Source organism: Methylobacterium sp. Leaf93 (assembly GCF_001422345.1).
Classification (GTDB): Bacteria; Pseudomonadota; Alphaproteobacteria; order Rhizobiales; family Beijerinckiaceae; genus Methylobacterium; species Methylobacterium bullatum.
The window spans coordinates 1-112916 of sequence record NZ_LMMS01000005.1 but is presented as its reverse complement, the minus strand read 5'-3'; the positions used below and the strand labels follow the sequence as shown (position 1 = coordinate 112916).

Genomic DNA, 112916 nt, shown 5'->3' with positions numbered 1-112916 from the left:
CAAGGGAACCCGACGAGATCACGAACTGGACGCGGGTCGCCTGCACCGCGTCTCCGCTGCCTCTCTGTTGGGGCGGAGATCGCAGCGGCTTGTCCGCCCAGTCAGTCGGGCGGGGGCCGACGATGGCGGGCTTTTCTCCGGCCTCCGCCAGCCGCGCATGGCGTGCGGCGAGCTGCGGAATCGCACTCGGCGGCGGCAGGCTGTCCTGATCGAGAAGCAGGAGGAAGGAAGCGTCCTGCCCGGTAGCGTGGTCCAGGAGGTCGTTGTAGGCGGCGCCGAGGCCGAGATTGCCGTCTGGACGCATCACGGTGAGGAGGGTGCCGCCCGCCGCCGCGCGCAGACTTTCCTCATCCTGCGAGGAGACGGCGGAATTGGCGTAGATCACGATCTCCCGCACGTCGGGCGCCAGCGCGCCGACGAGGCGAAGGAGGTTCGCCTCGTCGGGATGATAGATGACGATCCCGGCGATCGTCGGCAGTTGCGCGGACAAGGCGGCTTCCTGTTGCGGCATATGTCGGCGGGACTGCCATTCTGATGAGGCCTACGCAAGCCGCAGAGGTCATGTGGTGGAAACCATCCTCTTGCGGCGGACGAGGGAACTCGCGGCGCCCGAGCCCGTTCTGCTCTGGCTAAGAGACTCCACCTTCGCCCGCCCGGCTCACGCCGCGGCGGGTTTTTCGTCGCAGGGCGAGGGTGGCATCGATCCTCCTCCCCGCTGTCGCGTTTCCCCGGTTCCAGAAACGGTTGGGATGGGAAACGAGCCATGAGCGACGGCGCCACCGCGAGCGACAGCCCCTTCATCAAGGGTCGGAACGCCCGCCTCTACGGCAAGACACGCGACAGCTGTCCCTATTCCGAAGGCAGCGACGATCACGCCGCCTGGATACAGGCCTTCGACGAGGCCGCCGGCGACGACAGCGCGACGGACACCGGAACCGTCGATCCGAAAAAGGCGACCTGACCGCATGCCGTCCGGCCGGGAACACCCGGCTGGCGGTTCCTCTTCACCATCGCCGTGCCCTGATCCGCGCGGGAAGAGGTCTCGAAGACCTGGTGTCCGTCATGCGATAGTCGATCCGGCCTGAACTTTTCCAAGCGCCGGAGCCATCCATGAACGGACGAAGCCCCAGGGGCGGGCACGGCACCCGAGCCCTGTCCCAGCACATCCTGCCCGCGGCGGGAACGATGATCGGGGTCTGCACGACGCTCGTCGGGTTGGTGAAGATCGCCGAGGCTCAGATCGGCCCGAGCCACGTGGACGAGGCCGTGTCCCTCACGGCGATCCTGTTCCTCGTCGGTGCGGCGGCTTCGTATCTCTCCATGCGCCTCGACGACGACCGTCCCCTTGCCCTCCGGCTGGAGCGTGTCGCCGACATCTGCTTCGTCATCGGCCTCCTCGGCCTGTCTACGATTACGCTTCTTTTTGCCTACGAGACGATCTGAACCGACGCGGGGATCTCACCGTTGGCAGGCACGCCTCGAACTACCGACGGATGCCTGTGTATCGGGAATAAAGGGACGCGCTACTACTCTTGCGGGACGAGACCCGTCGCGCGACAACCTTTCGCCGACTGAGAATGCGGCGCATGGGGGACGTCATGGTGGGTCGGATTGTCAGGGCTGCGGCGATGGCCGCGGTGGGTGTCGGTGTGCTCGGATTGGGAGCGTGCGGCAGCATCACGCGCGGAACCTCCGAGAAGATGGCGTTCCAGACCGAGCCCGCCGGCGCCATGATGACCAGCACCAAAGGTTATGCCTGCCCGGCCACGCCCTGCTCGCTCGATGTCGACCGTTCCGACGAGTTCGACGTCACCTTCGCCAAGCCCGGCTTCCGGCCCGAGACCATTCCCGTGCGCACCAAAGTCGTGGGAACCGGGGCCGCCGGTATGGCGGGCAACGTCATTGCCGGCGGCATCATCGGCATTGGCGTCGATGCCGCCACGGGCGCGGCGTTCGACCATTTCCCCAACCCGGTCGTGGCCACCCTGGTGCCGGACAGCCTGCCCAGTGCCCAGCGTGAGCGCAGGCGCCGTGGCAGGCCCGGCGTGTGAGGGCGCAGCCCCGTCCGCCTACGACGTGACCAGGGATCGGAGGGCGTCGGCGAGGTCGGACAGGCTGAGCTGGCCCTTCTGCAGCACTCGGTCCGCCTGACCGGCCAGACGCCGGCGGTCGTCGGCGGTGACGTCCTTGGCGGTGAGCACCACCACGGGGATGTCGCGCCATTCGGGTTTCGCCCGCAGGACACGGAGGAAGCCGAACCCGTCCATCTCCGGCATCATCAGGTCGAGGAGGATGAGGCAGGGCTTCTTCACCGCCACCGCCTCCAGCCCGGCCCGGCCGTGCTCGGCGGAGGTCACGCGCCAGCCCTCGCGGGTGAGCATCGCCGTCATCCGCTCGCGCACGTCGGCATCGTCGTCCACCACGAGGACCGGGCCGTCGGAGCCCGTGGCCCGGAAACGCTCCATCGCTTCCTTCAGGTGTCCCCATTCGATGGGCTTGTGCAGGTAGTCGGTGGCGCCCAGCGAGAAGGCGAGGCTCTGCTCGTCGAGCACCGTGACCATGATCACCGGCGTCGCCCCGAGTTCGGGATCGGCGCGCAGCGCCCGTAGAACCGACCATCCGTCCATGCGCGGCATGGTCACGTCGAGGAGGATCACCCGCGGGCGCAGGGCGCGGGCGCGCTCCAGGCCCTCGCGTCCGTCCGCCGCGCTGGCCACGCGAAAGCCGTCCTTCTCGAGGTAGCGGGTGAGGAGATCGCGGGTCGCGGGATCGTCGTCGATGATGAGGACCTGATCACCCTTGGCGGCGCCGGAGGGCGCCGTCGCGGGTCCGTCATGGGCGATCGCGGAGGCGGGCTGCACCTCGACGTAGCGGGCGGGAATCCGGATCGTGAAGGTGGTGCCCTCCCCTTCGCGGCTCGCCACGTCGATCTGCCCGCCGAGCATGGTGGAGAAGGCGCGGGTGATGGCGAGGCCGAGGCCGGTGCCGCCGAAGCGGCGCGTGGTCGAGGCATCGGCCTGGGTGAAGCGCTCGAACAGCTTGGCCTGCTGCTCCGGGCTCATCCCGATGCCGGTATCGGCCACGTGGAAGACCAGCCAGGCGTCCTCGCCATCACCCTCGCGCACGGCCGAGAGGGTGATCCGCCCGTTCTCGGTGAACTTCGCCGCGTTGCTCAGGAGGTTGATGAGGCACTGGCGCAGCTTGGTCTGGTCGGTATGGGCGAGCCCGAGATCCTCGGCGAGGTCGAGGTCGAGGGCGTTGCCCTTCTTCCCGATGAGGGCGTCCACGGTGGAGGCGACCTCGCGCACCATCTCGGCGACGGGGAAGTCCTCGGCGTAGATCTCCATGCGCTCGGCCTCGATCTTCGAGAGGTCGAGGACGTCGTTGATGAGGCCGAGGAGATGGCGGGCATTCGCCTCGATCTTGCGCATGTCGGCGAGCAGGCTCTCCTGGCCGAGATCCTCCATCTCCTCCTGCAGCATCTCGGAATAGCCGATCACCGCCGAGAGCGGCGTGCGCAACTCGTGGCTCATATTGGCCAGGAACTGACTTTTCGCGCGGTTGGCCTCCTCCGCCGATTCCTTGGCGGCTTCCAGGGCCTGCTCGGCCTCCTTGCGCGCGGTGATGTCGGTATGGGCGCCGACCCATTCGCGGACCGTCCCCGCCTCGTCGAGGATGGGGACGCCGCGCACGGCCATGTGGCGCCACACCCCGTCATGCCGGCGCAGGCGGTGCTCGATCTCGTAGAGCGTGACGTTCGAGACCGCGTGGTCCCATGCGAGTTGCGTCTTGTCGCGGTCGTCGGGGTGGATCGCCCCGAGGAAGCCGTGGCCGGCGGCCTCCGTCGGGCTCTGGCCGGTGAAGCGGGTCCATTCGGACGGGGCGACGGCGAAGCCGCCATCCGGCGGGGTCGCCCAGACGATGGAGGACGTGGCCTCGGTCAGGGAGCGGAACCGCTGCTCGCTCTGGCGGGTGCGCTCCTCGGTGAGCTTGCGGAGGGTCTCGTCGGTGACGACGAAACCGACGCCGTCCACCGTCCCGTCGGAGAGGCCCGCCGCGCCCGGCAGCGGATAGACGCTGATCTGGAGATGGCGGACGCCGCCCGGCGCGCTCGGGGTCGGCACGGCGACGTCGATATCGGGCGTGATCAGGCCGTTGTCGCGCGCCGCCTCGAATTTCGGACGGAGCAGGTCTTCGAGCTCGGGAATCGCGGCCCAGATCGGGCCGCCGAGGGACGCCTGGAATCCGCGCGCGTTCATGGTCTCCAGGGCGCGGTTCATGTGGCGGATCGACAGGGTCTGGTCGAGGAAGCCGAGGCCCACGGGAGCGTTGGCCAGAACCCCATCGAGGAGCGCCGTCATGCGCTGGCTGTCGCGCCGGCGCAGCAGGGCGATGCGGCCCAGCAGTCCCATCGCGGCGAGCCCCGAGGCCGCGCAGACGAGGGACAGGATCAGCCCACGCCAGAATTCCGTCGTCTCGGAACGGGCGAGGCTGTCGCGGGCATGGTCCTGGCCGACCCGCGTGGCTTCGCGGATGCCGTCCATCATCCGCTTGCCCTCCCCGGTCTGGACCAGGGTCACGGCCGCGTCGAAGCCGCCGGCATCCCGCGCCTCCACCACCCGGCGGGCGAAATCGCGCTCACCCGTGATGAGGGTCCGCAGCTCCCGGCGCCGGGCGGTTCCGGGATCGGCGGATTCCGATTCCAGCCGGTCGAGCTCACCGATCTGTCCGTCGAGGGTGTCGACCGCGCGCTTGTAGGGGGTCAGGTAGTTCGGCAACCCGGTCAGGGTGTAGCCGCGCATGCCCGTCTCGAGGTCCTTCATGGTCGAGAGCAGGCGCTCGTTCAGCGTGATGATGTCGTGCTGGCGGGAGGCTTCCGTGCGGCTGCGCTCGGCGAACACGTAATTGGCGAGGCCGGCGACCACGGCGACCGCGAACAGGCCGAAGGCCACGGGGGAGCCCGGAATCCCCTGCAGGGCGGTGGGGACGGTCTTGGGGCCGCGCCAGCGCCAGAGGCGGCGGGATGAGGTCGGGGTGTCCATCGGTGCGGCTCGCGGTGATGTCGATGACGGATCGGTGGTGTGCGGGGACGGCGTTTCCGGCGGGTGCCTATCGTCGCAGCCGGTTGCCCAGGACGAAGCCGAACAGGCCCATCAGGATGATGCCGGCGGCGCCCTCGATCCCGACGAGGAGGTTGGTGAATCGCCCGACCGGCTTGACGCCGATCTCGGGAGGGTTGGCCGTCATCATGTTGAGGGCGCTGTAGCTGAGGAGGTCGAGGGGGTTGTACGTCGCACTTCCATTGCCGCCCTCGGGGATCAGCCCGCCGGCGATGCCGAACAGGGCTCCAAAGACGAAGATCAGGATCACGAAGGCGCGGGCGATGCGCGACAGGCTCTCCCCGTAATCGCACAGCCATTCCACGAACCGGTCGGCGACCCAGCGATAGCCCGATTGCAGGACGGGCTTCCAGGTTTTGGGCACCCTTGTCCGTCGGGACCAGGCCGCCCGCGACTCGGCGCCGGCATGGAGCCGGCCCATGCGACGCCCGCGCTTGTAGGCCCAGCTCGCCTCGTCATGGCTGCCGATGCTCTTCATGTTGTGCTCGATGGCGAGGTAGCTCGCCTGCGCGGCCTCGTACTCGCCCGCGATCTCCTCACCCACCGCGCCGCCGAGCTGGTCCACCCGGAAGCGGACACCGGTGAGGAGCGCCCCGGAGAACCGCGCATGGCGCAGGCGGCACGACATCAGGTTGAGGCGCACGAGGTTGGTGTCGGACAAATCGGCCCCGGAGAGGTCGGCCCCGTCGAGGGCGGCGCCGGAGAGGCTGGCGCCGCGCAGGCGCGAGCCGGCCAGACGCGCCTTCTTGAGGCTCGCCCCGTCGAAATTGGCGAAGGTCAGGTTCATGTCGGAGAGGTTCGCCTCGTCGAGGCGGCCGCCGTCGAACCGGCTGTAATCGGCATCCGCCCCGGTGAAGTCGGCCCCCCAGAGATCGGCGCGGGCGAAGGTCGCCCCGTCGAGAAGAGCGTGCTGCATCCGGGCAAAGCGCATCGTCGCGCCCGTGAAGTCGGCATCCTCCAGCATCGCGTCGGAGAAACGCGCCTCGCCTCCGACGATGCCGGTGAAGTTCGCGCCGCTGCAATCGGCCTCGCTGAAATTCGCCTCCTCCAGGATGGCGCCTTCGAAACGGGCGGAGCGGGCCAGCGCTCCGACGAGGGAGGCGCCGGACAGGTTGGCGCCGGAGAGGTCGGCCTCGACGAGGTCGGCTCCGTCGAGATGCGCGCGGCACAGGCCGAGTCCGCGATGCTTGGCGTCCCACCACGGGGGAACCGCCTCGCCGGGCGGGATGCGCGCCAGCAGGACCTCGCGCCCGGCCCGGAGGCCGGACAAGGCGAGGCGCTCGTCATCGGCGCGGAAGGGTTGCCCGTCCGCTTCCGCGATACGGGCCAGCAGCCCTTCGGTAGCGGCGTGGGCGGGGGTGGGATCGCGATCGGCCATGGCCTCAGCCGCGTCCCGCCCGCCCCGGCGCGGCATAGCGCAGGGCCGCGTCGAGGGCATCGTTGAGGGAGGTCACCAGCACGTCGGCGGAGGTGGTCCGGCGCAGGCGGTCGAGGGTCGAGGGGTCGCGCTCGCGCCAGAACCCGACGAGCACCTTCACGCCCGGCAGTTCCTTGCGGGCTTGGCGGACGGTGAGGCGGATCTGCGAGAGGCTGACCGGTTCGAGATAGGAGAAGCAGATCATCGCGATCTCGTCCGCGCGTTCCGGCCGCTTGTCGGCGCGCAGGTCGGCGAGGGAGGTCATCTGGGCGGCGAGACCATGACGGCCGAGGATCTGGCTCAGCATCAGAGTCGCGGCCTCGTCGAAGGGACCGCGGCTCGACACACAGAGGATCGGGGTGGCGCCGCGCCACTTCGCGGCGAGATCGTCCCGCGCCAGTACGATGCCGGCGCTGCTGCGATCCGGTCCGGCAGCGGCGATGGCCGCCGCCGCTTCGGCATTTCCGGCGGAGCCCGACCGCTTGATCGGCGCGAGTTTGAGCCTGTCGACCACGGTGCGGATCGCCGCGCCGACCTCGCTCTGGCGCGATCGGTCGAGGGCCCCGCGGGCGAGGTCGTCCTGCGCGAGGCGAAGGCCCGCCAGCACGACCTCATCGTAATAGGTCACCAGCGCCCGCGCCTTCAGCACCTGCCGGCCCTGCTCGATCGCCTCGGCCGGGTCTCCGGCGAGCATGCGCTGGTAGAAGATTTCGGGCGGCGCCAGAGCCGGCTGGTCGCCGAGGATGACGTCGAGGAACCAGAGCCGGTCCACGTGGCGGCCGAGGACGACGAGGCAGACCGTGATCGGCGTCGCGAGGACGAGGCCGATCGGTCCCCAGAGGAAGGTCCACACCGTGGCCGCCAGGATGACCGCCAGCGGCGAGAGGCCGGTGGAATGGCCGTAGAGCAGCGGTTCGACAACATGGCCGGCGATGGGCTCGACGATGAGGAACAGGAGCGCGGTGGCGATGACCATCGACCAGCCGGGATCCACCGCCGCCGCCAGGATCAGGGGGAGCAGGGCGCTGATGGCGCCGCCGATATAGGGCACGAAGCGCAGGATGGCGGCGAGCACGCCGAACAGGATCGGGCTCGGCACGCCGATGAACCAGAGGCCGGTGCCGATGACCGCGCCGAAGGCGATGTTGAGGGCGAGCTGCGCCAGGAAGAACCGGCTGAGCCGGTTGGTGGCGTCGTCGATGGCCGCCGTGGTGCGACGGAGGTCACCCGAGCCGGCGAGCCGGATGGCGCGGTTCCGCAGGTCCTCCCGCTGCAGCAGGATGAAGATCGTGAAGAGCAGGATCAGGCCCGCTGTGGCGAGCGGGTGCAGGATCGGCCCGACGAAGGCGCCGAGCGTCGTGGCGAGGGCGGCCTGCGGGGTCGCGACCACCACGTGGAGGGGGTTGGCGCGGCTGCCCGACCGGCCCGGAAGGTCTTCGTCCTTCGAAGGCGCTGGTTGCAACTCCTCGCCGAGGTCCTGCACCATGTCGACGATGCGCGACAGGGTTCCGCTGCCCGAGGTCGCCTCCTTCACCGAGGCGATCTTCTCGCGGATGGTGATCTGGTAGCGCGGTAGGTCGGAGGCGAGCTGCCCCGCCTCGGTGGTGATGAGCAGCCCGACCCCGATGATCGCCGCGAAGGCCGCCACCACCACGAGGGGCGCCGCAGCGGCGCGCGGCACCATCGCCCGCCTCAGCACGCGCACGGCGGGCACCAGGACGAAGCTGAGGAGGATCGCCAGGACCACGGGCACGATGATGTCGCGGCCGAAATACAGCATCGACGCGATGGTGACGACCAGCAGGCACGAGGCCAGGATCGTGAACACCGGCATCGCCTGCCGCATCAGGCGCGCGGTGATGGGATCGTCACTCATGGAGGATGGGTCTTCTCGTCTCGACGCGTGTCAGTGGAAGCCCCGTCCCGTCGGGACGCGGGAAGTCCTGGATCGGACGGCGGTCAGGCCGGCGTTTCCGCGCCGCCCAAAGCCGCGCCGATCTGGGTGAGGAGCTTCGAAAAGTCGATGGGCTTGGGATGATAATCGTCGCAGCCGGCCTGGATCGCCTTGTCGCGGTCGCCGAGCATGGCGTGGGCGGTGAGCGCGATGATCGGGATGTCCCGGGTGTCGCCGCTGGATTTCAGCGCGCGGGCCGCCGACCAGCCGTCGAGGATGGGCAGGTTCATATCGAGGAGGATCACGTCCGGCCGTCCGGCACGCGCCTGCTGCACGCCGGCTTCGCCGTCATGGGCCAGGATAACGTCGTATCCACGTCGCTTGAGACGGCGGGACAGGAAGTCCCAGATCTCTTCGTGATCTTCCACCAGTAGGATCTTGGCCATCAAGGGAACTCCGGCATCATGTCGACCCGACTCGTCGGGGCTGCGTTTGCGTGAGTGGTCGTTTGGGAGGCCGGGAGCCCTCACATCCGATCGCTCGTGTCTTGGTCATCACGTTCCGTGCCTGCCGGCCCGGCCGCCACGTCTTTGTCACGACGTCTTTGCCCGCCTCCGTCGAAGACCGGTGCCGGATAGGTCCGGGCATTCGGCGGATGGGTGCAAAGAGGCATCGTCCCCTCCCCGCCCGGCCCCGGATGGTCGCTCCGCACGACGGAGCGCTCTGGTGTCAGGCGTGGTGACGAAGTGCAACGCACCAATCGTGCTTACGGTCCTTGGGCACGACAATTCTGTCGCCCGTCACGGAGGGAGATCCAAGGGGTAGGGCCTGGAGCGAGACCCGGAGGCCTCGCTAGAGCGCACTCGTGACGAGGATCGCGGCGACGACGGCGACGGCGTCCTCGGTGAAGGCGGCGGGCCGGTCCGAACCGAAGGCGGCGGCCATCCGCGCCCTCGCCCGCGCGCCGCCCAGCGTACCGATGACGGCGCCCGCCGCGCCCGCCAGGGCTCCGGCGACGGGCTGTCCCAGGCCGGTCCCGATCGCGCCTCCGCAGAGGGTGCCGCTCGCGATCCGCGCGGCGAATTGAATGGGCACGGTGCGGCTTGGCGTGGCGGGAAGCGTGTCCGTGACGAACTCGGCGAGCGCGAGAAGGGTGAGGATGACGGCCGTCGAGCGGTAGCCGAGAAAGGCAAGCCAGCTCCCGTCGAGGGAGATCCAGCCGAGATGCGCCGCCCAGGCGATGGCCGCCGGCGCGGTCATGGTCCGCAGACCCGCCACCATCCCGATCAATCCTGCGAGAACGATCCCGGCCATGGAGTATGTCCCGCTGCGACGCCATCGTCGAAGCCGGAAGATCGACCGGGCAAGGGCCAAGTCAAGGTGGGGTTATGGAAACAGCGCCGAGCGAGCCTCCGGCGCGAAAGCCCGGCCCGAACGAAAACGGGGCCCCGCAGGGCCCCGTGATCCGTCACTGGCCGTCGATCTGGCGTCCGAGCTGGGCGATCGCCTTCTGGTAGACGGTGGCCGCGTTCCATCCCTGGATCGCCGCGAAGTTCGGCTCGCCCGGCTGGTATCCGGCTCCGGCCTTCCAGCCGTGACCCTTCAGGAAGTTCGCGGTAGCGTTGAGGGCATTCGGAATGCTGTCGAGGCTTCCGCCGGTGCCGTAGGTCAGCACGTTCTTGGGCAGGAACTGGGTATGGCCGACCTCGCCATGGGCGGCGCCGCGGGTCCCGGAGTTGAGGATGCCGCGATCGACGAGGGTGAGGGCCGCGTAGAGCTGGTCGGTGAAGAAGTCCGAGCGGCGGCAATCATAGGCGAGGGTCGCCACGGCGGAGAGCGTGTTGATGTTGCCGCGAACCGCGCCGAAGCCGGTCTCCATGCCCCAGATCGCCAGGAGCGGGCCGGCCGGCACGCCGTAGCGCTGCTCGATCGAGTCGAACAGGGCCGCGTTGGTCTGCTTCAGCTTGCGGCCGCGGGCGACGATGGTGGGGCCCCCGCGCTTGGCCAGGAACTGGTCGAGGGTCAAACGGAAGCTCTTCTGGCCCCGGTCGGCCGAGATGGTGGCGCCGGAATAGGAGGTCTCCATCAGGGCGGCGAGGCTCGCGGCGCTGGCGCGTCCCTTCGCTTCCTGCGCGAACTGGGTCTTCCACGCCTCGAAACCGCTGGCCGTGTTGCCGCACTGGGCCGCCTGCGCCGTGCCGGCCATGCAGGCCAGGGCACCGAGGGCGGCGGCGATGGCCCCCTTGTAGCCGCGTCTGGTCATCCGAAACTCCTTCGTCGCGGCAGCTCTCGGGAGACTGCCAGCTTTGCCGACCGCCCTAAGCCGTTCCGCAGGGGAAGGCTACAACCTTGCCGAGGTGTCGGTGCGGCCCGTACCAGTTCCCGGCAAGATGTGATCTTCCGGTTACCACCCTGACCTTCCGCGCGTGCGCGGCCCGCGCCCGATCCCGCATGGCTCCCCGTGAAAGCCCGCCGGCTTCGGGACGAATCCGCCCAGCTTCCTCGTGCCGCCGGAAACCCGATGCGCCCGATCCTTCGCGCCTCTCGGGGGTGGCCCGTTCGTCTCCGCGCCTCGCCCCCGCCTTTGGCTTGTCAGGCTATTGTGCAGTGGATCGCGGCCAGCGGAAATTTATTGTCTGATGAATTATTCTTTCAGATGAAAAATATCGCCTATAAAACTACCGTTAAACTGCATTTTTAGAAGAATTACAAAGTTTATACTGGATATTGTCAGGATATGACTTTGGTTATACTTGTGTTTCTGGAGTGTTTCAGGAGTAGACGATGCCCCACCAGACCGGATGCCTACCTCAGGTGGCGAGGCTCGACCGCAGAGCCGCCAATCGCCTGCCATGGTTGCTGGCGGGCGGCGCCGCCCTCGTCCTCGCGGACACGGCCTGGGCTCAGAACAACCCGGCGGCGGTGCAGACCCCCTCCACGACCGCCGTGTCCCTCGATCAGATCACCGTCGATGGCGATGGCAGCGGCACCATCGGGTATCAGCCCCGGCGGACCAGTTTCGGGGCCGGGTCGGACACCTCGCTCCTCGACACCCCCGCCAACATCGCCGTAGTGTCCGCCACCGTCCTGCGCGACCAGCGCGTGCTGTCCCTCGACGAGGCCTTGCGCAACGTCAGCGGCACCGCCCAGGCCAACAGCCTCGGTGGCACGCAGGAGGGTGTGATACGGCGCGGATTCGGGACGACGCGGGACAGTTCGATCCTGCGGGACGGTCGCCGCACGGTCCTGCAGCAGAACTTCAACTACGCCATCGAGCAGGTGGAGGTGCTGAAAGGCCCTGCCTCACTCCTCTACGGCATCTCGGAACCGGGCGGCCTCATCAACCTCGTCTCGAAGCGTCCCGAATTCACCCCGCACGGCGCCCTCAGCATCACCGGAACGAGCTTCGGCGGCGGCCTCGTCCAGGCCGACGTGACCGGGCCGGTGGAGGGCACCAACCTCGCCTACCGGGTGGTCGGCGACTTCCAGGATTACCAATACTGGCGCAATTTCGGCGCGATCGAACGGCAGGTCGTGGCCCCGTCGCTCACCTGGAAGGGCGACGACACCAAGGTGACGGTGGCCTACGAGTTCTCGCATTATAATATCCCGTTCGACCGCGGCGCCATCTTCGATCCGCGCAACGGCCAGCCCCTGCGGGTCCCGCGCGACCGCCGCTTCGACGAACGCTTCAGCCGCGTGGACGCCACCAGCCATCTCGCCAGCCTCGACATCGAGCATCGCTTCAACGACGATTGGCGGCTGCATTTCGGCTACAGCTTCAGCCATCTCGGCTACGACGACAATCAGGTCCGCGCGGTCTCGTACAATGCCGAGACGGGCTTCCTGACCCGACGGGCCGATTCAACCCAGGGCGGCGATTTCAACGCCCATGTGGCACGCCTCGATCTGACCGGACGGGTCGACACCTTCGGCCTGAGGCACGACATCCTGGCGGGCGCGATGTACGAGCGGGTGGACTACTTCCGCAAGACCACCATTCGCGGAGCGAACCAGGGCGGTTTCAACGTCTTCGACCCGGTCTATGGTCGCCTCGGCCCGTCGAACCAGGTTTCACTCACGGGCAGCGACGTCCGCGACCGGCTCAACAACACCAGCCTCTACCTCCAGGATTCGTTCCACCTCACCGACCAGCTCATCCTGGTGGCCGGTGTCAGCGCCCAGATCTACGATCAGCTCGCCTATGCCGGGCGGCCGTCCGTGGTCACCACCGACATCAACGGCGTGCAGCCGGTCCCGCGTGCCGGGATCGTCTACAAGCTGACGCCCGATCTCTCGCTCTATGGCAGCTTCAGCCGCTCGTTCCGGCCCAACGTCACCGATCTGGAGACCAACGGCTCCCTCGCCCCCGAGGAGGGGGAGGCCTACGAGGTCGGCGTAAAGGCGGATCTCGGCCCCGGCCTCACCGTGACGGGGGCGATGTTCGATGTCGAGAAGGCGAACGTGCTGGTCACCCAGGTGGTTGACGGAGCGCGGATCGCCACCACCGCCGGCAAGGCCCGTTCGCGCGGGTTCGAACTCGACGTCGCCGGCCAGATCCTGCCCGATTGGGCGGTGATCGGCAGCTACGGCTTCACCCAGGCCCTCGTGACCGAGGATCCCATCCTCGCGGGCAAGGAGCTTCAGAACACGCCGCGCGTGACGGCGTCTGCCTTCCTCACCCACCAGTTCGGCGCGGTGACGCGGGAGGACGAGCTCGGCTCGCTGCGCCTCGGCCCCGGTTTCCTCGAGGCCGGCTTCGGCACCCGCTATATCGGCGAGCGGCCGGGCGATGCCGCCAACACCTTCACCATGCCCCACTACCTCGTCTGCGATGCCTTCCTGGCCTATCGCACGGCGGTGAACGGTCGGGCGACGACGATCCAGCTCAACCTCAAGAACCTGTTCGACGAGACCTATTATTCGTCGTCGGCGGCCAGCAACCTGCTGGTGGCCGTGGGCGAGCCGTTCCAGGCCCTGGTCACGGCGCGTGTGACGTGGTGAGGGCAATCCGCCGCCATCGTCAGAAGGACAGCCTCATCCCGGCGACCACGTTGCGCGGTGCCCCGGCGAAGACAGAGCCCGGGGTGGTGGCGAGCACGCTCGCGCCGTTCTGCAGGCCGGTCGTGGAACTGAGGGAGTTCGCGAGGTTCTGGGCCGAGGAGACGTAGGTCTCGTCGAAGACGTTGCGGACTTCCGCGTAGAGGTTGATGCGCTTGGCGTAGCCGCCGGGGAGGTCGGCCGCGTAATGCACGTTGGCATTGACGACGGTGTAGCCCGGCGCCTTCAACTGGTTGGCGTTGTCGATGAAGAACCCGTCCTGGACGACCGCTTCCACATAAGCGCCGAGGCCGGCGAGCGGCCCCGTCGGCTGGTCGTAGCCGATGCGGGCGAGGAGCTGATGGGCGGGCACGCCGGGAATGGCGTTGCCGGCGCGGTCGAACCTTTCGGTGACTGGGCGGGCTCCTGAGCATGGGAGGCTGAACGGAGGGCTGACCTGGCAGACGCTGAGCTGCTCGGTGTATGTCGTATAAATCTGGTCGTCGAACGTGTAGGCGGCCACCGCCCGCCATCCGGGTGAGAAGGCCCAGTCCGCCGCGAACTCGATGCCGCGATGCTCCGAGGCCGGGGCGTTGAACGTGTAGCTCAGGAGCCCGGCGCCGGGGGATTGCGATACGAGCTCGTTGCGGAAGAACTCGTAGAAGCCGGTGAGGCTGAGGCGCAGATTTTCCGTCGGAGTCCAGTCGGCGCCGAGATCGAAGCCGAGATTCTCCTGGGTCTGGAGTTGGGTGTTGCTGCCCGGAAGACCGGCGGGGGTGATGAACAGGTTGCTCGCCGCCGGCGTGGTGTAGCCCGTGGCGGCCCGCCCCCGGAAGGCCCAGGCGGCGTTGGGCCGGTAGACCAGGGCGAGTTCGGGGGCAACGTTGAGGAAGCTGCGGTCGGTCGTCGCCACCGTCGTCGTCCGTTCCGTCGCCGAATAGCCGTAGGCGAGGTTGCGCCCGGTGATGGTGGTGTTCTCCGCCGCGATGCCGAGGACACCCGTCCACTGGTCCGAGAGCGCGACCTCCGTGCGAGCACGGCCGCCGAGGTTGGATTGCACCGCCTCCTGGTCGCCGATCAGCGCGCCGAGGGTCGGCCCGCCATAGGGGGCGCGGTTGAATGTGGTGATGTGGTTGTCGATGGTGTTGTAGGCGAGCGCCACGTAGCCCACCGCCGGAAGGCCGAACAGGTCGCCGCGCCGGGTCAGGTCGGTGAGGAAGTTCCAGGACGGATAGGAGCCGCGCGACGAGGACGTATAGAAAGGCTGGTTGAAGTTGCGCTCGTCGAAGCCGAGCTGCGTGCGCCACGTGGTCTGCGCGTCGATGTCGTGTTCCCAGCGTGCCGCCACGATGGTGCGGCGGTCCTTGCGCCCGAAGGCGCCCTCGTCCGCCGTGACCGGCACGGTGGCGCCGAAGGCCCCGTTGATGCGCAGGTTCGTGAGCGTGCAGCCCGGGGCCGCGGTGGCCGCCGCCGCGCAGCCGCGCTGGTAGGGGTTGATGCCGAACTGGTCGAGGGAGGAGCGGGCGGGAAGGTCCGCGTTCACCTGGTTGTTGATCACCTTCAGGGTGAAGCGGTTGTCCGGGGTCGGGGTGTAGCTCGCCAGCAGGTTGATGGTCTGGGTGTCGTAGGAGGAATGGTCCTGGTAGCCGTTGCCGCGCGCGTCGCTGGCGAACAGGCTGATCTCCACCGGACCGCTGGCGCCGCCCACGGTGAAGTAATTGCTGAGATAGCCGAAGCTGCCCGCATCGGTGCCGATCTCGTAGCCGTTGATCTCGCGGCCGGTCCGCGTCCGGAAGGCCAGCGCGCCGCCGGTGGCGTAATTGCCGAACAGGGCCGATTGCGGCCCGCGGAACACGTCGATGCGGGAATAGGCGCGCGGATCGACGAGATCGAACCGGGAGGCGCCGTCCGGCTGCGTCAGGATGAACCCGTCCTCCAGGACCACCATGTTCTTGGTGACGCCGGTGGAACGGGCGTTGTTGCCCCGGATCGAGATGACGACGTCGCGCGCGCCGTTGCCCTGGCGCACGGTGACGCCCGGGCTGTTGACGAGGACCGAGCCGATATCGGTGGCGGGCCGGTCGCCGATCGTGCCGCTGCGCCCGACCTGGGTCACCACCTGCCCCACGGGCTGTTCGATGACGCTGGGCGCCGAGCCCTGGGGCGAGGCGACGCCGAAGCCGCTCCGGCCTGGCTCTCCGACGACGGAGAGTTCCGGCAGCGTGACGCCGTCCTCGGCGGCTTGCGCCAGGGCGTCGGCGTTCGCGAGCGGCAGGGCGGCGAGGGCGAGGAGGGCATGCCGGGCGCCGATGCGGCGGGCGGCGTGAGGGGGACGGGAGCTGGGCATCGAGGGGGTTCGTTCCGGATCGCGGCAGAGGGGATGCGCCGTGGGGGACGGCGCGCGCTGGATCAGGACGCGGTCGGCGGCGCGCGCGGCTGGCCGGACGGGCGATGCGGACGGGCCGGCACGGATGGCGGCGGGATCGCCCAGGCCAGCGCATGCCATCCCAGGCGCCGCGCCACCGACGGCGCCTGGGGAACCAGGGGGCTCGACAGCCCGAGGGCGCAGAGCGGGCAGGCCTTGCAGGCCGGCGTGGCGGGAGCCTGATCTCCGATGGCGGGAGAGCCCTCCGCATGGCCGCAGATCGCCGAATGGTCGAGGGCGGCGAGCGCTCCCGGAATCCGCAAGCCGGCCAGCGGCGCGATCGCCTGTCCCCACAGGGCGAGCAGGATCAACCCGCTGCCGAGGCAGAGGCGCAGGGTGCGACGCAGGCGGATGAGGTCGGTCACGGGCGCGGTCGCCGCGTCGCTCGGATCAGGCCGCCGCCGGTCGCCGCGCTTGGCGCCGGAGGGCCTGGATGCCGAGGTCGAGCCCGATCATGGCGAGGATGGCGAGGCCGGTCAGCGGAAACAGAGCGCCCAGCCCGAGGACCAGGGCGGTGACCGTGGCGGCGATCCGGCGGTCGCGCGGCCAGGGCGGGACGCCGAGACCGCTGGCGGGCCGGCGCTTCCACCACATCACCGCGGCGGTGACGCTCAGCAGGATCGTGGCGAGGCAGAAGGCGAGCATCGCCAACTGGTTCAGGCGGCCCCAATACTCGCCCTTGTGCAGGCCGATTCCGTACTGGATCGCCTGCCCGACACTGCCGAGATCGGCGAAGGCCACGTCCACCAGAGGGGCGCCGGTATATTGGTCGAGGGAGATCAGCCGCTGGCGGTCGACGTCGCGCGGGTAGATCGCGGCGGCATAGATGCCGGTGGGTCCCTCGGGCAGCGCGACCTCGTAGCCCCGTGGCATGCCGAGGCCGTCGAGGATGGCCAGGGCCCGGTCGAGGCCGATGGCGGGCGCGTCCGCCGGTTGCGAGACCGGCATGGGTGCGTCCTCCATGGTCCAGCCTGCCTGGGTCAGCCGGTCCTTCATCGGCACGGCGGACACCGCCTTCCCTGCCCACAGGGCGCGCGGCTGGCCGAGCCCCGCCTCGTTGGACAGGGCGCGGACCTGCTGGCCCCACCAGACCGACCAGGGCAGGCCGGTGATCGCGAGGAAGAACAGGCCGGCGCCGGCCACGAGCCCGGTCACCGCGTGGAGGTCTCGCCACCAGACACGCTTGGACGGTGTTGCCCGCACGGTGACGACACCACCCCCCTTCCCGCCCCCTTGCCCGCGCGGCCACCACAGATAGGTGCCGGTGACGACGAGGATGATCGCGAACCCCGCCACCACCTCCACGATCCCGTTGGCGACCGTGCCGAAATAGCTGAGGCTGTGCAGGCGCCTCACCACCATCATCGGGTCGCTCTCGACGTTCACGACGTCGAGGACGTCGGCGTTGTACGGGTTGAGGTAGACCTGAATCCGGCTGCCGCCTTCCCGCATGGTCACGAGGGCGGAGGCGGTGGCGGAGGCCTGGCCGGTGAAGGAGACCGGCACACCGCCCGGAACCGCTTCGGAGGCGGTGTAGACGAGGCGGCTCGCGCTCACGGACGCCCGGTTCTGCGCCGCCACCTCGGTGCGGTGGGCGAAGAGCGTGGCGTTGATCTCGTCCTTGTACAGGTAGATCGCGCCGGTCGTCGAGAGCAGGACGAGGAACGGCAGGCACAGCAGCCCGGCATAGAAGTGCCAGCGCCAGACGGCGCGATAGATGCCGTCGCGCGACGCGCGCATGGCGTCGGACCCGCGAAATGCGTGGGCGCCGCCCTGGGACGATGGGGTCATCGGGGTCAATCCGGGTCTGAGCGATCGAAACGGTCTAATCTCTCAGGCGGACGGCGGACCTCGCGATCCGATGGATTGGTCGGGCGGTGCCCGCGCGGAGGGGACCGCCACGTCCGGACGTGGCGCAAGCGCGGCCGGGCGGGCCTGCCAGACCACCGTTTCGAAGGCCGTGTCCTGTCCCGGCGCCTGCGGTCCCGCATGGGCCGCCGTGCAGCACGCATGCGCGCAGGCTTGGCTCGCATCGGCGGGATCGTCCGGAGCGTCATGCCCGCAAAGGGCGCTTTCCCATCCCGCCGGGGCCGGTGGCGCCATCGTGCCGAGGAAGGCCTGGAGGCACAGGCCATAGAGCGCGATCACGGCGATGATCGCGCGCAGGCCGGGCATCCCTGGCGAGAGCTTCCGCATGACTTGGCCTTACGGCAGAGGTTCTCGCGCCGTCAACGTGGTTCCTCCGGGTTGGCAGGCTCGTCCCCGACGGGGGGAGCCCTTGAGCAGACAGATGTCGGAGAAATCGCGGACCTTAAGCACCGGCATGCTCGGCGATGTAATGGCCGATGGCGCTGGCGGCGTTGAGCATGTGGGCGCGCATGCGCCTCGCGGCGGCGTCGCCGTCGCCCTCCGCGATGGCGGCCAGGATCTCGCCGTGCTCGGCGCGCGAGGTCCGGATCCGCTCGCCATGGCGTAGCTGCGTGCGGCGAAACCCCGAGAGCCGCGTGCGCAAGGCGAGCGCCTGTTCCAGCAGGAAGCCGTTATGGGTGGCGCCGTAGAGGGCCTCGTGGAAGCCGCGGTTCAGCGTGTCGTAGGCGTCCACATCGCCCACCTCCACCATCGCCTCCGATTGGGCATGCAGGTCCATGAGGTGGCTGCGCTCGAGCGGCGTCATCCGGTAGGTGGCGAGGCGCACGCACATCGCCTCGAACTCGGCGGTCGCCTCGAACATGTCCATGATCCGCTCCGGCGTCATCCGGGTGACGACGACGCCCCGGCGCGGGCGCAACTCCACGAGACCGTTGAAGGCGAGCTGGCGCAACGCCTCCCGCACCGGCGTGCGGGAGGCACCGAAGCGGTCGGCGAGATCCTGTTCGTCCAGGGCCGTGCCCGCGCTCAGGGTGCCGGCTGCGATCTCGTCGGTCAGGGCGTTGCGGATCAGGTCGGAGAGAAGCCCCCGCTCCTCGGCGATGCCGTCCATGGTCGTCGTCCCCTCCCCGCTTGCGTTGCCGGCCCGCCTTACGATGTCCCTCATCGCAGATGGGGCGGATCGTCAAGCGGGACTGGGATGCTCCTAGCACGCCCGGAATGCTGAGGCCTCGTCCTGTCGCCATCTCGTATTCTTTACCTCGCCGATAACCCATATCGGTATACCCAGAATTGACTTGGTCGCCGGACGGGGTACGCATGGTGCGATACGGGACGGTCCGCGACTTGTCGCTGGCCGCGCGTTCCCACGGTCTCCGCCGATGCGGGGCCGGATGACGAGAGGCGGATCGGATGGCCGATTGGCGGGTGCAGCGGAAGGCCAGGGACGCGCGGATCGAGCGCGGCCGGGTCCATGCCGAGGGCAAGGTCGTGGCCGCGTCGGCGGTGGTCGACCTGCTGGAGGCGGTGCTGCTGCCGGGCGACCGGGTCTGCCTCGAAGGCGACAACCAGAAACAGGCGGATTGCCTCGCCAGGGGCTTGAGTGCCTGCGACCCGGCGCGGGTCCACGACCTGCACATGGTCCAGTCCGGCATCGTGCTGCCCGAGCATCTCGACATTTTCGAGCAGGGCATCGCCCGGCGCCTGGACTATTCCTATTCCGGGCCGCAAGGCGCGCGCATCGCCCGGATGCTCTATGGCGGGCAGATCGCGCTCGGCGCGGTGCACACCTATCTCGAACTCTTCGCCCGCTACTTCATCGACCTGACGCCCAATGTCGCCCTCATCGCGGGCGTCTCGGCGGATCGTGAGGGCAACCTCTATACCGGCCCCAACACCGAGGACACGCCGACGGTGGTGGAGGCCACCGCCTTCAAGAACGGCGTCGTGATCGCGCAGGTGAACGAGATCGTCGACCGGGTGCCCCGTGTCGACATCCCCGGCGACCGGGTGGATTTCGTGGTCGAGGCCGACCGGCCGTTCTACGTGGAGCCGCTCTTCACCCGCGATCCGGCGGCGGTCACCGAGACGCAGATCCTGATGGCCATGATGGCGATCAAGGGGATCTATGCCGAATACGGCATCCGCCGGCTCAACCACGGTATCGGCTTCGGTACCGCCGCCATCGAGCTGCTGCTGCCGACCTTCGCCGAACGGCTCGGCCTCAAGGGCAGGATCGCCACCCATTGGGCGCTCAACCCGCATCCGAGCCTGATCCCGGCCATCGAATCGGGCTGGGTCGAGCAGATCCACTGTTTCGGCTCAGAAGTCGGGATGGACCGCTACATCCGCGAGCGGCCGGACGTGTTCTTCACCGGCTCTGACGGAAGCCTGCGCTCCAACCGGGCCTTCTGCCAGACGGCGGGGCTCTATGCCTGCGACCTCTTCATCGGCTCGACCCTGCAGATCGATCTCCAGGGCAATTCCTCCACCGTCACCACCAACCGGGTGGCGGGGTTCGGCGGCGCGCCGAACATGGGCTCGGACCCGCACGGACGGCGCCACCCCTCCGACCCCTGGATGAAGGCCGGCGAGGAGGCCGGCGGCACCGGCGATCCGGCGCTACGCCGGGGCCGCAAGCTCGTGGTGCAGCTGGTCGAGACCTTCGGCGACAAGCTCGTCCCGGCCTTCGTCGAGAAGCTCGACGCCCTCGAACTGGCGCGCAAGCTCGATCTCGAACTCGCCCCCGTCATGGTCTACGCCGACGACGTCACCCACATCGTCACCGAAGAGGGCATCGCCAACCTGCTCCTGTGCCGGACGCTCGACGAGCGCGAGCAGGCGATCCGCGGCGTCGCCGGCTACACCGATGTCGGGCGCGGCCGCGACCGGGCCATGGTCGAGGCGCTGCGCGCGCGAAAAATCATCCGCCGGCCGGAGGACCTCGGGATCGATCCCCTCGACGCCGGCCGCTCGCTCCTGGCGGCGCGGTCGATCAAGGACCTCGTGCACTGGTCGGGCGGCCTCTACGAGCCGCCGGCCAAGTTCCGGAACTGGTGAGGGAGCGCCGCCCCATGGAAAAGCTGACCTTCCGGCATCGGACGTCGAAGCCCCTGCCCGGCACAAAGGCCCAGGCGATCACCGGCGTGGTCGCCTCGGGCAACCTCGAAGTGCTGATGGAGCGCAGCCTCGCGCCCGACGAATGCACCGTCGAGATCGAGACCGCGATCAAAGGCTACGGATCGGTCTGGGAGGCGGTGGTCTCCGACTTCGTGGCCCGCCGCCAGCCCGGCGGCCTGCGCATCACCATCAACGATGGCGGGGCGCGGCCCGACACCGTGACCCTGCGCCTGCTTCAGGGCGCCCGGCTGATGGAGGCCGTGTGATGGCGATGAGCCCCGTCTCCCTCTCTGCCGATCCCCTCGACCAGAGCTGGTACGAGGCCAGCGCCCGCGCCCGCCTCGACGCCCTCCTCGATCCCGGTTCGTTCGAGGAGTTCCTCGGCCCCGAACAGCGGGTGATGAGTCCGCACCTGCCCGCTTTCGACCTGCCGCGCGCCTTCGACGACGGCATCGTGGTGGGACGCGGACGCCTTGACGGTTCGCTCGTCTTCCTGGCCGCGCAGGAGGGCCGCTTCATGGGTGGGGCCTTCGGCGAGATCCACGGCGCGAAGCTCGTCGGGCTGCTGCGGGCGGCCCTCGCGGTGAGGCCGGCGGCGGTGCTGATCCTGTTCGATACCGGTGGCGTCCGGCTGCAGGAGGCCAATGCCGGTGAGACCGCCATCGCCGAGATCATGCGCGCCATCGCCGATCTGCGCAGGGCCGGCGTGCCGGTGATCGGGCTGATCGGCGGGCGGGCCGGCTGCTACGGCGGCGGCGGCCTTATCGCCGGCACCTGCTCGCGGCTCGTGGTCTCGGAAGGGGGACGCATCAGCGTCTCCGGCCCGGAGGTGATCGAGACCAACAGGGGCGTGGAGGAGTTCGATTCCCGCGACCGGGCGCTGGTCTGGCGCACCATGGGTGGAAAGCACCGCCGCCTCATCGGCGGAGCGGACGCGTTCGCGGACGACACGATTCGCGCGTTTCGCGATGCCGCCCGCGAACAGATCGGCAAGGCGCCGGCCTTTGACCTCGCCACCCTGGAGGCCGAACAGGCCCGCCTCGAAGCCCGCCTCGACCGGTTAGGCGATGCCCGCGACGCCACCGAGATCTGGAGCCGTCTGGGCGTGAACGACCCGGCCGCCGTGCCGGGCTTGGACACGGACCGGTTCGACGCCCTTCTCGCCCGCCTGCCGGAGGGGCCCCATGACGCTCGCTGAGATCCTGCATTCGCTCTTCCCCGAGGGGCATGGCGTCGAGGTCGTGGACGGCCTCATCGGCGGCGACGGGCCTTTCGGGGCGGGTCGTCTCGCGGTCGTCGGTGTCGACGGCAACACCCCGCTCGGGGTCGAGGGGGCCTGTCTCCTCGCCGGGTGCGTTCTCGATGTGGTGCGCCGGGGTGGCGACACGCCGATCCTCGTGGTCGTGGATTCCGACAGCCAGCGCATGAGTCGTCGCGACGAGCTGCTCGGCCTCAACGAATATCTCGCCCATCTCGCCAAGGCGCTGCTGCTCGCCGATGCCAGCGGCCACCCCACCATCGGCCTCGTCTACGGGCACACGGCGGCCGGTGCCTTCATCGCCACCGCTCTCGCGACACGGGTGCTCGCTGCCCTGCCCGGCGCCCATCCGAGCGTGATGGATCTGGCCTCGGTGGCCCGCGTCACGAAGCTTCCCCTCGACCGGCTGGAGGAGATGGCGACATCCACCTCCGTCTTCGCGCCCGGACTCGACAACATGGTGAAGGCCGGGGCGGTCCACGCGGTGCTCGACCCGTCGACGCCCCTCGGCCCCCAGATCGCGTCCCTCATCGCCGGGAGCTCCACGGCTGATTGCCGCGATGTCCTCGGCGAGGTACGCGGCGGGCGGCTCATGGCCCGTGACATCGCCGGACGGGTGGTGCGGGCGGCGACGGGCGACGCGGCCCCCCGTGACTGAGGACGAGGCGTCGGGGCTCGCCCGCCACGACCTCCTGCGTGTCGATCCGGAATCCTGGGCGCGCCTCCTCGCCGGGCGCCCGGATCTCGACGGCGTTCCCCATCTCGCCGAATGGGCCCGTCGCGGCTGGCCGGTCATCACCCGCCGCCGCGATCCCGGCGAGCGGACGGACCACATCCCCGCCGGCCTGCCGCTGCCGCCTTCCGCCGACAAGCGTCGGATCGGCCTCGCCTTTCCGGCCGCCGACGCGAGCCGGCTTGCACCGGTCCTTCTGGAGAGCGCGCGTGTAACAGCGCCGGAGGCGTGGCGGCCGGTGGTCGATGACGTGCTGGCCCTCGGGAGCGAGTACGGCCTCACGCCAACCGTATTCGGAAGCCTCCTTTGGCAGACGCTCACCGGTCTTCCCTATCTCGGGGCCGGCTCCGATCTCGATCTGCTCTGGCCGGTCTCTGGCCGGGTCGATCCCCGGTTTCTGCAGGCCCTCGCGCGGATCGAGGCGCGCGCGCCCATGCGCCTCGATGGCGAGATCGTCCTGCCCGACGGGGCCGGCATCAACTGGCGCGAACTGCTCGATGCGCCCGAGGGCGTAGCCGTCCTGTGCAAGGGGCGGGAGAGCCTCGCCCTGCGCCCCGCCGCGTCGTTTCTCGCGGGAGTGACGTCATGATCGCCCTCGCCCGCTCTCCGGCATGGGATGCCTGGGCTCCGCTCGGCCCCGGCGACATCGCGGCACGCGCGGTCGCTTCCCTGCGCCTCGAAGTCGAGACCTACCCGAAGCCCGGCCTCGTCAGCCATGTGGATCGCGGCAGCCATGCCGACATGGATGCCGGCACCTTTCGCGCCAGTGCCACGGCCCTCCTGCCCTTCTTCGCCGAGTTGGCGGATGCCGGCGCCGCAGGGGCCGGCATGCCCACCTTGCGCCGGATCGGCATCGAGGCCGAAACCGCCATGCGGGAGGCGACGGGCGGGGTGAACACCCATCGCGGCGCCATTTTCGGCCTCGGCCTTCTCGCTGCTGCTGCGGGTGCCATCGCCCACACGGCCTGCCGCCTGCCGCCGGGAGCGCTCGGGCGCCACGTGAGCGAGCGTTACGGCGACGCGATCCTGGCCGGACCCGTCCTGCTCCATGCGCCGGGTGCGGCGGCACGGCGGCGCTACGGAATCGGCGGAGCGCCCGCCGAGGCTGCGGCGGGATTTCCGACCCTCTACGCGATTGGGCTGCCCGCCCTGCGCCGGGCGCGAGGGCTGCGGCCGGGCGACGAGGAGGCCGCCCGCGTCGAGACCTGCTTTGCCCTGATCGCCCATCTCGAAGATACCAACCTGCTCCATCGCGGCGGCGAGGCGGGCTATGCCTTCGCCCGCGCCACGGCCAGCGCCTTCCTCGCCGGAGGAGGCGTCGCGCGGGACGATTGGCGGGCACAAGCGGAGGCCGTCCATCGGGCTTTCGTCGCCCGTAATCTCAGCCCCGGCGGAAGTGCCGACCTCCTTGCCATGACCCTATTCGTCGATGGACTGGAAACGGCATGAGTCTCGCGGTCCTGCTCTCCGGCCAGGGCGGTCAGCACCCTGCCATGTTCGATCTCGTGGCCGATCATCCCGCCGCTCAGGACGTCTTCGCCGCGGCGACACCCCTCCTCGGCGCCGACCCTCGCGACCTCGCCCGGGCGGGCGGCTCTGCCCTGCACGGGAACCGCACCGGACAGATCCTGTGCTGCGTCGCCGGCCTCGCCGCATGGACCGTCCTGCGGGAGAGGAATTTCGGCCGGGTGGTCCTCGCCGGCTACAGCATCGGCGATCTCGCCGCCTGGGGCTGCGCGGGACGGTTCTCGCCCGCCTCGATCCTGCATCTGGCCGCCGCACGAGCCGAGGCGATGGATGAGGCCAGCGGGCCGGGCTACGGGCTCGCGGGCCTTCGCGGCCTGTCGCGCGCGCGCGTCATGGCCCTGGTCGAGGAGCATGGCTGCCATCTCGCCATCCTCAACGCCGCCGACAGCGTGGTCGCCGGCGGGGCGGTGGCCGATCTCGAATCGCTCTGTGCTCGAGCTCTCGCCTCGGGGGCGGCGCGGGCGGTGCTGCTTCCGGTCCATACCCCCTCGCACACGCCGCTCCTGGCGGCGGCCAGCGCGCGGTTTCGCGCGGCGCTGGCGCGCGCCGAGATCCTGACGCCGTCTCGCCTCGGCCCGTCGCCGCCCCCTCGCCTCCTCAGCGGTCTCGACGGTGCCCCGGTCTTCGATGCCGCCAAGGGGCTCGACAAGCTGGCCGAAGCGATCTCGCAGACCATCGATTGGGCGGCCTGTCTCGACGGCATCCGCGAGGCCGGAGCGCGGGCCGTCCTCGAACTCGGCCCCGGACATGCCTTGGCGACCATGGCGCGCGACGCCATGCCGGGCGCGGCCGTCCATGCCGTCTCCGACTTCCGCTCCCTGTCCGGGCTCACGGACTGGCTCGCGGCGCAGGAAGGCGCGGGCTGAACCGCCCCGGCTTCCGCCGTGAACCGTATGCCCCGCCAGCGCGTTGAGGAGTTAGGCGGAGGCTTGACCATGTCGAGATGGATCTACGGGGCCGGTATCCTGAGTGCCGCGCTGGCGTCGGCGATCCCCTGTGCCGCTCAGAACATGGCGCTGACACCGCCAGCACCCCGGCCGAGCACCGTCCCGAGTGAGCCCGTCCGATATCCCGAGCCTCCTGCGCGACCGCAGCTCCATGCTTTCAGCGGCGAGCTTCCGAACCAGAGGACCGGCCCGATGCGCAACCGTGTGGTCCGCGACATCTGCATCGGCTGCGACCGCTGAATCGGCGGGTCGGGCGAGGGGCGGACATCATCCAGAAACAGAGCGGCGCGAAACGGATCCGCTGCGCTCCGACTTCCCCCAAGCGAGGCGTGGCGGATGGACGGAGCGGTGTGCCGAGGGTGCACCGCCCCGTCCGTCTTCATGACCGCGCGGACGCGTCGCGCGCGAGGAGATGTCCCGAGTTTTCCGCCGGTGGTCTATGGATGTCCCAATGACATCCACCGGAGACGCGTTTGGCTAGCCGCTATGGGCTTGAGATCCGGGCTGCGACCGCTGCCGATGCGGCGGGCCTTGCCGCCCTGTTCCAGGCATCGGGACAGTCCATAGCGGTGAGCGATCTGGCCGAACGGCTGGAGGCCTTGCGCCTTGGGAGCGGGACGGCCCTCATCGCCGTCGAATGGGGGCCGCCGAGCGGTCTCGTCGTCCTGCACTGGTACCGTTCGCTGACGGCGGCTCAGCCCGTCGCCCAGATCACCGGCCTCCTGGTCGGACCGGACGAGCGCCGACGCGGCATCGGCCGTCTCCTGCTGAAGGCCGCGTCGCAGGCCGCCCGGATGGCGGGATGCACCACCCTCGAACTCGCCGCCGCGCCCGGTGAGGAGACTTTGCCGGCCTTCTGCGACAGCACGGGATTCGAGCGGGCCGGATCTTTGTTCACCCGGCCGCTGCGTAAGAAGAGCTGATACCGGTCACTCCGGGAACCGTGCGATTCACCGCGTCGTTGTTTTCGTCGATCACTTCGACCCGATCAAGGAGACCGGCATGACTCGGACTCTCATCCGCACGACCCTCGCCTCGGCATTGCTCCTCGGCCTCACCGGTGCCGCCCTGGCGCGCGGCGGCACCGGCGGTGGTGGCGATGGGCTCTCGCCTTACTCGGCATTGAGCGGCAACGACCGCTCGGCCGGCGTGAACAACGGCAATTACCGCGATCCCCGCCTCGACCCCTATCTGCAGACCTATGGCCGGCGCTACGTCGCTCCCCGCCCTTATGGCGGAGCGGGCGAATACGGCTATCGCCCCTCGCGCCGGGGCTATGACGGATACGTGTACTGACGGGGCGCCGCCCCGCCCTCAAGCCGGAGCCTTATGGGCGGTGGCGTCGCCGTCGCCCGGCTCGATGACGATCGGCTCCACCGTCTCCGGCATGACCTGTGACCGGCATTCCGCCAGGATCGCGTCCGCTCCCTCCTTGCCGATGAGGCCGAGCGAAAGGGCATGCTCGGCCATGATTGTGGTGTCTCCGGCCAGCACCAGGCTGCTGCCGGCCTCGAGGATCGCCTGCGACAGGCGCTCGATCTGCTCGGCCCGGCACGGGTCGCGCGAGACGTTGCGGATATAGACGGCGAGCACGCGACCGGGATTCTCCGAGACGATCTTGGCATAGACTTCCGGGTCGTGCTGGCCGCTATCCCCGATGAGGACGAAGGGCAGGTCGCCGTAGAGCGCCAGCATGTGCCGGATCAGGTCGCGCTTGTGGTCCTCGGCGCGGCGCGGCAGCGGATGGCGCCAGGACAGGCCCCATTCCCGCAGGAACAGCACCGGCCCCGCCGGAATCCCGTGCTGCCGGAAGAACTCGCTGAGCATGTCGTAGATGCCCCAGGGCGCTCGGGAGACGTAGAGCATCGGGTTCGACTGGTCGCCGGTGGCGCCCGCATGCAGCGCCCGGCTCAGGGACGCCGCTCCCGGGAAGGCCACACGGTCCTCCGCATCGGCCACGAACAGCCGCCACAGCATCTTGAGCTTGTTGGCCACGCCCGTATGCATGATCGTGTCGTCGATATCGCTGATGACGACGAAGCGGCACTTCTCCGGCGGAATGAACACCCGCCCCTGCGCCCGCACCGGCGGATCGGCCGCGAGTTCGAGATCCACGACGTGCCAATGGTCCTCGCCGGCGGGCACGTTCGGCGGTTTGAGGCTCACCCGGAAATAGCCGTCGCGGTCGGTGATGGCGGTCGTCTCGGCCCCGCCGAAACGCGCGACGACGGACGCATCGGCGACCTTGCGCCTGCGGATGCGCCGGGCGATGTCGCGGAGATCCGCGGCGATGTCGTCGGCTCCGGGGTCCGGCTCGCGGCGTGCTTGCCGGAAGACCCGGCCGATCAGGAAGATTTCCTTCGTCGAGCCGTAGCCGCGATAGGCCTCGATCACCGTCCCGCCCGTCCCCTGCGCCCGGCGCACTGGGCGGGCGACGAGGGCCAGCAGGCGACCGCCCGCCTTGCGCCAGCGCGGCGTCGCCCGTTCGGGGGTCGGAGGGGGTGAGGTCATGGGCCGGCCCGAAGCAAGACGATCGTGATCGCGGTCAAGCCGCCGTCAGGGCCGAAGGTTGCGCGGGACGGTTCGGTTCGAGCGTCGTCACAGCCGCTCGATCTCCGCCAGCAGCGTGTCGGAGAGGGTGATCCCCTCCTCGGCGGCACGGGCGCGGGCGGCGAAGCGGCGCGTTCCGGGCAGCCGCGCGCCGTCCTGTTCCGCCACCGAGCGGGCCATCACCGCGAAGCGCTCCAGGGCATTGCCGGCAAAGGCCGTGGCATCGATGGCGAGGATGAGCTGGCCGGTGGCGGGAGGCTCGCCCTCGGCATCAAGGAAGGACGTGGCCTCGCTGGCGAAACGCGCTCCGGTGAGGCCGGCGGCGAGCAGTTCCACCATCAGGGCGAGGGCCGTGCCCTTGGCGTCGCCCAACGGCACCATGGTGCCGGCGAGCGCCGCGACGGGGTCCGTGGTCGGGTTGCCCTCCGCGTCGAGGGCCCAGCCCTCGGGAATCGCCTCACCGCGCTGCTTGGCGGTGATGATGTTGCCGCGCGCCACCTTCGACAGGGAGAGATCGACGATGACCGGCTCCGCCCCCGGCAACGGGCAGGCGAAGGCGATGGGGTTGGTGCCGAAGACGGGCCGGGTTCCGCCCCAGGGCGCCATGGAGGCGGGGGCGTTGGCGAACAGGATGGCGACGAGACCCTGCTCGGCCAGGGCCTCCACCGGCCGGCCCGCGGCCCCGCAATGATGCGAGCGGCGGATGGCGGCCGCCGCGATCCCCTGTTTGCGGGCGATCTCCGGCAGGAGGGCGATGGCCGTGTCGAGGGCCGGATAGGCGAAGCCGTGGGCCGCATCGATGGCGAGCAGTCCCGGTTTCGGCCGCGCGCTCGTGACGACGGCATCGCCGACGACCTTGCCCGCCCGCACCTGCTCGCCATAGGCCAGCAGCCGCATGAGCCCGTGGGTCCGCAGCCCGTCGGCTTCCGCCGCGACAAGGGCGCGGGCGACGCTCTCGGCATTAGCAGGCGCGGTTCCGCAGCGGACCAGGGTGTCCGTGGCGAGGCGATGGGCGGCGTCGAGTCGAAGGATCGGCATGGCGTGGCCTTAAGACAGCTCTCCGTGGCCTGTCGAGGGAGAAGTCCGGCTCCGCACCGGGCATCGCCGGGGCCGGCTCTAAGCTGAACGTTCCCGATGGTATGATTTAAGACAAAACAGCCGGCGAATAAGCTGATCTGTGGTCGTCAACCGGCATGTGTCGAATTGTAAAAAGAAAATTTCCGGGGCGTTATTTCGGTGAACCATGTGGGCAGTGCGACGTTATTAGGTCAAGTTCGTAAGACATGAGGAAATAGACTATGCAGATCAAGACATTCGCCATCGCTGCCGCCTTCGCCGTTTCGCTGAGCGGCGCGGCCTTCGCCCAGACGGCCGCTGGCGGCGGAAGCGCCGAAGGCAACATGAACAATCCCGGCAGCGTGAAGAGCAACGGTGAGAAGGGGGCGGAGCGCATGGGCGGCGCCAACATCACCGGCTCTACCATGGCTCCGGGCATGGCGACCGACGTCCCCTCCAATGCGACGCCGGGCGCGCCGGCCGGCTCGAATGGCGGCAACGCCGCCACCGGCAGCGGTGCGGCTCCCAGCGGCAAGTAAGGCTTCGGGGCGCCCGCCACGAAGGCGGAGTGCCGGATGTATGAAGAGACCGCCCCGTCCGCCGAAAGGCAGGCGGGGCGCCTTCATAGGGGGGCCGGAAGGTGTTCGGGCGGCCAGTACATTCTCTCGAAAAACATGTTCGCGATTTATCGGTGATTAACCAACTTCGCGCTGAATGGGAGGCATCAAGGTTGATGGTTCCCTAAAACGACATGGACGATCGATGTGACCTTCGCGGGGCTCTTAGCGGAGCTGGGCGAGGTCGTTCGAGGGCCGTGCGGGCAGGGTACGCGTATCCGAGTACAGCCCGCATGATCGACGATGCGTCCCCCTATCGCCGCCGCCCACGCCGTTCCCGGCCGCGCAGCCGCGTTCTTCTGAAGACGGCCGTCGTCGCGCTGTTCGTCGCGACCTTTCCCCGGTTGACCGGGTTGGACGCGCCAGTGCCCGCCGCGACGGCGCCTTACGCCGGGCGGCAGGTCTTTCCTGAGTCGACGCCCGCCGCCGTCGTCCGCGGTTATGCCTGGATGCTCGACCCCTCCCCCGCCTTGGGTGCGCGGACACCGGACTGGCACGCCTCGGAGCCCATGCAGGTGGCCGGGTTCGCGGCCCCGCAAGCCTCGCCCGTCGAGATCGCGCCTAAGATCGCCCTCGCCGCCGTGGCGCCGGCCTCCTCAGAACTCCCACCCGCTTCACGGCCGCTCCAGCAGACGGCCCGCCTCGTCCAGCCGATGCCCGCCCCGGTGCCGCGCCCCTTCGACCTGAAGCCTCTCCCCCGCGAGCCGCGCCTCGCCACCCGCCGCCCCTCGTCGCGGACGGTGGTGGCGGCCCGCCAGGACGTGGAGGCCGAGCGCTCGTTCTTCGAGACGGTGTTCGGCCGGCGTGATCCCGAACGCAGCCCCGCTCCCGCCCTCGCCTATGCCTCCGCCGATACGGGGGCCATCGATCTGAGCCAGCGCCGGGTCCTCGACCGCGTGCCCGCCACGGCGGGCGGCGGGACCGCGATCTACGATATCAGCGCCAGCACGGTGACCCTGCCGAGCGGCGAGCAGCTGGAGGCCCATTCCGGCCTCGGCCAGCACATGGACAACCCGCGTCTCGTCCATGTGCGGATGCGCGGTGCGACGCCGCCCGGCACCTACGATCTGACCGAGCGCGAGGCCCTGTTCCACGGGGTGCGCGCCATCCGCCTCAACCCAGTGGGCGGCAGCGCCGCCATTCACGGCCGCGACGGCATCCTCGCCCATACCTACATGCTCGGACCGAGCGGCGCGTCCAACGGCTGCGTGGTGTTCAAGGACTACAACCGCTTCCTGCAGGCCTATCTGCGCGGCGATATCCGCCGCCTCGTGGTGGTGGCCGGCCACAAGGGCGACGCACCGGCCTCGTTCACGGCAAGGCTGTTCGGTCGCTGATCCCCGGTCGTCTCCCATCCGGCCGATGCCCGTCCGAAATACTCCTGTACGCCACGAGGTTAGTTCGCGACGCGTCCTGCATGTCGCAGGCTAACCTCGCGGCGTGCCGTGACAGAGTGGCAGTCTTCCCTGCTGAGACGGCGAATAACTTATGTTTGGTCAGGGTATTTTTCGGGGTAAATAGCCTGTCTTAATTCATACAAACCGAATCGCGATATGCTCAAGCTCGCACTTGCTTGAAGCGGTGTCATCGACATTCTGGAACTCATGGACTCGTCTGGTGTTTTCCACCGGAGTCCTCGGCAACGGGGTTCGGCCCCGCGGCGTCAAGGCCGCCAAGGGCGTCCCCGGGGCTCGTCATGACATTCCGGCTTCGAGAGATTGCGCGATGAAAGCACTGTGTTGGCACGGCAAGGGTGACATCCGCTGCGATACGGTGCCCGATCCTCGGATCGAGGATGCGCGCGACGTCATCATCAAGGTGACGTCCTGCGCCATCTGCGGCTCGGACCTCCACCTGATGGACGGCCAGATGCCGACCATGGAGAGTGGCGACGTCCTCGGCCATGAATTCATGGGCGAGGTGGTCGAGGTCGGCCAGGGTTTCACCAAATTCAAGAAGGGCGACCGCATCGTCGTGCCCTTCAACATTAATTGCGGCGAATGCCGGCAGTGCAAGCTCGGCAACTGGTCGGTCTGCCAGCGCTCGAACCGCAATGCCGAGATGGCGGCCGCGCAGTTCGGCTACACCACCGCCGGCCTGTTCGGCTATTCGCACCTCACCGGCGGCTATGCCGGCGGCCAGGCGGAATACGTGCGCGTGCCGATGGCCGATGTGGGACCGATGCTGGCGCCGGAAGGCGTCGACGACGAGTCGCTGCTGTTCCTCACCGATATCCTGCCTACCGGCTGGCAGGGTGCCGAGCATTGCGAGATCAAGGGCGGCGAGATCATCGCGATCTGGGGCGCGGGCCCGGTGGGGCTGTTCGCGATCCAATCCGCCAAGATCATGGGCGCGGAGCGCATCATCGTCATCGAGACGGTGCCGGAGCGGATCGAACTCGCCCGGAAATACGGTGCCACCGACATCATCGACTTCATGAAAGAGGACGTGTTCGAGCGGATCAAGGAGATCAGCAAGGGCGAGGGCGCCGACGGCGTGATCGACTGCGTCGGTATGGAGGCTACCGCCGGCCACGGCGTGGCGGGGATCGTCAGCACCCTGCAGGAGACATTCACCTCGACCGAGCGCCCCTACGTCCTCATGGAGGCGATCAAGGCGGTACGCCCCTGCGGGATCGTCTCGATCCCCGGCGTCTACGGTGGCCCGCTTCCCATCAACATGGGCTCGATCGTGCAGAAGGGACTGACCCTGAAGAGCGGTCAGACCCATGTGAAGCGCTACCTGGAGACGCTGACGAAGCTGATCCAGGAGGGCAAGATCGACATGACCTCGATGATCACTCACCGCTCCACCAACCTCGCGGACGGCCCCGACCTCTACAAGACGTTCCGCGACAAGAAGGACGGCTGCGTGAAGGTGGTCTTCCACCCGAACTGACGGCATGTGCAGGGATATGGCCCGGAACGAGGCCATATCCCGTCATAGGCCCGGGGCTTCATCGTTATCCCCGCGCCAGGGCGTCCTGAAACTCCGCCTCCGGCAGAAGCGCCCCGCCAGTGGTCCAGACCACATGCGTCGCCCGCGCAGGTGCGGCGGCGTCGAGATAGGGCCGGATTGCGGCGAACCCCGCCGCCGCCGAGGGTTCGAGCCGCAGGCCCGGATCGGCCCAGAGGCGTTTTACCCAGGCGAACAACTCGGTATCGGCGACCGTGACCACCGCCTCGATGAGCGGGCCGACCGTGCCGGCCACCAGCATCGAGGCACCCGCCACCGCGAGCCCATCGGCGGCGGTGCGGTTGTCGAGGCCGATCTCGTAGACGTCCACCGGGCGCGACAGGCCGGCTGCGAGCTGCACCAGCATGCAGGGCGAGGCCACCGGCTCCACGAAGATGCAGCGGATGGCGTCGCCGAACAGCAGCTTCAGGCCGAGCGTGACGCCGCCGGGTGCGCCGCCGACGCCGCAGGGAAGATAGACGCAGAGCGGGTGGGCCGCATCGACCCTTATCCCGGCCTCGTCCAGCTGGCGCTGGAGGTCGAAGGCCGCCGCCGCATAGCCGAGGAACAGGTCGACGGAGCTTTCGTCGTCGACGAAATGGGCGTCGGTCCGCCCCTCGAAAGCCGAGCGCGCCGCCGCGACCGCGCTGCCGTAATCGCCCCGATGCTCGACCACCCGGGCGCCGATATCCCGCAGGCGCTGCTTCTTCCATGCCTTGGCGTCGTGGGACATGTGGACTTCGACCGCGAAGCCCAGCGCCCGCGCCATGACGCCGACGCTGAAGCCGAGATTGCCGGTGCTGCCGACCGCGACCGTGTGCGCGCCGAACGCGTCGCGGGCTTGCGGCTCCGCCAGCCGGACATAGGAATCCCCCGGCCGTAGCAGGCCCTTCTCAAGCCCGAGCCGCTCGGCATAGACCAGTACCTCGTAGACCCCGCCCCGCGCCTTGATGCAGCCGGTGACCGGCAGGTCGTGATCGGCCTTCACCCAGACCGCGCCACCCGTCGGACCCGTGATGGCCTGCGCGATAGGGTCGGAGAGGGGCATCAGGGGCGAGTCGATGCGCCCGGTGTCGAGATCGTCGAAGAGGTGGCGCAGCAGTGAGTCGAAGCGGCGCCAGCGTGCCTCCGCCGCCTCCACATCGGCCAGGGAGAAAGCCTGGCTCTGCAGGAATTCGGCGGCCGGCCGGAGATGGGGATTGAGCCAGGTGGTGGGCCGGGCCTCCCGCACGCTCGCCGGGATGGCGTCGAGGGAGGGGGCGGGCGACGTGTCGGCATCCGTGCTCATGCGGTCCGTTCTCCTGTGATCCCGATGGCCCCGGCGTTGTTGCCGCGCTCGATGAACCGGAGAGGCCGCCTCGCGCAAGCCTCGCCGTCAGAGATCCATCGGTGCATTGTCCACCACCTCCTTCATCACGAAGAAGGTCCGCGTCTGCCGCACCCCCGGCAGCGCGATCAGGGTGTCGCTGTGCAGGCGGTTGAAATCCGCCATGTCGGAGACGCGGATCTTGAGGAAATAGTCGAAATCCCCGGCCACGAGATGGCAATCGAGCATGGTCGGCATCGCCTGGGCGGCGGCCTCGAACGCGGCGAAGCTCTCCGGCGTCGAGCGGTCGAGCACGACGCCGACGATGACGAGGGACCCCCGCCCGACCTTCTCCGGCGCGATCCGCGCATGGACGCCGCGGATGTAGCCCTCGTCGAACAGGCGCTGCGTGCGGCGGTGGCAGGTGGCGGCGCTGGTATTCACCCGCTTGGCCACCTCGGCATTGTTCATGCGCCCATCGGCCTGGAGCAGGCGCAGGATCTTCAGATCGATCCGGTCGAGCGATGGCGACATGGAAGAACCTTCCGTATTTTCAGCAGAAACGATAGCTCACACTAAGCTTGACGGGCTATGACCCGCAATCTTGTGGCATAATTCGTCACCATTCGAGAGCACCTTTCACGGGAGTTTTGCTAGCGTTTGGTTCTCACTGATGCGAGGACGTTGCCAAGCCATGCTGTCGAAATTCGAGCGCTATCCCCTCACCTTCGGCCCGAGCCCGATCGAGAAGCTGTCGCGCCTCACCGACCATCTCGGCGGCGATGTCGAGATCTACGCCAAGCGCGAGGATTGCAATTCCGGCCTGGCTTACGGCGGCAACAAGCTGCGCAAGCTCGAATACATCGTGCCCGATGCCATCGCGAGCGGAGCCGATACGCTGGTCTCCATCGGCGGCGTGCAATCCAACCACACCCGCATGGTGGCGGCGGTGGCCGCCAAGATCGGGATGAAGTGTCGGCTGATCCAGGAAGCCTGGGTGCCGCACGAGGATGCGGTCTACGACCGGGTCGGCAACATCCTGCTGTCGCGCATCATGGGCGCGGAGACGCAGCTCGTGGATGACGGGTTCGACATCGGCATCCGCGAGAGCTGGAAAGCGGCCCTGGAGGATGTGAAGGCCAAGGGCGGCAAGCCCTACGCGATTCCCGCGGGCGCCTCCGTGCACAAGCTCGGCGGCCTCGGCTATGTCGGCTTCGCCGAGGAGGTCCGCGCGCAGGAGGCCGAGATGGGCCTGCGCTTCGACTACATCGTCGTGTGCACCGTCACCGGCTCGACCCATGCCGGCATGGTGGTGGGCTTCGCCGCCGATGGCCGCGCCCGCAACGTCATCGGCATTGACGCCTCCTGCACCCCGGCTCAGACCAAGGCGCAGGTGCTCGACATCGCGCAGAAGACGGCCGCCCTCATCGGCGCCCCCGAGATCACGGAAGACGACGTGGTCCTCAACGAGGATTACGCCTACCCGGTCTACGGCGTGCCCTCGAAGGAGACGGTGGAGGCGATCCGCCTCTCGGCGCGGCTCGAGGCCATGATCACCGACCCGGTCTACGAGGGGAAGTCGATGCAGGGCATGATCGACCTCACCCGGAAGGGGTTCTTCCCCAAAGGCTCGAAGGTGCTCTACGCCCATCTCGGCGGCGCGCCGGCCCTGAACGGCTACAGCTACACGTTCCGGAACGGCTGATCGGGACGGTTCACGCCCTGTCGGGCTCCGCTGGCGGCAGGGCGGCGATGAGCTGGCTGAGGAACGCCTGCGCCGCATGCGGCAGCTTGCGGTCCCGCATCAGCTGGACCTGAATGCCGCGCCGCAGGCTCGCCTGTGATTGGATCTGGATGCAGACCAGTTCGCCAAGGCGCACCGGCGTCTGCACCGAGAGGGCCGACATCAGCGCGATCCCCTTCGTCCGCCGCACGAAGGGGAGGAGCGCCGTGAGGATGTTGGAGGTCAGCGTCGGCTCGATGACGATGCCTTCCGCCCGGCAGGCCGCATCGAAGACGAGGCGCGCCGTGGTGTCGAGGGGCGGCATCGCGATCGGATAGGCCTGGAGTTCGCCGATGCGGATCGACGCCCTTCTGGCCAGCGGATGGTCGGGGGCTGCCAGCGCCACCATCTCCACCGTCGCGTCGTAGATCACCGTGACGAGGTTCGTCGGCGCCAGCGCGAAGGTGATGCCGATATCGGCGTCGCCCGCCGCCGCCACCTGCGTGACCTGTGCCGGGGGCAGGACCTGGATTTCGAACCGGATGCCGGGATAGCGGGCGTGGAACTCGGCGATGGCGTTCGGCAGCAGGTCGAGGGCGAATCCCTCCGCGGTGGCAATGCGGATGAAGCCCCGTGCCAGCCCCTGCAATTCCTGAATTTCGGCGGCGACCTGCTCGGCCCGCGCCAGGGTCTGCCGCGCATGCTGGGCCAGCAACTCTCCGGACGGGCTCAACACCATGCCGCGCGGCCGGCGCTCGAACAGGACGCAATCGAGTTCCGCTTCGAGATTGGCGATCTGCCGGCTGATCGCGGATGCGGCGACGTTGAGCTGAACGGACGCCGCCGCGATGGACCCTGTCCGGGCCACGGCGAGGAAATAGCGCAGGCCCGACATCTGCATGAACACTTCCCCATCGCCCCCGGCTTCGCGCCCATTGCCGAAACGGCACGGCAAGCTTCGACAAATTCTACTTGTTGCGATGCAAAATGCACAACATCATGGCACGACGAAAAAAGCGGCAGGACGGGCGCGAGTGTCCGTCGCGATGTCGCGACCCGAAGGGATGCAGATCATGGCGAGATACCTTCCCGCGGCAGGCACCACACTCGCTCTCCTGCTGACGACGTTCAGCGTTCCGGCGCTCGCCGGCAAGGCCAACGATACCCTCGTCTATGCCTCGGATACCGAGCCGGAAAACGTCAGCCCGTATCACAACAGCGCCCGCGAGGGCGTCGTGCTCGCCCGCAACGTCTGGGACACCCTGCTTTACCGCGACCCGAAGACCGGCGCGTATCAGCCGATGCTCGCCACCGCCTGGAAATGGGTCGACCCGACGACCCTCGAACTCACCCTGCGCGAGGGCGTGACCTTCCATAACGGTGATGTCTTCGGCCCCGAGGACGTGGCCTTCACCTTCAACTACGTGCTGACGCCGGAAGCGCGCACGGTGACGAAGCAGAATGTCGACTGGATGAAATCGACGGAGGTGGTGGACGCCAAGACCGTCCGCATCCACCTCAAGACCGCTTTCCCCGCCGCCCTCGAATACCTCGCCGGACCGACGCCGATCTTCCCCGCGGCCTATTTCACGAAGGTGGGCCTCGACGGTTTCGCCAAGGCTCCCATCGGCACCGGCCCCTACCGCATCACCAGCGTCGAGAACGGACGCGGGGTGAAGATGGAGCGCAACGCCAAGTATTGGCCCGGGAGCCCCATCGGGATGCCCAAGATCGGCAAGCTCGAATTCCGCGTCATCCCCGATGCCGACAGCCGTATGGCCGAACTCGTCACCGGCGGCATCGACTGGATCTGGCGCGTACCGAGCGACCAGGCCGACCAGCTCAAGGCCGCGCCCAACGTCACCGTGCTCAGCGCCGAGACCATGCGGGTTGGCTTCCTGCAATTCGACACGCTCGGCCGCGCCAAGGAGAACTCGCCGCTCAAGGATCCCCGCGTCCGCCAGGCGATCTCCTACGCCATCGACCGCAAGGCGATGGTGGACAACCTCGTCCGCGGCGGCAGCCGCGTCATGAACGCGGCCTGCTTCATCGACCAGTTCGGCTGTACCGACGAGGGCGTGCCGCGCTACGGTTACGATCCGGCGAAGGCCAAGGCGCTCCTGAAGGAGGCCGGCTATCCCGACGGGTTCGAGATCGATCTCGGCGCCTATCGCGAGCGCGACTACGCCGAGGCCGTCATCGGGTATCTCCGCGCCGTCGGCATCACCGCCCGGCTCAACTACCTGCGCTACGCGGCGCTGCGCGACATGATCCGGGGCGGCAAGGTCTCCATCGCCTTCCAGACCTGGGGCTCGTTCTCGGTCCTCGACGTTTCCGCCTTCACCGGCGTCTACCTCAAGGGCGGCGACGAGGACCTGACCAAGGATCCCGAGACCATCGCGGCGCTCCAGGCCGGCGACGGCGCCACCGATCCGGCCGCGCGCAAGGTGAAATACGCCGAGGCGCTCAAGCGCATCGCGGCTCAGGCCTACATCCTGCCGCTGTTCTCCTACTCGACCAACTACGCCTTCACCTCGGACCTGACCTTCACGGCGCAGCCCGATGAGTTGCCGCGCTTCTACGCGGCAAGCTGGAAGTAAGGGTTCCAAAGGCGCCGGCTCTGTCAGCAGACCGCGTCCCTCTCCCCCTTGTGGGGAGAGGTCAGGAGTGGGGGTGGTCGGGCGACCCTCGCTCAGTCGAGGCTGGCGGAGCGACCCCCACCTCCAATTCCTCCCCACAAGGGGGAGGAGGGCCGCGTTGCGACTGGCCCAACCGAACGAGGACTATGGCCCATGCTCAGGTTCATGCTGCAACGCATCCTCGTCGCCATCGCGGTCGCCGTGACGGTGTCGGTGGCGAGCTTCATGCTGCTGCACCTCTCCGGCGACCTCGCCGCCGCCATCGCCGGTCCCGAGGCCACCTCCGCCCAGGTCGAGGCGATCCGGGTCCAGTACGGGCTGAACCAGCCGATGCTGGCGCAATTCACCGCCTGGGCGTGGAAAGCGCTGCATTTCGATTTCGGCAATTCCTTCTACTTCCGGGAAAGCGTGGTCGATCTCCTCGCCTCCCGCATGCCGATCACCCTGTTCCTCGGCGTGGTGGCGCTGGCGGTCGCCCTGTTCGTGGCGATCCCGCTCGGCGTGCTGGCGGCGGTGAAACGCGACACCTGGATCGACCGGCTCGCTCTGTCGGTCTCTGTGCTGGGCCAGGCGATGCCGAGCTTTTGGTTCGGCCTCACGCTGATCATGGTCTTCTCGGTGAACCTGCGCTGGCTGCCGGTCTCGGGCAACACGACCTGGAAGCACTTCGTGCTGCCGGCCGTCGCGCTCGGCTACTACGCCATGCCCGCCGTGATGCGGCTCACCCGCAACGGCATGTTGGAAGTGCTGGCCTCCGACTACGTGCGGACGGCACGGGCCAAAGGTCTCCCACCGCGAAAAATCCTGATCCGGCATGCGCTCCGCAACGCCGTGATCCCGGTGATCGCGCTGGCTGCCGTGCAGTTCGGCTTCATGCTCGGCGGCTCCATCGTGATCGAGGCGGTGTTCTCGCTCCAGGGGCTCGGGCAGCTCGCCTGGGAATCCATCGCCCGCAACGACTTCCCCGTGGTGCAGGCGATCGTGCTGGTCCTGGCGATGATCTACATCGCCCTGACGCTGGCCGCCGACCTCCTCAACGCCTTCCTCGATCCCCGGCTGCGCCAATGACCCTTCAGCCGTCTTCCTCCCCGGTGGCTCCCGCCCTCCCCTCGGCCGATCTGCTGGTCCAGGCTGCTCCCCTGCCCGAGGCGAACGCGCCGCTGCCGGCGTCGCGCTCGCCCACCGCGCTCGCCCTCCGGCGCGGCCTCCATCACGGCGGCTTCATGATCGGGGCGGTGATCCTCGGCGTGATCGTCCTCGCGGCCCTGGCCGCGCCCCTGATCGCCCCGCACGACCCCTATGCCCAGGACGTCTCGCGCCGCCTGATCCCGCCGATCTGGAACGCGAAGGGGAGCTGGGACCACGCGCTCGGCACCGACAAGCTCGGGCGCGACTATCTCAGCCGCCTGATCTACGGCAGCCAGATTTCGCTCCTCATCGGGATCGCGGCGGCCTGCATCTCCGGCCTGATCGGCACCGTGCTCGGCATCTGCGCCGGCTATTTCGGGGGCAAGGTCGATGCGGTGGTGAGCTACGTCGTCACCACGCGCCTCGCCATGCCGGTGGTGCTGGTGGCGCTCGCCATGGCCTCCCTGGTGGGCGGCTCGCTCAAGGTGGTGGTGCTCGTGCTGGGCCTGCTGCTGTGGGACCGTTTCGCGGTGGTGACGCGTGCCGCCACCCGCCAGATCCGCGACCAGGATTTCGTCGCGGCGGCCCGCGCCGCCGGCTTCTCGAACGCCCGGATCCTGTTCCAGGAGATCCTGCCCAACATCTTCAACGCGCTCATCGTCGTGGCGACCCTGGAGATGGCGCATGCGATCCTGCTGGAGGCGGCCCTGTCGTTCCTCGGCCTCGGCGTCCAGCCGCCCCTGCCCTCCTGGGGGCTGATGATCGCCGAGGGCAAGCCGTACATGTTCTTCCAGCCCTGGGTCATCACCATCCCGGGCGTCGCCCTCCTCGTCCTCGTGCTCGCCATCAACCTCCTCGGCGACGGATTGCGCGACGTCACGGCACCCGAGGGGCGGCGCTGAGCGCTCCCCATCCCCTCGCATTCCCACCCAACTCCGCCCACCCGACACAGAGTGGATCCATGTCCCGACACGATGCGATCGCGCATGCCGCGCGCCACTACGACGGAGGCGGTTTCCGCGCCGTCCTGCAGGATGCCGTCGCCCGCCCCACCGAGAGCCAGACCACCGGGCAATTGCCGGCGCTCCAGGCCTACCTGTCCGACTTCCTCATGCCCGCCATCGCGCCTCTGGGCTTCACCGGCCGCATCCTCGACAATCCCGACGGCGAGCACGGCCCCTTCCTCATCGCCGAGCGGCACGAGGGCGACGACCTGCCCACCGTGCTGATCTACGGCCACGGCGACACCGTGCGCGGCTATCCCGACCAATGGCGCGCCGGCCTCGACCCATGGGCGATCGTCGTCGAGGGGGACCGCTGGTACGGCCGCGGCACCGCCGACAACAAAGGCCAGCACATCATCAATCTCGGCGCGCTCGAGGCGGTGATGGCGGCCCGGGGCGGGCGTCTCGGCTTCAACACCAAGCTCCTCATCGAGATGGGCGAGGAATCCGGCTCGCCGGGCCTGCGCGACCTGTGCCGGGCCGAGGCGTGCGCCCTCGCCGCCGACGTGCTCATCGCCTCGGACGGGCCACGGGTGAGCGCGGAACGCCCCACGCTCTTCCTCGGCTCGCGCGGCGGCTACACGTTCGAGCTCGTCGTGAACCTGCGTGAGGGCAGCCACCATTCGGGCAATTGGGGCGGCCTGCTGCGCAATCCCGGCACGGTGCTGGCCAACGCCATCGCGACCCTGGTTAATGGGCGCGGCAAGATCCTCCTCGATGCCCTGCGGCCGCCCGCGATCCCCGAGGGCGTGCGCGCCGCGCTCGCCGACATCACGGTGGGCACCGACCCCACCGCGCCGAGGATCGACGAGGAATGGGGCGAGCCCGGCCTCAGTGCGGCCGAGCGCGTCTTCGGCTGGAACACCCTCGAAGTGCTGGCCTTCAAGACCGGCGACCCGGACGGTCCGCTCAATGCGGTGCCACCCCACGCCAAGGCGACGCTGCAGCTGCGCTTCGTGGTCGGCACCGACTGGGAGGGCCTGATCCCGGCCGTGCGCGCCCATCTCGATGCCAACGGTTTCCCCATGGTCGAGGTGCGGGCTGCCCGTTCCGAAGTGTTCCGCGCCACCCGGCTTCCCGTGGAGGATCCCTGGGTCGGCTGGGCGCTGGCCTCCATCGAGGCCAGCACGGGCAAGCGCCCCGCCCTGTTGCCCAATCTCGGCGGCTCGCTGCCCAACGACGCCTTCTCCGAGATCCTCGGCCTGCCGACCCTGTGGGTGCCGCATTCCTACCCGGCCTGCCTCCAGCACGGGCCGGACGAGCACCTGCTCGGGCCGATGAGCCGGGAGGCGCTGATGCTGATGGCGGGCCTGTTCTGGGATCTCGGCGAGACCGGACCCGGCATCCTGGGCAAGCGCGCCGCGAAACGGGAGACCTGACCATGAGCGAGCCTGTCGTCAGCATCCGCAACCTCACCTTGGCCCTGCCGAAGGGAGCGGACCGGCCGCATGCGGTGGAGGATCTCTCCCTCGATCTGATGCCGGGCAAGATCCTCTGCGTCGTCGGCGAATCGGGCTCGGGCAAGTCCATGAGCGCCTATGCGCTCACCGGCCTGCTGCCGCGCGCCCTGACCCCCGTCGGCGGCAGCATCCTCTTCGAGGGGCGCGATCTCCTCACCCTCGGCGAGCGCGACTGGCGTGCCTTGCGCGGTCGCCGCATCGCCATGGTGTTCCAGGAGCCGATGACGGCGCTCAACCCGGTCATGCGGATCGGCGACCAGATCGCCGAGATGTTCGAGGCGCACGGCCTCCTCACCAAGGCCGAGCGGCGGGCCAAGGCCATCGCGCTCGCCACCGAGGTCGGCTTGCCCGATCCGGCGCAGATCGTGCGCGCCTATCCGCATCAGCTGTCGGGCGGACAGCGCCAGCGCGCGATGATCGCCATGGCCCTGGCCCTCGAGCCCTCGATCCTCGTCGCCGACGAGCCGACCACGGCGCTGGACGTCACCACCCAGGCGCAGATCCTGAAGCTCGTCCGCGACCTGCAGCGGCGGCGGGGCATGAGCGTCCTGTTCATCACCCACGATTTCGGCGTCGTCGCGGACATCGCCGACCATGTGGCGGTGCTCCAGCGCGGCAAGCTGGTGGAATCGGGCTCCGCCGACGAGGTCCTGAGGAACCCGCAGCATCCCTACACCAAGGCGCTGCTGGCGGCGGTGCCGAGCATCGTGCCGCCGGAGCGCGCATCACGGGAGGGCGCGCCCATCGCCCTCTCGGCCATCGGCTTGACGAAAACCTACACGTCGCGCCGGGGCATGTTCGGGCCGCCGCGCATCGTCCACGCGGTCAAGGAGGTGGCGTTCGACGTCCGGCGCGGCGAGACCCTGGGGCTCGTGGGCGAATCGGGCTCGGGCAAATCCACCACGGCGCGCCTCGCCATCCGGCTCATCGACCCGGACCGGGGCACCGTCCGCCTCGGCGCGCTGGATTACACGGCTTTGGGGCCGCGGGCGCTCCGCGCCGAGCGCAAGCGCATCCAGATGATCTTCCAGGACCCCTTCGCCTCCCTCAACCCGCGCCGGACCGTGGAGCAGATCATCACCGCCGGGCCGATCGCCCATGGCGTTCCGGCCCACGAGGCCAGGGCGCGGGCTCGGGAACTCCTCGATCTCGTCGGCCTGTCGCCGAGCGCCGCCGAGCGATATCCGAACGCCTTCTCCGGCGGCCAGCGCCAGCGCATCGGCATCGCCCGGGCGCTCGCCATGGAGCCCGACGTGCTGGTCGCCGACGAGGCCGTCTCGGCCCTCGACGTGTCGGTCCAGGCCCAGGTGCTCGACCTTCTCGAGGATCTGAAGCAGCGCCTGAACCTCGCCATGCTGTTCATCACCCACGACCTGCGCGTCGCCGCCAAGATCTGCGACCGGATCGCGGTGATGCATCGCGGCGAGATCGTGGAGCAGCGGCCGACCGCCGACCTGTTCCGCCGGCCGGACCATCCCTACACGCGGGATCTGCTCTCGGCCGTGCCCGGCCTGCAGATGGACGTGGCCTGACGCGTGAGGGGCGCTACTTGCGCCAGGCGTCGATCCAGGACGTCACCGGGTCGACCACGTAGGACAGGAGCGAGGTGGCCCAGCCCCTGGCCCTCGCGCCGATCGATGGCTTGCCCTGTCGACGGGCCTCGGCCTCTGCCGCCTGGGCCACCAGCATCGCCGAGACGTAACTGTTCTCCAGGGTCTTGCATTCGGCCAAAGCGGCCTTCTGCGCGGCATGGGTCGGCAGGCCGGCGGGTTGCCCGGAAAAGGCCTGCCGCACGCATTTGTGCCAGCGCCGCTCAAGGAGATCGAGATCGGTCCCTGCGGCTGGCGCGTCCTGAGCCATCGCCTCCTGAGCCATGGCTCCCGCCGATGCCGCGACGCCTGCCACGAAGGCAGCCGCCATCAGGGCATGAGTCGCTGCCCGGCGCCCTGGTCGAGGATACGTCGCCGGCCGAGGCTGGCTAGCGGGCAAGGGCCCGCGTCTCGTCGAGGACGGCTTCCACCGCAGCGATCGCATTTTCCAGCTCCGCGATGCGGCGCAGCGTGCTGTCCGCCGGCATCGTGTCATGCTCCGCCGCTTCCAGGATGAGGGCGCGCTGGCGGGCTTTGAGACGGTCCAGGAGAGATTCGAGCTTAGGCATGAGCCGCACTTAACCGCACGTTGCGCGATCGACAACATTTGTTTGCAAGGAAATTGACGTGCTCTTGGTGAAAACAGACCTTGAAACACAAGATTCCATCGGAGTGTGGCCAAGATGAACTAACGGCTGCGTATTTCACCTCCGCCATCGGGCGTCCGGCGCGGGCGGCTCCGATTCGGCGCTGAACCTTTCCCACGGCCGCGGGTTCACAAAGCCTCGAAGCAAGCCCCGGAAACCGTGATTATGTCGAAGACGATGTCAGCCGACTTCAAGAGCCGCCGCGATGCCGAGACCGCAGTCGAGCACATCGTCCAGGAACACGGGATCGACCGGAGCGCCGTGACCATCGCCCCCGCCGGTGACGACAACACCGCCGGGACCGAGGCGGCGCGGGCCGATATCGAGGATGGCCGCCTGAAGGAAGGCACCGAGGGCGAGCCTGCCCTGGAGGGCGAGATCCGCGTCACCGTCGCGTTCGACGACGGGCTGACCGAAAAGGTGATGACGTCGTTCGAGACCTATGGCGGACGCGCGATCGACGCCGCCTGATCCGCTTCGACCATCAGCGCTGTAACGGCTCGGCCCGGCCGGAATCCGGCGGGAGGCCGGCGGTGAGCCAGACCTTGAGGGCGTCGAAGGTCCAACTGGCGCCCTCGATCACGTGATGCGATGGGCCTTCCTCGCCGGACCGGTCGAGGAAGGCTTGGAACGAGGCCCACATCGCCCCCGTGTCCCGCTTGCCGTAACCTTCGTAATAGGCGCACCCGCCCGATGCGATCTCCGCCCCCAGGCTGCGGCGGAGGTGATGGGCGATGACCTGCCCGCCCAGGGTCGAGCCTTCCGTGACGTAGAGCGCGCCGAGGAGAGCGGGGCGGGAGTGGAAGCCGGTGCCCGCCGCAAAGCGCGGCAGCGTCTCGATCGCGTCCTGTGTCAGTCCGAAATGGACGAGATCGCGTTCCAGCAGGTGCAGCTTGCCGCGCGGCTGCGCGAAGGCAGGTTCGAAGCTTGCGGCGATTGCGGGCTCGAAGACCCGGTGGAACCCCCACCAGCGGCTGAGGAGAGCGAGGTATCCCTCCCGTGTCGCCATCCGACGCCGCCAGTCGAGCCGGTGTTCCAGATCCTCGTGACGGTCACGTGTCTCCTCCCGCAGCCGTTCGCTCAATGGCGGGTGAGCGGACGCGTGGGCCGCGCGGCTCACGGCAGGCCGACCGGCTCGGGCGCGCCGATCGAGGCGGTCATGATCACCCTCAACCCCGGGTAATTGTTGGTGTTCTCGATTGTGCCGCCGAGGCGGTCGACCATGGCGTTGAGCATCCGAGTCCCGAAGCCGCTTCGCGTGCCGGTCTTGCCCTGGCCCTCATCGGCGACGATCAGGCGGAAGCGGTTGCGATGCTGTTCGAGGCTGATGGCGATCGGCCCGACGGCACCGGCATAGGCGTATTTGTTGGCGTTGATGACGAGCTCGGTCAGGATCAGCCCGATGCTCACGGCGGCATCGGTGGGAATGGTCACGGGGGCGAAGTCGGTACTGAACTGATCCGCCCAATCGGGTCCCATCGACGATTTCATCTCCGTGACGAGATCCTCGAGGTAGCGCGCGAGATCGATCATCTCGACATTGTCGTCGCTGTAGAGCCGCCGGTGGACCAGGGCCACGGCGGACAGACGGCGCTGCGCTTCGCCCAGGGACTTGCTGAGATCCGCGTTGCCCTCCGCCCTCGCCTGCAGGGACAGGAAGGCCGAGACGAGCTGAAGGCTGTTCTGGACGCGGTGGTTCACTTCCTTGATCAGGTAGTCCTTCTGGACCAGCAGGCTTTCCTTGTCCGCCACGGTGGCGCCGAGTTCGCGGTTGAGCTCGCGGATGCGCCGGGTCTGGCGCGCCTCGTACAATTCGCGGACGATGCGCTGCGCCGCCTCGATCTCGGGAAGGGTCCAGGGTTTGGCATGGCCGTGGACCTCCTCGGTCCAGGCCTCGAAGGAGGCGCGGGGGCTCAGGGTGTCGCCGACGGCGACGGCGGCCTTGTGCGGGTTGCCCGCCCAGTTCACGAGTTCGATCTGCTCGGCCCGGAACCACATCAGGATGATCGGCTCATCCCCCGACAGGACCACGGCGAGGAGACCGCTCGCCAGCGCGCGATAGGCGTCGGCACGCGGGAACCGCTTGCTGAGGGCGTGGGTGTGGAGGGCCTGCGCGCCGCCCACCGTCCGGACCCAGGCGGCGATCTCGCGCAGGTCGGCCTCGTCGGCGCAGCGTCCGGTCCGGTGGAGATCCCTGCCCTGCAGGAGCGCGAAGCCATCGGCCCCGAGCATGCGGCGCAGGTCCTCGCTCGTCTCGATGAGGATGTCCGAGAGGGGCGCTTCGCCCAGGACCTTTCCGGAGACCACGTCCTCGGCGCTGCGCAGCTGGAGCCGCTCGCGGTAATCCTCGGCTTCCTCCCGCGACCTGATCTGGCGCGCGACGCTCCCCGCCAGGGCCTGGCAGGCCATCCGCTGTCCGAAGGCGAGGGTGCGGGGCGTGCGGTTGTGGCAGGCGACGAGCCCCCACAGGATGCCGTCCTTGACGATGGAGATCGAGGCCGAGGCCGCCACGTCCATGTTGCGCAGATATTGAAGGTGGATCGGCGAGACGCTGCGCAGGTCGACATCGCTGAGGTCGAGCCGGGACAGCTCCTTCGGCCGGATCGGCTGCGGCACATAGGCGACGTCGGGGATCACCCGGACGCGGTTGCGGATGTAGAGCGCCCGCGCCTGTCTCGGGATGTCGGAGGCCGGGAAATGGTGGTGCAGGAAACTGCCGAGCTCGGGGACGCGGCTCTCCGCGATGACCACACCGGCATCGTCGTCGAGGAAACGGTAGATCATCACCCGGTCGAAGCCGGTGACCTCGCGAAACGAACTCGCCGCCCGCTCACACAAGGCCTTGAGGTCGGCGGCCCGCTCGATGGCGCTCCCGGCACGGTCGAGCCAACCGAGCAGGCTGGCGGCATCTGTCCATTGGGCGGCCTGCGGCTCGAGCTGGATCAGCCATTGGCCGTCCTGGAAGCGGGCGGTGGCATCCATCGCCGCGTGCAGGCCCTCGACCTGCCCGATCACGATGGTCTCGTCCTGTGGCGCGTCGAGAAGGAGAGCGGCGTGGGTCGCGCCGAGGAGTTCCGACAGCGTCCGGCCGGTCCATTCCGTGGCCAGCCGGCCTTCGATGTCGCCAGCGCCACCGACCACCCTCTGGTCTTCGGCGCCCGCGATCAGCAGGAGCCCGTGCGGCTGGATCGCCCCCGGGACATGGATCGGCTCTCGGTCGCAGACGGTCAGATCGGGGCCGAGATCCGAGACGTCACTGTCCTGACGAGGATCCAGGGCCGGATCGATCGTCCGGGGGGCACTCAGTTGCGTCATACGTCCATTCTGTAGCGTCTCTAGGCCGTCGGAAACCTGAACGGCCAACCTCCCGTATCTCCCGAACCGCGTGTCCGAAAGACAATCCTTCTTGGACGGCCGAGTGGGAGCCGGTTCGCCGAGCCCATCCCGCCGCGTGGAGACACGGTACGGAAGGAAATCTGCCGTCCGTCGAAGGTAGGGCGGGGATTTATTTAGTGACTCTAAACAGCTTTGCCATATCGACGCCACACATAGTTTGTCCGTCTTCTATGTGTACTTTCATACAAACGAAATTGTGTTGATCGAAGCTTGGCTGGACTGACGGGAGCGACTGTCCCGGATCGATTCCGCTCACGCCCCCATGAGCACCGACACATGGGCGGCGACCGAATCGCCGAGCCCCTTCAGGTCGTAGCCGCCCTCCAGCAGCGACACGATCCTGCCGTCGCAGGTGCGGTCGGCGATCTCCATCACCTGGGCCGTGGCCCAGGCGAAATCCTCGGCCTCCAGCATCAAATTGGCCAGCGGGTCGCGCCAATGGGCATCGAACCCGGCGGAGATGACGATCAGATCGGGTTTGAACGCCGCGAGACGGGTGAGGATGCGGCTTCGCATCGCCTCCTTGAAGGCGTCGCCGTCGGCGAAGGGCTTGAGCGGCGCGTTGACGATGGTGCCGTGCTCGCCCTCCTCGGACACCGCGCCGCTGCCGGGATAGAGCGGCATCTGGTGGGTGGAGCAGAACAGCACCGACGGGTCCGACCAGACGATGTCCTGCGTGCCGTTGCCGTGATGCACGTCCCAATCGACGATGGCCACGCGCTCCGCCCCGTGGACTTTCCTGGCGTGAAGGGCGGCGATCGCCGCGTTGTTGAACACGCAAAAGCCCATCGCCTTGGTGCGTTCCGCATGGTGCCCCGGCGGTCGCATGGCCGAGAAGGCGTTGCGGGCCGTGCCCGTCATCACGAGGTCGACGCCCTGCACCGCCGCCCCGACACCGCGCAGGACGCAATCCATCGTTCCCGGCGAGAGCACCGTATCGGAATCGAGATGGGTCAGGCCCTCGCTCGGCACCGAGCGGAGGATGGCGCGGACCCATTCCTCGGGATGGGCGAGGAACACCGATTCGAGGGCGGCGGCCTCGGGCGAGCGGCGGTCGAGGCCGGAGAAGTCCGCCGTCCCGAGGGCCTCCCGGACCGCCTTCATGCGCTCCGGCCGCTCGGGATGTCCGTGCGGCGTGCGATGCTCGAACGCGGCCGCATGATGGAACAGAACGGTCATCGACATCTCCCCTCGTCAATCTGGCATCGGGTATACCAGCTCGTGCGAGGGATGACAGGAGCGGGAATCAGGCTCGCAAGTGCCGGAGGGCCTCGGCGTGGAGGCCGGCATTGGCCGCGGCCACGACCCGTCCGTCGAATGCCGGGGTCAGGGGGCGACCGTCCCAATCGGTCATCACCCCGCCCGCCCCTTCCACCACCGGCACGAGGGCCATGACGTCGTAGACCTGGAGCCCCGCTTCCACCACGAGGTCGCAATGACCGCTGGCGAGGAGGCCGTAGGCGTAGCAATCGCCGCCGAAGCGGCGCAGGCCCACCGCTCCGCTCAGCCGTGCGAAGGCCTCCGCATCCGCGCCCTCGAAGATGTCAGGGGAGGTCGCGAACAGGCGTGCCTCGTGAAGGTGTCTGCCGCTCGTCCGGGCGGGCCGTCCGTCGAACCACGCCGCGTCGCCGGTTCCGCACCAGCGTTCGCCGAGCGCTGGCATGTCGATGACGCCGACGATCGGCCGCCCGCCGGAGACCAGGGCGATGAGCGTGCCGAAGAGTGGCATGCCGGTGATGAAGCTCTTGGTCCCGTCGATCGGGTCGATCACCCAGGTGAGCGGCCGCTCGAAGTCCCCGCCCTCCTCCTCTCCGAGGATGCCGTGACCGGGATAGACGCTGCGGATTTCGGCGCGCAGCAGGGATTCGATGGCGCGGTCGGCGGCGGTGACCGGGCTCGCATCGGCCTTGGCTTCCACCGGCAGTTCGGTGCGGAAATAGTGCCGGGCGAGGGGGGCGGCGAAATCGGCGAGGCGATGGGCGAAGGCGAGAAAATCCGCCTTCGTCGCCTCGTCCCCGGACGGGATCGGCACTGCATCCACGCCCATCACAGGCGCCTCAGCCAGAGCGGCCAGTCGGGATGGTGGAACAGGGTGCGGGCCCGCATGTGCTTCCAGGTTCCGTATTTGTAATAGTCGAAATCGAGGGTCGAGACGGCCTCCTGGATCATCGCCCAGGTCGCCCATTTGAGATCGCCGAGCGCCTTCAGCACCGCGATGCGCGCGTCGATCTCGGGGGTCCAGCGGCCGAAATAGGCCTCGATCATCTCGCGCTCGATGGCGTCGGGGAACGCCATCTCGTCGAACCAGAGGGCAAGCTCGTAGGCGCGCTCGTTGTTGGAGGCGTATTCGAAGTCGACCAGTAGGACATTGTCGGACGCGTCGATCATGAAGTTGCCGGCCAGCGTATCGTTCATGCACGGCACGAGATCGAGGCCGGAGGCCGTCATCGAGGCTTTCGCCTCGGCCACGCAGCGCATCAGATAGGCCTGGTCGGCGGGAAGCCGGCCGCCCACCTCCGCGACCTGTTCGACATGCTCCTCGATCATCTCGAAGATCGTCTTCGTCAGCCCGAGCGGCGCGGAATCGTTGAAGGCCTTCAAAGCCTTCACGGCGTTATGGCGCACGGCCGGGCGGAGGAAGTCGAGATTCGAGGAGGCGCGGTAACCCTCGACGAAGGCGAAGATCTCGACTCCGGCATCGGGCAGGTAGTCGACGACCTGGACGCCGTAGCCACAGGCTTCCGCGCGCCGGCTGGCATCGTTGGCGCAGTCGCGAGCGATGAACATCTCGGTGCCACGGCCGGGCATCTTCACGAAATAATCCTGCGTGTCCCCGATGGCGACGCGCCAGTTGGTGTTGCTGATCCCGCCCGCCACCGGCCGGTAGCGCATCGGCCGGCCCCGCCAGGCAGCGATGCCGGCGAGCACGCCCTCCAGGGCGCGCTCGCCCTCGCTGATGCCGTCGCCCAAGCCTTTCCAGCTCATCGCCGTCCGCTGCCTCCCATCTCGAATGCCCGTGTCACAGCCGGCGCAGCCAGCTTTCGAAATCGCGTGCACCGATGGTCGTGCGCGCGTGCAGAAGCCGCCAGGTTCCGTATTTGTAGAACTCGATCCCGCTTCGCGCCGAGGTCACCGCACGGGTGACGCCCCAGAGGCCGCCCATCACGTCATCGACCGCGCCGTAGAGGCGGCAGCGGTTGTAGAGGCGCTCGTCGAACCGGCCGGTATAATGCTCCACCGCCTCGTGCCGCTCCGGCTCGAAGAGGCAGGTCTCGTTGAGGAGGGCGCCGAGATCGAACCAGGGGTCGTTGTCGCCGGCGAGGTCGAAATCGACGAGACGGATTTCCCCCTTCCCGATCATGATGTTCGAGGCGATGCCGTCATTGTGGCAGAAGGCGAGGTCGATGCCTGACGCGTGGATCGCCTCGCGCACGACGGCCATCGTCGCCACGAGCCGGTCGGTCCCGTCGGGGAGCGGCGCGCCGGCGGCACGGGCTTCGGTGGCGAGGCTCTCGATCCGCTCGAAGGGGCAGACGCGATGGCCGAGACGACCGTCGCCATGGAGCCGCGCCTTGGCGTCCAGCACCTTGGCCAGGATCGCCCCGTCCTGAAGGTCGCCGACGCGGGCGTAGCGCCAGGGCTCGGGCAGGTAGGCGAGGCCGAGCGCCCCATCCGCCTCATGGACCACCTCCGGAGCGATTCCGAGGCGCGCGGCCTTGCCGGCCGCCTGCGCCGCCACGAGCGTTACATCACCCGCCATATCGGCGTGGCGGAGCTTGAGGAAGACCGGCTCGCCCTCGCGGAACGTGATCCGTACGCAATCCGACGCCACGGCCTGGTGAGTCGGGGACGCCACCGGCGCTGCGGCTAGCCCGTAGCGAGGCAGGCGCGCGATCCAGTCCGGCCGCGTGGCGATGATGGCCTCCACGCGGTGGTCGAAGGCGGTGCCGGCCTCGCCGTAGACTATCATCGCTCCCCTCCGAACGCATCGTTCGGCCGCCTGAAGAGCAAGGCCCGTTCCGGAGATCCGCCGGCGCGGCACAGGCGCCATGCGGCGCGTAAGGCCACCGCGAGCCCGGCTTCGAGATCGGCCGGCCGCGTCAGCTCGGCCTCGTTATGCGCGATGCCGTCGACGCTGGGGACGAAGACGATGCCGGTGGGGCATTGGCCGAGCAGGCTGATCGCGTCGTGGCCGGCCACCGTATCCATGCGCAGCGACCGAAGGGATGCTTCCTCGGCGCAGGCGGCGACGAGATCGCACACGGCCTCCGGCAGGAGGCGGATCGGCCGCAGGGTCCGGCCGGGGATCGCCGCCACGACGCCTGCGCGCTCCGCCGCATCCGTGATCGCCGCCTCCGCCATGAGGCTCGCATCGGTGAGGAGGGCATTGTCGGCCGAGCGCAATTCCACGCTCAGTTCCACCCGCGCGGGCACCACGTTGGGGGAGTTCGGCTCCACCAGGATGCGGCCGACGGAGGAATGGAAGCGACCGGGCCAGCGCTCGGCGATCTCCCTCACTTCGGCGATGAGATAGGCGGCGGCGAGCAGCGCATCGCGCCGGCGCGGCATCGGGGTCGGGCCGGTATGGGCCTGCTCGCCGGTGAAGACCACGTCGATCTTGGCCGCCCCCCAGTTGCGGGTGACGATGCCGATGTGCGCCTTGGCCTTCTCCAGGACGAGGCCCTGCTCCACGTGGAGTTCGAGATAGCAGGCCGGGAGCGGCGGCGGCCGGTCCGTGCCGAGGAACCCGATCCCGTCCAGGGCCTCCCGAAGGGTGATCCCGGCATCGTCGCGGCTGGACGAAGCCTCCTCGATCCGGCGCGCGCCCGCATAGGTGCCGCTTCCGAGGAGGCTCGGCCGGAAGCGCGCGCCCTCCTCGCCGGTCCAGTTCACCGCGCAGAAATCCGCCCCGAAGGTCTCGCTGGCGCGCCGCGCCCGCATCAGGGCGGCGCCGATGGCGGCGGCCGCGACCACACCGTAGGTCCCGTCGAAGCGGCCGGCCTTGGGCTGGCTGTCGAGATGGGAGCCCATCATCACCAGCGGGGCACCGGGACCGTCGGTGAGAGGGAAGACGGCGAATTGGTTACCCACCGCGTCGAGGAGAATCTCGGCGCCGGTCTCGCGGGCGGAATTGGCGAAGAGGCGACGGGCCTGTCCGTCCTCGGCCGAAGCACAGAGCCGGGTGATACCGCCGCCCGGTGTCGCGCCGCAGGCGGAGATCTCCGCGAAAAGCGCGTGGAACGCGCGGGCTATCGCTGCTGCGTCAGGAACTGATGAGATCGATGTCATGCTGGGTGAAATGATCCAGGAACGGCTGCGGCGGCGGCCGGTCGGTGACGAGGGTGAGCCGTTCCGAGAGCCCGAAGGTGCAGAGGTTCGCCTGACGGCCGAATTTGCGGGAATCGGCCAGAAGCACGCTCTGGCGCGCCTGGCCCCGCAGCACCTTCCGCAGGGCGGATTCGTGCTCCTCGTAATCCATCCAGCCATGGGTGAGGTCGCAGGCCGCGATGCCCATGAAGGCGATGTCGAAATAGAAGCGCTGCGCGTAGGCCACCGTCTCGTAGCCCACGAGGGCGTTGTCCCGCGCCCGCAGCATCCCGGGCGTCAGGTTCACCCGCGCGGGGCCGCTGCCGAGATGGAGCGCCACGTCGATGGAATTCGTCGTCACCGTGAGGTTGCGGCCGCTGAGGCGCCGGGCGAAGGCGAGGGTCGTGGTGCCGGTGTCGATGAAGATCGACATCCCGTCGCGGATCAGCCCCTCGGCATTGGCCGCCACCTTTGCCTTCTCGCGCGGGTTGGTCTTGCCCCGCTCCTGGAGCGGCCGGTCCTGGTCCAGGCGGGGTGGCACCGCGCCCCCGTGGATCCGCCGCAGGACGCCGCGCTCCTCCAGCACCTTGAGGTCGCGCCGGATGGTCTCCTCGGAGACCCGCAGATAGGCGGCCACGTCGGAGACGCCGACCCGCCCCGTCCCGTTCAGACGGGACAGGATCTCCTGGTAGCGGTGGTCGGTCAGCATCGGCGTCGGCGTCTCCCCATTTCGCCGAAGAGTAGCGATTTTGGTGAGCCGAGGCCGCAGGAAAACACGTGTCCCACACGATGTTTCCCACGGAGATTGCAATTGCGTCGCTCGTGCCGGGGGAAGCCGCCATCGATGCCGGTTTCCAGAACCCTCCGGCGATCGGGAGCCGCGCTGGAGCCCGTTGAGCGGGATCGGGCAGATCCAACGCGGCGGCCTGTCCTGTCCGATTGATCATGCCGCCAGAATCACGCTGCCTGAGCCGAGATGACGAGGGATGCCGGTGCCGCTTTCCATGACGACACGTGACGGCCGGACCTCAGCGGAAAGGTCCCCGGCGCAGGTCACCTGTCAATCCGATTCTGACCGAAATGTGGGATTTATGCGTATTTGCCTGAATTTTCCGCCTTATGCTGTCTGTGAGATCACACATGCCCGTTTCCGTGCCCGACTTGTCCATCCGGCTCCCGCGGGTCCGCCGCATCAGGCTTATCGGGTCTGCTTCTTATGGTTGAAGATCAGTGATTTAGCGTCGAAACACAATCTGTCGGTGTCGTGCAAAGAATTCGAGTGAGAAATGGAACTTTTCTCGAGTGCACACCCCGCTGTGGCATTGGCCTTGCGGAACCCTCCCAATCTCACAATTCCCCGCGCCTGGGCTCCTCCGACGAGCACGAGACCCGAAAGGCGCGGGGAACAGCAGCAGGGGGACGTTCGACGATGCCGAGAGACGCGACAGAGAAACCCGCGAGCGCCGCCGTCGCGCGCTCCGCTCGCCGCACCGGGCTTCCGGCCCTCCTGGGCGGTGCGTTCCTCGCCGCGGGCATGCTGTCCGCCGAGGCTCAGACCGCCTCGCCCGTCGGCGAACTCAATAATCAGACGCAGCCGCGCACCGACCGGGACATCGCCTCGAAACCCGCCGATCCCGTGCGCACCGGGCCCCTCGCGCCCTGGGCCACCGACATGGCGGCGCGGGGACTGACCTTCGACGTCAACATCTACGACTTCTACCAGGCCAATCCGAGCGCCGGCCTGCGCACCGGCGAGCAATCGAACGCCGCCTATTTCGTGCTCAGCATGACGGCCGACATGCAGAAGCTCGCCGGCATCGCCGGCGGCTCGATCAACTTCACGCAAACGTTCTTCGGCCTCGTGCGCAACCTGAACATGGCCGGTGACATCGGCGACACCACGGTGGGCTACCAGCCGCCCTACACGCCCAACAGCACCCGCCTCTCGCTGCTGACCTACCAGCAGAAGCTCCTCGACGACCGCCTCGTGGTCGAGGTCGGCCGCACCCATCCCGACCGCTATTACGGCCTGCCGCCGTGCAACTCGATCAATTCCTGTTTCCAGGACATGTTCTACTTCAATGCCGGCTTCACCTCGCCGCTCTTCGGCGTCTGGGGCGCCAACATCGCCTACAAGCTCTCGCCGACCACCTATATCCAGGCTGGCGCCTTCAGCGTGAACCCCAACACCAACGTCCTGTCGGGCTATGATTTCGGCTACGAGCGCCTGTCCGGCGCCGTCGTGATGACCGAGATCGGCCGTAAGACCGACTACACGATGGAGGCCTATCCCGGCCGCGTCTCGCTCACCGGCTTCTACAACACCGCCGACCACGACGATAACTACAAGACCATCGCCGGCACCTCGAAGGGCCTGAACCCGGGCACCCCGTCCCTGCAGAAATCCGGCACGTCGGGCGTCGTCCTCACCGGCACGCAGACCCTGTGGCGGGCCGATGGCGGGCGTGACGCGAGCAACCCGCATCCCACCGCGATCTCGGCCTATACCGGCACCGGCTACGCCTTCGACCCGACGATCCCGATCCGCTTCAATTCCTTCGCCGGCCTGTTGCTGCAGGCGCCCGACCAGGGCCGGCCCAACGACTCCTACGGCATCAAGGCCAATTGGCAGCGGCTGAACCAGAACTATGCCGACTTCCTGTCGGATGCGAACTTCATCTCGGGCGGCACCGGCGAACCCTATTCGCGCGACAAGTTCGTGTTCGAGGTCAACGCCCATTTCGATCTCGGCGCGGGCGTCATCCTCGAGCCGGTGGTCCAGTACGTCGTCAACCCGAATTCCTACTATAACCCCTATACGGCGCGCCGCGCCAAGGACGGGTTCTACGGCGGCTTCACCCTCGTCGTTCCCCTCGGAACGCTGCTCGGCCTCGCGCCGGGCTAGGCTCTTGGAGGCCTGCGGCTCCAATTTCGTCCGACAGCCGGTTCCGTTCGCGCGGAGCCGGCTTTTTCGTCCCCGGCGCCTCGCCGATGCGGTGTCCGACCGCTTGCGCAAAACAGCGTATGGCGGATCGCGCCGTCTCCCGGCATCGAGGGGCGCACCCTCTCCAGGAATTCGCCATGCCCGCCGTCGACGCCCTCTACCGCTATCCGATCAAGGGTCTGTCGGCCGAGGCGCTGACAAGCATGAGCGTGACCCCAGAGGCGGGGCTCGCCCATGACCGGGAATACGCCCTGGCGCTGGGGACCACCCTGTTCGACCCGGACAAGCCGGAGCCCCTGGACAAGGGCTTCTTCCTGATGCTGCGCAACAACACGGCGCTGGCTTCCCTCGCGACGCGCCTCGACCCTGAAAGCCATCGCCTGACGATCCGGCGCGACGGGGAGGAGGTATTCGCCGCCGACCTGTCCACCGAGGCTGGGCGTGCCGGGACGGAGGATTTCTTCGCCGATTATCTCGGCGAGGAGACCCGCGGGCGGCCGCGCCTCGTGCGGAGTGAGAACCACAAGTTCACCGATGCCAGCGTGCTCTCACCGGTGATGATGCGCGCGATCTCGGTGGTGAACCTCGCCTCGGTTCGGGCGCTCTCCGAGGCGACGGGGCGGGAACTCGACCCCCTGCGCTTTCGCGCCAATATCCATCTCGACGGGCTGGAGCCGTGGCAGGAGCTCGACTGGGTGGGGCGCGAGTTGAGCATCGGCCCGGTGCGCCTGCGCGGCCTCGCCCGCACGCCGCGCTGCGGGGCCGTCAACGTCAACCCGAAGACCGCCGAGCGCGATGCGAACCTGCCGAAAGCCATCATGAAGCATTTCGGGCATGTGGATCTCGGGATCTATTGCGAGGTCGTCGAGGGCGGGACGATCACCACTGCGGATGGTGTCGCCCTCGGCTGAGGGAGGTCCAATCCCCCTTGTGGGCTTCTGGATTCAGAAATCGGCCCGATAGCCGTTCCCTCCGTCCAAGAGGGTTCGACATGAGGCGCGACGGGCTCCCTCTCCTTCCAGGAGAGGGGACCCGTGGTGCCCGCGAGAGGTGCGACTATCGTAGCCCACAAGGGGGAGGAGGGCTTCGAGTCGTGGCTTCGTCCTCAGCTTAGCCTCACCAGGCTCGGCGCCTTGCGGTAGCCGGTGGCCGCCTCGTAGGCGTAGGCGAAGCCGAGGAGGTTGGCTTCGCTCCACATCCGGCCCACGAAGATCAGGTTGAACGGCGAGCCGCTGGCATAGGCCCCCGCCGGCAGCGTCACGCCGGGCAGGCCGGCGATGTTGATCTCGCACACCGTGGTTTCGTTGATGGCGACACCATCGTTCAACGGCGGCAGCTCGTTGCGCATCTGCGGGAAGACGAGGCCGTCGAGACCCTGCTCGTCCATGACCCGGTTGAAGATGTCGAGGTAAGCCTCTCTGAGGGCGAGGAACTCGGAGAGGTCGGGCGGGCGCGTCGGGTCGGCCAGGATCGCCTCGAAGACCGGATATTGGTGGAGGTAGCGCAGCACGCCCTTGGGGCCGAACGCATCCTCCTCCGCCGTCGCCTCGGCGAAGGACGCGACGCTCCGGAGCGCCGCGCTCGACCCGAGGCGCTGCAGGTAGAGGTGCAGGTCGTAGGGCACGGATTCCATGCCGCGCGCGTCGAAATAGTTCAGGCCCTCGGTGGGCTCGGCGAGCGCCGCGAAGCCCGTTCCGGCGAAGGGATCGGCGACCAGGGTCGCGCCGCAGGCGGTGATCTCGCTCTGTGCCCGGCCATAGAGCTCCGTCGCCTCGGGCGAGAGCGGCAGGTCGCGCCAGCCGGGACCGAACAGGCCGAGGCGCTTGCCCCGGAGGCCGTCCTTGTCGAGTTTCGAGGTGTAGCCGCCCTTGGGCCGCTTGCCGATGCCCGCCACGGTCTTGGGGTCGGCGGCGGTATAGCCGGCCAGCACGTCGAGGGTCAGGGCGGCGTCGCGCACGCAGCGGGCGATGGGGCCGACCACGTCGCGGGTGCTGCCCGCCAGCGGCACCACGCCGGCATTGGGGACGAGGGCGAAGGTCGGCTTGATGCCGACCAGCCCCTGCGCCGAGGCCGGGTTCTGGATCGAGCCGCCGGTCTCCTCGGCGAGGCCGAGCACCGCGAGGCTGGCGCCCACCGCCGTGGCCGTGCCGGCGCTGCTGCCGCCGGGCAGGCAATCGGGCGCCGCCGAATTCAGGGTCGGCCCGGCCCAGCTGTCGTTGGCGTGGCTGCCGGTGGCGCTGAGGACGGGGACGTTGGTCTTGCCGATCATGACACAGCCGGCCGCCCGCATCCGCGCCACGACGGGCGAGTCGGTCTCGGGGATCAGGTCGACGCCGCCGGCTTGCGCGCTGAGGAAGCGCCAGCCCGCCGTGGTCGGCAGCCCGGCCATGTCCATCGGGTCCTTGATCACCACCGGCACGCCCGCAAGCGGTCCCAGCGTCTCGCCGGCGGCGCGGCGCGCGTCGATGGCACGGGCGTCGTCCAGCGCCTGCGGGTTCATGACGATGATGGCGTTGTAATGCGGGTTGTAGGCGGCGATCCGGTCGAGGAAGGCCAGCGTCAGCGCCTCCGAGGTGACGCCGCTGGCGAAGGCGTCGGCCACGTCGGAGAGCGTCATCTCGACGATATCGAGGTCGGGGGTTGGCGTCGGGGCGGCAGCCATCGCGGGATGTCTCCTTGGTTGGAATGGAAAGGTGTACGGAATGGGCCGGGCGGCCTCATTCCATGCCGACGAATTCCTCGATCATCGCCCGGTCGCGGGCGATCTCGGGCGGGATCTCACGGGTGACGACCCCCTTCTGCAGGATCAGCACCCGCTCGGAGAGGCCGGCGATGAACGTCAGGTTCTGCTCTACGAGGAGGATCGTGAGGCCGCGCGCCCGGCCGATGGCCTGCAGCGTCTCGATGATCTCCTCGATGATCGAGGGCTGGATCCCCTCCGTCGGCTCGTCGAGGAGGAGGATGCGGGGATTGCCGCAGAGGCAGCGGGCCAGCGCCAGCAATTGCTGCTCACCGCCCGACAGCGCCCCGCCCGGCCGGTCGAGATAGGCTTTCAGCCGGGGGAAGACACCGAGGATGTCCGCGATGGTCTCGTCCTCGTCCCTGTCGGAGAGCAGGCAGCCCATGCGCAGGTTCTCGCGCACGCTCAAGGTGGCGAAGATCTCCCGCCCTTGCGGCACGAAGCCCATGCCGAGCCGCGCCCGCGCCGTGGGCGAGCGCCGGGCGATGTCCTCGTCCCCGAGGCGGATGCGCCCGGCGGTGACGGGCAGGTAGCCCATCAGGGTGCGCAGCAGGGTCGTCTTGCCCATGCCGTTATGGCCGAGGATGCCGACGAACTCGCCCTCCCCCACGGTGAGCGAGACGCCACCGAGGATCGGGATGCGGCCGTAGCCGGAATGCAGACCCTCGACGGACAGGAGCGCGGGCTTCACCGCCGGGACGGCGTTCGGGCAGGTGGAGAGTGGGATCGGCGGGATCGGCGGGATCGCGTTCATCGTGCGGCTCATATCGGGGCGCTCATGCGGCCTGCTTGCCGAGATAGACATCGCGGACGCGTTGGTCGGCCAGCACGCGCTCCACGCTGTCCTCCATCAGGATGCGGCCCTGGTTGAAGACCGTGACGGTCCTGGCGATCATCCGGATGAAGGGCATGTCATGCTCCACCACGATGAGGGCGTGGGTGCGGTTGATCTCGCGGATGAGCTCGGCGGTACGGTGGACCTCGTCATGGGTCATGCCGGCGGCGGGCTCGTCGAGGAGGATCAGCTCCGGTTCCTGGGCCAGCACGGTGGCGATCTCGACCCATTGGCGCTGGCCGTGGGCGAGCTGGCCGACATTGCGTTCGGCGATGGAAGTGAGCTGGAGCCGGGTCAGCGTCTCGTCGACGATGGACCGCGTCCGGGCGATGGACTTGCGCCGTCCCGCCGCCACGAACACGTTCTCGCGCACCGACAGGCCGTTGAAGACGTTGGGCACCTGGGTCTTGATGCCGACCCCGAGCCTGGCGATCCGGTGCGGCTCGGCCCCGGTGATGTCCGTGTCGCGGAAGCGGATGCGGCCTTCGCTCGGCGTCAACTGCCCCGTGAGCATCTTGAAGAAGGTGCTCTTGCCCGCGCCGTTGGGGCCGATTAGGCAGCGCAACTCCACCTCGCCGAGGGTGAAGTCGACATTGCCCACCGCCGTCACGCCGCCGAAGCGCATGGTGACGCCCTTGGCCTCGACGAGCGGGCGAAGCGGGGCTTTTGCGGTGGCTGCCGGATGCGTCGCGGTCATGGACGGACCTCCGCGGGCCGGGCATCGCGGACGGGATCGGACGCTCCCTCCCCGGCCGGGCGGGCTTTCGCCACGAAGTCGGGGATGCGCATCAGCAGGGTCCTCACGACGGGCAGAAGGCCCTGCGGGATCAGAAGGACGAAGGCGACCAGCACGATGCCGAGGCCGAGATTGGAATCGACCACGTTCTGCGAGCCGGCCTCAATGATGAGCCACTGGATCAGCACCGCGCCGAGCATCGGCCCGACGAGGGTGCCGAGGCCGCCCACCAGCACGAAGATGATCACCTGCGCCGACATCGACAGGCCGAACACGGTGGGGCTGATGAAGCCGCCCCAATTGGCGTAGAGGCAGCCCGCGAGGCCGGCGACGGCGCCCGAGATCATGAAGGCGAGGAGCTTGTACAGGCGCGGATCGTAGCCGATGAGCTGCGCCCTAGTCTCGTTCTCGCGGATCGCCACCACGACGCGGCCGAAGCGGCTGGCCAGCACCCAGCGCAACAACGCGTAGACCAGGATCAGGGCGCCCATGGCGGCGTACCAGACGCCGTCATTGTCGAGCGGGTTGCCCGCGTCGCCGAGCTTGTTGAGGGCGGGGATCGCCGGGATGCCGTTGAACCCGCCGAGTTCCGCCTCGCCGATCCGGTACTGGCTGCCGGAGGTGGTGTTCACGAGCTGGAACAGGATCACCGAGACGGTGAGGGTGATGACGCCGATATAGGCGTCCGAGATCCGGCCGTAGAACATGAAGTAGCCGAGCAGCCCCGCGAACAGAGTCGGCACCAGGATGGCGATGAGGATGGGCAGCGTGCTGTCGCCCATGTTGATGACGGAGACGGCGTAGGCGTAGCCGCCGAGCCCGAGGAAGGCGGCCTGCCCGAACGACATCACCCCGCCATAGCCCCAGATGAAGCCCTGGCTCAGGGCGAACATGGCGAGCGCGGCGAATCCCGTGGCCTGGACGAGGCCGAACGTGTCGAGGGCGTGCGGCGCCCCGAACAGGATGGCGAGCATCAGGCCGAGGGTGACGAGGAACCCCATGGCGGAGCGGCGGTCGACGGGATTCATAGGCTGCGCCTCAGGTAGCGGCCGGTGATGCCCTGCGGCAGCACGCGGATCAGCAGGATCGCGGCGACGAGGAGGGCGACGTCGCCGATGACGGGCGTGGTCCTGAACGAGACCAGTTCGTTGATGAACCCGAACACCGAGGAGGCGAGGCCCGTGCCCGTGACGATGGCGGGGCCGCCGCCCAGCACGGTGATGAAGGCGCGGGAAATGTAGGCCGCCCCCATGGATGGGGAGACGCCGGAGATCGGCGCGAGCACGCCGCCGGCCAGCCCCGCGAGGGCCGCGCCGAGGCCGAACGTCGCCATGTAGATGCGGTCGGGGGAGACGCCCATGGCGGCGGCCATGCGCGGGTTCTGCATGGTGGCGCGCAGGATCAGCCCGAACTTCGTCATGCGCAGGAGGAGGAACATGCCCGTCAGCACAGCGAGCGCCGTGGCGATGATGACGAGGCTGTAGAGGCTGGCGCCGTAGCGGCCGATCTCGAAGCTCCCGACCGGCGTCGAGACGCCCCGCACGACGTTGCCGTAGAGCGTGGTGATCAGGCCGATCAGCCCGAGGCTGATGCCCCAGGTCGCCAGCATCGTGTCCATCATCCGCCCGTAGAGGAAGCGGATGACGGTGCGTTCCAGGATCAGCCCCACCGCCCCCACCACCAGGGGCGGCAGGACCAGCATGGCGATCCAGATGTTCACCCCGGCGCCGTTCGCCATCACGGCGGTGTAGGCGCCGAGCATCATGAACTCGCCATGCGCCAGGTTGATGATGCGCATCATGCCGTAGATCACCCCGAGACCGAGGGTGATCAGCACCAGCGTGGCGATGCCGGTGAGGACGTTGAAGGTCAGGAGCCCCGCGAGATCCATGAAGCGGCGCCTCAGCCCTTCAGGTCGGGCGTGAACTGCTTGTTCATGCGCGGATTCTTGACGAGGTCGCAGGCGCCGCCGGTATCGGCCGGGAACGAATCCGGGAAGGTCGCCAGCTGCTCCCATTTCCGGTCCTTGGGCCGGGCGAGATAGGTGTTGCGGATGGTGTGGTGGGTGCCCGGATCCATCGTCACCTTGCCTGTCGGCGAGTCGATGCTGATGCCGCTCTCCAGCGCCGCCACGACGGCGTCGCGCTCGATCGAGCCGGCCTTCTTCACCCCTTCCGCCCAGAACATGATGCCTTCGTAGGTGGCGGTGTCGAGCTCGCTCAGATCGGTGACGTCGGCGCCGAACTTGGCCTGCATGCCGGCGACGAAGGCCTTGCTCGCGGGCGTGTCGAGGTCGTTGTACCAGCCGTAGCAGGTGAGGATGCCGTTGGTGGTGGAGGTGTCCATGGTGGTCAACTCGTCGCCGAGGCCGAACACGCTGGCGCCCATGGGGATCTTGCCCTTCATGCCGGCGGCGTCCCACTGGCGGTAGAAGCCCGAATGGTTGGCGCCGACGAGGGCGGAGAGGACGATCTCCGGCTGGGCCTGCTGGATGCGGCTGATGGCGGAGGAGAAGTTCGTGACGTCGAGGGGGAAGAAGTCGGTGCCGGCCACGGAGCCGCCGCCATCCTTCATGAACTTCGTCATCCAGCTCGCGGTGATGTGACCGTAATTGTAGTCCGCGGCGACGATGTAGGCCTTCTTGCCCCAGTTCTTGAGGGCGTAATCGACGATGTGGTTGACGGTCTGGGCCGGGGTCGAGCCGGTGCAGAAGACGTTGCGGTCGCAGACGCCGCCCTCGTACTGGGTGTTGTAGAAGTAGAGGGTCTTGGAACGGCCGAAGATCGGCCGGATCGCCTCACGCGAGGCGGAGGTGATGCCGCCCTGGATGACGTCGACCTTGTCCTTCAGGGCGAGGGTCTGAGCGTATTGCGTATAGAGTTGCATGTTGGACTGGGTGTCGTAGGCGATCAGCTTGATCGGCCGTCCGAGCAGGCCGCCGGCCTTGTTGAGCAGTTCCACCGTGTATTCGGTGGTCTCGATCATCCGCTTGCCTTCGAGCCCGAGCGCCCCGGTCCCGTCGAGGAGGCTGCCGAGCTTGATCGGCTCCGCCGCGAGGCCGTTGCGCGCGAAGAACGGCATCGCCACCGCGCCGCCCGCCCCTGCCAAACCGAGCTTGAGCGCATGGCGACGGTTCATCGTGCCCTTGGTCATCGATATCACTCCGCTTCGTGCCGTCTGCACGGACGATCGCCGCCGGCCGCGCCGGAGTGACGTAACAAGATCGATGCCAACAAATCTCACATTACGGGCAAGGTCGGGCGAGCGCGCCGGATGCCTCCTCCATAGGCAGGGCGAGGACCGTTTCGCCTCGCCTCAAGGCACGAAAGCCACAGATCACGCACGAGCCGCATCGGCGCGGAGAGCGTCCCGCGTGGCCGGTCAGGCGGCGCGCACGGTGGCGAGGAACCGGGCCACCTCCGTGCCGAGATGGTCGGATTGCTGCGACAGCGCCGAGGCCGAGGCCAGGACCTGGCTCGCGGCGGCGCCGGTCTCCTCGGCCGCGTTCGCGACGCTGGCGACGTTGGCGGTGACCTGTCCCGTCCCCATGGCCGCCTGCGACACGTTGCGGACGATCTCCTGGGTGGCGGCGCCCTGTTGCTCCACGGCGGCGGCGATGGAGGTGGCGACGGTGCTGATCTCGCCGATCCGCGTGGTGATGGTTCCGATCGCCGAGACCGCCTGCCCGGTGGAGGCCTGGATGCGGCCGATCTGGTCGCCGATCTCCTGGGTCGCGCGGCTCGTCTGGCTGGCGAGCTGTTTCACCTCGGCGGCGACCACGGCGAAGCCCCTGCCCGATTCACCGGCCCGCGCCGCCTCGATGGTGGCGTTCAACGCTAGCAGGTTGGTCTGCCCGGCGATCTCCGAAATGATCGACACCACGTCGCCGATCCGGCCCGCCGCCAGACTGAGTTCCTCGACGAGGGAGGCGGTCCGTGCCGCCTCGTTCACCGCGAGGGTGGCGAGATGGGCCGATCCGTCGACCTGACGGCCGATTTCCTGGACCGAGGAGCCGAGCTGTTCGGCCGCCGCCGCCACGGTGTTGACGTTGGAGGCCGCCTCTTCCGCCGCCGCCGCCACAGTCAGGGATTGCGAGGCGGTGTGCGCGGCCGTCGCCGTCATCGCGCGCGCGGTGCCCTGGAGCTGGCTCGCCGCCGCCGCCACGGTGCCGACGATGCCGCCCACGGCCCGTTCGAAATCCCCCGCCAGCCTGTGCATGGCGGCCTGCCGCTGGGCTTCGGCGCCGGCGCGCGCGAGCACGGTCTCTTCCTCCAGGGCGCGCATCTCGATGAGGCGCGTCTTGAACACCTGCACCGCATCCGCGATCGTGCCGATTTCGGTCCCCTCCCCCTGGCGCGGGATCGCCACGGACAGGTCGCCCGAGGCCAGCGCCTGCATCGGCTCGACGACCGAGGCGATGCCCCCGGTGACGCCGCGGATGATCCAGAACGCGAGCAGGGCCGACAGGACGAGGCCGCCGAGGCCCGCGCCGAGGACGAGGGTCTCGGTGCGGTCGAAGGCCTGCCGGCTGGCGAGGCGGGACGTCTCCGCCGCCTCGTTGTTGATGGCCACGAGCCGGTCCGCCAGGGATGTGCACAGGCGCTGGAGTTCGGTGGACTTTCCCTGCAGCCGCTCGAGCCCATCCTCGTTCATCCCGCTGCGCGAAAGATCGAGGATCGCCTTGTTCTCCTTCTGGTAATCGAGCCAGGTCGTGGTGAGCGTGTCGTAGACGGCCTTCTCGCCGGGGGACGTGGCCAGACTCGCATACTCGGCCAGGATGCGGGTGACCTTGCCCTGACGGTCGATGATCTCGGCATCGTAGCGCGTCTTCGAATCCGGATCGATCGCACCGAGATGGCGATAGATGCTGATGGCGTAGCGCCCGATCCAGCCGGAGATCTCACCGGCCTTGGCGACGCTCGGCAGAGCGTCCGATTGCACGCTCACGAGATGTCCGTTGATCGTCCGGGTGGCGGTCAACGCCACGGCCCCCAAGCTCACGAGGAGCAGCGTCGTGATCGAGAAGGCGCCGATGAGGCGCGCGCGCAGGGAAAGGCGGCTCAGCATGAAAAGCGTTCCGGTGACGGGAAGCCATCTCTGGATGGTATCCGACCGGAAGGTGCGCAAAATATCTAAATAATTCTTAAAGCGGAGCGGTGGCCCTCTTCGAGATTTGTCGCCAAAACTCAGGGCACATGATCGCGCGTTGTGCATTTTGACTATCATCGTGCAAGAATTGCCCGAATTTAGTCGTGCGATCATGCATTTTTGACATGAGCGTTATGTGCGAGTGATGCGGTTACGGGCAAGATCGTCTTGCCGCTCGCTCACGCTTGCTGAGGCGGGAAGGAATCGCCGCCCTCCGTCGCCTCGGCCCTCGCCGCACGGTCCCGCTCGGCCCGCAACTCCTTCTCGGCCATGAGCCAGAACTTGATCTCGAACCCCATCGGCTGGTGATTGCGCTCCCAGAGTTCATAGGCGCGCTGGCGGATCTGATCGAATGTCGGCCCAGTGTCGCGGGCCGTCGCATCCCGCATCATCTGTGCCGTGCCTCGTGCTGATCCTGCCTCATCCGAACCCTGTTTCAGCATTCCCCGCCGGCCTCGTTTCGCGTCTGTCGCGTGTGATGTGGATGGGGCCATGGCATGGTCCCGGCGCCGGGACATTTACACATGGCAAGAGCGGGACCGATGTCGGGCTATTCCCCGCGACGGCTCCCGGATCGACAACGATCCATCTCGAACCAGGGCGCCTCGGCGCCGTTGTCGCACATGCAAGAGGCGGGCGCCCGCCCGCGGGAGGGAGATGGACCGTGCGGGAGGGCTCTTCCCGCGCTTCCTTCACCCGGGCGCGTCGCACGACGGGAACGGGCTGTCGGACGCGAAATCCTCGGACCTTTCGGCGACAGCGAGTGTGCTCGGAAGCACGTGATGGCGCGTGCGAGGTGGATCGACGCGTCCCGCGCCGCGCGGTCGATGATATGGCCTCGTTCCAAGCGGGAGCAGGATCGGCTCCGTGCCCATCGTCCACCGTCGCCGATACGAGAGCATGTTCCACCTGATCTTCGGTTTGCCCTGCCTGTACGTCATCACCAGAGTCCTCTGGCCCCTGCCATGGCCGCTCGCCGTGAAGGCCGGCGTTGCGGTCCTCCTGCTCATCGCGTCGCAGTACCATCTGTGGAGCCGCCTCTCGTCCGGCTCTGTCTTCGCGCCCGAATTTCCCCGGCTGCTGATCGTGCTGTTCAACTGGGCCTTCGGGGCGATCGTCCTCCTGGCGGCGATGCAGCTGACCCTCGACGCCGCGGCGCTGGCCTCCAAGGTCATGCCCGGCGGAGGCTGGGTGATCCCGGCCGGTTGGCGCTATTTCGAGGCGGCGCTGGCCATGCTCCTGTCGGCGGTGGCGGTGCAGCAGGCGGTGCGGGTGCCACCGCTCAAGGACGTCACCGTCGAGATCGAGAACCTCCCGGCCGGTTTCGACGGCTTCACCCTGCTCCAGCTGACGGACCTGCATCTCAGCCGCCTGTTCCCGGCGGCCTGGGCGCAGGAGGTGGTGACGCGATCCAACGCGCTCGGCGTCGACCTCGTGGTGGTCACCGGCGACCTGATCGACGGGGCCCTCGCATCGCGCCGCGCCGATGTCGAACCGTTGCGTGGTCTCCATGCCCCGGACGGCGTCTGGGTGATCCCCGGCAACCACGAGTATTTCTTCGACTATGCCGGGTGGATGCGCCGCTATGCCGAGCTGGGCATGGGCGTGCTGGAAAACCGTCATACAATCCTCAGGCGCGGTGCCGATGCCTTGGTCCTCGCGGGCGTGACCGACCTGTCGGCCTCGCATTCGGGCCGCCCGGTGCATGACCTCGACACCGCCTTGGCCGGTGCGCCGCCCGATGCCCCCATCGTCCTCCTCGACCATCAGCCGAAGGATGCGGCGCGGGCGGCCGCCAAGGGGGTGGCCCTGCAACTCTCCGGGCACACGCATGGCGGGATGATTTGGGGACTCGACCGGCTGGTCGCGCGCGCCAATGCCGGCTTCGTCTCCGGCGCCTACGCGGTCGGAGGCATGACGCTCTACGTCAATAACGGCACGGGGCTGTGGCCGGGCTTCGCCTTGCGGCTCGGGCCACCATCCGAGCTGACGCGCATCACGCTCCGGGGCAAGCCCCGATCATAGTCCCGACCCTAACCGATGAGGACGACGGCCTTGCGTTCGTAGGATCGCCCGTCGATCTCGCCGGCGATGAAATGCGCCACGTCGGCCCGGGAGATCAGGCCGTTCCGCCAGGATGAGGACTCCGTCAGGATCTTGTAGCGTCCCGTGGCCGAGCCGGGCGTGAGCACGCCGGGCCGGACGAAGGTCCAGTCCAAGCCAGAGCGGCGGATCCGCATCTCCTGGGCGTCCTTGTCGTCATAGGCCCGCCCGAACACGAGGCGGAAGGGGATGCGCTGCAGCAGGCCGATAGCGTCACGGCTGTCGCCGGTGCCGAAGCCCGTCACGGAGAGGATGCGCCGCACGCCGGCTGTCTCCATGGCCGGTACCAGCACGTTGGTGGCGGAAGAGAATAGGGTCACCGGCCCGAGCAGTGACTTCGCCGGCACACCCAGCGCCTGCACCACGACGTCGATGCCCTCCAGGGCGGATGCGATATCGGCGGCGTTCAAGGCGTCGCCGGGGAAGCGTTCCAGCCCCTGGCCCGACAGCGACATGGTCGCGGCGGACCGGGCGAAGGCCCGCACGCGATGGCCGGCCGCCAGGGCCGCCTTCACGGTTTCCAGGCCGATGCCCTGGCTGGCGCCGATGACGAGGACGTGGGCCATGTCCGGTTTCCTGGTGGGTGAGGTGAAGAGGGAGGGAATGGTCGCTCAGGCGACCGGGACCTGCATCGCGAAGCCGAGACCGGCCTCGTCGATCCGGCGGGTGAAGCTTCCGCCGAGGCTGCGCTCGATGGTCTGCTTCAACAGCCGGGATCCGAACCCGCCGCCATCGGACACGACCGCCCCCGAGGATGCCGAGGTCTCCTCCCAATCGAGCGTCAGCGTGCCGTCCGAAACACGCCCCGTCACCGTCAGCGTGCCACCTCCCGACAGGGCACCGTACTTTGCCGAGTTGGTGGCGAGCTCGTGCAGGATCATGGCGTAGTCGTTGACCTTGTCGGGAGGCGCCACGGCGGCCTCCTCGACGTCGATCGCGATGTTGCCGCCGTCGAGATAGGGGGACAGGATCCGCTCGGCCAACGTCCGCAGCCTGACGTTGCCGTGGTCGCCGGCCTGTGCCCGCGTCGCGAGGGTGGTGGCTTCGTGCAGGACGCCGAAGCGTTGCGACAGGTCCTCGGCGAAATGCGGGGTCGAGGTGGCGCCCCGGGCGACGATGGCGGTCAGCGCCCGGGCGACGGAGAACATGTTCGAGACGCGATGGGCGAGCTCCGCCGCCAGGAGGTGCTCGGCCTCTTCGGCGCGTTTCTGCCGGGTGACGTCGAGAAAGATGGCCTGGACCCATTCGCCGACCTTGCCGGCCTCCCCACCCACGCCGCGGGCGGAGACCCAGCGTGCGTGAGGGCCGTCGCCGATGCGGAAGTCGAAGCTGTAGGGGTGGGAATCCGCCTCGCTCGCCGCCCAGTCTCGCATCATCGCGCTGCGGTCTTCCGCGTTCACGCGCTCGAACAGATCGTCGATGGGGACGACGGACTCGGAGGTACCCCAGAACTCGCGGCAGAGCCCATCGAGCTGGGCCAGCCTACGCGTCGGTGACCAGGCCCATAGGGCGACACCGCCACGATGAATGGTGTCGGTAAAGCTCGCCAGCGTCCACTCGTAGCCAGTCGACGTCACATCCTCGGCCATGCAATTCCTGATCGATCCCTGAACATCGGCGATGCCGATCGCATCGCCGGGGGGACAAGCCGCACGGCCGTAATTTGCTCCCTCACGCCATCGTCATCATACAACCGCGGTGATCACTTCGCCTTCTCCGGTCCTGGCTCGCGAAGGCAGGTACGCGGCGGTCCAAAGAGGGCGGTTCAAGTCGTTCCCTTCGGGCGGCATCGTCGTGACGACATCACGCAACCGAAAGCGGTCGGACCGCCTTCATCCTCCCGGGCGTTCGCGGCTTGGGGTCAGCCCGATCTCCAATTCGACGAGGAGGGGTGGATGGTCCGAGGCCCGGCGGGCGAGGGTCGTGCGCGCTACCTCCGGTCGCCGTACCCGGACTCCCGGCCCGACGAAGACATGGTCGATCCGGAAGAGCCTCAGCGGCTCGGGATGGTGGCGGAGCCAGACTTTTGCACGGCGATCCGCCTCACAGGCGGCAGTGATGTCAGCCACCCGCTCCGGCGACAGGCGCCCGTCCATGCCGCGGCAATGACGGATGTCGTCGGACAGGATGCGGATGCTGATCGAACGGTAGGCACGGACCGTGACCAGCGCACGCCCCCGCAAAAGGGGATGCCGCTGCGGCGCTCAATCGTCGTCGTCGTCGACGGGGGATCCAGAGGGGATCGGGCTGCCGTTCTCGACCCCGTTCTCGAACATGCCGGGCGGACCGTCGAAGCCGACGACGCCGTCCGGATTGTCCGGCGACACGTTGGGGTCCACCGGCGGCGGCATGGTCCGGTCGAGGCGGCGCTCGATGCGTTCCTCGCGGCGCAGATCCTGGGTGATCGGCACGTCGCGGGGGCTCTGGGCCAGGGCCTCGGCGGCCGGGGACGCCGCGAAGAGCCCCAGCAGGATAGCGGATCCGAACTTCATCTCATGCCTCCAGGCGCCGTGTCGGCTCCGTCGACAGAGGTTATCGAGCCGCGGGCAACAAACGCCAGTCAATTTCTATGCTGAAGAACGATTAACACAGGCTCTCGAGGACTGTAGCTTGCGCCGATGCGGGCGAGCGCTTCTCGAATCCTGCGCGCACCCTGCATGGTCGTCCGCGTATCGGGCGGGACAGCGCGGGTGAGGCCGCGCCCGCCTCCGGTCGACCGGCTGATATGAGGCCGCCGCTGCGCCGGCCCGCCCATTGCTAAGCTCCGTCCATCGGCGTTGGGTCGGGTTGCTGGAACGCCCTTCCCGTCGATGGCCGAAGGCCCGCCGTGTCCCGATCGTTATCCTCGTTCGCAGATGACCCCCGAGACGTCAGGACGAAACAGAGAACTGGGACGTTGTCCTTTTCGGAAAGGGAGACCTGAATGGACGCGAGCCTCATTGCCATGAACGACGAAGCCAACCGGATCGGCTCCGAGCGACTTCTGACGCAGCTGCGCGAGGAGGGGCTCGTCTATCGTCTCTGGGTGACGGGCACGGCGAAGGGAAGCCGCCTGCACATGCAGGTGAACGGGCTCGACGACGAACTCGAAGGCCGCCTGGTCCGCGTCCTCAGGGGCCGGGGCATGCAGCTCGATATTCAGCCGCTGACGTCGTAGGCAGGCCGGCCCGCCGCTCACGCTCCCGGACGTGTCGGCGATGCGGCGCGGGGCCGTTCGAGCGAGGCGGAGACCGCCCACAGGGCCAGCCCGCCCAGCGCCAGGGCTACGCCGACCCAACCGGTGGAAGGCAGGCCGAACCCGGCGGTGAGGGCGAGGCCGGCGAGCCACGGACCCAGCGCGTTGGCGAAGTTGAAGGCCGAGTGGTTGAGCGCGGCGGCGAGGGTCTGCGCGTCCTCGGCCACGTCCATCAGCCGGGTCTGCAGGATGGTGGCGAGGCCGCCCCCGCAGCCGATGAGGAACACCACCGGCGCCAGGGTCCAGACGCTGTCCACCGCGAATGGGTAGAGGGCCAGGGCCGCCGCCGCCCAGACCAGGGTCAGCCCGGCCGCCGGCATCAGGGCGCGGTCGGCGGCCCAGGCGCAGACGAGGTTGCCTGCCGTGAGGCCGAGGCCGAACACGGCGAGTACCAGCGGGATCGCCACCGGGGCGGCATGGGTGACCTCGATCAGCGTCGAGGCGAGATAGGTATAGACCGAGAACAGGCCGCCGAAGCCGATGGCGCCGATGGCGAGGGTGAGCCAGACCTGCCGGCGCCGCAGCGCGCCGAGTTCGCGGAGCGCACTGGCGCCCGACGCAGGACGGCCGAGGGGCGCCAGGATCCGTACCGCCACCGCCGTCAGCAGCGCCAGGACGGCGACGAGCCCGAAGCTCCAGCGCCAGCCCACGAGCTGGCCGATCCCGTTGGCGAGGGGCACGCCGGCCACCGTCGCAAGGGTGAGGCCCAGGATCACCCGCGAAACCGCCTGGGTCCGCCGCTCCCGTGGGACGAGGGAGGCGGCCACGAGGGCGGCCACGCCGAAATAGGCACCGTGCGGAAGGCCCGCCAGGAACCGGAAGAGCAGCATCCCGTGATAGTTCGGGGCCAGGGCCGACAGGACGTTGCCCAGCGCGAACAGGACCATCAGCCCGACGAGGAGCGTCCGCCGGGCCATGGTGGCCGCCAGCACCGCGATGACCGGCGCGCCGACGACGACGCCGAGGGCATAAGCGCTGATAACGTGGCCGGCGGTCGGCGCGTCGATGCCGAGATCGGGCGCGAAGGCCGGAAGCAGGCTCATCGTGGCGAATTCGGTGGTGCCGATGGCAAAGCCGCCCATCGCCAGGGCGGTGAGGACGAGGCCGGGATGCCGGCTGGGCGCCGCATCTGGCAGGCTGAGAGTGCCGGAGCGGGTGTCGAGGGTGGTGCCGGTCATCGGGCCGCTTTCAAGTCTCGTTCGCGGTCGCCGCGCAGGGAACAGGCCGCGTGAAGCAGGGCGAGATGGCTCAGGCCCTGCGGTGTGTTGCCGAGATGGTCGCCGGTATCCGGATCGACCATTTCGCTCATCACGCCGACGCCCCGGGTGACGGCGTTCAGCGTGCCGGTGAAGACCGCCTCGGCCTCGTCCTGCCTTCCGAGCTCGGCCAGGGCCTCCACCAGCCAGAACGAGCAGGCGACGAAGGCGCCCTCCTCCCTGTCGGCCCCCGAATAGCGATAGAGAAGCGGACCGCGCCCGAGTTCCTCACGGATCGCATCGAGGGTCGAGGACAGGCGGTCGCGTCCGTCGAAGCCGAACCGGACCGCCAGGGTCAGGGAGGCGTCGAGGCGGTCGGTGCCGGGATAGAACGTATAGGCCTGGCGCGTCTGCGACCAGCAATGCTCCTCGATCCAGGCCTGGATCCGATCCCGCTCCCGCGACCAGCGCGGCACGCAGGTCGCCGAGATATGGCCGGCCTCAGCCAGTTCGACGGCGCGGGCCAGCGCCTGCCAGGCGCTGATCTTCGACATCGTGTAATGCTGTGGGACTTCCAGTTCCCAGATCCCGGCATCCTTCTGGCGCCAGCGGTCGGCGCATTCGTCGGCGAGATCCGCCAGAACCGTCGCGCTCTTCTGGTCGAGGATGTTGCCGTCGGCGACGAACAGGGTCGCGGTCTCGAAGATGTCGCCGTAGATCCCGTGCTGGTGCTGGCGGGCCGCCGCGTTGCCGACCCGGACCGGGCGCGACCCGCGATAGCCGGTAAGATCGAGGGAGGTCTCCTCCGGCACCTTTCCCCCGCGCAGGGTGTAGAAGACCTGCGCCCCATGCGCGCCGAGATGCTTCATCAGCCAGGAGAAGGCGGCCTTCGCCTCCGGCATCGCGCCGACGCGCAGGAAGGCGTTGACGGTGTAACCGGCGTCGCGGATCCAGGCGTAGCGGTAATCGTAGTTCTTCGGCCCGCCGATCCGCTCGGGCAGGGAGGTGGTGGCCGCCGCGGCGATGGCACCGGTCGGCGAGTAGAGCAGCAGCTTCAGGGCGAGGCCGCTGCGCCGCACCTCGGAGCAATGCGGGCCGTCGTAATGCAGCCCCTCCGCCCAGTGCCGCCAGGCGTCGTCGCTGACATCGATGCGCTCGTCGATCTCCGCGATGGTGGGGATGCCCAGGGGCTCGTCCTCGCCGGCGAGAAGCGCCACCAGCGCGCGCTCCCCCTCCCCCAGCGTCACCGTCGCCGCGATGGTGCGGTCCTCTTCCTCGAGGATGCGGACGTTGTCGCTGAAGCGGATCACCCCGAGGACCGGTCCCACATGGAAGACGCAGCCGTTGGGGGTCGGCTGGAGCCAGGGCGAGAGGGAATCGCCGCGCGTGCCGAACACGGCGCGGATCCGGAACGTCACCGTGCCCGAGACGCCCTCCACCCGGCGCGCCAGTTCGCACCAGGGCAGGCGGCCGGCGCGGCTGCTGTTGAGGGATTCGGTGATCCGCGCCGTGCCGGTCGCCGTGGTGACGATCGTCTCCAGCACATTGCTGTCGGTGCGGTAGCGCCGCTCCATCGTGAACGCACCCTCGGGGCGAACCTGGAAATAGCCGCCGCTGTCCGGCTCCAGGAGCCGGTCGAACAGGGGCGGCGAATCCATTTCGGGGACGCACCACCACGCCACCGCACCGTCCGGCCCGACGAGGACGACGGAACGGCCGTCGCCCAGGGCGGCATAGTCCTGGATCGGCTGTTCCGTGCCGTCCGGGTCGATGCACCGGGCATCGACGGTGAGGTCGGTGCCCAGCTGGGCTCGGTCATTCATCGCGAGAGCTTGTGGAGCGAGGGACGGGAACGGTCTCGAAACGGCCGGGCTAGTTCAGCGGAACCTTGTCCTTGCCCTTGCCGGGATTCGACGTGTTGACGAGCTCCGGCGACTTCTGTGCCGAGAGCGTCTGTTCCTGGGCCTTCGTGTCGATGCGCCTGGTGCGGGTGAAGGGTTCGAGCGTCTGGGACGTGCCGGTCTGCAGGGCACGGACGATGCCTTCGATCACGCGGAGATCGGCCAAGCCTTCCTCGCCATCGGGCTCGGGCTCACGGTCTTCGAGGATGCAATCCGAGAAGTACTTCAGCTCGCCGCCGAAATGATCGGTGTTCTTGAAGCTGGCGTGGCTTTTGTCCTCGCCGATGGTGACCGTGTGCTCCAGGGGCTTCCCGTACATGTAGGCCGGATTGACCTCGACGCTGCCCTTAGTGCCGACGACCGAATAGCTGTCGAGGGTATTGCCGTAATAGGACAGCACGAACTGGGCGATGCGGTTCTGCGGGAATCGAAGCGTCACCGCGACGGTATCGTCGAAATCTCCGAGGCCGGCTTCGGGGTGACGGACGCCCACGGCCGAGACCACCTCCGTCGGCTCGTCGCCGAAGATGTAGCGGGCGGCGTTGATCGGATACGGACCCATATCGAAGATCGGGCCCGCCTCGATGCCGCTCGTCGCCCGGTGGTTCTCGGGCGAGACCATCTGGGTGAAGGTCGAGGAGAAGGTCAGGAGCTCGCCGAGTTGGCCGGACCGGATCAGGTCGATGGTCGCCAGGGTGCAGGGCTCGAAATGCAGTCGGTAGGCCACCATGAGCTTGGCGCCGGAGGCCTTCTGCGCCGCGATGATCTCCTCCGACTTCTCCGCCGAGATCTCCAGGGGCTTCTCTACGAGGACATGGATTCCGGCCTTCAGGGCAGGAACCGCGAACTCCGCATGACGCCAGTTCGGCGTGGCGAGATAGATCGCATCGATTGTGCCCGAGGCCAGCAGCGCGTCGAACTCCTCGTAGCCGTAGGAATCGGTGACGCCGTATTGCGCGCCGACGCCGCGCGCTTTCTCCGGGTCGCCGGTGACGAAGGCGACGATCTCCGAATTACCGGTGTGCTTCACGCCGGGCAGCATGGCTTCTTGCGTGATGTCGCCGAGGGCGACGAAGGCGTAGCGGACCTTTTTCGAAGAGGTCAGGCCGAGGGCGGAGGCGATGCTCATGGGGATGTCCGTATCGGGCGGGCGTCGTTCGGTGCCGGCCTGGAATGCGCGGGAACCGGGCGAGGCGGCGATGACGGGCCGTGCGGCGACGACAGACGTGCCCCATCGCCCCGGTGACCGCGCGCCGGCTTTCATGGGGAGGGAACGTTGCACTGCAACAGAGGTTGCCGCGTCGCCCGGTCGCGCCCGCCCGGCGGGCCGCGTCAGCGCGAGACGGCGAGCCGCAGGATGCGCGACAGGTCGGCCACCGAATAGGGTTTGCGCAGGAGCTCGAACCCATGGCTGCCCTCCTCGGCGAGGACGTGGCTGTAGCCCGAGGTGAGCACGATCGGCAGGTCCGGCCATGTGCGGCGGATCGCGTGGCCGAGATCGATGCCGTTCATGCCCGGCATGACCACGTCGGAGAAGACCACCTCGAAACCGGCGGAGTCGCGCGCCAGGGCGTCGAGGGCCTGCTGCGCATCCGTCACCCAATGCGTGACGTAGCCGAGTTCCTGCAGGGCCTGGGTCGCGAAGGCGCCGACTTCCGCATTGTCCTCCACCACAAGCACGCGGGTGCCGTGCCGCTCGGCCAGGGGCGCTGGCTCCCGCACCGGCTCGGCGGCCACGGCCTCCCCCGCCGCGCGCGGGAGATAGAGGGTGAAGGTCGTGCCCTGGCCGAGGCGGCTTTCCACCACGACCTCGCCGCCCGATTGCTTGGCGAAACCGAAGACCTGGGACAGGCCGAGGCCGGTACCCTGCCCCACGCCCTTGGTGGTGAAGAACGGCTCGAAGATCCGGTCGAGCACCTCCGGCGCGATGCCCGAGCCGGTATCGGCGACGGAGACGGAGACGAAATCGCCTCGGATGCGGGGATGCGCCCGGACAGCCGGGATGATCGAGGCGCGGCGGACCCGGATGGTGAGCTTTCCCTCTCCGTCCATGGCGTCGCGGGCATTGACGACCATGTTGACGAGCGCGGTATCGAACTGGCTCGGATCGGCGTCGATGAGGCAGGCCAGCGGCTGTCCCGCATCGTCGCGGCCGGTCTCGATCTGGGTCACGACCTGGATGCGCGCGCCCGTGAGGGTGCCGACCATGTCGGCCACGGATGCCACGCCCTTGGCGACGTCGAAAACCTCTGGCGTCAGGGATTGCCGACGGGCGAAGGCCAGGAGCTGGCCGGTGAGCTTGGCCGCGCGGGTCACCGTATCCGAGATGGCGTCGACATAGCGCCGCCGGCGCTCCTCCGGCAGGTCGGGACGGCGCAGGAGGTCGGTGGAGGACCGGATCACGGTCAGCAGGTTGTTGAAGTCGTGGGCGACGCCGCCGGTGAGCTGGCCCACGGCTTCGAGCTTCTGCGATTGGCGGAGCTGCTCCTCCAGGGCCTTGCGCTCGGTCACGTCGCGGCCGGCGGCGTAGAAATGGTCGCCCTGGGGAATCGCGTTCCAGGAGATCCAGCGCTCGCTGCCATCGGCCGCCATCTGCCGGATGTCGAGGTTGTCCAGGATGGCGCCGCTCCGCAACTGGTCCATGGCCTGCTCGGCCGCCTTGCGGTCGTCGGGATGCACGAAGGCGTCGAACCGCGCGCCGACCAGGGAATCCGCGGGCCAGCCCAGCATCTCGTTCCAGGCCGGATTGACCGACCGGTAGAGTCCATCGAAGCCGCAGATCACGAGGAGATCGCGACTCGCGCGCCAGACGAGGTCGCGCTCCGTGGTCCGCTCGCGCGCCGTCGTCCTCAGCACGGTCTCGGCCTCGCGCCGGTCGGTGATGTCGTTGAACAGGATGGCGACGCGCCGCTGGACGGGCTCCCCGATGCGCAGGGCGTGCACGTCGAACCAGCGGCCCAGCGTCACCGCCCCGCTCTCGAACCGCACGGGATTGCCGCTCAGCGCGACCTCGCCATAGGTTTCGAGCCAGCGGGGCTCGATGCCGGGAATGACTTCGCTGACCCAGCGGCCCTCGACGTCGCTGAGGCCGGCCTGCCGTGCGAAGGCGGGATTGACCTCGATGAAGCGGTAGTCGATGGCCCGGCCCGTGGCGTCGAACCGCATTTCGACGATGCAGAACCCGGCATCGATGGCGTCGAACAGCGTCCGGTAGCGGGCCTCGCTCTCGGCGAGCTTGCCCTCCTCGGTGCGAAAGCGGGTGACGTCGAGCTGGCTGCCGAAAAAGTAGCGCAGGCGCCCATTCCGGTCGAAGACGGGGCTGACATAGAGCTCGTTGCGGAACGGCGTCCCGTCGCGGTGATAGTTGATAATCTCCACCACCACGTCGCGCCGCGCCGCGATGGCGTCGCGCAGGCGCGCCACGTCGGCCGGGTCGGTTCCCGGCCCCTGCAGGAACCGGCAATTGTGCCCGACGAGTTCCTCCGCCGAGTAGCCGCACAGGTCCTGGAAGGCGCGATTGGCGAAGACGATGGGATTGTCGGGCTGGTTCGGGTCGGTGATGATCTGCGGCATGCGGGTCTTCTCCGCCGCCGTGAACAGCAGTTCCGGCCCTGCCGCCGAGGTCTTCTGGCCGCTCTCCGGGGAATGGATGCCGGACGCGATCTCCGCCTTCAGCCGCGCGATCTCGGCTTCGAGCTGCCGCAACCGGTCGATGTCGTCCTCCATACCGCCCGTTCCCATCCGGCCACCGCGTTCATCCGGGCTTGAGGGAGCCCAACGGTCGAGACTGCGGTCGGCTTCCTAACCCATCTGGGGGCGGCCGTCGCGTATCCGAAGGGTCCCATTCCGCCCTCACGATCGGCCGTCGCTCCCGACGGAGTGCTGCCTCAGGCATCCCGGTGACGCCATCGCGCGGAACGACGCAGAGGACGTCCGGGGCAGCGCCGCGATCAACCGATGACGTCGTCGTCCCATTCCACCCGCGGATAGGAGACCGGCGGCTCGCGCAGCACCCAGAGCCCCAGGCATCCCACGGCACAGACCGAAGCGCTGATGTAGAGGATGAAGTCGAGCACGGACGAGGCCCTCGCGGCAGGCTGATGATGGGCCATTCTCCCGTGGTACGGCTAAGAAAGCCTGAATGTCCGCGAGGCGACGGCCCGTGCCGCCCCCTCGTCGAGTCGAAGCACCCACCAGGGCAAGTCTGCGTGGATGTGCGCCGGCGCAACCCATCGGCCCGCCTCCCGGCGTAGAGCCCTCCTCTCTCCCCCGAGAAGGAAAAGGGCGATGTCCGCCAAATGGGTCCTTGCGTTGACGGTCCTGGTCTTCTTGACCACGGGCCGCGCGCCGGGAATGCGTGAGCTGCGAAATCCCGATGCCGAATCCGGCCATTCCCGCATCGTCCACATGGTCAAGCGCATGTCTGAGTGAGGATGCGCGGCCCGTCATCCGCCACCCTATGCGTGCTTGCGGTCAGTGCTACGGGGCAGCGGCCCGCCGGGTGGCGGCGAGGGCCGCCGCCTTACCCCCGGCCGCGTAGAGGTCGAGCCGGGAATACAGGCCGAAGACCGAGCCGTCGTCGAGGAAGCCGCCGGCCGGGCCGAGGGTGTCGGTGAGGATGGCGTTGGCCTCCGCAAGCGTCACCGCCGGGAAGGCGGCGGTGAGGAGATGTCCGGCCTCCGGCGCGACCCGCGCGACATCCACCGCCTGGCCCGACCGGTCCCGATGCACCACCGGCAGGCCGTAGGTCTGGGTGGAGGCGTAGAAGGCTCCGTTGGCGGCGGCATCCTTGAACCGGCTCCGGTCGGCGGCGGCGCAGGCGGCCACCGCGTCGCCGCAGCCCTCGCGAAGGAAGGCCTGGAGTTCCGCGCGCGCCGCCTTCAGGGCCTCCGGATAGTCGGTGATGGTCACCGCGCCGTCGGTGGCGCGGCTCATCTCGTTCTCGATCGCCGGGTTCGCGCGGGTCTGACCCACATAGGCCGGGTCGTTGGCCAGCAGATGGGCGACGGCGTGGAGCGCGACGCTCCGGCCCCCGAGCACGTCCATGGCGTAGTGAGCGCCGACGACGATGCGGTTGTTGCCGTATTCAGCCCCGCGCGCGATCATCTGCTGGTAGCGCTCTGGCACCAGCAGGGCGAGGAGCAGCGACTCCGTGTAGCCGTAGGTGGTGTGGCCGCTCGGATAGGACGGGCTGTCCGTCAGGTTCTGCTTCGGCCCGCGCAGCCAGTCCATGCTGTGTGAGGCGGCGCCGAAGTAATCCTTGCCCCGATACGAAAGAAAGATCGGCTCGGTCTGGAACGGGCGCGAATTGCCGAAGGCGTCGGCACCCGGCGTTCCGGCAGGACGGTCATAGGCCTTGCCGAAGACATCCGTCGTGCCGCCGACCTTGGTGAGGATGGCGCGGGCGGGTTCGGAGACCGGCGCCTCGCCATTCGTCGTCGCATTGGCGAAGAAGTACTTCCCCGCATTCGAATCCGACTTGGTGATGTTGTTGGTGTAGCCGATCAGCCGGGCGAGGCTGCCGGAGACGCTGGTGAAGGTCTTGAAGTCCTCGTAGCGCGCCTTGGCCTGGTAGGCCTCTCCCAGGGCGGTGCCGAGGCCGTCGGCGAGCTGCGCGGCGTTGCCGTCGGTGATGAAGCAATCGCGCAGGGCGAGGCGCTGCTGCTCGGGAAAGGGCAGCAGCAGCGGCTGGTCGTGCCGCCCCATCTGGATGTCGCCGGTGACCGTGAGGTTCGCCGCCAGCGCCGCCTTGCCCTCCGGCGTCGCCGCCAGGGCGCTCACCGGCGCCAGCCCGCGCAGGGCTTCCAGATTCGTCGCCGATTGTGCCCGCGCGTGAGCGGGGGCGAGGGCGAGGCATGCGATGAGCCCGAGCGTGCGGGCCGCGTTCGTGCGTGGTCTGGTCATGGCACCGGAATCAGGCTGTCGTGGCGGTGGCGCAGGCTAGCAGAGTGCTCGGCCCGCCGCCGCCGGATTTCGCGGCGGATCACGCGCACCATTCCGTGACGCCCGCGTGACCGTTCTCCGGCGGCCGGTCGAGGACCGCCCCTGGCGGCATGTTCCTCCAAGACATATCGGCGCTTGGCGCTAATGGTGCATCTCGGCTCCCACTGAGCCAAAGCCCATCGGGACCGATGACCGCCCAAAAGTCGCCCTCCACGTCTTGCTGCACGATTCCTTGCCGCACAATTCCCCGCCGCACGATCCCCCGTCCTTGCCGGCCGTCGCCCGCCGCGCACCGGTCATGTCCGTTCGGCGCCTGCGTCCAGCGTGGTCCGGCACGAGGGGAATCGGCGTGAGCGAGCTCGACGCCTGGGCCGAGCGGCGGCGCATCGCCGAGCAGGCGCGGGGCGAGCGCGCATGGTCCCTGTGGGGGCCGTATCTCGCCGAGCGCCAATGGGGGACGGTGCGGGAGGATTACAGCCGCGACGGCAATGCCTGGCGCTCGCTGACGCATGAGGAGGCACGTTCGCGCGCCTATCGCTGGGGCGAGGACGGGCTCGCCGGCATCTGCGACGAGCGTGGGCAGATGTGCCTGTCCCTCGCCCTGTGGAACGGCCGCGACCATATCCTGAAGGAACGGCTCTTCGGCCTGACCAACGAGGAGGGCAACCACGGCGAGGACGTCAAGGAGGTCTATCACTACCTCGACGCGACCCCGAGCCATGCCTACCTGAAGTTCCTCTACCGCTATCCGCAGGCCGCCTATCCCTATGACGAGCTCGTCCGCGAGGGTCTGCGCCGGGGCCGGGACCAGCCGGAATACGAGATCGAGGAGACGGGCGCCTTCGCCGAGGGCCGCTTCTTCGACGTCACCGTGGAATACGCCAAGGAGGAGATCGACGACATCCATGCGGTGATCACGGCGACCAACCGTGGCCCGGAGGCGGCGGATCTACGCCTCGTGCCCCAGCTCTGGTTCCGCAACATCTGGTCGTGGCGCGAGGGACCGGCGGAATCGCGCCCCAAAATGGCGGTCCAGCCGGATGGGAGCATCGCCTGCGAGCATCCGCGCCTCGGCCGATACCGGCTCTCTTATGACGGCGAGCCGGAGGTGCTGTTCTGCGAGAACGACACCAACCTGCGCCTGCATGGCTGGCAGCCCGATGCGGCCGGCCCGTTCAAGGACGGGCTCCACGCGGCCATCGTCGGGGGCGACGAATCCGCCGTGCGGCGGGATGGCGGGACCAAGCTCGGCCTGCATTACGCCTTCCGCCTCGAGCCCGGCGAAACCCGGCGGGTGAACCTCAGGCTGTCGGCGGGGTCGCGGCCTCGTCCGGTCGACCACGAGGGCGCCATCCTGCTGCGCCGGATCGCCGAGGCGGACGCCTTCTACGACGCCCTTCAGGACGGCATCGCGGACTCGGATTCGCGCGCCATCTTCCGCCAGGCCGCCGCCGGGTTGATCTGGTCGAAGCAGCTCTATTGTTACGACGTGCGGCTCTGGCTGAAGGGTGACCCGCTCCAGCCGGCCCCGCCGCGCGAGCGCGACGGCGGGCGCAACATCCACTGGCGTCATTTCGCCGGGTCCGACGTGCTCTCGATGCCGGACAAGTGGGAATATCCCTGGTTCGCGGCCTGGGACCTCGCCTTCCACTGCCTGCCTCTGGCCCTGCTCGACCCGGATTTCGCCAAAAAGCAGCTCCTGCTCCTCACCCGCGAATGGTACATGCACCCCAACGGCCAGCTTCCGGCCTACGAATGGGAGTTCGGCGACGCCAACCCGCCGGTCCATGCCTGGGCCACCTACCGGGTGTTCGAGATCGACCGCGACCGGCGCGGCGGGCGCGGCGACCTCGCCTTTCTGGAGGGCGTCTTCCACAAGCTCCTCATCAACTTCACCTGGTGGGTGAACCGCAAGGATGCCGACGGCCGCAACGTCTTCCAGGGCGGCTTCCTCGGCCTCGACAATGTCGGCGTGTTCGACCGGTCGCGCCCGCCGCCCGGCTTCGGCCGCATCCACCAGGCCGACGGCACCGCCTGGATGGCGATGTATTCGCTCAACATGATGCGCATCGCCCTCGAACTCGCGCTCCACAACGACGTCTACGAGAGCACCGCCTCGAAGTTCTTCGAGCATTTCCTCCTCATCGCCGAGGCGATGACCGACATGGGCGGCGAGGGCTTCGGCCTGTGGGACGAGGAGGACGAGTTCTACTACGACGAGGTCGACATTCCCGGCGGCGGGATGCTGCCGTTGCGGGTCCGCTCCGTGGTGGGGCTGGTGCCGCTCTTCGCCGTCGAGGTGATCGAGCCCTCGGTGCTGCAGCGGCTGCCGGATTTCGCCCGGCGCCTGAACTGGCTCCTCGAGAACCGCCCCCACCTTGCCTGCCTCGTCTCGCGCTGGGACGAAGGCGGCGTCGGCGACCGCAAGCTGCTGTCGCTCCTGCGCGGGCACCGGATGAAGGCGCTGCTGCGGCGCATGCTCGACGAGGCCGAGTTCCTCTCGGACCACGGCGTCCGCTCCCTGTCGAAGGCGCATCTGGAGCGGCCCTATTCCCTCAACGGGTTCGGCGACGCGTTCACGGTGCGCTACGACCCGGCCGATTCCACATCGAACATGTTCGGCGGCAATTCGAACTGGCGCGGCCCAGTCTGGATGCCGGTCAACTACCTCGTCGTCGAGGCGTTGCGGCGGTTCCATTCCTATTACGGGGACGACTTCCTGGTGGAATATCCCACCGGATCGGGCACGTTCCTGACCCTCAACGCCATCGCGGACGCCCTCACCGACCGCCTGATCTCCCTCTTCGCCAAGGGCGAGGACGGTAAGCGGCCGGCCTTCGGCGATCGCCCGCCCATCGCCTCGGCCCCCGGCGCCGAAGACGCGCTGCTGTTCCACGAGTTCTTCGACGGCGATACCGGCCGCGGCCTCGGCGCCTCCCACCAGACCGGCTGGACGGCGCTGATCCTCAACCTGCTGCACCAGAAGGCGCAGCGGACGGATACGGACGGTGCCGGCCCCGCGCAGCGCTGAGACCGTGTTCGAGCGGATTTTTCCGCGGATGCTCAAGCCCAAGCAGACCATCCCACCAGACCACCTCATCCTGAGGTGCACTTTAGCTTGGGCAAAGGGCCTCGAAGGAGCCCTCCAGTTGTCGCGCGATCCCTGGAAGGCCTCCTTCGAGGCCGCTGCGCGGCACCTCAGAATGAGGTGAAGCACTGGACGAACGACTCGAACAGGCTCCGAGCGAAGCGCCGGGCCCCTATGCGCCCTGCGGCGAGATCGAGAGCGTCAGCCAGAGATTCCACCCCGCCGGACGGTTCTCCCCGGCGAACTCGCGGTAGAATTTCAGGTTCATGTACCCCTGGGCGCCGCCGACCGGGAACAGGTAGCCGGCCTGGGGACCGAGGGCGGCGACCCGGCCCTTGAACGGACCGAGGGTGGCGCCTCGCCCGTAATCGCCGGTCAGCTGCTGGTAGACGTAGCCGACCAGACCGAGCTGATACTGCGTCCCGATGAATTTCGACGCGGAGAAGTCGATATGGGCATCGATGCCGTTCTGGTACTTCGTCGTCGGGTTCTGGAAGTTATACGTCATTCCGGCGACGGCCGAGAGCTCGTAGCCCAGGTCCTTGTCGTAATAGGTGTAGCCGAACCCCCCATCCTGGCCCCAGTGCCCGATGCCGAAATTGGCCAGGCGCGACGCGTCGTAGGTGCCTGACGGGGCGTTGGTGAGGGTATAGACGAGGTAGTTGTGATTGCCGGCGCTCCAGCGCAGCGACGCGGCCGGCGTCAAGTCCATGATTCCCAGCCGGGTATCGTTCCTGACGTCGGCGATCCCGACATCCATCCTGCCCACCGCGCCGAACAGGCTCAGCGCCAGCTGCCCGTCGAGCACAGGGGTGGCGAAGGAATAGGTCACGCCCGCATAGGCGAGATCCGCCTTCTCGGTCACGGCCTGCACCTTCGCCGTCGCATGGTAATAGGTCAGGCTCGTCGACCACCCCGCCACGCCCGGCACCGCCGCCATGCTGGCGAAGGAGCCCGCCAGATACAGGTTCGCCCCGCCCTCGTCGGCCCGTGCCGGACCCGACAGGGACGTCGCCAGGGCGATGCCCAGCAATCCCGCCATGGCCCGCGAGGTGATGGCCCGCGAGGTGATGGCCCGCGAGGTGATGAACCCGGTGGCGGAATCTGTCACGGCGATTACTTTCCGGTCGTCACCAAGCGAAGGTCTTCCGGCCGGGTGCCACGGCCGCATTCCCGTTTCATCACGACGTGACGGGAGACGCGGCGGACGGTTCGATCTCGAGGACCGCGCGATCGAACGTCAGCAGGTAGAGGAAATAGACGCCGCCCGTCAGGAGCAGGCCCACCACGATCAGGACGGGAACCCATGCGGCGGCGGGGGTGACCAAGACGAACAGGGCGCCGATGAGCCAGACGAGGGCGACGACGGCGACCGGGATCTCGAAGGCGCCCAGATCGAAGGCGCCGACCTTTCGGTCGAGCTTCTTCCTCACGGCCAGGTACAGGATGACCGTGACCCCATAGCTGAGGATCGGCAGGATCGTCGATGCCGTGATCAGCTGCAGCAGGGCTTCGCCCGGCAGTGCGAGCATCAGCAGGACACCCCCGACGAAGACCAGGATGGTTGCCGGAATCGGCGTCTGCGTGCGCGGATGGACCCGGCTCATCAGGCGCGAGGCCGGGAAGCGACCGTCCCGCGACATCGCGTAGACGAGCCGCGCTGCCGTGGCCATCACCACCATCCCGCAGGCGAAGAACGCGAAGGTCACCGCGGCCATCATGACCGCCTTCATCGTGGGACCGAACTGGTCGTTCAGGATCTCGGCGACGGGAGAGTCGCTCAGCGTGATCCGCTCCACATCCGGGATGGCGACCGTGAGGGCGATGAGGAAGAGCAGGCCCAGCACGCCCGCGGCGATCACCGATCCGACGATGGCGCGCGGCACGCTGCGAAACGGGTCCTTGGCCTCCTCTGCGACGTTGGCCGCCGCGTCGAAGCCGACCAGGGTGGAGAGCCCCATGAGCATGGCGAGCATCAGGCCGCCGCCGACCTTGAAGTAATCGGCATCCGCGACGGCCGTCCCGCGCGAGGTCAGGTTGGAGAAGGAGCCCGTCACGTTCACCGCGATGGCGATCGGCAGGAGGATCACGAGCAGGATGACGATGACCACCTCGACGCCGACGGCGGTCCCGTTGATCAGGCCGACGACGCGGGTCGAGACGATGGTCAGCACGGCCTGGACCAGCAGGATCGCCAGGGTGATCCACCGGGCCGTCTGCTCGTTCGGCTCCATGCCGAGCAGGGGCATGAGCGCCTGGCTCGCGAGGGCATTGTCCACCGCCACCACGCCGATGCCGAGGTAGCAGAAGCTCAACAGACCGAACCACCAGCCGATCGCCGGATTGGCCAGCCGCGAGGCCCATTGGTAGGACGAGCCCGTGAGCGGAATGCGGGCCGCGAACTGGGCGATGACGAGGGCGACGAAGGTTTGCCCGACGGCGACGATGGCCCAGAGCCAAATTCCGACGGGTCCCGCAGTGCGGAGGACGTCGTCGAAGGTACCGAATATACCAACGGCCACCGAAATGAAGGCGAAGGAGACGGCAAAGACTTGAAACGAACCCAGGGTTCGCTTCAATTCCTGTCGGTAGCCCCCGATTTCGGCTGACGAATCCTGACTTCGCGCGTCACCTGGAAGTCCCGTCATGCCACACCTTCATCCTCGATGTGCGTCGACGTCGATCGGCTCCGCTTGATCAGATTTAAGTCAGTCACCGTTCGTTTGCAACTATAAGTGTTCTCGCAGTCAACGGAATGCGTTGTATTTTTAACACGAGAATGAGTTATCTTTTATATCGATCGGTGCATGATTTCTTCGCGAAACAATGCGGCCCCTGTTCCGTATCGCTCCGACGTGGAATCGACCCGAGGCTCCACTCGTCCCGAACGGCCGGAAGATCCGGGTCTTCGGGGTGTGCCGGATGCTCGACAATCCCGCCGCCACGTTGCCGGAACGTCTTTCTGCTCGGTGCCTTCGATGGGCTTGCGAACGGGGAGATCGCAGTGCGGCTCGGCATCAGCCGCAACATGGTCGAGAAGCACCTCATGAAGGCGCTGCTTCATCCACGCCGTCGCTGTGCGGACTTCTTCTTGGTGTCTAGTTTCGGGATTTGATGAATTAGAGGGCGATTTCCTCGCTGTGCTCGCTGAGCTCATACCCGTTCAGCTGGCGCTCTTGTAGCAGCGCGGCTAACCGGTCGGAAATGAACCAGCGTTGGGTGTAGCGCTGATCTACCCAGCATGCTCGGTTGCCGATGACGGCCGCATCCAGCGCGCATTGCCATGGGCCGACGCACCGTTCGTACCCCCAGTTTTCGACCTGACCGCGCCCGCTTGCCCTCAGATTGCTTCGCTCTTCGATGATCGCCTCGATACGCCCGACGACGTTGAAGATGAAGAATTCACCGGCAACGGCGGCGCCGTTTTTGTCTTCCACGGTGACTGGGAAGAATTGGTGCCGGCCAGGATCGAGTTCTTCGACCGCGTCTTTGAGCCGGGAACTGACCAGGGTTCCGGTGCCCTGCAAATTGAGCCAGTCGTACATCCTCCTACCTCTGGTAAGGCGAAGCCGGCGAGGTATCTTCTCTGACGGAAACCAAGTCCCGCTGACCCAAGATGCTCGAATGATCGTACCGGGATAGGCGCGCGTCTGATCGAAAAATGCAATCAGCGCCTCTCGATCACCTTCGACATACTCGATTTCGGTTTTGCCGAGCTTGTATTCTAGATCGCCGCGGATGATGTAGGCCATTTTTCTGCCTTTATTGGTGATTTTGGCTGATTGATGACTTTACTATACTTGGTGTCACACCGTCTCTGCCTTGCCCTCAAGGTCGCTGGCGGGCCGCACCCGCATCTTCTCCAACACCACCGGATCGACGCGTTACCCGACGATCGGATGGACGCGGATCGGCGTGTCCTTCACCACCTGCTTGAAGTTTGCCAACAGCGCGGTGGCCATCTTCTGCGACGGCGCAATCACGTCGATCAACCAGTGAGGGTCGCCACTGGTCCAGGCGTCACCCTTGAGCGGGATCGGGAACACCCGCGCCTGGCCCAGATCGCGGTGCCGGCCGTCGCCTCGATCTGGCCCTCGCCGTCTATGCGCGCGATGGCGATGCGGTCACGGGTCGGCGGCGCGACGACGAGGTGCAGGACATCTGCGAGCGACTGGTTGCGGCAGCGCGGCAGGTTCAGCATCGCGAGCACCACCTCGCCGGCCTCGTCTTAGGGTCTCGGGTCTGACCCTGAACGGTGCGGTCATCTACACGGGGCGGCAATTCGTCGATACGGCGAACGCCCAGGCCTTGCCGGATTGGGCGCGTCTCGATCTCGGACTTCGCTATTCGACCCTGCTGGACGGACGCCGGACGACGTTCCGCGCCAATGTGCTGAACGTGACGGGGACGGATTACTGGACCGGCGTGGCGTCGTTCGGCACGTTCTTCCAGGGGGCGCCGCGCACCTATCTGTTGTCGATGTCGATCGACCTCTGATCGGCGGCTTTGCGCGCCGCGTGAGTTCCCGGTCGGGACAGGAACGCAGGCCCGTTCCGATGCTCTGACGGCTTGCCGTCGGGCTCGTCCCCTGGCAGGCGTCGTCCATGCCGGAAACCTCGCCCGCCCGTCGCCCCCTCTCCGCCCTGCGTAGCGCCCTCCAAAGCGAGGCCAGCGGTGGAATGATCCTGATGGCGAGCGCCGTGCTCGCCCTGATCGTCGCCAATTCGCCCCTCGCACCGGGCTATTTCGCGCTGCTGGAGGCTTATGTCGGCGGCCTCAGCGTGCTGCACTGGGTCAATGACGGCCTGATGGCGCTGTTCTTCCTGCTCGTCGGCCTGGAGATCAAGCGCGAGGTGCTCGACGGGCGCCTGCGTACCTGGCCGGACCGTGTCCTGCCGGGAGTGGCGGCGTTGGGGGGCATGGTCGCCCCGGCGCTGATCTACGTCCTCGTCAACCGCTCCTCGCCCGAGACCCTGCGGGGCTGGGCGATCCCCACCGCCACCGATATCGCCTTCGCGCTCGGAATCCTCGCCCTGCTCGGGTCGCGCGTTCCCGTCTCGCTGAAGGTGTTCCTCACCGCACTCGCCATCATCGACGACCTCGGCGCGGTGCTGATCATCGCCGCCTTCTACACCGCCGACCTGTCGCTGCCGATGCTGGCGGGGGCGGGCGTCACCGTCGCGATCCTGGTCGGGCTCAACCGCGCGGGCGTGAGCCGTCTCTCGCCCTACCTCCTCCTCGGCGCGGTGCTGTGGTTCCTCGTGCTGAAATCGGGCATCCACGCCACCATCGCGGGGGTGCTCCTGGCGCTCACCATTCCCCTGCGCCCGAGCCCCGCAAGACCCGACGATCCGGCCTCGCCGCTCCACAAGCTGGAACATGCGCTCCATCCCTGGTCGGCCTATCTCGTCCTTCCCGTCTTCGGATTCGCCAATGCCGGCGTCTCGTTCAGCGGCATGTCGCCGGGGATGCTGTCCGATCCGGTGACGCTGGGCGTGGCGCTCGGCCTGTTCGCCGGCAAGCAGATCGGTGTGTTCGGCGCCGTCGTCGCCGCCGTGAAGCTCGGCCTCGCCCAGCGCCCGGCCCATGCCGGCTGGTGGCAGATCTACGGCCTGTCGCTCCTCTGCGGCGTCGGCTTCACCATGAGCCTGTTCATCGGCCTCCTCGCCTTCGCGGACAGCCCCGATCTCGGCACAGAGACCAAGATCGGCGTGCTCCTCGGGTCCGTGACGTGCATGATCGCCGGGGCCCTCGTCCTCCTCGTCGCGCCCGCTTCGGACCGTCGGACCGGCCCCGCGGCGTGAGGACGCGCCCTCGGTCTCATCCGCCTTTGACAACACAATCTTAAAAAGGATTGCTTAGACTGGTCAGTCGGAGAGCAGGATGACTCGAAAGGCAGGCTCGGCGTTCGGCAAGGCGGCATTGATGGTTTCGGTCGCGGCTGCGGTCGGCGCGGGCCTGTTCTCCAGCCGTGGCATGACCGACGACGCCACCGCCTGGCGCAGCGCCTTCGCGCGACCGTCCGCCTTGGCCGTGCCCGACGGCATTCCCGATACGGAGGCGATGGTCGAGCTAGGCCGGACGCTGTTCTTCGATCCGGTCCTGTCGCGATCCCGCTCCATCGCCTGCGCCACCTGCCACGAGCCGTCGCGTCATTGGGGTGACGGGCGGATGCGCGGCATCGGCGAGCCCGGGATCGAGCTGAAGCTGCGCACGCCCACCCTGCTTAACGTTGGCTGGATCGCGCCGCTCGGCTGGGACGGCAAGTTCCCGGACCTTGAATCCGTCGCCTTCACGCCGATCACCGGCCCCAACCTCATGAATTTGTCGGAGGAAGAGCTCATCGCCCGCCTGCGCGCCGATCCCGATTACGTCGCCGCCTTCGCCGCGACCTTCGAGGATCGCGAGATCACGCGCGGCGGGATCGAGCGGGCGCTGGCCGCGTTCCAGCGCACCATCGTCTCGGGAAGCGCGCCGTTCGACCGCTGGCGCGATGGCGATGCCTTGGCGATCGGAGCCTCCGCGAAGGCGGGGTTCGCGCTGTTCAACGGCAAGGCCGGATGCCACGAATGCCATGGCGGCTGGGCGTTCACCGACGGGTCGTTCCACGATATCGGCGTCGGCCGGGACGACGATATCGGGCGGGGACGCCTGTTCCCCACGTCGAAGGGCCTGCAATACGCCTTCAAGACCCCGACCCTGCGCGACGTCGCGCAGCGCGGCCCCTACATGCATGACGGTTCGGTGGCGACCCTGCGCGACGTGATCGATCTCTACGATCGCGGCGGCATCGAACGCCCGAGCCGGTCGCCCAAGATCAGGCCGCTCCATCTCTCCGAGGCCGAGAAAGCCGATCTCCTGGCCTTCCTTGACACGCTGACGAGCGCTGAGCCCAAGCAGAAGGCCGCATCGAAGTGAGTCACCGGCGCGGGCTCCGCAGTCTCTAAGCGCGCCGCTGAAGTCGCCGATGACTGCGCCGACAGGTGGCCGCGCGGTCCCGCTCCGGTTCTACCGGAACAACGTCAAGCCGACACCGGCGAGCGACAGGCCGACGATCATCAGCGATCCGCCCCAGGTCTCGTAGGTCGCGGCCCGCGCCGCCACCCGTGTCGAAGCATAAGCGAAGCTGCCGCCTGCGATCAGGGTCGACAGACTGAGTGTTGTAATCACGCGAGAGCCTTTCTGCTCGATGCGAAGCGAGGGCTTGGGCGCCGCCCCTCCATGACTATCAGAGTTTGCCGAATGATCCCGTCGATGATCCCATCCATGGTCTCGACGAACGGCGACGCTGTTGCTCGGGGGGACGCGCTCATGCCTCGTCCTCCACAACGCATACGCCGACCGCTCGCCATCCGCGAGTGGCCAAGGACGACAGGCGCCGGAATCACGGCGGGGGCGCCGAATCGCTGGGCGTGTTAACGATGCTTAAAAATCATTAACGAAATCCTTCCAGGATCATTCAAAACTACGTAGAACGATATCGCTACCGCCGGCCGTCGGCGTTTCAGCTTTCGCCGAGGCTTCATCATATGAGTCTGCGTTGTCGGTTGCCCGGCCCCAGTGCGCTGTCCGCCGCCCTGTTTGTGCTCGTCGCGGGCTCCACTGGTGCCAGTGCTCACGTCAAATGGTTCTGTGCTTTCGACGTCGCTGGTTCGCCGGTCGGCCTTGCCGAAGTGCTGTGCGATAGCTTCGAGCAACTCGTCATCGTCTCGTTCCTGGCCCTGTTCGTCGGTGCGTTGCTCGAGCGGACGATCCTCGGCGAGGCGATGATGCGCTCCCTCGACCGGGTCACGGCCTGGGCGCGGGAGAACACCGAACTGATGTTCCGGGCGGTCTGCGGCGGCTTCTTCGTCTCGCTCTGGACGCTCGGCGGCGTCATCCTGACGCCCGAACTCACGACTACGAGCACCGCCCTGCCCTGGTTCCAGCTGGCCATCGCGGCGGGGTTCCTGTGGCGGCGGACGATGCCGTTCTCGGCCATCGGCATCGTCGTCCTGTTCGGGATCGCGGTGGCGAATTACGGCGTGTTCCACCTCGCGGATTATCCCGTCTTCCTCGGTGTCGCCGCCTATCTCGCCCTGACGGGCCTCCGGCGGGAGCTGTTCGGGATCCGGCCCCTCGACATCGTCCGCTACTCGGCCGCAGTGACGCTGATGTGGGCCTCGGTGGAGAAATGGGCCTATCCGCAATGGTCTTACCCGCTCTTCATCGAGCGCCCGGAACTGACGATGGGGTTCGATGGCGCCTTCTTCATGAAGGCCGCCGGCGCGGTGGAGTTCGCCCTCGCCTTCGCGTTGATCTGCACGCCGCTGGTGCGCCGCGTGTCGGCGATCATCCTCGCGGCGACCTTCGTCTCGGCGATCTTCGAGTTCGGCAAGGTCGACGCGATCGGCCATTCCCCGATCATCGTGGCGATGGTCGCCATCGCCGCCGACGATGCCCGGGTTCCCCTGCGGGTCCGCCAGCTGGCGACCCTCCCCTTCGGATACGGGGCCGCCCTCGCCAGCTTCATCGGGCTCTATTACGGTGCCCATTCCGTGCTGTCGGCGGCCGGGGCGCTGTAGCCCGGTCCGGCATCCGGGACGCGTCGCGGTCAGTTGCCGTCGACGCGGACCGCCAGCTTCATCTTGGGGTGGATGCCGCACAGGACGGCGAAGGTCCCGCTCACGGGAAAGACGATCTCGGCCTTGCCGCCCGGCTCCTGATCGCCGGAATCGTAATGGAACGTCGGCGAGTCGACGTAGGCGTGATGCAGGAGCTCGCCGTCGTCGTTGACGATCTGAACGGTCTCTCCCTTCTTGATCACCAGCGCGCTCGGCTGGAACGCCCGGCCCTTCTGCGAGATGCGGTAGACCTGTCCCGCCGCCGCCGCCGCATGGAGGGCGAAGGCGGCCACACCGCTTGCGACGAGGGCGAACGCGAGACCGAGTGAAGTGATGCGTCTCATGCCGCTTGCCGATACAAATTCGCCCTTTTGCATCCTTGCCGGTGCAAGTAAACAGGCTGTTAATTGGCCAAAATTTCCAAAGATTTCAAGCCCGACTTAACTATTGCAGGCGAAGAATTTACGATGGGCCGGATGAGACGAACTGGATGACATCCATCTACGGTTGGAAATCTGCCAAGGCTGGCGAGAGGAACTGGCCGAGGCCCATCACCGCGGTCGCCTCTTTCGCGGGCACCATCCGCGGCCGGATTCTGGTCGCCTTTCTCATCATGAGCGCCATCACGGGCATCCTCGGATTGTCGGCGGCGTCAGGGATTCGCCGGGCCGACGAACTCGTGAGCCGGACTTTCGACCAGTCGCTCATGTCGATCAACTATGCGCGGGCCGCCGCCGCCGATTTCGCCAACATGCGCTCCCTGGAGGCCCGGCGGCGAATGAGCGCCGACCCCGATGCGAAGGCGCAGCTCGAAGGCAGGCTCGACAGCCTTCGCCATGTCTTCGCGGAGGATCTCGCCGTGGCGGTCGAGCGCGCCCAGTCGACCCGTGCGACCCAGGCGGCCCAAGCCGTGGAGCGGGCGGTGAAGGATTGGGACGCCGCCCGTTCCGTCCTCGCCGGCCGCGACACCCGGGATCCCGATTGGGACGCGGTCGACCGGCATGCCGGCGCCGTCGAGGAGCATCTCGACCTCTTCATCAACCACACCGCCGGCGACGGTTTCATCTACCGGCAGCAGGCCAGGGCCATCGTCGCCCGCGAGACTCAGATCAACCTCTTCGGCACCCTGCTCGCCCTGGTCATGTCGGCCGTCGTCGCCTTCCTGCTGGCGCGGCGCATCATGCGGCCGGTGGCGGATGCGTCCATGGTCGCGTCGCGGATCGCCGCCGGCGACCTCAGCGTGACGATCCCGTCCGGCAGCGCCGACGAGCTCGGCGCCCTCCTCGCCTCCATGGGCGTCATGCGCGACAACATCCGCCGGGCGATGGAGCAGGAGGTCGCCCAGCGCATCTCGGCGGAGGCCCATCTCGCCGACGCCCTCGAGACCTCCCTCGAAGGCATCGTCGTGGTCGACGAATCCGGGCGGATCGCGCTCATCAACGGGCAGGCGGAGGATTTCCTCGGGTTCGGTCATCAGCCGCTCCCGCGGGACACGTCGATGGCCCACGTCGCCTTCGAGGGCAACGCGCTCGCCCGCACCCTCCTCTCCGAGGACGACGATTGGACGATGCCGCGCGAGACGCAGCTCTTCGACGGGCGCTGGCTCCGGATCAGCCGCAGCCGCACGCGTACCGGCGGCTTCATCGCGGTCTGTAGCGACATCACCCTGCTCAAGGTCCAGGAGGCGCATCTCCAATCCACCAACCTTCGCCTCGACACCGCCCTCGACAACATGTCCCAGGGCCTGTGCCTGTTCGACGCGGAGGGGCACCTCACCGTGGTCAACCGGCGCTATTGCGAGCTGTTCGACCTTGCGCCGGAAGACCTCCCCCTCGGCACGCCCTACGAGGACGTGGCCTCGCTCTACCTGGCCTCGGCGGAGGAGGGCACAGTCTTCGAGATCGAGGGCCGGCAGATCTCGGCCGCTGGTTCGGGCTTCCGCCAGATGCGCAACGGACGGGTCCTCGCCGTCACGCACAAGCCCGTGGCCGGGGGTGGCATGGTCTCCACCTACGAGGACGTCACCGAGCGGCGCCAGGCCGATGCCCGGATCGCCTACATGGCGCGCCACGACGTCCTCACCGGTCTGCCCAACCGGGCCATGTTCGGCGAGCGGATCGAGGAGGCCCTGGCCCATCTCGGGCGCGGCGGCATGTTCGCCGTGCTCTGCCTCGATCTCGACCGGTTCAAGGAGGTCAACGACACCCTCGGTCACCCGGTGGGAGACGAACTCCTGAAAGCGGTGGGCAACCGCCTGACCGCCTGCCTGCGCGAGGTCGACACCGTGGCCCGGCTCGGCGGCGACGAATTCGCCATCATCCTGGCGGGCGTGACCTATCCGGAAGAGGCCACCATCCTGGCGCGGCGGATCGTGGACGTGATCAGCAACCCCTATGAGCTCGACGGCCAGCAGGTCGCGGTCGGCGTCAGCATCGGCATCTGCCTCGCCCCCGGCGACGGCACCAGCTGCGACAAGCTCCTCAAGAACGCCGACGTCGCCCTCTACCGCGCCAAGGCCGACGGGCGCGGCACCTGGCGCTTCTTCGAGGTGGAGATGGACATCCGGCTCCAGGCCCGCCGCGCCCTCGAACTCGACCTGCGCGAGGCCGTGGCCCAGGGCGCGTTCGAGATGGTCTACCAGCCGATCTACGATTTCCGAGGCCGGCGCGTCGGCGGGTTCGAGGCGCTGATGCGGTGGCGCCATCCCGAGCGCGGGCTCGTCTCGCCCGCCGAGTTCATCACGGTCGCGGAGGAGATCGGCCTGATCGTGCCGCTCGGCGACTGGGCCCTGCGCACGGCCTGCAGCGAGGCCATGCGCTGGCCCGACGGCATCCGGGTCGCGGTCAACGTCTCGGTGGCCCAGTTCCGGGACGGCATCGTCATCCAGTCCGTCAAGGACGCGCTGAGCGTGAGCCGCCTCCCCCCCGCTCGCCTGGAGCTCGAGATCACGGAATCGGTCCTGCTCAGGGACAACGCCGCCACCCTCGCCACCCTGCACGCCCTGCGACGCCTCGGCGTCCGGATCGCCATGGACGATTTCGGCACGGGCTACTCGTCCCTGAGCTACCTGCGCAGCTTCCCCTTCGACAAGATCAAGATCGACCAGTCCTTCGTCCGCGACATCACCGCGGCCGACGAATCCGCCTTCATCGTCCGCGCCGTCATCGGCCTCGGCCTCAGCCTGCACATGCGCACCACCGGCGAGGGGATCGAGAACGAGATCCAGTTCGAGCGCCTGCGCCAGGAAGGCTGCGACGAGGGCCAGGGCTACTATATCGGCCGCCCCGAGGGCGCCGGGAGTATCCCCGAGGTGCTGGACCGCTGGTCGGGACGGCGCGGAGTCACGAAGCACGCCGTGGCGTGAAGGGTCGGTCGGCGGCTCCCGGCAGCCATCGGGCACGCTCTTCTCCCCTGTCCCGGCCGGGCTACGGCATTCACACATGTCGCGGGCTGCGCTGACGAGCCCTCCTCCCCCTTGCGGGGAGGAGCCGGAGGTGGGGGTGGTTGGGCGACCCTCAGCTTACGGAGGCACGCGGCACCACCCCCACTCCTGACCTCTCCCCACAAGGGGGAGAGGGATGCGCTCTGCCTGAAACGGCTGCTGTGTAAATCCGGGAGGCGTGGCGAGTGAGGGGATTCTCAACCGTGCCCGCTGGGACGGGCTCGCTTGGGACTTGGTGTGGTGCCCGTTCCGCGCAAGCAAAAGGGGCGGATTCCAAAGAACCCACCCCCCTTGTCTATCTCCGAAACCCTATTGCGGCGCGGGGGTCGGAGCCGGGTCGGCCAGCGCCGGGTCCGCGGGTACGGGGTCCGCCGCGCTCGCCGTCTCGGTGGATTTGGCCAGTTCCGGATAGGCCTCGATCATCGATGCCCCGTTGAGGGGCTTGCTCTGGCCGTTGTGGCAGGTGGTGCAATTCACCTTGGGCACGTCGCCGAGCACGCCGAGGCGGGCGGTGGGGAAGGTCGAGGTCAGCGGTTCGAGGAAGTTGCCGTTGATGTCCCGCACCATGCGGATGCCGTGCCAGGCGGTGGTGCGCTGGGGCGTGCTCTGCGACCAGTTCGAGATCGCCCTTGTGTTGTGGCAGAAGGTGCAATTGACCCCGAGACCTTCCGACATGTGGATCATCAGGCCGTAGGTCTTCTCCGCATCCTGGATCGGCTTGCCCTTGGTGGTGGGAAGCGCCGTGGTGGCGTTGACCCGGATGGCGTTGTTGTCGATGTTTTTATCGGCGAGGTACTCGGTCAGGGTGTCGTAGGGCAGCGAGGCGAGGCCCACCGAGGCCTTGGCCAGGTTCTGCCCGTTGTTGCGGGCGGTGAAGCCGCCGGGCCGGTTCGGGCCGGGATCGGTGAACCAGACATGGGCCGGCACCGGCTGGCCGCGGTGGCAGGTGAAGCAGGTGACGCCCGTGCCCCCCACATGGTTGTCCTTCCAACTCTCGTTGATGTGCTGGGTCATCTGCAGCATCCGGCGGGCGACTTTCTTCTGGTAGAGGCTGTCGTCGGCCATGTTCTCGGTGTTGTGGCAGTAGGTGCAGCCCTGTTCGGGGCTGACCCATTCGGTCATCGAGACCATCAGGCGGTTGAACTCGTTGACGCTGACGTTCTTGAGGACCTGGACGTTCTCGTAGGTGGCGCCGGCGAGTTCCTCGCCGGGCTCGGCCGGGTCGGCCGGCGCCGGGGCGACGTTGGCGGCCTTCGTCTCGGCCACCCCGTCGCGGGTATGGATCTGGTCCATCCCCGTGCCGCGAAAGCCGTTCTGGGTGGTCTGGAGCGGCGGCCGGTCCCAGCCGGACGTGCCGAACATCGCGATGGTCAGGAAGAAGGCGATCGAGCCGCCGAGGACAGTGACGAACGTCTTCATGGGACCGCCCCCGGCATGTTCAAGGGATCGACGACCGGCGCGTAGACCTGCGGATAGGACGGGGCGACGCCGTGCTTGACCGCCCAGAGGTACCAATTGTCGACCACCGTGCCGGTGAGCAGGATGCCGATGCCGCCGGTGAGGGTGGTCAGAACCGCGAACCACCAGGCCCAGCGGTGGATCGATTCCATCGTGGCGTTGAAGCCCATGGTCCAGCGCCAGAACAGGGCGGCGCGCTCGGTGGCGGTGCCGCGATCGACGATCTGGTCGATCTCACGCTCGCCGCCGAAGCGGCTCACCGCCAGGATGGTGGCGCCATGCATCGCGAAGAGCAGCGTCGACCCGTAGAGGAAGACGATCGAGAGCATGTGGAACGGATTGTAGAAGAGGTTGCCGTAGCGGAGCGAGAAGGCGGCGGTCCAGTCGAGATGCGGGAAGATGCCGAAGGGCACCGCCTCGCTCCACGACCCCATCAGGACCGGCCGGATGAAGCCGAGGACCAGGAACAGCCAGATGGCGGAGGCGAAGGCCCAGGGCACGTGGGTGCCGAGGCCGAGCGCCCGGGCGCGGCGATAGAGCCGGACCCACCACAGCAGGATCGATGCGGTGAGGAAGAAGCCGGCGATCAGCCACCATCCGCCCTCCTGCAGCGGCGGCAGGATCTTGAGCCCGTATTGCGGTCGCGGCGGCTCCAGGGCGAGCCAGGGCAATTGGCGCACGAACTGGACCGGGTCCCAGTTCACCGAGGCCCACATGTTGAGGCCGACGATCTCGAAGGCGATGAGGAAGCACACGCCCGAGAGGGCGCCGAGATAGCCGATGTAGATCGGGCCGACCTGGGCGTTGCCGAACAGGCCGAACAGGTAGCTGTGGAACGGCGTGCCCCAGCGCCGGTCGACATCGACGGGAACGCCGAGTTCCGGAATGGTGGAGCGGACTTGGACCTCGGTGAAGATGTTCTGGTAATAGGCCATGGTCGTGCCCCCCTCTAGCGCCAGACCGGGAGATTGAGCCACCAGCCCCACCATTCCGGCCAGCCACGGGTCCAGAACGGTCCGCTGATGATGATGCAGACGGCGCTCCAGAAGCCCGCCGACAGGGCGAGGAACAGGCCGAGCCTGTGGATGCCGAGCGTGCCGATCGAGTAGCCGATCGTGTCGCGGAAGAAGGTGTCCTCGTGCTCGGGCGTCTTCACCACCTGGCCCTTGCCGGGATTGGTGGCCGAGAGGATCAGCGCGCCGTGCAGGGACAGGGCGAAGGTCGTCGTGAAGAAGAACGACACCGCCAGCATGTGCGCCGGATTGTAGTGGAAGTGCAGATACTGGTAGCCGGTGTTCGAGACCCAATCGAGATGGCTGAGGATGCCGTAGGGGAAGCCGTGGCCCCAGGCACCCATCAGGAACGGCCGGATCACCACCAGCGAGACATAGGCGAAGATCGCCACCGAGAAGGCGAAGGGCACGTGGTAGCCGATGCCGAGCTTGCGGCAGATCTCGACCTCGCGCAGGGCCCAGGAGACGAACGACCCGATGGCGCAGAAGGTGATGATCTGCCAGAGGCCGCCCTCCTTGAGGGGGGCGAGCGCCAGCCCGTATTTGAGGTCGGGCGGCGCGATGTTGATCTGCCAGATGTTCCAGGTCGGTCCGAGCGCGGCGCCGTAGATGATCAGCGCGGTGCCCAGCACCGAGAAGAACAGCGTCGTGACGCCGAAGAACCCGACATAGAACGGCCCGACCCAGAAATCGAACAGGTCTCCGCCGAGTAGCGTGCCGCCGCGGACGCGGTATTTTCGTTCGAAACTCAGCATCGCCATCGCGAATACCTCCCGGCTTCACAGGTCAAGATTCTTGATGGATTCGCGCATCCGTCAGGCTGCGCGTTGTCCCCTCCCCCTTGCGGGGAGAGGTGAGGAGTGGGGGTGGCGCCGCTTGCCTCCGCAGGAATCGACCCTTGCGTAGGTGATCCCTCGTCAAAGCCGAGGGTCGCCCAACCACCCCCACCTCCAACTCCTCCCCACAAGGGGGAGGAGGGGGGAGCCATCGCCCGGTCAGGCGGGCATCGTCGGCAGGACCAGCGTCTGCGCATTGGCGGCGCGCGGGGCCTTGGGGCCTTCCAGCCAGTTGAACCGGTCGGTGCTGAGCAAGATGAAGTGGATCAGCAGCGCCAGGATGAACAGGAAGGTGAAGAGCGCCACCAGCGTGCGGCGCGGATCGAAGAGAAGCCAGACCTTGTGCATGGGTGCGTTCCTCCTCAGGAGATCATCGAGACGAGGCCGTGCGCGGCGCTCGTGACGGTGTCGAGGGCGGCGTAGCCCTTCGGGCCGGGCAGCCACGGGCGCCACATCCAGACGAGGATATGGGCGACCACGGCGATGGCCGTGAAGATGATGAAGCTCGTCAGGAAGATCGCGTGGAACTCCTTGGCTTCGGGTTCGGTCAGCCCGGACAGGCTGCTCGCTTTTTCGATTCCACTGGACATGATGTGAGCCTCCGCTTTCGTCTGGCCGTGCGTGCTCCACGCGCGGCGGGTGAGGTCGCGGGGGCCGGCAGCGGCGCTCGCGACGGTCGTTCCCCCCTCGTCGGACGGGAGGTCGTTCGGGTTCCGGATCATGCGGGCATCGGCCTGGGGCGATCCGGCCCCGGAAAGCGTCAGCCCATGAAGACGAAGGGGATCGCCGACACGGCCATGGCCTTGGCCTCGCCGAAGACCGAGCGCCGGGCGATGAGCCCGTGGCCCGCCGGAGCCCGGGCCGGGACGAGGCGCTGGAGCGCCGCCGCCGCGAGGAAGAACGGATAGGTCGCCACCAGGAGGAGGCGGAACTGCAGCGCGTGCCGCTGCAGGCGCGACGGGGCGGGACGCGACAGGGCCTGGCGGGAGGGCATGGTCATCGACTGCATGGCGGAGATCTCCTGTCCGCGATCCGCGGCGGTCGGCCTCGCGAGGAAGCCGGTTCTCGACGGAAACGGCGCCGCGCCGCTCCAGCCGGAAAGAGGGTGCGGGGCGGGGGCGCTCATGCTGCCGCTCCGAGGGTCAGGTCCGCATGCGCGCGCTCGACCTCGGCCGGGCCGACCCGCTCCTGCCCGGCATTCCGGGTCGCCCGTTCGGCCGCGTCGCGCAGGCGCTTGGCCACGGAGATGCGCACCAGCACCGGATGGGTCTCGACGAGGTCGTCGAGCAGGGCGCGGGCGGCCTCGTCCCAGGGCAGCTCGCGATGGAAGCGGGCCGGCGTGGCTTCGACCCGGTCCATGTCGCGGGCCAGCGGCAGGATGTGGAAGAGCATGTCGAACAGGGCGTTGCAGACCTCCTGGATGAGGTAGGTCGCGCCCGAGAAGCCCATGAACGGCGTGCCGGTATGGCGGCGGATGATGGCGCCGGGGAAGGACGCGGGCACGAACACCGCCCGCGAACCGCATTCGGCCGCGTACATCCGCTCGTTGAATGAGCCGAACAGGACGAGGGGCGGGTTGGCCTTGATCGCCTCGCGTACCGCCGCGTTGTCGGTCTTGGCGCCGGGCCGGCGCGAGATCGCGAAGGTGCAGGGCAGACCCATCTCGTCTTCGAGGAAGCGCCGCACCCCTCTCGCATAGGTGTCGGAGGCGACGATGCCGAAGCTCGCGGTGCCGAAGAAGTCCTGGGTCACCGAGCGCCACAGGTCCCAGACCGGCTTGATCGTGGTGTGGCGCTCGCGCTCAATGAAAGGCTCCGGATCGAGGCCGAGGATCTCGCCGAGCTTGCGCAGGAACTTGGTGGTGGCGTGCAGGCCGATCGGCGCCTGCAGGTAGGGCCGCTCGAGGGCCTCGCAGAGCAGGCGGCCGAACTCGCGGTAGAGGCAGATATTGGCATCCGCGTTCACGAGTTTCGGCACGTCGGCGAGATGCGAGCCGAGCGGAAAGGCGAGGTTCACCTCGGCCCCGATCCCCTCCACGAGGCGGCGGATCTCGGCCAGATCCGAGGGCATGTTGAAGGTGCCGTAGGCCGGGCCGATGATGTTGACGCGGGGGCGCTCGCCCTCCTTGCGGGGAGGCCTTGCCGGGATGCCCTTCTTGGCGAATTTCCGCGCGCCGTATTCCTGCCAGAGCCAGGACATCGCCCGGTCGGCGGTCTGCCACTGGTCCTCGTCGATGGTGCGCGGCAGGAAGCGCTGGAGGTTGGTGCCCTCCGGCGTCACGCCGCCGCCGATCATCTCGGCGATGGAGCCGGTGACGACCACGCTCGGCATGCCCGGATCGAGGGTGGCGTGCGCCCGCTTCATCGCGGCCTCGGTGCCGTGGCGGCCGAGCTCTTCCTCGGCGAGGCCGGTGACCACGATGGGCAGTTCGTGCGGCGGCAGCGCGTCGGTGTAGTGGAGCACCGAGGTGACCGGCAGGTTCTCGCAGCCCACGGGACCGTCGATGACGACCTGCAAACCCTTGATGGCGGTGAAGACGTAGACGGCGCCCCAATAGCCGCCGGCCCGGTCGTGATCGAGGACGAGCATCAGGCCATCTCCCCGATCGGGTTGTGGGAAGGTTTTCCGCGCGTCGCCGAGGCGACGTTCTGGCGGACCTTCGGCACCTCTTCCCAGATGCCGGCGGCATGGCCCTCGCCGACCCCGTCGAAGAAGTCCCGCATGGCGTCGAACCGGTGCCGGTTGCCGAGGGCCGTGTTGATGACCTTGGTCAGCGACCCGGCCCCGGCGACGCCCATGAGCGGGCGGGCCGAGATGAGGTTGGTGAAGTAAAGGGCGGGGATCGCCCGCTCCTTGGCCGCCTGCACCACCGGCGTGGTGCCGATGGCGAGGTCCGGGCGGAACTCGCGCATGGCGGAGAGGTCGTCCTCCAGCGAGGCGCGAAAGCGCACCATGACGCCGCGTGATTCCAGCCAGTCGCGGTCGGCCTCCGAATAGGGCGTGCGCGGGCAGGCGGTGCCGACATAGGCGAGATCCGCCCCGCTCTCGACGAGGAGCCGGCCCACCAGCAGTTCGGACCCCTCGTAGCCCGAGAGCGTGATCCGGCCCTTGATCGGCGTGGCGGCCAGCGCCCCCCGGATCATCGGGAGGAGACGGTTCTTGGCGGCCTCCACAATGGCGCGGGGAACGGCGCAGGCCTCGCCGATCCGGTCGAGCCAGTCGGCGGTGCCGTCATGGCCCACGGGGGCGGAGCCGACGATGGGGCGGCCGGCGAGTTCGAATTCGCGGATCGAGGCGGTGTAGAACGGGTGGATCGCCGCCACCGCCGCGCAGTCGAGGGCGGCGTAGAGTTCGCGCCATTCGCGGGTCGGCACCACGGGGCCGGCGCTGAGGCCCAGCGGCTCCAGCAGGCCGCCGATCACCACCGGGTCGGCCGGGAACATCTCGCCGAGCAGCGTCACGCTGGGGCGCTCGGAGCGGCCGAGGCGCGGGGCCTGGACCGGACCCTGCTCGGCCTCGGACCGGGCGAATTTCAGCATGGCCCCGGCGAGCACGTCCTTGGCTTCCGCATGGGTCGGCACGCCGAAGCCCGGCACGTCGATGCCGATGACGCGGACCCCGTCGATCTCCTTCGGGAGAAGACGCAGCGGCACGCCGGAGGCGGTGGGAACGCAGAGGTTGATGACGACGACCGCGTCGTAATCGGCGGGCTTGGCCAGGTCGAACACCGCCTCGCGGATGTCCTCGAACAGCTTGCCGGTGACCAGGGTCTCGGAATTGAAGGGCACGTAGCCCACGCTCCGCTTCGCCCCATAGAAATGCGAGGTGAAGGTGAGGCCGTAGACGCAGCAGGCCGAGCCCGACAGGATCGTCGCCGTGCGGCGCATGCGCAGGCCGACGCGCAAGGAGCCGAAGGCCGGGCACATGCTCTGGGGCTGGTCGTGCGGCCCTTGGGGATAGTCTTTTTTGAGCTGCTCCAGCGTCTCCGACATCCCGGCGGCTTCGGCGGCCGCCCGCATCGCGTCCTTGCCGGAATGGCAGCCGAGCCCGTCGGACTTGGTGGCGGCGAGATTCACAGCCGCCGTGGGGGCGGTGGTCAGGGTCGAGGCGGGGCGCTCGTGACGAGCGCGAAGATCCGTGATGTCGAGGGAGACGGCCATGCGCGTCAGACCTCGTCGTAGACGACTTCGAGGGACGGCTTCACGACCAGGGTCGTGCCGCACATATCCTCGAAGGTGGCGGGGACCAGGGTGACGCCGCGGCCGACGGCCTCGCCCTTGAACAGGCCGAGCAGTCCATCCTGGGAGAGCGGCGTCGGGTGGTTGGCCGCCGCGTCGTGGACGTTCTGGGCCAGATCCGCGAAGAGCGAGCCCCATTGGCTCTCGGGCCTGCCGATGATCTCGTAATTCGCGCTCTTCTTGCGGATGTCGTCATCGGCCGGGATCGAGGCCAGGACCGGGATGCCCACCGCCGCCGCGAAGGCCTGGGCCTCGCCGGTGCCGTCGTCCTTGTTGATGACGAGGCCGCCCACACCGACATTGCCGCCGAGCTTGCGGAAGTATTCCACCGCCGAGCAGACGTTGTTGGCCACATACAACGATTGAAGATCGTTCGAGCCGACGACGATGACCTTCTGGCACATGTCGCGGGCGATCGGCAGGCCGAAGCCGCCGCAGACCACGTCGCCGAGGAAGTCGAGCAGGACGTAGTCGAAGCCCCATTCGTGGAAGCCGAGTTTTTCGAGAAGTTCGAAACCGTGGATGATGCCGCGCCCGCCGCAGCCGCGCCCGACTTCCGGCCCGCCGAGCTCCATGGCGTAGACGCCGTCGCGCTTGAAGCAGACATCGCCGATGGCGACCTGCTCGCCGGCGAGCTTCTTCTTGGTGGAGGTTTCGATGATGGTGGGGCAGGCGCGGCCGCCGAACAGGAGCGAGGTGGTGTCGCTCTTCGGGTCGCAGCCGATGAGCAGGACCTTCTTGCCCTGCTGGGCCATCATGTAGCTGAGATTGGCGAGCGTGAACGACTTGCCGATGCCGCCCTTGCCGTAGATCGCGATGATCTGCGTCTCCTTGGTGGCGGAGACGGGGGCCGGATCCGGTTCGATGGCGGCTTCGGCGCGCAGGAGCGCGGCTCCGTTCAGCTGCATGTTCATGAAGCGGCTCTCCAATCGAGGATCATCTTCAGGCATTCGGGCTCGCCGAACGCCGTGCGATAGGCGGACGGCGCGCGCGCCGCCGGTTCACGATGGGTGATCAGGCCGTCGAGGGAGAGGCGCCCCCCCTCGATCAGGGTCAGAACCGCGGCGAGATCCTCCGGCCGCCACTGGGCGGCGACGCGGATGCGGGCCTCGCGCAGGAAGGCGGGCGGGAAGGCGAAGGAGAGCGGCGCCTCGTAGAAACCGGCGAGCACGATCTCGCCGCCGGGCCTGAGCCGCGCGATCAGCGTGTCGAGGATCGCGGCGTCGCCGCTGACATCGGTGATGGAGCCGTAATCGCGGGTCTCGTCCGCATCGGGATGAAGGACCTCGTAGCCCTGCGCGCCGGTGGCCCGGATCGCGTTCGTCTCCCACACCATCGGCTCGCCGCCGGCGATCCGTGTCAGGCGGGCGAGAAGCCGCCCGAGCACCCCGTGCCCGACGATGAGCGAGCGGCCTTCGGGACGCGCGTTGAGCGCATGATAGGCGGTGGCGGCGAGCGCGATGAGGATCCCGTGTTCGCGCAAGGCCACATCGATGGGAACGAGGCGCGCGCCCTCGCTCACCAGGCGGGAGGCCGCGCCGCCGAACAGGCCGCGCACCGGGCCGAAGCAGCGGGCGCCCGGCACGAAGACCCTCTGCCCGACGGCGAGGCCGGAGGCGGGGCCGGCTTCCACCACCTCGCCCACCGATTCGTAGCCGGGGACCAGCGGATAGCCCATGCCCGGGAAGGGCGGCATCCGGCCTGTCCAGAGCAGGCGCTCGGTGCCGGTGCTGATGCCGCTCCACAGGGTCTCCACCACCGCATCGGCCGGGCCTGGAGCATCAAGGGTCAGTTCGGCGAGCGACAGCTGTTCGGGGCGTTCGAAGAGGACGGCGAGCGCGTGCATTGTGGTCGACCCTCCCCTGTCTCGTACCTCGACCCGATGGCGACGGATTCGGTACTTGTTCGATGTGTCATCCTAGATTGACACTTTTATTCGTCAAGCCTTACTTACGCCGCAGCGTGTCAATTCGTCTGGACACCAGCAGGCGGGTCAGGAGCGGGCGCCGGGTCGTGATCTCGCGGCAGTCGCGAAAGCCGGCCTCGTGCAGGAGCGCGGTAAGCTCGGCAGGGCGGCGGCAGCGGCCGCTTCCCATCGCCAGCAGGTAGAAGCCGAAATACGCCTCGGTGACCGGCTCGGCCCCCGGCGTTCCCGCCATCGGCTCGGCGATCAGGAGCGTGCCGTCATCGCCGAGCGCGTCGTAGGCGGCGCGCAGAATGAGGCGGACGGTGTCGTCGTCATGGTCGTGGACGACCCGGACGAGGGAGATGACGTCCGCACCCTTCGGCAGGGGCGCGGTGCGGAAACTGCCGCCATGGGCCTCGGCACGGTGGGACAGGCCCTCGGCCGCGAAGCGCCCGGCGGCGCGGGCGGCCACCGCCGGCAGGTCGAACAGCCGGACTGAGAGATCGGGCGTCGCCCGCATGACCGCGCGCAGGAAAGCCCCCTCGCCGCCCCCCACATCCATGAGCAGGCGGTGCCGCCCCATCGGATAGGCGTCGAGGATGTCCTCGGCGATGAGGGATTGGGAGGCGGCCATGAGGGCCGAGTAATCCGCCACCGCCTCGGCCGGGATCGCCGCGTCGCCGGCCGCTCCCGCATAGGGCCAGTAGGCGGCCAGCCGGCTCGTGCCGCCCTCCCCGCGCAGGAGCGCCACCGGGTCGCGCAGATCCTCGTAGAGGAGCGCGTGGTGCTCGATCATCGCGGCAATGGAGGGATTGCCGATCAGCGCCGCCCCGAGATCGGCCAGGGCGAAGCGCCCGTCGGACAGGCGCCGCAGCAGGTTCAGCGAGACGGCGGCGTCCAGCAGGCGCAGTGCCCGCTCCGGCCGCAGGCAGATCCGCTCGGCCAGGGCCTCGAGCCCGAGGGGGCCGGGGGCGAGGATCGCGAACAGGTCGAGCCTGATGCAGGCGAACAGGGTCTGCGAATAGACGAAGCCGGCGCAGAGATCGAACAGCGCGCGGGTGTTGCGCCGCGCGATTCCCCGCGTCAGGGGAAATGCGGCGGCCCAGCGCTGGAAGGCCGGATTGGCGATGGTGCGGTTGCGGAAGCCGAGCCAGCGCTCGCGCCAAGGCAGGGCGCGCTTCCCTCCGCCTCGCGCGGCGTTCACCCCGCTCACGATCAGCGCGGGTCTCTCCTCCCCCTTGTGGGGAGGAGCGGGAGGTGGGGGTGGCTGGGTGACCCTCTGTTGCTGCAAGGCGACCACCCGCGTCAGGTTCGGCTGAGAGGAGTCATGCTCGCCTCTGCTCCCTCCCCGCAGGGAGCGACGGGATTCGCTCCTCCGCTCGACGGCCGTTCGGTCTCTCGAATAGGGTTCGGCATGAGGCGCGACCGGCTCCCTCTCCTTCCAGGCAGGGCGATTGCATATGGCACCGCGCCGTCATTCCGGGTCGCCCAGGCGAGCCCGGAATCCAGAGCCGCCGACGGTGCAAAGTCCGGCACCACCTATGTTTCTGGATCTCGGGCTCCGCTGCGCGGCCCCGGGATGACGGGGGGCTGCGATTCGATTCTCAACGAGCAAATGTGCATATGCGATAGCCCTGCCTTCCAGGAGAGGGGACCCGAGCGGCCCGCGAGATGTGGGGCTATCGTAGCTGCAGGGAGGAAGGGACAACGCCCTCCCCTCACGCCAATTCCCGCGCCAGGCTTGCCGGCAGGAACAGGCGCGTCTGCGCCTCGATCTCGGCGCGGAGTTCGTCGGCGCCGGGACAGGCGGGGATCACCTCCACGGCTTCCCGCACGAGGCGCTTGAGGCGCGCGAGCGCGCCGGCCATGCCGAGCAGGGCGGCGGCGTTGGGCCGGCCCAACGTGGCGTCGCGGCCCACCGGCTTGCCGACCTCTTCCTGACGGCAGGCGACGTCGCGCAGGTCGTCGGCGACCTGATAGGCCTCGCCGAGGCATTCCCCCAGTAGCCGCCACGGGAGCGCCTGCGCGCCCGCCGCCGCCGCGCCGGTGACGGTGGCCGCCGCGAACAGCGCGCCGGTCTTGGCCTGCTGGTACTCGGTGAGCCCCACATGCCGCTCCGATTCCCAGGCCTGCCCGGCGGCGATGCCGTTGGGCGAACCGGCCGCGCGGGCGACGAGGCCGACGAGGGCGGCGAGCCGGGCCGGCGAGCGCGCAGCACCCCGCGCCAGGGTCTCGAAAGCGGAGACGATGAGCGCATCCCCGGTCAGCACCGCCAGGGGCTCGCCGAAGGCGGCATGGACCGAGGGTTTCTGCCGCCGCATCGGCGCATCGTCGAAACAGGGCAGGTCGTCATGGACCAGGGAGGCGCAGTGGATGAGTTCGATCGCCGCCGCCGCCGCGTCGGAGGCCACCGGATCGTCGTCGCCGCAGGCGCGAGCGACCGAGAGGCAGAGGCGTGGCCGGATGCGGTGGCCACCGGGAAAGACCGCGTAGCGGATCGCCTCGGCCAGGAGCGGCGGCGCGCCGGGCGCCTCCGCATGGGCGACGGCAGCGTCGAGAGCCTGCTCGATCCGGCGGTTGGCATCCATGGCGCCACTCCCTGGTGTCTTTTCGTATTGCCATTGCAAAGTGTCAGATATTATTGACACTCGTCAAGGCAGAAACGGGTGACACAGTGACGGCGCAGCGGGTTGCGGTGATCGGAGCGGGGATCGGCGGGCTGGTGGCGGCCCTGCGCCTCGCCCATGCGGGGCTCGACGTCACCGTGCTCGAGCGCGCGGCCGCGCCCGGCGGCAAGATGCGCAGCGTCGCGGCGGACGGGGCGCGCGTCGAGGCCGGCCCCACCGTCTTCACCATGCGCTGGGTGTTCGAGGAGATCTTTTCGGAATGCGGCGCCGACCTGTCGGACCGCGTGGGGTTGAGCCCGGCCTCCATCCTCGCCCGCCATGCCTGGGGGGCGGGGGAGCGCCTCGACCTGTTCGCCGATCCCGAAGCCTCGGCGGCGGCGATCCGCGCCTTCGCCGGGCCACGCGAGGAGGACGGCTACCGGCGCTTTCGCGCCCGCGCGGCGGAGGTCTACGGCACGCTGGAAGGGCCGTTCATCCGGGGCGAGCGGCCGAGCCCGGTCGATCTCGGCCGCCGCGTCGGCCTGTCGGGGCTCGGCGGGCTGTGGCGCATCCAGCCCTTCACCACCCTGTGGGGGGCGCTGGGCGAATATTTCCGCGATCCCCGCCTGCGCCAATTGTTCGGGCGCTACGCCACCTATTGCGGCTCCTCGCCCTTCGAGGCCCCGGCGACGCTCATGCTGGTGGCGCATGTGGAGAGCCAGGGCGTCTGGCATGTGGAGGGCGGCCTCAGCCGCCTCGCCGCCATCATCGCCGATCTCGCGGAGGAGCGTGGCGCCCGCATCCGCTATGGTGCGCAGGTGGCCGCCATCGCGGTGGAGACCGGGCGCGGCATCGTCGGCCTCGACCTCGCCGATGGCGAGCGGATCGCGGCCGATCTCGTGGTGGCCAATGCCGATGCGGCGGCCCTCGGCGCGGGCCTGTTCGGATCGCGCCCGGCGCGGGCCGTGGAGGCGGTGCCGCCGAATGCCCGCTCGCTCTCGGCGGTGACGCTCTGCGCGAAAGCCCGCACCACGGGCTTCCCGCTGGTGCGGCACACCGTGTTCTTCTCGGGCGATTACGCGAACGAATTCGCTGCGCTGCGCGCCGGCCGGCTCCCCGACGACCCGACTGTCTATGTCTGCGCGCAGGACCGCGCCGACGACGATTCGGCCCTCGACACGCCGGAGCGCCTGCTCTGCCTCGTCAACGCTCCGGCCCTCGGCCGGGAACGCCCCCTCGCCCCCACGGAGATCGCTACATGCGAGACCAACCTGCGTCGGAAACTGACGGAATGCGGGCTGACGATCGAGGCGACGCTGGGCTCGGTGACCACCGATCCGGCGGGGTTCGAGCGGCTGTTTCCGGCGACGGGGGGCGCCCTCTACGGCCGGGCCTCGCACGGCTGGATGGCCTCGTTCAAGCGTCCGGGCGCAAGGACGGCGCTGCCGGGGCTGTATCTCGCGGGGGGCAGCGTCCATCCGGGGCCGGGGGTGCCGATGGCGGCGCAATCGGGGCGGATCGCGGCGGACAGCCTGCTGGCCGATCTCGCCCAGACGGGCCGCGCTTCGACACGCCGGTGGCCCGGGACGGTTACGTCTGGTGGTATGTCGACGCCCTGAGCGAGGACGGGCGCCAGGGGCTCACGATCATCGCCTTCATCGGCAGCGTGTTCTCGCCCTATTACGCCCTGGACCTCAGCCGCGACCCGTTCAACCACTGCACCCTGAACGTCGTGCTCTACGGGGAGCGCGCCAACCGCTTCTGCATGACCGAGCGCGGCCGGGATGCCTTGAGCCGGGATGCGTCGCAGATCCGGATCGGCCCGAGCGGTCTCGCCTGGGACGGCACCACCCTCACCATCACCCTCGACGAGGTGACGGCGCCGATCCCCTCGCGGGTGCGCGGCACGATCCACCTGCGCCCGAACGGCTTCACCGCTGAGACCTTCACCCTGGACGCGACGGGCCAGCACCGCTGGTGGCCGATGGCGCCCTCCTCCCCCGTGGAGGTGGCCCTCGACGCCCCGGCCCTGTCCTGGCGCGGCACCGCCTATTTCGACACCAACCACGGCGACACCGCTTTGGGCCGGAGCTTCAGCGACTGGACCTGGTGCCGGGCCGACCTGAAGGACGGGTCGGCGATCCTCTACGACGTGCGCCGCCGCGACGGCAGCACCCAGAACCTCTCCCTGCGCTTTGCCGCCGACGGCACCCGCCGCGACATCCGCCCGCCGCTCCCCGCCGCTTTGCCGCCGACGCGGTTCTGGCGCATGCCCCGCGCCACCCGCAGCGACGACGGGGCCTCGAGCGTCGTCCGCACCTTCGAGGACACGCCGTTCTACGCCCGCTCGCTCCTCGCCTCGACCCTCGACGGCGAGCCCGTACGCCCGGTCCACGAGAGCCTGTCGCTCGACCGATTCCGCAACCCGCTGGTGCAGTTCATGCTGCCGTTCCGGATGCCTCGGCGGGCGGGGTGATGGGGAGCCGTGATGCTTCTGCGTCGGGTTGGCCTCGAACACGGGGGCCGATTTTCAGCTCGATCGATATCCGTAACTACGGACTGCAAATGTTGGCTTTAAAACCGCAAGACTGACCGCCCCGAACGCCTGTATCGGGTGGGCAGCGGACCCTGGTCTCTCGCCCCGGTGCGGACGAGCCGCCTGCGACCCGACTTTGGCGATGGCTGTGCCGCGAGCCAGGCTCAGAACCGAGATGTCGCGACGCCGGTCACCCAGCCGGGGTCATGGCGTGCGGCAGTCCATGGCGGTCGCTGCCTCGATGACGCTGAGAGCCCTTCGCCGGACTTCGAGCGAAGCTCTTGGGCTATCCGAGACGACGGACGCCTCCCGCTTCAAGGTCGTGTCGCAGGCGCACGAATTGTACCCGGCGGTGTCGTAGCAGGCATCGTGGCGCATGCACGCGGCGTCGAGGTCGTCGGTCGGTGGCAAGCCTTCGCCCCGCTGTCCCTTCCCGCAATAATTCCCGTGGAACAGTTCCTTCCCGGCGAGGACCCGGCCGAAATCGCCCTTCGGCGGTGCCGGCGCCTCGGCTCGGCCGCTCGGGTTGAGGTCGTTGGCCGGCCCGCCCGCCTTGGAACCGGACGCGCGCAGGGCCTTCGGGATGCCGGAGCCCTCGCCGGGTTCGTTCAGGGCCTCGCCGGCCCGGCCGTTCGGGTCCGTGATGTCCGGTAACGGAGGAGGCGGCCCGGGTCGGGGCTCGTCTTCCTCGATGGTCGCGGCGGGCACGCCCTGAACGCCCTGCGCGACGGAAGCGTGCGGGCAGGCCACGAGCAGCAGCCCCAGTATTGCAAGAAGAGATGGTCTCACGGATGCCCCCCGGATCGGCGTACGGCGAAACTCGAAGCTCGGATTTACCGTTCCCCATGCGTGCCAGCGTGGTCACGGGGATGCGGCGGCCGTCGGGACCCGTGACGCGCCGCGTCGGCCGGGCTCGGACGCGGCCTGCCCGGCTTCTCGGCGTGGAGGCGGACCGCGCTCGGCCTGGGCCGGAACCCCGACATGAAAGCCCGCCGCGGCGCCTGCCGGGCGGGCTTCGTCGCGTCTCGCATGCGTCGAAGGTCTCAGTCGATGACCTCGACGATGCGGCGGCTGCGGTCGACCAGCACCGGGCGGTCGTTCACCACGGTGTAGCGGTAGCCCGGCCGCGCCCGATACTCGGCGGGCACGTCGTAGTAGGTGACCTCCTCGTCCGGCAACTCGGTGCCGACCTGAACCGGGCCGCCCCAGCTGTAGGACCGCACGCCGCGCTCGCGGACGTAGGAGCGGAAGCGGGGGCGCTCGTCGACGCCCAGGATACCGCCGATGGTGCCGGCCGCGGCACCGACCGCACCCCCGACGATCCCGCCGACCGGACCGGCCGCGTCGGCGCCGCGCTCGGCACCCTCGGCCGCGCCGCGCAGCGTGCCCTGTGCCTGCGCCGCCATCGGCATGGCGAGCATGCCGGCCGCGGCGAGGGCGGGAAGAAGTTTGTGGGTCATGGTCGTGTCTCCCGTGACGTCAGGGGCCGAAGCTCAGTTGCAGCCTTCCTTGTGAACAGTCTTGGAGTTGCCCATCCCGTCCTCCTTGTGGACGGTCTTCGAGCCGCAATCGACGCTGCCGGTGGTGACTTCGCGGCGCTCGACCACACCTTCGCGGCGCTCGACCGTGACGCTGGGGGCGCTGTCGCGGCGGATTACGGTGGTCTCCTCGGCCGATGCGGGCGCGGCGAAGCCGGCCACGGAAGCGGCGAGGAAGCCAAGGACGAGTGACTTGCGCATGGTACGATCCTTCGGTTCGAGAGCCAGGACGTCAGTGTCCGGCCCAGGAACGACGAGGTCACGAGAACGGTTGCGTCGAAATTCGTGCAGTCCCCGGATCGGTCGGGGAGCCGTCGTCCGGGGAGGAGGGCCGTCGGCCGACCCCGCGGCGGGGCCGGCCGACGGCCCTTGCCGCGAGGGCCTATTCGGCTTCCACGTCGGCCGCATCGGTGTCCGTGCCGGGCCGTGCCAGGGCAGGAGTTTCGGCGTTCGGAGCGTCGCCGGCCCGAGCGGGGGGCGCGAAAAGCCCCGCTCGAAGTCGGTCAAAGCAGCGTTTCGGCCGGGCGGTTGCCGAGCCCGACCGCCGAAGGCTCATGTGCGGTTGTCGATCTCCGGCACACCGCTGCTACGGTCGGCATAGGCGGCGATGAAGGCCGGTCGCGCCTGCCAGCGCCGCCAGAAGGCATCGAGATGTTCGAACCGCTCATCGAGCGGGGTGGCGTTGACGGGGAACTTGGAGAACGCGATCGCCGTCGCCAGCGTGATGTCGGAGAACGTGGGCTGATCGCCACCCAGCAGCCAATCGCGGCCATCCGCGAGATGCCCGTCCACGAGACCGGCATGCGCCAGCGCCACCTTGCGTGAATGCTCGCCCCAAGTCGGGTTGCTGGTCAGTTCGAGCTTCGGGCCTAGACCCTGATGCAGGACGTGGAAGGCAGTGACGATGGGATAGAGGATGTGCACCCACACCCGGCTGTCCCACATCTGATCGAGACCGCGCTCATGCGCCGTCGCCCCCATGATCTTGCGGCCCTCGAACGTGTCGTCGAGATAGCGGGCGATGGCGGAGGTCTCGCTGAGGTGAGAACCATCGGCGAGCGCAAGGGTCGGCGTCTCGCCCCAGGGGTTCATCTTCAGGTGCCTCCAACCCCGCTGCTCGCCGACGGGCGACATGTCGTAGATCGTCTCGTCGAAGCGGTCGGCGATACCCTTCTCGTGCATGAAGATCCGCAGGCGCTGCGGGTTCGGGAAGGCCGAGGGGGAGGTGAAGAGCTTGAGCTTGTCGGACATCGTCTTCTCGCTTTCGAGATTATCAGCCTGTCTGTCAGATGACAGGCTGCAAGCTATGGCGGAGATCTTGCGCCGTCAACCCCTGTCTGACATATGACAGGTGGAGGTTGGACATGGCAGCGACGTCGAAGGGGAACGTGAGAGAGGCGATTCTCGAAGCCGCACGGGAGGCGGCGATGGCTTATGGCTACGGCGGCCTCAACTTCCGCGACCTCGCGGCGACCGTCGGCATCAAGGCTGCCAGCATCAACTACCACTTCGCCACCAAGGCTCTCCTCGGCGAGGCGGTTGCGCGGCGCTACTGGGAAGACATCGCCCGCGTTCTCGAAGCCATCTCAACGAATGCCCGGAGCCCGATCGAAGCGTTGCAGCGATACCCGAGCATCTTCCGGCTCTCCCTGGAGCGCGACAATCGCATGTGCCTGAGCAGCTTCATGGCGACGGAACATGACGCGTTGCCCGAGCCCGTGCTGAAGGAGGTGCAGACGTTCGCCGACGTGAACACCGCTTGGCTCTGCCAACATCTGGTCGCTGCCAAACTCGCCTCGCCCGCCGAGGGTAAGTTAAGGGCCCGTGCCATTTACGCTTCTGTCGCCGGGGCGCAGATCATCGCGCGCAGCCGTTCGGACGTGACAGTGTTCGACGAGTTGATCGAAAGCTACCGACGAACGGGATTGCTCCCAAGCCAGTGACGCTTCGTATCTGACAAGTGCGAATTGAGGTGCCACCGCCGCATCCGATCCACACCGGACGGCCGGTTCAACGCCTATCTCATCCAGAAGAGACCGGCTGTTTTCCACCGAGGCTGTGTGAGAACGCTTTTGCGGATTTGACGGACCTGACAGCGCAAGGCCCAAAGGGACCGGGCTTTCAGCCTCGGATGGCGGCGATGAGCG

General features: G+C 68.4%; 103 protein-coding genes and 2 pseudogenes (1 of these 105 running past the window's edge). 38 read left to right on the top strand and 67 right to left on the bottom strand.

Going from position 1 to position 112916, the window contains the following annotated elements; genetic code table 11:
* Window positions 1-490 carry the 5' portion of a glycosyltransferase family 2 protein gene (locus ASF26_RS06450; RefSeq protein WP_244475852.1) on the bottom strand. Its footprint begins 467 nt before the window's first position, so the window shows 490 of its 957 coding nt (coding positions 1-490); its start codon is at window positions 488-490; its stop codon lies beyond the left edge, outside the window.
* 273 nt (window positions 491-763) lie between these two features.
* Here ASF26_RS06450 and ASF26_RS06445 point away from each other — a divergent pair, with 273 nt between their 5' ends.
* The 3 genes from ASF26_RS06445 (at window position 764) to ASF26_RS06435 (ending at window position 2051) form a co-directional block, all read left to right on the top strand.
* Entirely contained in the window at window positions 764-961 is a 198-nt protein-coding gene (locus ASF26_RS06445; RefSeq protein ID WP_056251065.1) for an Rmf/CrpP family protein, read from the top strand.
* Window positions 962-1110: 149 nt separating this feature from the next.
* Window positions 1111-1443, top strand: a complete 333-nt coding sequence (locus tag ASF26_RS06440; protein ID WP_056251062.1) for a hypothetical protein — start codon at window positions 1111-1113, stop codon at window positions 1441-1443.
* A 143-nt stretch (window positions 1444-1586) separates the two neighbouring features.
* Entirely contained in the window at window positions 1587-2051 is a 465-nt protein-coding gene (locus ASF26_RS06435) for a translation initiation factor 2 (RefSeq protein ID WP_244475851.1), read from the top strand.
* 18 nt (window positions 2052-2069) lie between these two features.
* On the opposite strand, the gene ASF26_RS06430 is transcribed toward ASF26_RS06435, so the two are convergent.
* From ASF26_RS06430 to ASF26_RS06405, 6 genes are all read right to left on the bottom strand, one after another.
* Window positions 2070-5042 (bottom strand): response regulator, encoded by a 2973-nt coding sequence (locus ASF26_RS06430; RefSeq protein WP_056251058.1) that lies wholly within the window; start codon window positions 5040-5042, stop codon window positions 2070-2072.
* 67 nt (window positions 5043-5109) lie between these two features.
* Complete coding sequence (locus tag ASF26_RS06425; protein ID WP_056251124.1) at window positions 5110-6498, bottom strand: pentapeptide repeat-containing protein; 1389 nt, start codon at window positions 6496-6498, stop codon at window positions 5110-5112.
* A 4-nt stretch (window positions 6499-6502) separates the two neighbouring features.
* Complete coding sequence (locus ASF26_RS06420) at window positions 6503-8413, bottom strand: AI-2E family transporter (protein WP_056251054.1); 1911 nt, start codon at window positions 8411-8413, stop codon at window positions 6503-6505.
* Window positions 8414-8496: 83 nt separating this feature from the next.
* Window positions 8497-8877 carry a response regulator gene (locus ASF26_RS06415; RefSeq protein ID WP_018043373.1) on the bottom strand — a complete coding sequence of 127 codons (381 nt, stop codon included), beginning with the start codon at window positions 8875-8877 and terminating at the stop codon, window positions 8497-8499.
* Between the two features lie 406 nt (window positions 8878-9283).
* Window positions 9284-9745 (bottom strand): DUF4126 family protein, encoded by a 462-nt coding sequence (locus ASF26_RS06410; RefSeq protein WP_056251051.1) that lies wholly within the window; start codon window positions 9743-9745, stop codon window positions 9284-9286.
* A gap of 154 nt (window positions 9746-9899) precedes the next feature.
* The gene (locus tag ASF26_RS06405) at window positions 9900-10694 is read right to left on the bottom strand and encodes a lytic transglycosylase domain-containing protein (protein ID WP_018043371.1); all 795 of its coding nucleotides are present in this window, start codon (window positions 10692-10694) and stop codon (window positions 9900-9902) included.
* A 521-nt stretch (window positions 10695-11215) separates the two neighbouring features.
* Here ASF26_RS06405 and ASF26_RS06400 point away from each other — a divergent pair.
* Complete coding sequence (locus ASF26_RS06400) at window positions 11216-13435, top strand: TonB-dependent siderophore receptor (RefSeq protein ID WP_244475850.1); 2220 nt, start codon at window positions 11216-11218, stop codon at window positions 13433-13435.
* A 19-nt stretch (window positions 13436-13454) separates the two neighbouring features.
* Here the strand turns inward: ASF26_RS06400 and ASF26_RS06395 are convergent, their stop codons facing one another.
* The 5 genes from ASF26_RS06395 to ASF26_RS06375 all read right to left on the bottom strand — a co-directional run bounded on the left by ASF26_RS06395 (window position 13455) and on the right by ASF26_RS06375 (window position 18876).
* A complete protein-coding gene (locus ASF26_RS06395; RefSeq protein ID WP_056251045.1) occupies window positions 13455-15818 on the bottom strand; it encodes a TonB-dependent receptor in 2364 nt (787 codons plus the stop codon).
* Window positions 15819-15880: 62 nt separating this feature from the next.
* Window positions 15881-16261 carry a hypothetical protein gene (locus ASF26_RS06390; protein ID WP_056251041.1) on the bottom strand — a complete coding sequence of 127 codons (381 nt, stop codon included), beginning with the start codon at window positions 16259-16261 and terminating at the stop codon, window positions 15881-15883.
* A 25-nt stretch (window positions 16262-16286) separates the two neighbouring features.
* Window positions 16287-17687: a PepSY domain-containing protein gene (locus ASF26_RS06385; RefSeq protein ID WP_056251038.1), complete on the bottom strand. Its 1401-nt coding sequence runs from the start codon at window positions 17685-17687 to the stop codon at window positions 16287-16289.
* Between the two features lie 42 nt (window positions 17688-17729).
* A complete protein-coding gene (locus ASF26_RS06380) occupies window positions 17730-18071 on the bottom strand; it encodes a hypothetical protein (protein ID WP_056251034.1) in 342 nt (113 codons plus the stop codon).
* 136 nt (window positions 18072-18207) lie between these two features.
* The gene (locus ASF26_RS06375) at window positions 18208-18876 is read right to left on the bottom strand and encodes a GntR family transcriptional regulator (protein WP_056251031.1); all 669 of its coding nucleotides are present in this window, start codon (window positions 18874-18876) and stop codon (window positions 18208-18210) included.
* A 299-nt stretch (window positions 18877-19175) separates the two neighbouring features.
* Between ASF26_RS06375 and mdcA the strand changes: the two genes are divergently transcribed.
* From mdcA to ASF26_RS06330, 9 genes are all read left to right on the top strand, one after another.
* The gene (gene mdcA / locus ASF26_RS06370) at window positions 19176-20822 is read left to right on the top strand and encodes a malonate decarboxylase subunit alpha (RefSeq protein WP_056251027.1); all 1647 of its coding nucleotides are present in this window, start codon (window positions 19176-19178) and stop codon (window positions 20820-20822) included.
* 14 nt (window positions 20823-20836) lie between these two features.
* Window positions 20837-21148 (top strand): malonate decarboxylase acyl carrier protein, encoded by a 312-nt coding sequence (gene mdcC, locus ASF26_RS06365; protein WP_056251022.1) that lies wholly within the window; start codon window positions 20837-20839, stop codon window positions 21146-21148.
* The gene (locus ASF26_RS06360; RefSeq protein ID WP_056251019.1) at window positions 21148-22080 is read left to right on the top strand and encodes a biotin-independent malonate decarboxylase subunit beta; all 933 of its coding nucleotides are present in this window, start codon (window positions 21148-21150) and stop codon (window positions 22078-22080) included. Before mdcC ends, ASF26_RS06360 begins: the two co-directional genes overlap by 1 nt.
* Window positions 22067-22798 (top strand): biotin-independent malonate decarboxylase subunit gamma, encoded by a 732-nt coding sequence (gene mdcE / locus ASF26_RS06355; RefSeq protein ID WP_056251015.1) that lies wholly within the window; start codon window positions 22067-22069, stop codon window positions 22796-22798. Before ASF26_RS06360 ends, mdcE begins: the two co-directional genes overlap by 14 nt.
* Window positions 22791-23462, top strand: a complete 672-nt coding sequence (gene mdcG, locus ASF26_RS06350) for a malonate decarboxylase holo-[acyl-carrier-protein] synthase (protein WP_056251011.1) — start codon at window positions 22791-22793, stop codon at window positions 23460-23462. Before mdcE ends, mdcG begins: the two co-directional genes overlap by 8 nt.
* Complete coding sequence (gene mdcB, locus ASF26_RS06345; RefSeq protein ID WP_056251008.1) at window positions 23459-24322, top strand: triphosphoribosyl-dephospho-CoA synthase MdcB; 864 nt, start codon at window positions 23459-23461, stop codon at window positions 24320-24322. The genes mdcG and mdcB overlap by 4 nt, the downstream gene beginning before the upstream one ends.
* Complete coding sequence (locus ASF26_RS06340; protein WP_056251005.1) at window positions 24319-25266, top strand: acyltransferase domain-containing protein; 948 nt, start codon at window positions 24319-24321, stop codon at window positions 25264-25266. The genes mdcB and ASF26_RS06340 overlap by 4 nt, the downstream gene beginning before the upstream one ends.
* A gap of 554 nt (window positions 25267-25820) precedes the next feature.
* Window positions 25821-26270, top strand: a complete 450-nt coding sequence (locus ASF26_RS06335) for a GNAT family N-acetyltransferase (protein WP_026175858.1) — start codon at window positions 25821-25823, stop codon at window positions 26268-26270.
* 79 nt (window positions 26271-26349) lie between these two features.
* The gene (locus ASF26_RS06330; protein ID WP_056251004.1) at window positions 26350-26643 is read left to right on the top strand and encodes a hypothetical protein; all 294 of its coding nucleotides are present in this window, start codon (window positions 26350-26352) and stop codon (window positions 26641-26643) included.
* 18 nt (window positions 26644-26661) lie between these two features.
* Here the strand turns inward: ASF26_RS06330 and ASF26_RS06325 are convergent, their stop codons facing one another.
* Window positions 26662-27858 carry a phosphatase domain-containing protein gene (locus ASF26_RS06325; RefSeq protein WP_056251003.1) on the bottom strand — a complete coding sequence of 399 codons (1197 nt, stop codon included), beginning with the start codon at window positions 27856-27858 and terminating at the stop codon, window positions 26662-26664.
* A gap of 87 nt (window positions 27859-27945) precedes the next feature.
* Entirely contained in the window at window positions 27946-28935 is a 990-nt protein-coding gene (locus ASF26_RS06320; RefSeq protein WP_056250999.1) for an Ldh family oxidoreductase, read from the bottom strand.
* 260 nt (window positions 28936-29195) lie between these two features.
* Here ASF26_RS06320 and ASF26_RS06315 point away from each other — a divergent pair, with 260 nt between their 5' ends.
* The 3 genes from ASF26_RS06315 (at window position 29196) to ASF26_RS06305 (ending at window position 32468) form a co-directional block, all read left to right on the top strand.
* Window positions 29196-29492, top strand: a complete 297-nt coding sequence (locus ASF26_RS06315; protein ID WP_056250996.1) for a hypothetical protein — start codon at window positions 29196-29198, stop codon at window positions 29490-29492.
* Between the two features lie 311 nt (window positions 29493-29803).
* On the top strand, window positions 29804-30907 hold the full coding sequence (locus tag ASF26_RS06310; protein WP_056250993.1) for a tlde1 domain-containing protein: 1104 nt from the start codon (window positions 29804-29806) through the stop codon (window positions 30905-30907).
* Window positions 30908-31295: 388 nt separating this feature from the next.
* Complete coding sequence (locus ASF26_RS06305; protein WP_056250990.1) at window positions 31296-32468, top strand: zinc-dependent alcohol dehydrogenase; 1173 nt, start codon at window positions 31296-31298, stop codon at window positions 32466-32468.
* Between the two features lie 64 nt (window positions 32469-32532).
* On the opposite strand, the gene ASF26_RS06300 is transcribed toward ASF26_RS06305, so the two are convergent.
* Window positions 32533-33813 (bottom strand): D-serine ammonia-lyase, encoded by a 1281-nt coding sequence (locus tag ASF26_RS06300; RefSeq protein WP_056250988.1) that lies wholly within the window; start codon window positions 33811-33813, stop codon window positions 32533-32535.
* Between the two features lie 87 nt (window positions 33814-33900).
* On the bottom strand, window positions 33901-34365 hold the full coding sequence (locus ASF26_RS06295; RefSeq protein ID WP_056250984.1) for an Lrp/AsnC ligand binding domain-containing protein: 465 nt from the start codon (window positions 34363-34365) through the stop codon (window positions 33901-33903).
* Between the two features lie 160 nt (window positions 34366-34525).
* Here ASF26_RS06295 and ASF26_RS06290 point away from each other — a divergent pair, with 160 nt between their 5' ends.
* Window positions 34526-35536: a 1-aminocyclopropane-1-carboxylate deaminase gene (locus tag ASF26_RS06290; RefSeq protein WP_056250980.1), complete on the top strand. Its 1011-nt coding sequence runs from the start codon at window positions 34526-34528 to the stop codon at window positions 35534-35536.
* Window positions 35537-35546: 10 nt separating this feature from the next.
* Here ASF26_RS06290 and ASF26_RS06285 read toward each other — a convergent pair whose 3' ends face one another.
* Window positions 35547-36455, bottom strand: coding sequence for a LysR family transcriptional regulator (locus ASF26_RS06285; protein ID WP_056251121.1), 909 nt, complete (start codon window positions 36453-36455; stop codon window positions 35547-35549).
* Window positions 36456-36618: 163 nt separating this feature from the next.
* On the opposite strand from ASF26_RS06285, the gene ASF26_RS06280 reads away from it, so the two are divergent.
* The 5 genes from ASF26_RS06280 (at window position 36619) to ASF26_RS06260 (ending at window position 43317) form a co-directional block, all read left to right on the top strand.
* Complete coding sequence (locus tag ASF26_RS06280; protein WP_156462894.1) at window positions 36619-38154, top strand: ABC transporter substrate-binding protein; 1536 nt, start codon at window positions 36619-36621, stop codon at window positions 38152-38154.
* A gap of 192 nt (window positions 38155-38346) precedes the next feature.
* Window positions 38347-39261 carry an ABC transporter permease gene (locus ASF26_RS06275; protein WP_056250977.1) on the top strand — a complete coding sequence of 305 codons (915 nt, stop codon included), beginning with the start codon at window positions 38347-38349 and terminating at the stop codon, window positions 39259-39261.
* Complete coding sequence (locus tag ASF26_RS06270) at window positions 39258-40223, top strand: ABC transporter permease (protein ID WP_200925892.1); 966 nt, start codon at window positions 39258-39260, stop codon at window positions 40221-40223. The genes ASF26_RS06275 and ASF26_RS06270 overlap by 4 nt, the downstream gene beginning before the upstream one ends.
* Window positions 40224-40282: 59 nt before the next feature.
* Entirely contained in the window at window positions 40283-41704 is a 1422-nt protein-coding gene (locus ASF26_RS06265; protein WP_056250974.1) for a M20 family metallopeptidase, read from the top strand.
* 2 nt (window positions 41705-41706) lie between these two features.
* Entirely contained in the window at window positions 41707-43317 is a 1611-nt protein-coding gene (locus tag ASF26_RS06260; protein WP_056250969.1) for an ABC transporter ATP-binding protein, read from the top strand.
* Between the two features lie 13 nt (window positions 43318-43330).
* Here ASF26_RS06260 and ASF26_RS06255 read toward each other — a convergent pair whose 3' ends face one another.
* Together ASF26_RS06255 and ASF26_RS06250 are read right to left on the bottom strand one after the other, a co-directional pair.
* Window positions 43331-43705 carry a hypothetical protein gene (locus tag ASF26_RS06255; protein WP_056250965.1) on the bottom strand — a complete coding sequence of 125 codons (375 nt, stop codon included), beginning with the start codon at window positions 43703-43705 and terminating at the stop codon, window positions 43331-43333.
* A gap of 58 nt (window positions 43706-43763) precedes the next feature.
* Entirely contained in the window at window positions 43764-43943 is a 180-nt protein-coding gene (locus ASF26_RS06250; RefSeq protein ID WP_056250959.1) for a hypothetical protein, read from the bottom strand.
* Window positions 43944-44186: 243 nt separating this feature from the next.
* Here ASF26_RS06250 and ASF26_RS06245 point away from each other — a divergent pair, with 243 nt between their 5' ends.
* On the top strand, window positions 44187-44492 hold the full coding sequence (locus ASF26_RS06245; protein WP_056250956.1) for a hypothetical protein: 306 nt from the start codon (window positions 44187-44189) through the stop codon (window positions 44490-44492).
* A 13-nt stretch (window positions 44493-44505) separates the two neighbouring features.
* On the opposite strand, the gene ASF26_RS06240 is transcribed toward ASF26_RS06245, so the two are convergent.
* The 8 genes from ASF26_RS06240 to ASF26_RS06205 all read right to left on the bottom strand — a co-directional run bounded on the left by ASF26_RS06240 (window position 44506) and on the right by ASF26_RS06205 (window position 53433).
* On the bottom strand, window positions 44506-45141 hold the full coding sequence (locus tag ASF26_RS06240; RefSeq protein WP_082477534.1) for a biliverdin-producing heme oxygenase: 636 nt from the start codon (window positions 45139-45141) through the stop codon (window positions 44506-44508).
* Window positions 45138-47336, bottom strand: a complete 2199-nt coding sequence (locus tag ASF26_RS06235) for a histidine kinase dimerization/phosphoacceptor domain -containing protein (RefSeq protein WP_056250948.1) — start codon at window positions 47334-47336, stop codon at window positions 45138-45140. Before ASF26_RS06235 ends, ASF26_RS06240 begins: the two co-directional genes overlap by 4 nt.
* 333 nt (window positions 47337-47669) lie before the next feature.
* Window positions 47670-48596 (bottom strand): histone deacetylase family protein, encoded by a 927-nt coding sequence (locus ASF26_RS06230; protein ID WP_056251111.1) that lies wholly within the window; start codon window positions 48594-48596, stop codon window positions 47670-47672.
* Between the two features lie 67 nt (window positions 48597-48663).
* A complete protein-coding gene (gene hisN, locus ASF26_RS06225; RefSeq protein ID WP_156462886.1) occupies window positions 48664-49464 on the bottom strand; it encodes a histidinol-phosphatase in 801 nt (266 codons plus the stop codon).
* The gene (locus tag ASF26_RS06220; RefSeq protein WP_056250947.1) at window positions 49464-50402 is read right to left on the bottom strand and encodes a phosphotransferase; all 939 of its coding nucleotides are present in this window, start codon (window positions 50400-50402) and stop codon (window positions 49464-49466) included. The genes hisN and ASF26_RS06220 overlap by 1 nt, the downstream gene beginning before the upstream one ends.
* A 34-nt stretch (window positions 50403-50436) precedes the next feature.
* Window positions 50437-51387, bottom strand: coding sequence for a phosphotransferase (locus tag ASF26_RS06215; protein WP_056250944.1), 951 nt, complete (start codon window positions 51385-51387; stop codon window positions 50437-50439).
* Entirely contained in the window at window positions 51384-52706 is a 1323-nt protein-coding gene (locus ASF26_RS06210; protein WP_056250941.1) for an allantoate amidohydrolase, read from the bottom strand. Before ASF26_RS06210 ends, ASF26_RS06215 begins: the two co-directional genes overlap by 4 nt.
* Window positions 52681-53433, bottom strand: a complete 753-nt coding sequence (locus ASF26_RS06205) for a DeoR/GlpR family DNA-binding transcription regulator (protein WP_056250938.1) — start codon at window positions 53431-53433, stop codon at window positions 52681-52683. Before ASF26_RS06205 ends, ASF26_RS06210 begins: the two co-directional genes overlap by 26 nt.
* Before the next feature lie 825 nt (window positions 53434-54258).
* Here ASF26_RS06205 and ASF26_RS06200 point away from each other — a divergent pair.
* Entirely contained in the window at window positions 54259-55629 is a 1371-nt protein-coding gene (locus ASF26_RS06200; protein WP_156462893.1) for a carbohydrate porin, read from the top strand.
* Between the two features lie 176 nt (window positions 55630-55805).
* Entirely contained in the window at window positions 55806-56579 is a 774-nt protein-coding gene (locus tag ASF26_RS06195) for an MOSC domain-containing protein (protein ID WP_056251105.1), read from the top strand.
* 194 nt (window positions 56580-56773) lie between these two features.
* Here the strand turns inward: ASF26_RS06195 and ASF26_RS06190 are convergent, their stop codons facing one another.
* The 8 genes from ASF26_RS06190 to ASF26_RS06155 all read right to left on the bottom strand — a co-directional run bounded on the left by ASF26_RS06190 (window position 56774) and on the right by ASF26_RS06155 (window position 65519).
* Complete coding sequence (locus ASF26_RS06190; protein ID WP_056250933.1) at window positions 56774-58330, bottom strand: amidase; 1557 nt, start codon at window positions 58328-58330, stop codon at window positions 56774-56776.
* A 55-nt stretch (window positions 58331-58385) separates the two neighbouring features.
* A complete protein-coding gene (locus ASF26_RS06185; protein ID WP_244475849.1) occupies window positions 58386-59174 on the bottom strand; it encodes an ABC transporter ATP-binding protein in 789 nt (262 codons plus the stop codon).
* Window positions 59175-59184: 10 nt separating this feature from the next.
* The gene (locus ASF26_RS06180; protein ID WP_056250931.1) at window positions 59185-59940 is read right to left on the bottom strand and encodes an ATP-binding cassette domain-containing protein; all 756 of its coding nucleotides are present in this window, start codon (window positions 59938-59940) and stop codon (window positions 59185-59187) included.
* Window positions 59937-61007 carry an urea ABC transporter gene (locus tag ASF26_RS06175; RefSeq protein ID WP_056250929.1) on the bottom strand — a complete coding sequence of 357 codons (1071 nt, stop codon included), beginning with the start codon at window positions 61005-61007 and terminating at the stop codon, window positions 59937-59939. The genes ASF26_RS06180 and ASF26_RS06175 overlap by 4 nt, the downstream gene beginning before the upstream one ends.
* Window positions 61004-61870, bottom strand: a complete 867-nt coding sequence (locus ASF26_RS06170; protein WP_056250926.1) for a branched-chain amino acid ABC transporter permease — start codon at window positions 61868-61870, stop codon at window positions 61004-61006. Before ASF26_RS06170 ends, ASF26_RS06175 begins: the two co-directional genes overlap by 4 nt.
* Before the next feature lie 11 nt (window positions 61871-61881).
* A complete protein-coding gene (locus ASF26_RS06165) occupies window positions 61882-63132 on the bottom strand; it encodes an ABC transporter substrate-binding protein (RefSeq protein WP_147833176.1) in 1251 nt (416 codons plus the stop codon).
* A gap of 228 nt (window positions 63133-63360) precedes the next feature.
* Complete coding sequence (locus ASF26_RS06160) at window positions 63361-65046, bottom strand: methyl-accepting chemotaxis protein (protein ID WP_056250923.1); 1686 nt, start codon at window positions 65044-65046, stop codon at window positions 63361-63363.
* A gap of 260 nt (window positions 65047-65306) precedes the next feature.
* Entirely contained in the window at window positions 65307-65519 is a 213-nt protein-coding gene (locus ASF26_RS06155; protein WP_056250919.1) for a DUF2934 domain-containing protein, read from the bottom strand.
* Between the two features lie 508 nt (window positions 65520-66027).
* On the opposite strand from ASF26_RS06155, the gene ASF26_RS06150 reads away from it, so the two are divergent.
* Window positions 66028-67152 carry a metallophosphoesterase gene (locus tag ASF26_RS06150; RefSeq protein ID WP_056250917.1) on the top strand — a complete coding sequence of 375 codons (1125 nt, stop codon included), beginning with the start codon at window positions 66028-66030 and terminating at the stop codon, window positions 67150-67152.
* Between the two features lie 8 nt (window positions 67153-67160).
* Here ASF26_RS06150 and ASF26_RS06145 read toward each other — a convergent pair whose 3' ends face one another.
* The 4 genes from ASF26_RS06145 to ASF26_RS06130 form a co-directional block, all read right to left on the bottom strand.
* Window positions 67161-67796 (bottom strand): NAD(P)H-binding protein, encoded by a 636-nt coding sequence (locus ASF26_RS06145; protein WP_056250912.1) that lies wholly within the window; start codon window positions 67794-67796, stop codon window positions 67161-67163.
* A gap of 45 nt (window positions 67797-67841) precedes the next feature.
* Window positions 67842-68819, bottom strand: coding sequence for an HWE histidine kinase domain-containing protein (locus ASF26_RS06140; RefSeq protein WP_056250910.1), 978 nt, complete (start codon window positions 68817-68819; stop codon window positions 67842-67844).
* A gap of 243 nt (window positions 68820-69062) precedes the next feature.
* Window positions 69063-69413 carry a hypothetical protein gene (locus ASF26_RS23230; protein ID WP_056250907.1) on the bottom strand — a complete coding sequence of 117 codons (351 nt, stop codon included), beginning with the start codon at window positions 69411-69413 and terminating at the stop codon, window positions 69063-69065.
* Window positions 69414-69434: 21 nt separating this feature from the next.
* Window positions 69435-69722 (bottom strand): hypothetical protein, encoded by a 288-nt coding sequence (locus ASF26_RS06130; RefSeq protein WP_018043316.1) that lies wholly within the window; start codon window positions 69720-69722, stop codon window positions 69435-69437.
* A 431-nt stretch (window positions 69723-70153) separates the two neighbouring features.
* Between ASF26_RS06130 and ASF26_RS06125 the strand changes: the two genes are divergently transcribed.
* On the top strand, window positions 70154-70387 hold the full coding sequence (locus tag ASF26_RS06125) for a hypothetical protein (RefSeq protein WP_056250904.1): 234 nt from the start codon (window positions 70154-70156) through the stop codon (window positions 70385-70387).
* Between the two features lie 17 nt (window positions 70388-70404).
* Here the strand turns inward: ASF26_RS06125 and ASF26_RS06120 are convergent, their stop codons facing one another.
* The 5 genes from ASF26_RS06120 to ASF26_RS23630 form a co-directional block, all read right to left on the bottom strand.
* A complete protein-coding gene (locus tag ASF26_RS06120; protein WP_056250901.1) occupies window positions 70405-71643 on the bottom strand; it encodes an MFS transporter in 1239 nt (412 codons plus the stop codon).
* The gene (locus ASF26_RS06115; protein WP_082477533.1) at window positions 71640-73484 is read right to left on the bottom strand and encodes a glycoside hydrolase family 15 protein; all 1845 of its coding nucleotides are present in this window, start codon (window positions 73482-73484) and stop codon (window positions 71640-71642) included. The genes ASF26_RS06120 and ASF26_RS06115 overlap by 4 nt, the downstream gene beginning before the upstream one ends.
* Before the next feature lie 49 nt (window positions 73485-73533).
* The gene (locus ASF26_RS06110; RefSeq protein ID WP_056250898.1) at window positions 73534-74691 is read right to left on the bottom strand and encodes a Gfo/Idh/MocA family oxidoreductase; all 1158 of its coding nucleotides are present in this window, start codon (window positions 74689-74691) and stop codon (window positions 73534-73536) included.
* A gap of 203 nt (window positions 74692-74894) precedes the next feature.
* Entirely contained in the window at window positions 74895-77288 is a 2394-nt protein-coding gene (locus tag ASF26_RS06105; protein ID WP_056250896.1) for a PAS domain S-box protein, read from the bottom strand.
* Between the two features lie 224 nt (window positions 77289-77512).
* Window positions 77513-77638 carry a hypothetical protein gene (locus ASF26_RS23630; RefSeq protein WP_274533767.1) on the bottom strand — a complete coding sequence of 42 codons (126 nt, stop codon included), beginning with the start codon at window positions 77636-77638 and terminating at the stop codon, window positions 77513-77515.
* A 211-nt stretch (window positions 77639-77849) separates the two neighbouring features.
* Here ASF26_RS23630 and ASF26_RS23070 point away from each other — a divergent pair, with 211 nt between their 5' ends.
* A complete protein-coding gene (locus tag ASF26_RS23070) occupies window positions 77850-77993 on the top strand; it encodes a hypothetical protein (RefSeq protein WP_200925891.1) in 144 nt (47 codons plus the stop codon).
* Between the two features lie 48 nt (window positions 77994-78041).
* Here ASF26_RS23070 and ASF26_RS06100 read toward each other — a convergent pair whose 3' ends face one another.
* A complete protein-coding gene (locus tag ASF26_RS06100; protein WP_056250892.1) occupies window positions 78042-79466 on the bottom strand; it encodes a phosphatase PAP2 family protein in 1425 nt (474 codons plus the stop codon).
* 388 nt (window positions 79467-79854) lie between these two features.
* On the opposite strand from ASF26_RS06100, the gene ASF26_RS06095 reads away from it, so the two are divergent.
* Entirely contained in the window at window positions 79855-82536 is a 2682-nt protein-coding gene (locus ASF26_RS06095) for a glucosidase (protein WP_156462885.1), read from the top strand.
* 229 nt (window positions 82537-82765) lie between these two features.
* Here ASF26_RS06095 and ASF26_RS06085 read toward each other — a convergent pair whose 3' ends face one another.
* Both ASF26_RS06085 and ASF26_RS06080 read right to left on the bottom strand, forming a co-directional pair.
* A complete protein-coding gene (locus ASF26_RS06085; RefSeq protein WP_056250884.1) occupies window positions 82766-83704 on the bottom strand; it encodes a transporter in 939 nt (312 codons plus the stop codon).
* Between the two features lie 70 nt (window positions 83705-83774).
* Entirely contained in the window at window positions 83775-85241 is a 1467-nt protein-coding gene (locus ASF26_RS06080) for an amino acid permease (protein ID WP_056250881.1), read from the bottom strand.
* Window positions 85242-85531: 290 nt separating this feature from the next.
* Between ASF26_RS06080 and ASF26_RS23625 the strand changes: the two are divergent.
* Window positions 85532-85708: pseudogene (locus ASF26_RS23625) on the top strand (sigma factor-like helix-turn-helix DNA-binding protein); the annotation flags it as partial.
* Window positions 85709-85712: 4 nt separating this feature from the next.
* Here ASF26_RS23625 and ASF26_RS06075 read toward each other — a convergent pair.
* On the bottom strand, window positions 85713-86345 hold the full coding sequence (locus ASF26_RS06075) for a DUF1629 domain-containing protein (protein WP_056250878.1): 633 nt from the start codon (window positions 86343-86345) through the stop codon (window positions 85713-85715).
* A 236-nt stretch (window positions 86346-86581) separates the two neighbouring features.
* Window positions 86582-86794 (bottom strand): hypothetical protein, encoded by a 213-nt coding sequence (locus ASF26_RS22930; protein ID WP_210168141.1) that lies wholly within the window; start codon window positions 86792-86794, stop codon window positions 86582-86584.
* Between the two features lie 38 nt (window positions 86795-86832).
* On the opposite strand from ASF26_RS22930, the pseudogene ASF26_RS06065 reads away from it, so the two are divergent.
* From ASF26_RS06065 to ASF26_RS06055, 3 genes and pseudogenes are all read left to right on the top strand, one after another.
* Window positions 86833-87090: pseudogene (locus tag ASF26_RS06065) on the top strand (TonB-dependent siderophore receptor); the annotation flags it as partial.
* Window positions 87091-87197: 107 nt separating this feature from the next.
* A complete protein-coding gene (gene nhaA, locus ASF26_RS06060; protein WP_056250866.1) occupies window positions 87198-88397 on the top strand; it encodes a Na+/H+ antiporter NhaA in 1200 nt (399 codons plus the stop codon).
* A 79-nt stretch (window positions 88398-88476) separates the two neighbouring features.
* A complete protein-coding gene (locus ASF26_RS06055) occupies window positions 88477-89511 on the top strand; it encodes a cytochrome c peroxidase (RefSeq protein WP_082477532.1) in 1035 nt (344 codons plus the stop codon).
* 90 nt (window positions 89512-89601) lie between these two features.
* On the opposite strand, the gene ASF26_RS23065 is transcribed toward ASF26_RS06055, so the two are convergent.
* Window positions 89602-89763 carry a hypothetical protein gene (locus tag ASF26_RS23065; RefSeq protein ID WP_200919063.1) on the bottom strand — a complete coding sequence of 54 codons (162 nt, stop codon included), beginning with the start codon at window positions 89761-89763 and terminating at the stop codon, window positions 89602-89604.
* A gap of 359 nt (window positions 89764-90122) precedes the next feature.
* Here ASF26_RS23065 and ASF26_RS06050 point away from each other — a divergent pair, with 359 nt between their 5' ends.
* On the top strand, window positions 90123-91157 hold the full coding sequence (locus ASF26_RS06050; RefSeq protein ID WP_244475848.1) for a hypothetical protein: 1035 nt from the start codon (window positions 90123-90125) through the stop codon (window positions 91155-91157).
* 29 nt (window positions 91158-91186) lie between these two features.
* Here ASF26_RS06050 and ASF26_RS06045 read toward each other — a convergent pair whose 3' ends face one another.
* Window positions 91187-91540 (bottom strand): hypothetical protein, encoded by a 354-nt coding sequence (locus tag ASF26_RS06045; protein WP_056250863.1) that lies wholly within the window; start codon window positions 91538-91540, stop codon window positions 91187-91189.
* A gap of 146 nt (window positions 91541-91686) precedes the next feature.
* Here ASF26_RS06045 and ASF26_RS06040 point away from each other — a divergent pair, with 146 nt between their 5' ends.
* Window positions 91687-94560: an EAL domain-containing protein gene (locus ASF26_RS06040; protein WP_056250860.1), complete on the top strand. Its 2874-nt coding sequence runs from the start codon at window positions 91687-91689 to the stop codon at window positions 94558-94560.
* Between the two features lie 387 nt (window positions 94561-94947).
* Here ASF26_RS06040 and pufC read toward each other — a convergent pair whose 3' ends face one another.
* The 12 genes from pufC to ASF26_RS05980 all read right to left on the bottom strand — a co-directional run bounded on the left by pufC (window position 94948) and on the right by ASF26_RS05980 (window position 106677).
* Entirely contained in the window at window positions 94948-96057 is a 1110-nt protein-coding gene (gene pufC, locus ASF26_RS06035) for a photosynthetic reaction center cytochrome PufC (protein WP_056250858.1), read from the bottom strand.
* Complete coding sequence (gene pufM, locus ASF26_RS06030; RefSeq protein ID WP_056250856.1) at window positions 96054-97031, bottom strand: photosynthetic reaction center subunit M; 978 nt, start codon at window positions 97029-97031, stop codon at window positions 96054-96056. Before pufM ends, pufC begins: the two co-directional genes overlap by 4 nt.
* A gap of 14 nt (window positions 97032-97045) precedes the next feature.
* Window positions 97046-97870 carry a photosynthetic reaction center subunit L gene (gene pufL, locus ASF26_RS06025; protein WP_056250853.1) on the bottom strand — a complete coding sequence of 275 codons (825 nt, stop codon included), beginning with the start codon at window positions 97868-97870 and terminating at the stop codon, window positions 97046-97048.
* Window positions 97871-98104: 234 nt separating this feature from the next.
* Window positions 98105-98293, bottom strand: coding sequence for a light-harvesting antenna LH1, alpha subunit (gene pufA, locus ASF26_RS06020; protein ID WP_018043293.1), 189 nt, complete (start codon window positions 98291-98293; stop codon window positions 98105-98107).
* Window positions 98294-98307: 14 nt separating this feature from the next.
* Window positions 98308-98535 carry a light-harvesting antenna LH1, beta subunit gene (gene pufB / locus ASF26_RS06015; protein WP_018043292.1) on the bottom strand — a complete coding sequence of 76 codons (228 nt, stop codon included), beginning with the start codon at window positions 98533-98535 and terminating at the stop codon, window positions 98308-98310.
* A gap of 170 nt (window positions 98536-98705) precedes the next feature.
* The gene (locus ASF26_RS06010) at window positions 98706-98954 is read right to left on the bottom strand and encodes a hypothetical protein (protein ID WP_244475847.1); all 249 of its coding nucleotides are present in this window, start codon (window positions 98952-98954) and stop codon (window positions 98706-98708) included.
* Window positions 98955-99067: 113 nt separating this feature from the next.
* A complete protein-coding gene (gene bchZ / locus ASF26_RS06005; RefSeq protein ID WP_056250847.1) occupies window positions 99068-100534 on the bottom strand; it encodes a chlorophyllide a reductase subunit Z in 1467 nt (488 codons plus the stop codon).
* Entirely contained in the window at window positions 100534-102105 is a 1572-nt protein-coding gene (gene bchY, locus ASF26_RS06000) for a chlorophyllide a reductase subunit Y (protein ID WP_056250843.1), read from the bottom strand. The genes bchZ and bchY overlap by 1 nt, the downstream gene beginning before the upstream one ends.
* Before the next feature lie 5 nt (window positions 102106-102110).
* On the bottom strand, window positions 102111-103097 hold the full coding sequence (locus ASF26_RS05995; RefSeq protein ID WP_056250839.1) for a chlorophyllide a reductase iron protein subunit X: 987 nt from the start codon (window positions 103095-103097) through the stop codon (window positions 102111-102113).
* Window positions 103094-104029 (bottom strand): chlorophyll synthesis pathway protein BchC, encoded by a 936-nt coding sequence (gene bchC / locus ASF26_RS05990; protein WP_056250836.1) that lies wholly within the window; start codon window positions 104027-104029, stop codon window positions 103094-103096. Before bchC ends, ASF26_RS05995 begins: the two co-directional genes overlap by 4 nt.
* A 100-nt stretch (window positions 104030-104129) precedes the next feature.
* The gene (locus tag ASF26_RS05985) at window positions 104130-105302 is read right to left on the bottom strand and encodes an acetylserotonin O-methyltransferase (RefSeq protein WP_244475846.1); all 1173 of its coding nucleotides are present in this window, start codon (window positions 105300-105302) and stop codon (window positions 104130-104132) included.
* A gap of 505 nt (window positions 105303-105807) precedes the next feature.
* A complete protein-coding gene (locus ASF26_RS05980; RefSeq protein ID WP_056250830.1) occupies window positions 105808-106677 on the bottom strand; it encodes a polyprenyl synthetase family protein in 870 nt (289 codons plus the stop codon).
* 86 nt (window positions 106678-106763) lie between these two features.
* On the opposite strand from ASF26_RS05980, the gene crtD reads away from it, so the two are divergent.
* Both crtD and ASF26_RS05970 read left to right on the top strand, forming a co-directional pair.
* A complete protein-coding gene (gene crtD, locus ASF26_RS05975) occupies window positions 106764-108314 on the top strand; it encodes a 1-hydroxycarotenoid 3,4-desaturase CrtD (protein ID WP_056250824.1) in 1551 nt (516 codons plus the stop codon).
* On the top strand, window positions 108272-109171 hold the full coding sequence (locus tag ASF26_RS05970) for a carotenoid 1,2-hydratase (RefSeq protein ID WP_200925889.1): 900 nt from the start codon (window positions 108272-108274) through the stop codon (window positions 109169-109171). Before crtD ends, ASF26_RS05970 begins: the two co-directional genes overlap by 43 nt.
* A gap of 264 nt (window positions 109172-109435) precedes the next feature.
* Here ASF26_RS05970 and ASF26_RS05965 read toward each other — a convergent pair whose 3' ends face one another.
* From ASF26_RS05965 to ASF26_RS05950, 4 genes are all read right to left on the bottom strand, one after another.
* Window positions 109436-110020 carry a phospholipase A2 family protein gene (locus tag ASF26_RS05965; RefSeq protein ID WP_056250820.1) on the bottom strand — a complete coding sequence of 195 codons (585 nt, stop codon included), beginning with the start codon at window positions 110018-110020 and terminating at the stop codon, window positions 109436-109438.
* Window positions 110021-110274: 254 nt separating this feature from the next.
* On the bottom strand, window positions 110275-110691 hold the full coding sequence (locus ASF26_RS05960) for a DUF1236 domain-containing protein (RefSeq protein WP_056250816.1): 417 nt from the start codon (window positions 110689-110691) through the stop codon (window positions 110275-110277).
* A 33-nt stretch (window positions 110692-110724) separates the two neighbouring features.
* The gene (locus ASF26_RS05955; RefSeq protein ID WP_056250811.1) at window positions 110725-110970 is read right to left on the bottom strand and encodes a hypothetical protein; all 246 of its coding nucleotides are present in this window, start codon (window positions 110968-110970) and stop codon (window positions 110725-110727) included.
* Window positions 110971-111321: 351 nt separating this feature from the next.
* On the bottom strand, window positions 111322-112020 hold the full coding sequence (locus tag ASF26_RS05950) for a glutathione S-transferase N-terminal domain-containing protein (protein WP_056250806.1): 699 nt from the start codon (window positions 112018-112020) through the stop codon (window positions 111322-111324).
* Window positions 112021-112133: 113 nt separating this feature from the next.
* Here ASF26_RS05950 and ASF26_RS05945 point away from each other — a divergent pair, with 113 nt between their 5' ends.
* A complete protein-coding gene (locus ASF26_RS05945) occupies window positions 112134-112712 on the top strand; it encodes a TetR/AcrR family transcriptional regulator (protein WP_056250803.1) in 579 nt (192 codons plus the stop codon).
* Window positions 112713-112916: the final 204 nt, after the last annotated feature.

Excerpts from the sequence above, each read along its gene's own strand:
- ASF26_RS06100 (WP_056250892.1), bottom strand. The coding sequence starts at position 79,466 with ATGACCAGACCACGCACGAACGCGGCCCGCACGCTCGGGCTCATCGCA.
- ASF26_RS06145 (WP_056250912.1), bottom strand. The coding sequence starts at position 67,796 with ATGGCCCACGTCCTCGTCATCGGCGCCAGCCAGGGCATCGGCCTGGAA.
- ASF26_RS06200 (WP_156462893.1), top strand. The coding sequence starts at position 54,259 with ATGCTGTCCGCCGAGGCTCAGACCGCCTCGCCCGTCGGCGAACTCAAT.
- ASF26_RS06170 (WP_056250926.1), bottom strand. The coding sequence starts at position 61,870 with ATGGATCTCGCGGGGCTCCTGACCTTCAACGTCCTCACCGGCATCGCC.
- ASF26_RS06275 (WP_056250977.1), top strand. The coding sequence starts at position 38,347 with ATGCTCAGGTTCATGCTGCAACGCATCCTCGTCGCCATCGCGGTCGCC.
- ASF26_RS06195 (WP_056251105.1), top strand. The coding sequence starts at position 55,806 with ATGCCCGCCGTCGACGCCCTCTACCGCTATCCGATCAAGGGTCTGTCG.
- bchC (WP_056250836.1), bottom strand. The coding sequence starts at position 104,029 with ATGCACGCGCTCGCCGTCCTCTTCGAACGCCCCGAACAGCTGTCGCTC.
- ASF26_RS06430 (WP_056251058.1), bottom strand. The coding sequence starts at position 5,042 with ATGGACACCCCGACCTCATCCCGCCGCCTCTGGCGCTGGCGCGGCCCC.
- ASF26_RS06105 (WP_056250896.1), bottom strand. The coding sequence starts at position 77,288 with ATGGAGGACGACATCGACCGGTTGCGGCAGCTCGAAGCCGAGATCGCG.
- nhaA (WP_056250866.1), top strand. The coding sequence starts at position 87,198 with ATGCCGGAAACCTCGCCCGCCCGTCGCCCCCTCTCCGCCCTGCGTAGC.
- ASF26_RS06310 (WP_056250993.1), top strand. The coding sequence starts at position 29,804 with ATGATCGACGATGCGTCCCCCTATCGCCGCCGCCCACGCCGTTCCCGG.
- ASF26_RS06230 (WP_056251111.1), bottom strand. The coding sequence starts at position 48,596 with ATGACCGTTCTGTTCCATCATGCGGCCGCGTTCGAGCATCGCACGCCG.
- ASF26_RS06125 (WP_056250904.1), top strand. The coding sequence starts at position 70,154 with ATGGACGCGAGCCTCATTGCCATGAACGACGAAGCCAACCGGATCGGC.
- ASF26_RS06395 (WP_056251045.1), bottom strand. The coding sequence starts at position 15,818 with ATGCCCAGCTCCCGTCCCCCTCACGCCGCCCGCCGCATCGGCGCCCGG.
- ASF26_RS06165 (WP_147833176.1), bottom strand. The coding sequence starts at position 63,132 with ATGACCAAGGGCACGATGAACCGTCGCCATGCGCTCAAGCTCGGTTTG.
- ASF26_RS06415 (WP_018043373.1), bottom strand. The coding sequence starts at position 8,877 with ATGGCCAAGATCCTACTGGTGGAAGATCACGAAGAGATCTGGGACTTC.
- mdcC (WP_056251022.1), top strand. The coding sequence starts at position 20,837 with ATGGAAAAGCTGACCTTCCGGCATCGGACGTCGAAGCCCCTGCCCGGC.
- ASF26_RS06380 (WP_056251034.1), bottom strand. The coding sequence starts at position 18,071 with ATGCCCGGCCTGCGCGCGATCATCGCCGTGATCGCGCTCTATGGCCTG.
- ASF26_RS06375 (WP_056251031.1), bottom strand. The coding sequence starts at position 18,876 with ATGGACGGCATCGCCGAGGAGCGGGGGCTTCTCTCCGACCTGATCCGC.
- ASF26_RS06115 (WP_082477533.1), bottom strand. The coding sequence starts at position 73,484 with ATGAATGACCGAGCCCAGCTGGGCACCGACCTCACCGTCGATGCCCGG.
- ASF26_RS05955 (WP_056250811.1), bottom strand. The coding sequence starts at position 110,970 with ATGCGCAAGTCACTCGTCCTTGGCTTCCTCGCCGCTTCCGTGGCCGGC.
- ASF26_RS05945 (WP_056250803.1), top strand. The coding sequence starts at position 112,134 with ATGGCAGCGACGTCGAAGGGGAACGTGAGAGAGGCGATTCTCGAAGCC.
- ASF26_RS06080 (WP_056250881.1), bottom strand. The coding sequence starts at position 85,241 with ATGACGGGACTTCCAGGTGACGCGCGAAGTCAGGATTCGTCAGCCGAA.
- ASF26_RS06185 (WP_244475849.1), bottom strand. The coding sequence starts at position 59,174 with ATGAGCCGCACGATGAACGCGATCCCGCCGATCCCGCCGATCCCACTC.
- ASF26_RS05950 (WP_056250806.1), bottom strand. The coding sequence starts at position 112,020 with ATGTCCGACAAGCTCAAGCTCTTCACCTCCCCCTCGGCCTTCCCGAAC.
- ASF26_RS06300 (WP_056250988.1), bottom strand. The coding sequence starts at position 33,813 with ATGAGCACGGATGCCGACACGTCGCCCGCCCCCTCCCTCGACGCCATC.
- ASF26_RS06435 (WP_244475851.1), top strand. The coding sequence starts at position 1,587 with ATGGGGGACGTCATGGTGGGTCGGATTGTCAGGGCTGCGGCGATGGCC.
- ASF26_RS06270 (WP_200925892.1), top strand. The coding sequence starts at position 39,258 with ATGACCCTTCAGCCGTCTTCCTCCCCGGTGGCTCCCGCCCTCCCCTCG.
- ASF26_RS06210 (WP_056250941.1), bottom strand. The coding sequence starts at position 52,706 with ATGACATCGATCTCATCAGTTCCTGACGCAGCAGCGATAGCCCGCGCG.
- ASF26_RS06420 (WP_056251054.1), bottom strand. The coding sequence starts at position 8,413 with ATGAGTGACGATCCCATCACCGCGCGCCTGATGCGGCAGGCGATGCCG.
- ASF26_RS05960 (WP_056250816.1), bottom strand. The coding sequence starts at position 110,691 with ATGACCCACAAACTTCTTCCCGCCCTCGCCGCGGCCGGCATGCTCGCC.
- pufC (WP_056250858.1), bottom strand. The coding sequence starts at position 96,057 with ATGAAGACGTTCGTCACTGTCCTCGGCGGCTCGATCGCCTTCTTCCTG.
- ASF26_RS06160 (WP_056250923.1), bottom strand. The coding sequence starts at position 65,046 with ATGCTGAGCCGCCTTTCCCTGCGCGCGCGCCTCATCGGCGCCTTCTCG.
- pufL (WP_056250853.1), bottom strand. The coding sequence starts at position 97,870 with ATGGCGATGCTGAGTTTCGAACGAAAATACCGCGTCCGCGGCGGCACG.
- ASF26_RS06305 (WP_056250990.1), top strand. The coding sequence starts at position 31,296 with ATGAAAGCACTGTGTTGGCACGGCAAGGGTGACATCCGCTGCGATACG.
- ASF26_RS06190 (WP_056250933.1), bottom strand. The coding sequence starts at position 58,330 with ATGGCTGCCGCCCCGACGCCAACCCCCGACCTCGATATCGTCGAGATG.
- ASF26_RS06320 (WP_056250999.1), bottom strand. The coding sequence starts at position 28,935 with ATGCCGATCCTTCGACTCGACGCCGCCCATCGCCTCGCCACGGACACC.
- ASF26_RS06255 (WP_056250965.1), bottom strand. The coding sequence starts at position 43,705 with ATGGCGGCTGCCTTCGTGGCAGGCGTCGCGGCATCGGCGGGAGCCATG.
- ASF26_RS06130 (WP_018043316.1), bottom strand. The coding sequence starts at position 69,722 with ATGAAGTTCGGATCCGCTATCCTGCTGGGGCTCTTCGCGGCGTCCCCG.
- ASF26_RS06315 (WP_056250996.1), top strand. The coding sequence starts at position 29,196 with ATGCAGATCAAGACATTCGCCATCGCTGCCGCCTTCGCCGTTTCGCTG.
- ASF26_RS06120 (WP_056250901.1), bottom strand. The coding sequence starts at position 71,643 with ATGACCGGCACCACCCTCGACACCCGCTCCGGCACTCTCAGCCTGCCA.
- ASF26_RS06140 (WP_056250910.1), bottom strand. The coding sequence starts at position 68,819 with ATGGCCGAGGATGTGACGTCGACTGGCTACGAGTGGACGCTGGCGAGC.
- ASF26_RS06175 (WP_056250929.1), bottom strand. The coding sequence starts at position 61,007 with ATGAATCCCGTCGACCGCCGCTCCGCCATGGGGTTCCTCGTCACCCTC.
- ASF26_RS06150 (WP_056250917.1), top strand. The coding sequence starts at position 66,028 with ATGTTCCACCTGATCTTCGGTTTGCCCTGCCTGTACGTCATCACCAGA.
- bchY (WP_056250843.1), bottom strand. The coding sequence starts at position 102,105 with ATGGCCGTCTCCCTCGACATCACGGATCTTCGCGCTCGTCACGAGCGC.
- ASF26_RS06155 (WP_056250919.1), bottom strand. The coding sequence starts at position 65,519 with ATGATGCGGGATGCGACGGCCCGCGACACTGGGCCGACATTCGATCAG.
- ASF26_RS06050 (WP_244475848.1), top strand. The coding sequence starts at position 90,123 with ATGAGTCTGCGTTGTCGGTTGCCCGGCCCCAGTGCGCTGTCCGCCGCC.
- ASF26_RS05980 (WP_056250830.1), bottom strand. The coding sequence starts at position 106,677 with ATGGATGCCAACCGCCGGATCGAGCAGGCTCTCGACGCTGCCGTCGCC.
- ASF26_RS06250 (WP_056250959.1), bottom strand. The coding sequence starts at position 43,943 with ATGCCTAAGCTCGAATCTCTCCTGGACCGTCTCAAAGCCCGCCAGCGC.
- mdcA (WP_056251027.1), top strand. The coding sequence starts at position 19,176 with ATGGCCGATTGGCGGGTGCAGCGGAAGGCCAGGGACGCGCGGATCGAG.
- ASF26_RS06400 (WP_244475850.1), top strand. The coding sequence starts at position 11,216 with ATGCCCCACCAGACCGGATGCCTACCTCAGGTGGCGAGGCTCGACCGC.
- ASF26_RS06445 (WP_056251065.1), top strand. The coding sequence starts at position 764 with ATGAGCGACGGCGCCACCGCGAGCGACAGCCCCTTCATCAAGGGTCGG.
- ASF26_RS06110 (WP_056250898.1), bottom strand. The coding sequence starts at position 74,691 with ATGAGCATCGCCTCCGCCCTCGGCCTGACCTCTTCGAAAAAGGTCCGC.
- ASF26_RS06045 (WP_056250863.1), bottom strand. The coding sequence starts at position 91,540 with ATGAGACGCATCACTTCACTCGGTCTCGCGTTCGCCCTCGTCGCAAGC.
- ASF26_RS06205 (WP_056250938.1), bottom strand. The coding sequence starts at position 53,433 with ATGCTGACCGACCACCGCTACCAGGAGATCCTGTCCCGTCTGAACGGG.
- ASF26_RS05995 (WP_056250839.1), bottom strand. The coding sequence starts at position 103,097 with ATGAACATGCAGCTGAACGGAGCCGCGCTCCTGCGCGCCGAAGCCGCC.
- ASF26_RS22930 (WP_210168141.1), bottom strand. The coding sequence starts at position 86,794 with ATGCTGAACCTGCCGCGCTGCCGCAACCAGTCGCTCGCAGATGTCCTG.
- pufA (WP_018043293.1), bottom strand. The coding sequence starts at position 98,293 with ATGCACAAGGTCTGGCTTCTCTTCGATCCGCGCCGCACGCTGGTGGCG.
- bchZ (WP_056250847.1), bottom strand. The coding sequence starts at position 100,534 with ATGCTCGTCCTCGATCACGACCGGGCCGGCGGCTATTGGGGCGCCGTC.
- ASF26_RS06410 (WP_056251051.1), bottom strand. The coding sequence starts at position 9,745 with ATGGCCGGGATCGTTCTCGCAGGATTGATCGGGATGGTGGCGGGTCTG.
- ASF26_RS06360 (WP_056251019.1), top strand. The coding sequence starts at position 21,148 with ATGGCGATGAGCCCCGTCTCCCTCTCTGCCGATCCCCTCGACCAGAGC.
- ASF26_RS06280 (WP_156462894.1), top strand. The coding sequence starts at position 36,619 with ATGCAGATCATGGCGAGATACCTTCCCGCGGCAGGCACCACACTCGCT.
- ASF26_RS06215 (WP_056250944.1), bottom strand. The coding sequence starts at position 51,387 with ATGATAGTCTACGGCGAGGCCGGCACCGCCTTCGACCACCGCGTGGAG.
- ASF26_RS06075 (WP_056250878.1), bottom strand. The coding sequence starts at position 86,345 with ATGGCCTACATCATCCGCGGCGATCTAGAATACAAGCTCGGCAAAACC.
- ASF26_RS06425 (WP_056251124.1), bottom strand. The coding sequence starts at position 6,498 with ATGGCCGATCGCGATCCCACCCCCGCCCACGCCGCTACCGAAGGGCTG.
- ASF26_RS06285 (WP_056251121.1), bottom strand. The coding sequence starts at position 36,455 with ATGCAGATGTCGGGCCTGCGCTATTTCCTCGCCGTGGCCCGGACAGGG.
- pufB (WP_018043292.1), bottom strand. The coding sequence starts at position 98,535 with ATGTCCAGTGGAATCGAAAAAGCGAGCAGCCTGTCCGGGCTGACCGAA.
- ASF26_RS06295 (WP_056250984.1), bottom strand. The coding sequence starts at position 34,365 with ATGTCGCCATCGCTCGACCGGATCGATCTGAAGATCCTGCGCCTGCTC.
- ASF26_RS06010 (WP_244475847.1), bottom strand. The coding sequence starts at position 98,954 with ATGCAGTCGATGACCATGCCCTCCCGCCAGGCCCTGTCGCGTCCCGCC.
- ASF26_RS06235 (WP_056250948.1), bottom strand. The coding sequence starts at position 47,336 with ATGACGCAACTGAGTGCCCCCCGGACGATCGATCCGGCCCTGGATCCT.
- ASF26_RS23070 (WP_200925891.1), top strand. The coding sequence starts at position 77,850 with ATGTCCGCCAAATGGGTCCTTGCGTTGACGGTCCTGGTCTTCTTGACC.
- ASF26_RS06405 (WP_018043371.1), bottom strand. The coding sequence starts at position 10,694 with ATGACCAGACGCGGCTACAAGGGGGCCATCGCCGCCGCCCTCGGTGCC.
- ASF26_RS06265 (WP_056250974.1), top strand. The coding sequence starts at position 40,283 with ATGTCCCGACACGATGCGATCGCGCATGCCGCGCGCCACTACGACGGA.
- pufM (WP_056250856.1), bottom strand. The coding sequence starts at position 97,031 with ATGGCCTATTACCAGAACATCTTCACCGAGGTCCAAGTCCGCTCCACC.
- ASF26_RS06330 (WP_056251004.1), top strand. The coding sequence starts at position 26,350 with ATGACTCGGACTCTCATCCGCACGACCCTCGCCTCGGCATTGCTCCTC.
- ASF26_RS06440 (WP_056251062.1), top strand. The coding sequence starts at position 1,111 with ATGAACGGACGAAGCCCCAGGGGCGGGCACGGCACCCGAGCCCTGTCC.
- ASF26_RS06055 (WP_082477532.1), top strand. The coding sequence starts at position 88,477 with ATGACTCGAAAGGCAGGCTCGGCGTTCGGCAAGGCGGCATTGATGGTT.
- mdcB (WP_056251008.1), top strand. The coding sequence starts at position 23,459 with ATGATCGCCCTCGCCCGCTCTCCGGCATGGGATGCCTGGGCTCCGCTC.
- ASF26_RS06245 (WP_056250956.1), top strand. The coding sequence starts at position 44,187 with ATGTCGAAGACGATGTCAGCCGACTTCAAGAGCCGCCGCGATGCCGAG.
- ASF26_RS06385 (WP_056251038.1), bottom strand. The coding sequence starts at position 17,687 with ATGACCCCATCGTCCCAGGGCGGCGCCCACGCATTTCGCGGGTCCGAC.
- ASF26_RS06180 (WP_056250931.1), bottom strand. The coding sequence starts at position 59,940 with ATGACCGCGACGCATCCGGCAGCCACCGCAAAAGCCCCGCTTCGCCCG.
- mdcE (WP_056251015.1), top strand. The coding sequence starts at position 22,067 with ATGACGCTCGCTGAGATCCTGCATTCGCTCTTCCCCGAGGGGCATGGC.
- ASF26_RS06340 (WP_056251005.1), top strand. The coding sequence starts at position 24,319 with ATGAGTCTCGCGGTCCTGCTCTCCGGCCAGGGCGGTCAGCACCCTGCC.
- ASF26_RS06040 (WP_056250860.1), top strand. The coding sequence starts at position 91,687 with ATGACATCCATCTACGGTTGGAAATCTGCCAAGGCTGGCGAGAGGAAC.
- ASF26_RS06260 (WP_056250969.1), top strand. The coding sequence starts at position 41,707 with ATGAGCGAGCCTGTCGTCAGCATCCGCAACCTCACCTTGGCCCTGCCG.
- ASF26_RS06220 (WP_056250947.1), bottom strand. The coding sequence starts at position 50,402 with ATGAGCTGGAAAGGCTTGGGCGACGGCATCAGCGAGGGCGAGCGCGCC.
- hisN (WP_156462886.1), bottom strand. The coding sequence starts at position 49,464 with ATGGGCGTGGATGCAGTGCCGATCCCGTCCGGGGACGAGGCGACGAAG.
- ASF26_RS06325 (WP_056251003.1), bottom strand. The coding sequence starts at position 27,858 with ATGACCTCACCCCCTCCGACCCCCGAACGGGCGACGCCGCGCTGGCGC.
- ASF26_RS06290 (WP_056250980.1), top strand. The coding sequence starts at position 34,526 with ATGCTGTCGAAATTCGAGCGCTATCCCCTCACCTTCGGCCCGAGCCCG.